General features: G+C 72.4%; 115 protein-coding genes, 1 tRNA gene and 2 pseudogenes (1 of these 118 running past the window's edge). 50 read left to right on the forward strand and 68 right to left on the reverse strand.

Annotated features, from left to right (window positions below; translation table 11 throughout):
- Nucleotides 1–195: 195 nt before the first annotated feature.
- From pspM to rimO, 6 genes are all read right to left on the reverse strand, one after another.
- Entirely contained in the window at nt 196–1182 is a 987-nt protein-coding gene (gene pspM / locus ACWEN0_RS35925) for a phage shock envelope stress response protein PspM (protein WP_451983893.1), read from the reverse strand.
- A 29-nt stretch (nt 1183–1211) separates the two neighbouring features.
- Nucleotides 1212–2051 (reverse strand): PspA/IM30 family protein, encoded by an 840-nt coding sequence (locus ACWEN0_RS35930; RefSeq protein ID WP_451983895.1) that lies wholly within the window; start codon nt 2049–2051, stop codon nt 1212–1214.
- Nucleotides 2052–2282: 231 nt separating this feature from the next.
- Nucleotides 2283–2741: a helix-turn-helix domain-containing protein gene (locus tag ACWEN0_RS35935; protein ID WP_451983897.1), complete on the reverse strand. Its 459-nt coding sequence runs from the start codon at nt 2739–2741 to the stop codon at nt 2283–2285.
- Nucleotides 2742–2840: 99 nt separating this feature from the next.
- Nucleotides 2841–3395: a CinA family protein gene (locus ACWEN0_RS35940; RefSeq protein WP_451983899.1), complete on the reverse strand. Its 555-nt coding sequence runs from the start codon at nt 3393–3395 to the stop codon at nt 2841–2843.
- Nucleotides 3388–4029: a CDP-diacylglycerol--glycerol-3-phosphate 3-phosphatidyltransferase gene (pgsA, locus tag ACWEN0_RS35945; protein WP_451983901.1), complete on the reverse strand. Its 642-nt coding sequence runs from the start codon at nt 4027–4029 to the stop codon at nt 3388–3390. Before pgsA ends, ACWEN0_RS35940 begins: the two co-directional genes overlap by 8 nt.
- Entirely contained in the window at nt 4026–5462 is a 1437-nt protein-coding gene (gene rimO / locus ACWEN0_RS35950; protein ID WP_451983903.1) for a 30S ribosomal protein S12 methylthiotransferase RimO, read from the reverse strand. The genes pgsA and rimO overlap by 4 nt, the downstream gene beginning before the upstream one ends.
- Nucleotides 5463–5536: 74 nt before the next feature.
- On the opposite strand from rimO, the gene ACWEN0_RS35955 reads away from it, so the two are divergent.
- The 3 genes from ACWEN0_RS35955 (at nt 5537) to ACWEN0_RS35965 (ending at nt 7232) form a co-directional block, all read left to right on the forward strand.
- Nucleotides 5537–6040, forward strand: a complete 504-nt coding sequence (locus ACWEN0_RS35955) for an amino-acid N-acetyltransferase (protein ID WP_451984156.1) — start codon at nt 5537–5539, stop codon at nt 6038–6040.
- A 102-nt stretch (nt 6041–6142) separates the two neighbouring features.
- Nucleotides 6143–6577, forward strand: a complete 435-nt coding sequence (locus ACWEN0_RS35960; RefSeq protein ID WP_451983905.1) for a phospholipase — start codon at nt 6143–6145, stop codon at nt 6575–6577.
- A gap of 43 nt (nt 6578–6620) precedes the next feature.
- Nucleotides 6621–7232, forward strand: coding sequence for a nitroreductase family protein (locus ACWEN0_RS35965; protein WP_451983907.1), 612 nt, complete (start codon nt 6621–6623; stop codon nt 7230–7232).
- Here the strand turns inward: ACWEN0_RS35965 and ACWEN0_RS35970 are convergent.
- Nucleotides 7225–7662 carry a hypothetical protein gene (locus ACWEN0_RS35970; protein ID WP_451983909.1) on the reverse strand — a complete coding sequence of 146 codons (438 nt, stop codon included), beginning with the start codon at nt 7660–7662 and terminating at the stop codon, nt 7225–7227. The genes ACWEN0_RS35965 and ACWEN0_RS35970 overlap by 8 nt on opposite strands.
- A 36-nt stretch (nt 7663–7698) precedes the next feature.
- Nucleotides 7699–10170 (reverse strand): DNA translocase FtsK, encoded by a 2472-nt coding sequence (locus tag ACWEN0_RS35975; protein WP_451983911.1) that lies wholly within the window; start codon nt 10168–10170, stop codon nt 7699–7701.
- Nucleotides 10171–10325: 155 nt separating this feature from the next.
- Between ACWEN0_RS35975 and ACWEN0_RS35980 the strand changes: the two genes are divergently transcribed.
- The 4 genes from ACWEN0_RS35980 to ACWEN0_RS35995 are packed head-to-tail and all read left to right on the forward strand — an operon-like array spanning nt 10326 to nt 14198.
- Complete coding sequence (locus ACWEN0_RS35980; protein WP_451983913.1) at nt 10326–11141, forward strand: lysophospholipid acyltransferase family protein; 816 nt, start codon at nt 10326–10328, stop codon at nt 11139–11141.
- A 33-nt stretch (nt 11142–11174) separates the two neighbouring features.
- Nucleotides 11175–11789, forward strand: a complete 615-nt coding sequence (gene wrbA, locus ACWEN0_RS35985; RefSeq protein ID WP_451983915.1) for an NAD(P)H:quinone oxidoreductase — start codon at nt 11175–11177, stop codon at nt 11787–11789.
- Nucleotides 11790–11838: 49 nt separating this feature from the next.
- Nucleotides 11839–12786, forward strand: a complete 948-nt coding sequence (locus ACWEN0_RS35990; RefSeq protein WP_451983917.1) for an EamA family transporter — start codon at nt 11839–11841, stop codon at nt 12784–12786.
- 41 nt (nt 12787–12827) lie between these two features.
- Nucleotides 12828–14198: an amino acid permease gene (locus ACWEN0_RS35995; protein WP_451983919.1), complete on the forward strand. Its 1371-nt coding sequence runs from the start codon at nt 12828–12830 to the stop codon at nt 14196–14198.
- On the opposite strand, the gene ACWEN0_RS36000 is transcribed toward ACWEN0_RS35995, so the two are convergent.
- Nucleotides 14152–15798, reverse strand: a complete 1647-nt coding sequence (locus ACWEN0_RS36000) for a substrate-binding domain-containing protein (protein ID WP_451983921.1) — start codon at nt 15796–15798, stop codon at nt 14152–14154. The two genes, ACWEN0_RS35995 and ACWEN0_RS36000, sit on opposite strands and share 47 nt — an antisense overlap.
- 157 nt (nt 15799–15955) lie before the next feature.
- Between ACWEN0_RS36000 and ACWEN0_RS36005 the strand changes: the two genes are divergently transcribed.
- On the forward strand, nt 15956–16081 hold the full coding sequence (locus ACWEN0_RS36005; protein WP_451983923.1) for a hypothetical protein: 126 nt from the start codon (nt 15956–15958) through the stop codon (nt 16079–16081).
- Between the two features lie 52 nt (nt 16082–16133).
- Here ACWEN0_RS36005 and ACWEN0_RS36010 read toward each other — a convergent pair whose 3' ends face one another.
- From ACWEN0_RS36010 to thyX, 6 genes are all read right to left on the reverse strand, one after another.
- Nucleotides 16134–17831: a ribonuclease J gene (locus tag ACWEN0_RS36010; protein WP_451983925.1), complete on the reverse strand. Its 1698-nt coding sequence runs from the start codon at nt 17829–17831 to the stop codon at nt 16134–16136.
- On the reverse strand, nt 17828–18841 hold the full coding sequence (gene dapA / locus ACWEN0_RS36015; protein ID WP_451983927.1) for a 4-hydroxy-tetrahydrodipicolinate synthase: 1014 nt from the start codon (nt 18839–18841) through the stop codon (nt 17828–17830). The genes ACWEN0_RS36010 and dapA overlap by 4 nt, the downstream gene beginning before the upstream one ends.
- 103 nt (nt 18842–18944) lie before the next feature.
- On the reverse strand, nt 18945–20429 hold the full coding sequence (locus ACWEN0_RS36020; RefSeq protein ID WP_451983929.1) for a serine/threonine-protein kinase: 1485 nt from the start codon (nt 20427–20429) through the stop codon (nt 18945–18947).
- 77 nt (nt 20430–20506) lie between these two features.
- Complete coding sequence (locus tag ACWEN0_RS36025) at nt 20507–21748, reverse strand: Nramp family divalent metal transporter (protein ID WP_451983931.1); 1242 nt, start codon at nt 21746–21748, stop codon at nt 20507–20509.
- Between the two features lie 125 nt (nt 21749–21873).
- Complete coding sequence (locus tag ACWEN0_RS36030; RefSeq protein ID WP_451983933.1) at nt 21874–22272, reverse strand: ACT domain-containing protein; 399 nt, start codon at nt 22270–22272, stop codon at nt 21874–21876.
- On the reverse strand, nt 22272–23024 hold the full coding sequence (gene thyX, locus ACWEN0_RS36035; protein ID WP_451983935.1) for an FAD-dependent thymidylate synthase: 753 nt from the start codon (nt 23022–23024) through the stop codon (nt 22272–22274). The genes ACWEN0_RS36030 and thyX overlap by 1 nt, the downstream gene beginning before the upstream one ends.
- Before the next feature lie 124 nt (nt 23025–23148).
- On the opposite strand from thyX, the gene ACWEN0_RS36040 reads away from it, so the two are divergent.
- Nucleotides 23149–23664 (forward strand): toxin-antitoxin system HicB family antitoxin, encoded by a 516-nt coding sequence (locus ACWEN0_RS36040; RefSeq protein WP_451983937.1) that lies wholly within the window; start codon nt 23149–23151, stop codon nt 23662–23664.
- 11 nt (nt 23665–23675) lie between these two features.
- Complete coding sequence (locus ACWEN0_RS36045) at nt 23676–24638, forward strand: DUF4097 family beta strand repeat-containing protein (RefSeq protein WP_451983939.1); 963 nt, start codon at nt 23676–23678, stop codon at nt 24636–24638.
- A gap of 64 nt (nt 24639–24702) precedes the next feature.
- Here the strand turns inward: ACWEN0_RS36045 and ACWEN0_RS36050 are convergent, their stop codons facing one another.
- Nucleotides 24703–25917 carry a winged helix-turn-helix domain-containing protein gene (locus ACWEN0_RS36050; RefSeq protein WP_451983941.1) on the reverse strand — a complete coding sequence of 405 codons (1215 nt, stop codon included), beginning with the start codon at nt 25915–25917 and terminating at the stop codon, nt 24703–24705.
- Nucleotides 25918–26017: 100 nt separating this feature from the next.
- Between ACWEN0_RS36050 and ACWEN0_RS36055 the strand changes: the two genes are divergently transcribed.
- Complete coding sequence (locus ACWEN0_RS36055; protein ID WP_451983943.1) at nt 26018–26575, forward strand: N-acetyltransferase family protein; 558 nt, start codon at nt 26018–26020, stop codon at nt 26573–26575.
- Between the two features lie 72 nt (nt 26576–26647).
- Here the strand turns inward: ACWEN0_RS36055 and ACWEN0_RS36060 are convergent.
- Nucleotides 26648–27109 (reverse strand): annotated as a pseudogene (locus ACWEN0_RS36060) (GtrA family protein); the annotation flags it as partial.
- 86 nt (nt 27110–27195) lie between these two features.
- Between ACWEN0_RS36060 and ACWEN0_RS36065 the strand changes: the two are divergent.
- The gene (locus tag ACWEN0_RS36065) at nt 27196–27714 is read left to right on the forward strand and encodes a hypothetical protein (protein WP_451983945.1); all 519 of its coding nucleotides are present in this window, start codon (nt 27196–27198) and stop codon (nt 27712–27714) included.
- A 56-nt stretch (nt 27715–27770) separates the two neighbouring features.
- Here ACWEN0_RS36065 and ACWEN0_RS36070 read toward each other — a convergent pair whose 3' ends face one another.
- From ACWEN0_RS36070 to ACWEN0_RS36115, 10 genes are all read right to left on the reverse strand, one after another.
- Nucleotides 27771–28217 carry a tetratricopeptide repeat protein gene (locus ACWEN0_RS36070; protein WP_451983947.1) on the reverse strand — a complete coding sequence of 149 codons (447 nt, stop codon included), beginning with the start codon at nt 28215–28217 and terminating at the stop codon, nt 27771–27773.
- On the reverse strand, nt 28214–28954 hold the full coding sequence (gene dapB / locus ACWEN0_RS36075; RefSeq protein ID WP_451983949.1) for a 4-hydroxy-tetrahydrodipicolinate reductase: 741 nt from the start codon (nt 28952–28954) through the stop codon (nt 28214–28216). The genes ACWEN0_RS36070 and dapB overlap by 4 nt, the downstream gene beginning before the upstream one ends.
- Complete coding sequence (locus ACWEN0_RS36080; RefSeq protein WP_451983951.1) at nt 28951–30315, reverse strand: M16 family metallopeptidase; 1365 nt, start codon at nt 30313–30315, stop codon at nt 28951–28953. Before ACWEN0_RS36080 ends, dapB begins: the two co-directional genes overlap by 4 nt.
- A gap of 74 nt (nt 30316–30389) precedes the next feature.
- Nucleotides 30390–32636: a polyribonucleotide nucleotidyltransferase gene (locus ACWEN0_RS36085; protein ID WP_451983953.1), complete on the reverse strand. Its 2247-nt coding sequence runs from the start codon at nt 32634–32636 to the stop codon at nt 30390–30392.
- 220 nt (nt 32637–32856) lie between these two features.
- A complete protein-coding gene (gene rpsO / locus ACWEN0_RS36090) occupies nt 32857–33126 on the reverse strand; it encodes a 30S ribosomal protein S15 (RefSeq protein ID WP_003084034.1) in 270 nt (89 codons plus the stop codon).
- A 146-nt stretch (nt 33127–33272) separates the two neighbouring features.
- Complete coding sequence (gene thpR, locus ACWEN0_RS36095; RefSeq protein WP_451983955.1) at nt 33273–33776, reverse strand: RNA 2',3'-cyclic phosphodiesterase; 504 nt, start codon at nt 33774–33776, stop codon at nt 33273–33275.
- On the reverse strand, nt 33776–34249 hold the full coding sequence (locus ACWEN0_RS36100; protein ID WP_451983957.1) for an XRE family transcriptional regulator: 474 nt from the start codon (nt 34247–34249) through the stop codon (nt 33776–33778). The genes thpR and ACWEN0_RS36100 overlap by 1 nt, the downstream gene beginning before the upstream one ends.
- An 86-nt stretch (nt 34250–34335) precedes the next feature.
- Nucleotides 34336–35319 carry a bifunctional riboflavin kinase/FAD synthetase gene (locus tag ACWEN0_RS36105; protein ID WP_451983959.1) on the reverse strand — a complete coding sequence of 328 codons (984 nt, stop codon included), beginning with the start codon at nt 35317–35319 and terminating at the stop codon, nt 34336–34338.
- A gap of 28 nt (nt 35320–35347) precedes the next feature.
- Complete coding sequence (gene truB / locus ACWEN0_RS36110) at nt 35348–36253, reverse strand: tRNA pseudouridine(55) synthase TruB (protein WP_451983961.1); 906 nt, start codon at nt 36251–36253, stop codon at nt 35348–35350.
- A 44-nt stretch (nt 36254–36297) separates the two neighbouring features.
- Nucleotides 36298–37623: an MFS transporter gene (locus tag ACWEN0_RS36115; protein ID WP_451983963.1), complete on the reverse strand. Its 1326-nt coding sequence runs from the start codon at nt 37621–37623 to the stop codon at nt 36298–36300.
- Nucleotides 37624–37779: 156 nt separating this feature from the next.
- Here ACWEN0_RS36115 and ACWEN0_RS36120 point away from each other — a divergent pair, with 156 nt between their 5' ends.
- Nucleotides 37780–38583: an SDR family oxidoreductase gene (locus ACWEN0_RS36120; RefSeq protein WP_451983965.1), complete on the forward strand. Its 804-nt coding sequence runs from the start codon at nt 37780–37782 to the stop codon at nt 38581–38583.
- 117 nt (nt 38584–38700) lie between these two features.
- On the opposite strand, the gene ACWEN0_RS36125 is transcribed toward ACWEN0_RS36120, so the two are convergent.
- From ACWEN0_RS36125 to ACWEN0_RS36135, 3 genes are read right to left on the reverse strand one after another with little or no spacing between them, the layout of a single operon-like run.
- Nucleotides 38701–40020 (reverse strand): MATE family efflux transporter, encoded by a 1320-nt coding sequence (locus ACWEN0_RS36125; RefSeq protein ID WP_451984158.1) that lies wholly within the window; start codon nt 40018–40020, stop codon nt 38701–38703.
- A gap of 13 nt (nt 40021–40033) precedes the next feature.
- Nucleotides 40034–41170, reverse strand: a complete 1137-nt coding sequence (locus ACWEN0_RS36130) for a cytochrome P450 family protein (RefSeq protein WP_451984160.1) — start codon at nt 41168–41170, stop codon at nt 40034–40036.
- 13 nt (nt 41171–41183) lie between these two features.
- Entirely contained in the window at nt 41184–42173 is a 990-nt protein-coding gene (locus ACWEN0_RS36135; protein WP_451983967.1) for a DHH family phosphoesterase, read from the reverse strand.
- A gap of 25 nt (nt 42174–42198) precedes the next feature.
- Here ACWEN0_RS36135 and ACWEN0_RS36140 point away from each other — a divergent pair, with 25 nt between their 5' ends.
- On the forward strand, nt 42199–43230 hold the full coding sequence (locus ACWEN0_RS36140) for a TRM11 family SAM-dependent methyltransferase (RefSeq protein ID WP_451983969.1): 1032 nt from the start codon (nt 42199–42201) through the stop codon (nt 43228–43230).
- Here ACWEN0_RS36140 and ACWEN0_RS36145 read toward each other — a convergent pair.
- Together ACWEN0_RS36145 and ACWEN0_RS36150 are read right to left on the reverse strand one after the other, a co-directional pair.
- On the reverse strand, nt 43227–44327 hold the full coding sequence (locus ACWEN0_RS36145; RefSeq protein WP_451983971.1) for an SPFH domain-containing protein: 1101 nt from the start codon (nt 44325–44327) through the stop codon (nt 43227–43229). The genes ACWEN0_RS36140 and ACWEN0_RS36145 overlap by 4 nt on opposite strands.
- Before the next feature lie 44 nt (nt 44328–44371).
- Nucleotides 44372–44599, reverse strand: coding sequence for a hypothetical protein (locus ACWEN0_RS36150; RefSeq protein ID WP_451983973.1), 228 nt, complete (start codon nt 44597–44599; stop codon nt 44372–44374).
- 131 nt (nt 44600–44730) lie between these two features.
- Here ACWEN0_RS36150 and ACWEN0_RS36155 point away from each other — a divergent pair, with 131 nt between their 5' ends.
- Both ACWEN0_RS36155 and ACWEN0_RS36160 read left to right on the forward strand, forming a co-directional pair.
- A complete protein-coding gene (locus ACWEN0_RS36155; protein ID WP_451983975.1) occupies nt 44731–45273 on the forward strand; it encodes a TetR/AcrR family transcriptional regulator in 543 nt (180 codons plus the stop codon).
- A pseudogene (locus ACWEN0_RS36160) lies at nt 45270–45891 on the forward strand (class I SAM-dependent methyltransferase). Before ACWEN0_RS36155 ends, ACWEN0_RS36160 begins: the two are co-directional and overlap by 4 nt.
- 199 nt (nt 45892–46090) lie before the next feature.
- Here ACWEN0_RS36160 and ACWEN0_RS36165 read toward each other — a convergent pair.
- From ACWEN0_RS36165 to rimP, 7 genes are all read right to left on the reverse strand, one after another.
- Nucleotides 46091–46915, reverse strand: coding sequence for an alpha/beta hydrolase (locus ACWEN0_RS36165; protein WP_451983977.1), 825 nt, complete (start codon nt 46913–46915; stop codon nt 46091–46093).
- Between the two features lie 4 nt (nt 46916–46919).
- The gene (gene rbfA / locus ACWEN0_RS36170; RefSeq protein ID WP_451983979.1) at nt 46920–47396 is read right to left on the reverse strand and encodes a 30S ribosome-binding factor RbfA; all 477 of its coding nucleotides are present in this window, start codon (nt 47394–47396) and stop codon (nt 46920–46922) included.
- A 19-nt stretch (nt 47397–47415) separates the two neighbouring features.
- Entirely contained in the window at nt 47416–47709 is a 294-nt protein-coding gene (locus ACWEN0_RS36175; RefSeq protein WP_451983981.1) for a DUF503 domain-containing protein, read from the reverse strand.
- Nucleotides 47710–47783: 74 nt separating this feature from the next.
- Nucleotides 47784–50756, reverse strand: a complete 2973-nt coding sequence (gene infB / locus ACWEN0_RS36180) for a translation initiation factor IF-2 (RefSeq protein ID WP_451983983.1) — start codon at nt 50754–50756, stop codon at nt 47784–47786.
- Nucleotides 50757–50834: 78 nt separating this feature from the next.
- Nucleotides 50835–51152 carry a YlxR family protein gene (locus ACWEN0_RS36185; RefSeq protein ID WP_451983985.1) on the reverse strand — a complete coding sequence of 106 codons (318 nt, stop codon included), beginning with the start codon at nt 51150–51152 and terminating at the stop codon, nt 50835–50837.
- A 77-nt stretch (nt 51153–51229) separates the two neighbouring features.
- Nucleotides 51230–52276, reverse strand: coding sequence for a transcription termination factor NusA (gene nusA, locus ACWEN0_RS36190; protein ID WP_451983987.1), 1047 nt, complete (start codon nt 52274–52276; stop codon nt 51230–51232).
- Nucleotides 52273–52806, reverse strand: a complete 534-nt coding sequence (gene rimP / locus ACWEN0_RS36195) for a ribosome maturation factor RimP (RefSeq protein ID WP_451983989.1) — start codon at nt 52804–52806, stop codon at nt 52273–52275. Before rimP ends, nusA begins: the two co-directional genes overlap by 4 nt.
- A 109-nt stretch (nt 52807–52915) precedes the next feature.
- Here rimP and ACWEN0_RS36200 point away from each other — a divergent pair, with 109 nt between their 5' ends.
- Nucleotides 52916–53848, forward strand: a complete 933-nt coding sequence (locus ACWEN0_RS36200) for a ferritin-like domain-containing protein (RefSeq protein WP_451983991.1) — start codon at nt 52916–52918, stop codon at nt 53846–53848.
- A 6-nt stretch (nt 53849–53854) separates the two neighbouring features.
- Here the strand turns inward: ACWEN0_RS36200 and ACWEN0_RS36205 are convergent, their stop codons facing one another.
- From ACWEN0_RS36205 to ACWEN0_RS36230, 6 genes are all read right to left on the reverse strand, one after another.
- On the reverse strand, nt 53855–54451 hold the full coding sequence (locus ACWEN0_RS36205; RefSeq protein ID WP_451984162.1) for a hypothetical protein: 597 nt from the start codon (nt 54449–54451) through the stop codon (nt 53855–53857).
- A gap of 112 nt (nt 54452–54563) precedes the next feature.
- A complete protein-coding gene (locus tag ACWEN0_RS36210; protein ID WP_451983993.1) occupies nt 54564–55574 on the reverse strand; it encodes an aminotransferase class V-fold PLP-dependent enzyme in 1011 nt (336 codons plus the stop codon).
- A 31-nt stretch (nt 55575–55605) separates the two neighbouring features.
- A complete protein-coding gene (locus tag ACWEN0_RS36215; protein WP_451983995.1) occupies nt 55606–56370 on the reverse strand; it encodes an isocitrate lyase/PEP mutase family protein in 765 nt (254 codons plus the stop codon).
- Between the two features lie 42 nt (nt 56371–56412).
- Complete coding sequence (locus ACWEN0_RS36220; protein WP_451983997.1) at nt 56413–56784, reverse strand: winged helix-turn-helix transcriptional regulator; 372 nt, start codon at nt 56782–56784, stop codon at nt 56413–56415.
- Between the two features lie 39 nt (nt 56785–56823).
- Nucleotides 56824–57399, reverse strand: coding sequence for a TetR/AcrR family transcriptional regulator (locus tag ACWEN0_RS36225; protein ID WP_451984164.1), 576 nt, complete (start codon nt 57397–57399; stop codon nt 56824–56826).
- Between the two features lie 66 nt (nt 57400–57465).
- Nucleotides 57466–57906: an SRPBCC family protein gene (locus ACWEN0_RS36230; RefSeq protein ID WP_451983999.1), complete on the reverse strand. Its 441-nt coding sequence runs from the start codon at nt 57904–57906 to the stop codon at nt 57466–57468.
- A gap of 23 nt (nt 57907–57929) precedes the next feature.
- Between ACWEN0_RS36230 and ACWEN0_RS36235 the strand changes: the two genes are divergently transcribed.
- The 11 genes from ACWEN0_RS36235 to ACWEN0_RS36285 all read left to right on the forward strand — a co-directional run bounded on the left by ACWEN0_RS36235 (nt 57930) and on the right by ACWEN0_RS36285 (nt 67447).
- A complete protein-coding gene (locus ACWEN0_RS36235; protein ID WP_451984001.1) occupies nt 57930–58478 on the forward strand; it encodes a TetR/AcrR family transcriptional regulator in 549 nt (182 codons plus the stop codon).
- Nucleotides 58479–58543: 65 nt separating this feature from the next.
- Entirely contained in the window at nt 58544–58963 is a 420-nt protein-coding gene (locus ACWEN0_RS36240) for a hypothetical protein (RefSeq protein WP_451984003.1), read from the forward strand.
- Nucleotides 58960–59148 (forward strand): hypothetical protein, encoded by a 189-nt coding sequence (locus tag ACWEN0_RS36245; RefSeq protein WP_451984005.1) that lies wholly within the window; start codon nt 58960–58962, stop codon nt 59146–59148. The genes ACWEN0_RS36240 and ACWEN0_RS36245 overlap by 4 nt, the downstream gene beginning before the upstream one ends.
- A gap of 42 nt (nt 59149–59190) precedes the next feature.
- Complete coding sequence (locus ACWEN0_RS36250) at nt 59191–59877, forward strand: response regulator (RefSeq protein ID WP_451984007.1); 687 nt, start codon at nt 59191–59193, stop codon at nt 59875–59877.
- Nucleotides 59874–61223, forward strand: a complete 1350-nt coding sequence (locus ACWEN0_RS36255; protein ID WP_451984009.1) for a sensor histidine kinase — start codon at nt 59874–59876, stop codon at nt 61221–61223. The genes ACWEN0_RS36250 and ACWEN0_RS36255 overlap by 4 nt, the downstream gene beginning before the upstream one ends.
- 482 nt (nt 61224–61705) lie before the next feature.
- A complete protein-coding gene (locus tag ACWEN0_RS36260) occupies nt 61706–62611 on the forward strand; it encodes a LysR family transcriptional regulator (RefSeq protein WP_451984011.1) in 906 nt (301 codons plus the stop codon).
- A gap of 114 nt (nt 62612–62725) precedes the next feature.
- Nucleotides 62726–63868, forward strand: coding sequence for a CaiB/BaiF CoA transferase family protein (locus ACWEN0_RS36265; protein WP_451984013.1), 1143 nt, complete (start codon nt 62726–62728; stop codon nt 63866–63868).
- 13 nt (nt 63869–63881) lie between these two features.
- A complete protein-coding gene (locus ACWEN0_RS36270) occupies nt 63882–64622 on the forward strand; it encodes a crotonase/enoyl-CoA hydratase family protein (RefSeq protein WP_451984015.1) in 741 nt (246 codons plus the stop codon).
- Nucleotides 64619–65365, forward strand: a complete 747-nt coding sequence (locus ACWEN0_RS36275; protein WP_451984017.1) for an acetoacetate decarboxylase — start codon at nt 64619–64621, stop codon at nt 65363–65365. Before ACWEN0_RS36270 ends, ACWEN0_RS36275 begins: the two co-directional genes overlap by 4 nt.
- The gene (locus tag ACWEN0_RS36280) at nt 65362–66267 is read left to right on the forward strand and encodes a 3-hydroxyacyl-CoA dehydrogenase NAD-binding domain-containing protein (protein ID WP_451984019.1); all 906 of its coding nucleotides are present in this window, start codon (nt 65362–65364) and stop codon (nt 66265–66267) included. The genes ACWEN0_RS36275 and ACWEN0_RS36280 overlap by 4 nt, the downstream gene beginning before the upstream one ends.
- A gap of 1 nt (nt 66268) precedes the next feature.
- Entirely contained in the window at nt 66269–67447 is a 1179-nt protein-coding gene (locus ACWEN0_RS36285; protein ID WP_451984021.1) for an acyl-CoA dehydrogenase family protein, read from the forward strand.
- 4 nt (nt 67448–67451) lie between these two features.
- On the opposite strand, the gene ACWEN0_RS36290 is transcribed toward ACWEN0_RS36285, so the two are convergent.
- Nucleotides 67452–68654, reverse strand: coding sequence for an LCP family protein (locus tag ACWEN0_RS36290; RefSeq protein ID WP_451984023.1), 1203 nt, complete (start codon nt 68652–68654; stop codon nt 67452–67454).
- Nucleotides 68655–68841: 187 nt separating this feature from the next.
- Nucleotides 68842–69582, reverse strand: coding sequence for an SDR family NAD(P)-dependent oxidoreductase (locus ACWEN0_RS36295; RefSeq protein WP_451984025.1), 741 nt, complete (start codon nt 69580–69582; stop codon nt 68842–68844).
- A 40-nt stretch (nt 69583–69622) separates the two neighbouring features.
- Between ACWEN0_RS36295 and ACWEN0_RS36300 the strand changes: the two genes are divergently transcribed.
- Nucleotides 69623–70600: an RNA polymerase subunit sigma-70 gene (locus ACWEN0_RS36300; protein ID WP_451984027.1), complete on the forward strand. Its 978-nt coding sequence runs from the start codon at nt 69623–69625 to the stop codon at nt 70598–70600.
- A gap of 202 nt (nt 70601–70802) precedes the next feature.
- Here ACWEN0_RS36300 and ACWEN0_RS36305 read toward each other — a convergent pair whose 3' ends face one another.
- Nucleotides 70803–71066, reverse strand: a complete 264-nt coding sequence (locus ACWEN0_RS36305; RefSeq protein WP_451984029.1) for a WhiB family transcriptional regulator — start codon at nt 71064–71066, stop codon at nt 70803–70805.
- Nucleotides 71067–71259: 193 nt separating this feature from the next.
- Nucleotides 71260–71892, reverse strand: a complete 633-nt coding sequence (locus ACWEN0_RS36310; RefSeq protein ID WP_451984031.1) for an endonuclease — start codon at nt 71890–71892, stop codon at nt 71260–71262.
- Between the two features lie 159 nt (nt 71893–72051).
- Between ACWEN0_RS36310 and ACWEN0_RS36315 the strand changes: the two genes are divergently transcribed.
- The gene (locus tag ACWEN0_RS36315) at nt 72052–72537 is read left to right on the forward strand and encodes an RNA polymerase sigma factor (RefSeq protein ID WP_451984033.1); all 486 of its coding nucleotides are present in this window, start codon (nt 72052–72054) and stop codon (nt 72535–72537) included.
- Between the two features lie 146 nt (nt 72538–72683).
- On the forward strand, nt 72684–73280 hold the full coding sequence (gene shbA, locus ACWEN0_RS36320) for an RNA polymerase sigma factor ShbA (protein ID WP_451984166.1): 597 nt from the start codon (nt 72684–72686) through the stop codon (nt 73278–73280).
- Here shbA and ACWEN0_RS36325 read toward each other — a convergent pair whose 3' ends face one another.
- Nucleotides 73281–74114 carry a LysR family transcriptional regulator gene (locus ACWEN0_RS36325; protein WP_451984035.1) on the reverse strand — a complete coding sequence of 278 codons (834 nt, stop codon included), beginning with the start codon at nt 74112–74114 and terminating at the stop codon, nt 73281–73283.
- A 96-nt stretch (nt 74115–74210) separates the two neighbouring features.
- On the opposite strand from ACWEN0_RS36325, the gene ACWEN0_RS36330 reads away from it, so the two are divergent.
- Together ACWEN0_RS36330 and ACWEN0_RS36335 are read left to right on the forward strand one after the other, a co-directional pair.
- Nucleotides 74211–75188 (forward strand): bile acid:sodium symporter family protein, encoded by a 978-nt coding sequence (locus ACWEN0_RS36330; protein ID WP_451984037.1) that lies wholly within the window; start codon nt 74211–74213, stop codon nt 75186–75188.
- A 61-nt stretch (nt 75189–75249) separates the two neighbouring features.
- Entirely contained in the window at nt 75250–75771 is a 522-nt protein-coding gene (locus ACWEN0_RS36335; protein WP_451984039.1) for a dihydrofolate reductase family protein, read from the forward strand.
- Nucleotides 75772–75813: 42 nt separating this feature from the next.
- On the opposite strand, the gene ACWEN0_RS36340 is transcribed toward ACWEN0_RS36335, so the two are convergent.
- On the reverse strand, nt 75814–76092 hold the full coding sequence (locus tag ACWEN0_RS36340) for a hypothetical protein (RefSeq protein ID WP_451984041.1): 279 nt from the start codon (nt 76090–76092) through the stop codon (nt 75814–75816).
- Nucleotides 76093–76278: 186 nt separating this feature from the next.
- On the opposite strand from ACWEN0_RS36340, the gene ACWEN0_RS36345 reads away from it, so the two are divergent.
- A tRNA-Ile gene (locus ACWEN0_RS36345) sits at nt 76279–76352 on the forward strand.
- Nucleotides 76353–76483: 131 nt separating this feature from the next.
- Here ACWEN0_RS36345 and ACWEN0_RS36350 read toward each other — a convergent pair.
- On the reverse strand, nt 76484–77074 hold the full coding sequence (locus ACWEN0_RS36350) for a dihydrofolate reductase family protein (RefSeq protein ID WP_451984043.1): 591 nt from the start codon (nt 77072–77074) through the stop codon (nt 76484–76486).
- Nucleotides 77071–78039, reverse strand: a complete 969-nt coding sequence (locus tag ACWEN0_RS36355; RefSeq protein ID WP_451984045.1) for a hypothetical protein — start codon at nt 78037–78039, stop codon at nt 77071–77073. Before ACWEN0_RS36355 ends, ACWEN0_RS36350 begins: the two co-directional genes overlap by 4 nt.
- Nucleotides 78040–78217: 178 nt before the next feature.
- Here ACWEN0_RS36355 and ACWEN0_RS36360 point away from each other — a divergent pair, with 178 nt between their 5' ends.
- A complete protein-coding gene (locus ACWEN0_RS36360) occupies nt 78218–79213 on the forward strand; it encodes a hypothetical protein (protein ID WP_451984047.1) in 996 nt (331 codons plus the stop codon).
- Here ACWEN0_RS36360 and ACWEN0_RS36365 read toward each other — a convergent pair.
- Both ACWEN0_RS36365 and ACWEN0_RS36370 read right to left on the reverse strand, forming a co-directional pair.
- Nucleotides 79139–79372 (reverse strand): hypothetical protein, encoded by a 234-nt coding sequence (locus tag ACWEN0_RS36365; protein WP_451984049.1) that lies wholly within the window; start codon nt 79370–79372, stop codon nt 79139–79141. The two genes, ACWEN0_RS36360 and ACWEN0_RS36365, sit on opposite strands and share 75 nt — an antisense overlap.
- Nucleotides 79373–79675: 303 nt before the next feature.
- Nucleotides 79676–80191 carry a hypothetical protein gene (locus tag ACWEN0_RS36370; RefSeq protein ID WP_451984051.1) on the reverse strand — a complete coding sequence of 172 codons (516 nt, stop codon included), beginning with the start codon at nt 80189–80191 and terminating at the stop codon, nt 79676–79678.
- A 204-nt stretch (nt 80192–80395) separates the two neighbouring features.
- On the opposite strand from ACWEN0_RS36370, the gene ACWEN0_RS36375 reads away from it, so the two are divergent.
- Nucleotides 80396–80677, forward strand: coding sequence for an isoamylase (locus ACWEN0_RS36375; protein ID WP_451984053.1), 282 nt, complete (start codon nt 80396–80398; stop codon nt 80675–80677).
- Between the two features lies 1 nt (nt 80678).
- On the opposite strand, the gene ACWEN0_RS36380 is transcribed toward ACWEN0_RS36375, so the two are convergent.
- Entirely contained in the window at nt 80679–81386 is a 708-nt protein-coding gene (locus ACWEN0_RS36380; RefSeq protein ID WP_451984055.1) for a LysR substrate-binding domain-containing protein, read from the reverse strand.
- 42 nt (nt 81387–81428) lie between these two features.
- Here ACWEN0_RS36380 and ACWEN0_RS36385 point away from each other — a divergent pair, with 42 nt between their 5' ends.
- The 4 genes from ACWEN0_RS36385 to ACWEN0_RS36400 are packed head-to-tail and all read left to right on the forward strand — an operon-like array spanning nt 81429 to nt 84306.
- A complete protein-coding gene (locus ACWEN0_RS36385; protein ID WP_451984057.1) occupies nt 81429–81800 on the forward strand; it encodes a DUF5997 family protein in 372 nt (123 codons plus the stop codon).
- Nucleotides 81797–83002 carry a kynureninase gene (locus tag ACWEN0_RS36390; RefSeq protein ID WP_451984168.1) on the forward strand — a complete coding sequence of 402 codons (1206 nt, stop codon included), beginning with the start codon at nt 81797–81799 and terminating at the stop codon, nt 83000–83002. The genes ACWEN0_RS36385 and ACWEN0_RS36390 overlap by 4 nt, the downstream gene beginning before the upstream one ends.
- Before the next feature lie 36 nt (nt 83003–83038).
- Nucleotides 83039–83482, forward strand: coding sequence for a MarR family winged helix-turn-helix transcriptional regulator (locus ACWEN0_RS36395; RefSeq protein WP_451984059.1), 444 nt, complete (start codon nt 83039–83041; stop codon nt 83480–83482).
- Nucleotides 83479–84306 (forward strand): haloalkane dehalogenase, encoded by an 828-nt coding sequence (locus ACWEN0_RS36400; RefSeq protein ID WP_451984061.1) that lies wholly within the window; start codon nt 83479–83481, stop codon nt 84304–84306. The genes ACWEN0_RS36395 and ACWEN0_RS36400 overlap by 4 nt, the downstream gene beginning before the upstream one ends.
- Before the next feature lie 3 nt (nt 84307–84309).
- Here ACWEN0_RS36400 and ACWEN0_RS36405 read toward each other — a convergent pair whose 3' ends face one another.
- The 4 genes from ACWEN0_RS36405 to ACWEN0_RS36420 are packed head-to-tail and all read right to left on the reverse strand — an operon-like array spanning nt 84310 to nt 87679.
- Nucleotides 84310–84936, reverse strand: a complete 627-nt coding sequence (locus ACWEN0_RS36405; RefSeq protein ID WP_451984063.1) for a TetR family transcriptional regulator — start codon at nt 84934–84936, stop codon at nt 84310–84312.
- Nucleotide 84937: 1 nt separating this feature from the next.
- Nucleotides 84938–86092 (reverse strand): NAD(P)/FAD-dependent oxidoreductase, encoded by a 1155-nt coding sequence (locus ACWEN0_RS36410; RefSeq protein ID WP_451984065.1) that lies wholly within the window; start codon nt 86090–86092, stop codon nt 84938–84940.
- Between the two features lies 1 nt (nt 86093).
- Nucleotides 86094–86285 carry a ferredoxin gene (locus ACWEN0_RS36415; protein WP_451984067.1) on the reverse strand — a complete coding sequence of 64 codons (192 nt, stop codon included), beginning with the start codon at nt 86283–86285 and terminating at the stop codon, nt 86094–86096.
- Entirely contained in the window at nt 86285–87679 is a 1395-nt protein-coding gene (locus tag ACWEN0_RS36420; protein ID WP_451984069.1) for a fatty acid desaturase, read from the reverse strand. Before ACWEN0_RS36420 ends, ACWEN0_RS36415 begins: the two co-directional genes overlap by 1 nt.
- A 555-nt stretch (nt 87680–88234) precedes the next feature.
- Here ACWEN0_RS36420 and ACWEN0_RS36425 point away from each other — a divergent pair.
- The 7 genes from ACWEN0_RS36425 to ACWEN0_RS36455 all read left to right on the forward strand — a co-directional run bounded on the left by ACWEN0_RS36425 (nt 88235) and on the right by ACWEN0_RS36455 (nt 94755).
- Nucleotides 88235–90649 (forward strand): sensor histidine kinase, encoded by a 2415-nt coding sequence (locus ACWEN0_RS36425; RefSeq protein WP_451984071.1) that lies wholly within the window; start codon nt 88235–88237, stop codon nt 90647–90649.
- A gap of 45 nt (nt 90650–90694) precedes the next feature.
- Nucleotides 90695–91120: a roadblock/LC7 domain-containing protein gene (locus ACWEN0_RS36430; RefSeq protein ID WP_451984073.1), complete on the forward strand. Its 426-nt coding sequence runs from the start codon at nt 90695–90697 to the stop codon at nt 91118–91120.
- The gene (locus ACWEN0_RS36435) at nt 91117–91488 is read left to right on the forward strand and encodes a DUF742 domain-containing protein (RefSeq protein ID WP_451984075.1); all 372 of its coding nucleotides are present in this window, start codon (nt 91117–91119) and stop codon (nt 91486–91488) included. Before ACWEN0_RS36430 ends, ACWEN0_RS36435 begins: the two co-directional genes overlap by 4 nt.
- Entirely contained in the window at nt 91469–92047 is a 579-nt protein-coding gene (locus tag ACWEN0_RS36440; RefSeq protein WP_451984077.1) for a GTP-binding protein, read from the forward strand. The genes ACWEN0_RS36435 and ACWEN0_RS36440 overlap by 20 nt, the downstream gene beginning before the upstream one ends.
- Before the next feature lie 285 nt (nt 92048–92332).
- Nucleotides 92333–93277, forward strand: a complete 945-nt coding sequence (locus ACWEN0_RS36445; protein ID WP_451984079.1) for a hypothetical protein — start codon at nt 92333–92335, stop codon at nt 93275–93277.
- Between the two features lie 48 nt (nt 93278–93325).
- Nucleotides 93326–93955: a hypothetical protein gene (locus ACWEN0_RS36450; RefSeq protein WP_451984081.1), complete on the forward strand. Its 630-nt coding sequence runs from the start codon at nt 93326–93328 to the stop codon at nt 93953–93955.
- Nucleotides 93952–94755 (forward strand): hypothetical protein, encoded by an 804-nt coding sequence (locus tag ACWEN0_RS36455; RefSeq protein ID WP_451984083.1) that lies wholly within the window; start codon nt 93952–93954, stop codon nt 94753–94755. The genes ACWEN0_RS36450 and ACWEN0_RS36455 overlap by 4 nt, the downstream gene beginning before the upstream one ends.
- A 110-nt stretch (nt 94756–94865) precedes the next feature.
- On the opposite strand, the gene ACWEN0_RS36460 is transcribed toward ACWEN0_RS36455, so the two are convergent.
- From ACWEN0_RS36460 to ACWEN0_RS36480, 5 genes are all read right to left on the reverse strand, one after another.
- The gene (locus tag ACWEN0_RS36460) at nt 94866–95813 is read right to left on the reverse strand and encodes a cold-shock protein (RefSeq protein WP_451984085.1); all 948 of its coding nucleotides are present in this window, start codon (nt 95811–95813) and stop codon (nt 94866–94868) included.
- 148 nt (nt 95814–95961) lie between these two features.
- Entirely contained in the window at nt 95962–98256 is a 2295-nt protein-coding gene (locus ACWEN0_RS36465) for an ATP-binding protein (protein WP_451984087.1), read from the reverse strand.
- A gap of 68 nt (nt 98257–98324) precedes the next feature.
- Nucleotides 98325–98792 carry a hypothetical protein gene (locus tag ACWEN0_RS36470; RefSeq protein ID WP_451984089.1) on the reverse strand — a complete coding sequence of 156 codons (468 nt, stop codon included), beginning with the start codon at nt 98790–98792 and terminating at the stop codon, nt 98325–98327.
- Between the two features lie 116 nt (nt 98793–98908).
- The gene (locus ACWEN0_RS36475) at nt 98909–99793 is read right to left on the reverse strand and encodes an RNA polymerase sigma-70 factor (protein WP_451984091.1); all 885 of its coding nucleotides are present in this window, start codon (nt 99791–99793) and stop codon (nt 98909–98911) included.
- A gap of 14 nt (nt 99794–99807) precedes the next feature.
- Nucleotides 99808–100176 (reverse strand): DoxX family protein, encoded by a 369-nt coding sequence (locus ACWEN0_RS36480; RefSeq protein ID WP_451984093.1) that lies wholly within the window; start codon nt 100174–100176, stop codon nt 99808–99810.
- A gap of 99 nt (nt 100177–100275) precedes the next feature.
- Between ACWEN0_RS36480 and ACWEN0_RS36485 the strand changes: the two genes are divergently transcribed.
- On the forward strand, nt 100276–100950 hold the full coding sequence (locus ACWEN0_RS36485; protein WP_451984095.1) for a response regulator: 675 nt from the start codon (nt 100276–100278) through the stop codon (nt 100948–100950).
- 51 nt (nt 100951–101001) lie between these two features.
- Here the strand turns inward: ACWEN0_RS36485 and ACWEN0_RS36490 are convergent, their stop codons facing one another.
- The 3 genes from ACWEN0_RS36490 to ACWEN0_RS36500 are packed head-to-tail and all read right to left on the reverse strand — an operon-like array spanning nt 101002 to nt 108681.
- Complete coding sequence (locus ACWEN0_RS36490; protein WP_451984097.1) at nt 101002–103761, reverse strand: AAA family ATPase; 2760 nt, start codon at nt 103759–103761, stop codon at nt 101002–101004.
- A 2-nt stretch (nt 103762–103763) separates the two neighbouring features.
- The gene (locus ACWEN0_RS36495; RefSeq protein WP_451984099.1) at nt 103764–106430 is read right to left on the reverse strand and encodes an AAA family ATPase; all 2667 of its coding nucleotides are present in this window, start codon (nt 106428–106430) and stop codon (nt 103764–103766) included.
- Nucleotides 106414–108681, reverse strand: coding sequence for a LuxR C-terminal-related transcriptional regulator (locus tag ACWEN0_RS36500; RefSeq protein WP_451984100.1), 2268 nt, complete (start codon nt 108679–108681; stop codon nt 106414–106416). The genes ACWEN0_RS36495 and ACWEN0_RS36500 overlap by 17 nt, the downstream gene beginning before the upstream one ends.
- A gap of 9 nt (nt 108682–108690) precedes the next feature.
- Here ACWEN0_RS36500 and ACWEN0_RS36505 point away from each other — a divergent pair, with 9 nt between their 5' ends.
- Both ACWEN0_RS36505 and ACWEN0_RS36510 read left to right on the forward strand, forming a co-directional pair.
- The gene (locus tag ACWEN0_RS36505; protein ID WP_451984102.1) at nt 108691–109017 is read left to right on the forward strand and encodes a hypothetical protein; all 327 of its coding nucleotides are present in this window, start codon (nt 108691–108693) and stop codon (nt 109015–109017) included.
- A 639-nt stretch (nt 109018–109656) separates the two neighbouring features.
- Nucleotides 109657–109871, forward strand: the beginning of a protein-coding gene (locus tag ACWEN0_RS36510; protein ID WP_451984104.1) for a sensor histidine kinase. The gene runs 1072 nt beyond the window's last position; 215 of the gene's 1287 nt are visible here — the first part of the coding sequence; the start codon lies at nt 109657–109659; its stop codon lies off the right edge, out of view.

The raw sequence follows: 109871 nt of genomic DNA on the forward strand, positions 1-109871 counted from the left end.
CGGAACTGCTCCGGATACTTCGACCTGCGAGACACCAGGACATCCTCCCTCCAGACCACTGTCTGGAATCAAGGTGTCCGGCCCCACGGGGCAACCCCACACGCGTGATTGGACAGTCGACACGCGTGATCAGGGGGTCGGCTCGGCAATCACGTGTGTTGGCTCCGCGATCACGCGGGGACGGGTGGCGTGGGGTCAGGAGAGTTCGCGCAGGGCCATGGCCAGGCCGGCCAGGCGGTCGGTCGCGTCGGTGAGGGCCTGTTTGGACGTCACCAGGCCGTCGCTCGACGCCGCCACCGTGTGGCCCGCCGCGGCCACCAGGCCGCGGTAGCCCTCGAGGCCGTCTTCCAGCTGTTCGCGGAGCTTGCCGACCGCGGCGTCCAGGGCGGCCTGTTCGCGGGCCGGCGCGGAGTTGCGGCCGCGCTCGATCGCCTGGATGCGGGCCGCCAGGCCGCGCAACGCCGCCGCGGCGTCGGTCGCCGTCTGGCGTGCGTCCGCGACGGACACTTCGGACACCGGTGTCGTGCCCACCGAGGACGGCACCGACAGCTGGCGCAGCAGCTCGCCCAGCGAGGCTTCGCACTCCGCCAGCCGCTCCATCGGCTCGCGCGCGACGGAGCCGGCGGGCGGCAACGGCGGGGGCCCGGCCGGGGCGGCCGGGAGCGGGATGCGCTTCAGCTCACGCAGCTTGAGCCCGGACCGGACGCCGAACGTGCCGAACACGACCGCACCGGCGAACGCCATGATCGCCTGCGGCATCATCGGCGCGCCCGTGGCACTCATCCAGCCCATGCCGGCCGCCACGGTCAGGACGCCGCACAGGATCGTCAGCAGGATCCACAGCGTCAGCGCCCGCGACGTCCGGCGCTTACGGCGCTCCAGCTTCGCAGCGGGGTGGTTCCAGCGGTCCCACTTGGCCCGGGCCTCGGCGAACGCCGGGACCTGGTTCGCCATCGACGCCCACGTGACCGTCGTGTCGGGCCGCCGCACGGGCGGGCGCCGCAACGGGTTGGGCCGCGGAGGCGCGGGCTTCCCGCCGGCCTGCTCGGCCGGCGGGAAGTACTTCTGCACCTTCTGGAGCTTTTCCTGGGCGCGCACGGCGTAGTCGGGCAGCTTCTCGATGTGCTTCTCCAGCTTCGCGCTGAACTCGCCGAAGTCGCGTCGTCTGCCCTGCTGCCCCATGCTCGCCCCCTTCGAACGGCCCGCTCGCGTCAGGCCGGGTTCTTGCCCTGCTCGGCCTGCACACGCGCCTGGATCTCGCGCTGGATGTCGGCCGAGCTGCTCGCGGGCTGGGCCGCCTTGCCGCCGTCGGTCACCTGGGCGACCGACTCACCGCGCATCGAGGAGCGGATCTGGTCGAGCCGCGAGCGGCCGGCCAGCTGCGTGGTGGAGGCCTGGACCTCCATCATGCGCCCCTGGACCGAGTTCTGGGCGAGCTCCGCCTGACCCAGCGCCGTGGTGTAGCGCTTCTCGATCTTGTCGCGGACCTCTTCGAGCGACGGCGTGTTGCCCGGCGCGGCCAGCTGGCTCATCTGGTTCAGCGACGCGGAGACCTGCTCCTGCATCTTCGCCTGCTCCAGCTGCGAGAGCAGCTTGGTGCGCTCGGCCAGCTTCTGCTGCAGCATCTGCGAGTTGCGCTCGACGGCCTGCTTGGCCTGGGCCGCGGCCTGCAGCGACTGGTCGTGCAGCGTCTTGAGGTCCTCGATGTTCTGCTCGGCCGTGACGAGCTGCGTCGCGAAGCTCTCCGCGGCGTTCTCGAACTCGGTCGCCTTCTGCTCGTCACCCTTGGCGCGGGCCTCGTCCGCGAGGACGAGCGCCTGCCGGGTCGACGCCTGCAGCTTCTCGACGTCGCCGAGCTGGCGGTTGAGCTTCATCTCCAGCTGGCGCTGGTTGCCGATCACGGAGGCGGCCTGCTGCGTCAGCGCCTGGTGGTTGCGCTGCGCCTCCTCGATGGCCTGCTGGATCTGTACCTTCGGGTCGGCGTGCTCGTCGATCTTCGACGAGAACGCCGCCATCATGTACTTCCAGAACTTCACGAACGGGTTGGCCATCTCCTCCGCCTGCCTTCTTGCGTCCCACGGGCCTAGGTACACGGGGTGTGGGGCGTCGCTCCCCTGCACATGCAACGCTCCGACCCCGGCGTTGGGTTCCATCGTGTCAGGTCGGCCACGTCCGTTCCAGGCGACCCGGCCGAATTCAGGGATCGCCCTGATCACCCCCCGTAGGCAACGCGAACGGCCCCGGGCGGGTTGCCCGGGGCCGTTGTCGTGTCCGATCCGTTACTACGCGGCGATCGTCGAGGCCAGCTTCGGCTGCCCGATCGTCGTGCGCAGGGTGGTGTTCATCCGCGGTGCCGGGGAAACCCGCAGGTCGGCGAGGTCGTTGCCGATCAGCTCGGACATCAGGCGACCGCCTTCGATGCCGGCCGCGGCGGCCTCGGCGCCCCGCTTCTCCCGGGCCGCGCCTTCCGTGATCCGCTCGTCGACCGGTGCGACCTCGACGTTGTCGAGGGCCGAAACGTCCGCCGCCACGTTGTGCAGCAGTTCGCCGAGCGGAAGGTCCAGGGCCTGGCAGATGGACGCGAGCAGTTCGCTCGACGCCTCCTTCTGGCCCCGCTCCACCTCCGAGAGGTAGCCGAGGCTGACCCTGGCGGCGCGGGAGATGTCACGCAGCGTACGACGCTGGTTGGTGCGGGCATGACGGAGCCGATCACCGATCGCCTCACGCAACAGCACGGTCATCACGCGCCTCCCTTCCGTACAAGTACCCCCTACGTTACCCAGAGCGGCGCCCCGGGCGCAGGAGTTGGTGTGCCCGTACGCCAAGGGCGAACGCGCAATTCACGTCAGATGTTCCCCGAGCAGGGCAAACGCGGCGCGGACCGACTCGGTCCTGATCAAGTCCCGGTCTCCGCTCAAGGCCAGGGTACGGACCGTGACAAACGAGGCTTCGCCCCGGGTCGGGGGCTCCGCCACCCGGGCCCCCGAAAGACGCGGCGTCCGTGTTCCCCGCCCGGCGAGCCCGACGTGCACGGTTCCCGGCCCGACGCCGTCCTGGGGCGACGGCCCGGCGACGCCGGTGAGCCCGAGGCCCCAGGTGGCCCCGCACCGGTCGCGGGCGCCTTCGGCCAGCTGCGCGGCGACCTCCGGGTGGACGGCGCCGTGCTCGGCCAGCAGCGCGGCGTCGACCCCGGCCAGGGAGGTCTTCAGCTCGGTGGCGTAGACGACCAGTCCCCCGCGCAGCACCGCACTCGCCCCGGGCACCCGCGCCAGGGTGGCGCAGACGAGCCCGGCGGTGAGCGACTCGGCCGCGGCGACGGTCTCGCCCCGGCCGGCCAGGGCCGCGATCAGCGCCGCGGCCTGCTCGTCGCCCGCGGCCGGCGACCGGTCAGCCACCGGTGACCCGGCGCCCCGCGGCCCGCAGCCGGACCGCCCGCACCAGGTAGTCGACGCCGGTGACCACGGTCAGCACCAGGGCCAGGCCCATCAGGGACCAGCGGACCGGGTCGGCCCCGGCGGGCAGCGGCAGCAGGTAGGCCACGATCGCGGCGATCTGGGCCAGCGTCTTGGCCTTGCCGCCGCGGCTGGCCGGGATCACGCCGTGGCGGATCACCCAGAACCGCAGCAGCGTGACGCCGATCTCGCGGACCGCGATGACGATCGTGACCCACCAGCCCAGCTCGCCCAGGATGCTCAGGCCCACCAGCGCGGCGCCGGTCAGCGCCTTGTCGGCGATCGGGTCGGCGATCTTGCCGAAGTCGGTGATCAGGCCGTACTTGCGGGCCACCCAGCCGTCCAGCTGGTCGGTGGCCGAGGCCACCGCGAACAGCCCGGTGGCGATGGCGCGCCAGGTCGTGTCGTGGCCGTCGCCGACGAACAGCGCGACGACGAACAGCGGCACCAGCACCAGCCGCGAGAGCGTCAGGAGGTTCGCGATGTTGAGCGTCGGGACCGGGGTCGCGACCGGGACCTGGGCGGGGCCTTCGCGGGTCGTGCCCTCGTCCGCGGCGTCGCTGGGGAGCGCACTCACCGGTCGGCGTCCGGTACCGCGCGCACGATCAGGTCTACCCCCGCCGAGTCCACGACCTCGCAGCGCAGGAAGTCACCCACCTGGGCCTTTTCGGGCGCGTCGAGGATGACGCACTCGCCGTCGACCTCCGGCGCCTGGTGTGCCGCGCGGCCGGTCAGCTCACCGTCGTCGTCCAGCTCGACGAGGACGTCGACGAAGGTGCCGATCCGGTCCTCGGCGCGCTGCGCGGTCAGCTCTTCGACCAGCGCCGAGATCCGCGTGACGCGCTTGGCGACCTCTTCGGCGTCCAGCTTGCCGTCGAAGGTCTCGGCCTCCGTGCCGTCCTCGTCGGAGTAGCCGAAGACGCCCACGGCGTCCAGGCGCGCGCCGGTCAGGAACCGTTCCAGCTCGCTCAGGTCGTGCTCGGTCTCGCCGGGGAAGCCGACGATGACGTTGGTGCGGATGCCCGCCTCGGGCGCGTACTCGCGGATCTGCTCGCACAGCGCCAGGAACGAGTCGGTCGAGCCGAACCGGCGCATCCGGCGCAGCACCTGCTCGCTGGAGTGCTGGAACGACAGGTCGAAGTACTCGGCGACGCCCGGCGTCGTCGCGATGGCCTTGACCAGCTGCGGGCGCGTCTCGGCCGGCTGCAGGTAGGAGACGCGGACGCGCTCGACGCCGTCGATCCCCGCCAGCCGCGGGAGCAGCCGCTCCAGCGCGGTGGCGCCGTCGCGGCCGAAGTCCTTGCCGTAGGACGTCGAGTTCTCGCTGACCAGGAACAGCTCCTTGACGCCGTTTTCGGCCAGCCACATCGCCTCGGCGACGATCTCGTCGGGCTGCCGCGAGACGAAGGAGCCGCGGAACGACGGGATCGCGCAGAACGAGCAGCGCCGGTCGCAGCCGGAGGCGATCTTCAGCGCGGCCACCGGCGAGTCGTCGAGGCGCGTGCGCAGCACCCGCGGGCCCCAGCCGTGCTGCGCGTGGCCCGGGACCTCGACGGTCTCGGCCGCGGCGGGCCGCTGGACCGGGCTGATCGGCAGCAGCTTGCGCCGGTCGCCGGGGGTGTGCGAAGCGACCTTGCGGCCGGCGACGACGTCGTCGAGCCGGTCCGAGAGGTCGGCGTAGTGGTCGAAGCCCAGGACGGCGTCGGCTTCGGGGAGGCTGTCGGCGAGCTCGTGCCCGTAGCGCTCGGCCATGCACCCGACCGCGACGACCTTCTTGCCCGTGTCGGACGCCGCGAGCAACGTGTCGACGGAGTCCTTTTTGGCCGACTCGACGAAGCCGCAGGTGTTGACCACCACGACGTCGGAGTCCTCCGGATCGGCCGCGAGCTCCCAGCCGCCGGCCGCCAGCCGGCCCGCCAGCTCCTCCGAGTCGACCTCGTTGCGGGCGCAGCCGAGGGTCAGCAGGGAGACGCGTCGGGTGGCGGTGGGATCCGTGGCAGGGGAAGGCACGACGTTCAGGGTAGCCGCCGGTCCCGGGCAGGTTGACGACGGCGTGGCCCGGTGGTGTGGCAGTGTTGAACATCGTGCCGTCCGACTCGCCCGCCGTCCGCCGCGCGCGGATCGCCGACGTCCGCAAGATCAAGGCCCTGGTCGACTCGGACGCCGGTCGCGTCCTGCTGGAGAAGGACCTGGTCACGCTGTACGAAGCGGTCCAGGAGTTCTGGGTCGCGGAGGTCGGCGGCGAGGTCGTCGGGGCGGCCGCGCTGCACGTGCTCTGGGAGGACATCGCCGAGCTGCGCACGGTCGTGGTCGACAAGGCCGTCCGCGGCCAGGGCGTCGGGCGCGTGCTGGTGGCCCGGCTGATCGACGAGGCCCGTGAGCTGGGTCTCAAGCGGCTGTTCGTGCTGACGTTCGAGACCAGCTTCTTCACCGGCCACGGCTTCGTGGAGATCCAGGGAACGCCGGTGTCGCACGAGGTCTACGAGGAGATGCGGCGCTCGCACGACACGGGCGTCGCGGAGTTCCTCGACCTCCCGTACGTCAAGCCGAACACGCTGGGCAATTCCCGCATGCTGCTCGAACTCTGAAAGTTTCCCGACAACATTCTTTCGGGCGGTGACGCACGCCACCCGAGGCCTGATGCTGATCACGCACATCCGTCCCCTGATCAGCGAGGAAACACCACAACGATGCGCACGACTTTGCGGAACCTGGGGGCCACCGCCGCGGTGGCCGCGACGGTCGGCGGAGGCGTCCTCATGGGCGCCGGCACCGCGGCGGCCGTCGACATCCCGACGGTCACCGACCAGTACCTCTTCAGCACGTCGCTCTCGAACTTCGAGACGATCCGGAACCAGGCTCCGTACAACGGCCAGCTCGACTGGTCCTCGGACGGCTGCTCGTGGGCGCCGGACAACCCGTTCGGCTGGAAGTTCCTCCCGGGCTGCCACCGCCACGACTTCGGCTACCGCAACTACAAGAAGCAGGGCCGCTTCACCGAGGCGAACCGCCTGAAGATCGACGACAACCTGTACTCGGACCTGAAGAGCGTCTGCGGCTCGAACATCGCCTGCAAGGGCGCGGCCTGGACCTACTACGAGGCCGTCCGCAAGTTCGGCGGCTGAGCCTCGCCCTGGCCCGGGCGCGCGTCCGGGCCAGGATGGGGGCATGGAGATCGATCAGCTGCTCAGCACGACCCGCGCGGTGCGCCGGAAGCTCGACCTCGGCCGGCCGGTCGAGCCCGAAGTCCTCTCCGCCTGCCTCGACCTGGCGCTGCAGGCACCGACGCCGGGCAACGTCCAGGCGTGGCGCTGGCTGGTCGTGCGCGACCAGGACGTGAAGAACCGGCTCGGCGTGCTCTTCCGCGAGGTCGGCGCGGCCTACCTGGCCCAGCGCGCCACGGAAGGCGAGTCGCGGGCGCTGGCGTCCGGGCGGCACCTCGTCGACGTGATCGAACGAGTGCCCGTCTTCGTCATCCCGGTCCTGAAGGGCCGCCCGACCGGGAACAACGCCGTGGACGCGGCCTTCTACGGCGGCATCTTCCCGGCCGTCTGGAACTTCCAGCTGGCACTGCGCTCGCGAGGGCTGGGCTCGACGCTCACGACGTACCACCTCTCCCGCGAGGCCGAGGCGGCGGAAATCCTCGGTGTCCCGGACGGCTACACGCAGGTCGGCCTGCTGCCGGTCGCGTACACGACGACGCCGGACTTCAAGCCGGCCGAGCGCGTCCCGCTGGCCGAGGTCGCCTACCTCGACCACTGGGGCACGCCGCTCAGCTGACCCGGACCGTGGCCTCCCCGCCGTCCGCGCTCACCGACACCAGCTCGACACGGCTGGCAGCGAAGGAGGTGGCCTGGGGGCCGGTGCGGGGGCCGCTGTGCAGCTCGGCCGTGGTGCTCTCGCCCCGGCCGGGCTCGCTCAGCAGGAACGCGAGCGTCGCCTCGCCCTGCCAGATGCACGTCATGTTCGGGCGGCAGCGCGAGTCGGAGACCATGCGCGTGTAGCGGACGGTCAGGTCCTTCCCCTGGATCGCGGCCTCTTGGCCGAGCCGCAGGGTGACGTCCCCCCGCGGAGCAGTGCTGACGGTCGACGGCGACTCCGGCCGCCCGGGCAGGGCCGGGGCGGCCTGCCCGGAGGACACGGAACTCCCCGCGCCCACCACGACGACGGTGAAGGCGAACAGTCCGGCGGCCAAGCGCTGCAGGTCCATGTGCTCAGGACGGAACGACCGCGCCGGCGGGTTGCACTACTCGTCGTCCGGGTCGGACGGCACCGGGTCGCCGCCGCGGATCATGAACAGGACGCCTTCCAGCTCCTCCGGCTTGATCAGCACGTCGCGGGCCTTCGAGCCCTCCGACGGGCCGACCACGCCGCGGCTTTCCAGCAGGTCCATCAGCCGGCCGGCCTTCGCGAAGCCGACCCGCAACTTGCGCTGCAGCATCGACGTCGAGCCGAACTGGGACGTCACGATCAGCTCCGCCGCCTGCAGCAGGACGTCCAGGTCGTCCCCGATGTCCGGGTCGATCTCCTTCTTCTCGCCGGCCTTCTGCGCCGTGACGCCGTCCTGGTAGTCCGGCTGCGCCTGCTCCTTGGCGTAGTTGACGACCGAGGCGATCTCTTCGTCGCCGACGAACGCGCCCTGGATGCGGACCGGCTTCCCGGCGCCCATCGGCAGGTACAGCGCGTCACCCATGCCGATGAGCTTCTCCGCGCCCGGCTGGTCGAGGATGACCCGCGAGTCGGTCAGCGACGACGTCGCGAAGGCCAGCCGCGAGGGCACGTTGGTCTTGATCAGGCCGGTGACGACGTCGACCGACGGCCGCTGCGTGGCCAGGACCAGGTGGATGCCCGCCGCACGGGCCTTCTGGGTGATCCGGACGATCGCGTCCTCGACGTCGCGCGGGGCGGTCATCATCAGGTCGGCGAGCTCGTCGACGATCGCCATGATGTACGGGTACGGCCGGTACTCGCGCTCGGACCCCGGCGGCGCGGTGATCTCGCCGGAGCGGACCTTCTTGTTGTAGTCGTCGATGTGCCGGACCTTGTTGACCTGCATGTCCTGGTAGCGCTGCTCCATCTCCTCCACCAGCCAGGCCAGCGCCGCGGCGGCCTTCTTCGGCTGGGTGATGATGGGCGTGATCAGGTGCGGGATGCCCTCGTAGGGCGTCAGCTCGACCATCTTCGGGTCGATCAGGATCATCCGGCACTCGTCCGGCGTCGAACGCGCGAGCAGCGACACCAGCATCGAGTTGACGAAGCTCGACTTACCGGAACCGGTGGAGCCGGCGACCAGCAGGTGCGGCATCTTCGTCAGGTTCGCGGTGACGAAGTGGCCCTCGATGTCCTTGCCGAGGCCGATCACCATCGGGTGGTTGTCCTTGACCGTGGACGGCGCGCGCAGGACGTCGCCCAGGCGGACCATCTCGCGGTCGGAGTTCGGCACCTCGATGCCGACCGCGGACTTGCCCGGGATCGGCGCCAGCAGCCGGACGTTGTCCGTGGCCACCGCGTAGGCGATGTTCTTGGTCAGCGCGGTGATCTTCTCGACCTTCACACCCGGGCCGAGCTCGACCTCGTACCGGGTGACCGTCGGGCCGCGGGTGAAGCCGGTGACCTGCGCGTCGACGTTGAACTGCTCCAGCACGCCGGTGATCGCTTCGATCATGGCGTCGTTGGCCTTGCTGCGGGACTTCGGCGCGTCGCCGAGCTTGAGCAGGTCGGGCGGCGGAAGCTGGTAGTCGCCCTCGACGGTCCGCGTGACGGCCAGGGGCGGCTCCGCGGGCTTCTTCGGCTTCTTCTCGGGGACGTCGGCGACGGGCTTGGGCTTGGGCGGCTTGATCGGTGTCGGCGGCTCGGCCAGCATCGCGTCGATGTCGAGCTGCTCGGGGTCGGCGTCGCTGGCCTGGCGGCGCCGCGACGGCTTGCGCAGCCGCGCGGACTTCGGGTCGGCCTCGGTGACCTGGTCCTCGTCGGTGGCGAAGCCGGACTTCTGCTCGGCCTCGGCGATCTCCTCCTCGTCGAGGCCCCAGTTGCGCAGCCGGTGCGGGATCTCGCGGACCGGCGTGCCGGTGAACACGAGCACGCCGAAGACCAGCGCGAGGATCAGCAGCGGCACGGCGACCCAGGTCGTGACGCCCATGGTGAGCAGGCCGCCGGAGAAGGCGCCGATGATGCCGCCGGCGTACATCCGGCCGTCGTTGGTGGCCGGGAGCGCGGTGAAGATGTGCAGCATCCCGAGCACGGACAGGACGACCATGATCGTCCCGATGACCATCCGCGGGCGGGTCTCGGGGTGCGGCTCGGACCGCATGAGCGCGACGGCCACGACGACCAGCACCAGCGGCAGCGTGACCGCCCCGGCGCCGAGGACGGTCCGGGTGGCGATCTCGACCCCGGCCCCGATCGGCCCGGCGGCCCGCCACCAGACCCCGACGGCGGCCACGATGGCCAGGGCGATCAGGCCGAGCGCGAGCCCGTCACGACGGTGTTCGGGCTCGAGTTCACGGGTGCGGCCGACCGTGCGGGCCAGCGTGCCCAGGCCCTTGGCCAGCAGGTTCCAGGTCCCGCGGACGCCCTTCCCGAACACCCCGGGCGTCTTGCGGCGCGGTGCGGGCTTGCGAGCGGCGGGACGTGACTTCGCAGGTGTACGCGGCTTTCGCGCCGCTGCCCCCTTCGCGCCGCTTCCCGTGCTTCGCTTCCTCGTCGCCGACCCAGCCATGCCTTTTACGGTAACCGGCCGTGGCCGTTCGTCCCATGCGCCACTCTCGGCCCAGGGTGAACTTCTGCCTCACACCGGCCTTGAGCGGCCATCCGGGTGAACCGATCCGGCCAGTGCGCATTCGGGTGAAATCGGCGTCTGCCATGCTCTGCCCCATGGTCGCGCTGCACTCCGACAACACGTCTCGCCGAGCCCCCGCCATCTGGCGGACCATGCTGAACATCGACCGCGGGCTGGTGAACCTGGTCGGGCGGCTCACCGTCAGCGGGCGGATCCCGGCGCGGCTGCGGGGCAAGCCGCTGCTGATGACCGCGAACCACATCGGCGTGTTCGACGCGTTCGTCCTGATGGCGGCGTGCAAGCGGATCGGTATCAACCCGCGGTTCATGCTGGCCGGCGGCATCCTGGACGCCCCGGTGATCGGGCCGGCGCTGCGGGTCAGCGGCCACCTGCGGGTCGACCGGAAGGTCGCCGCGACCGCCGTCGGGCAGTTCGCCGAGGCCGTCGAGGCGCTGAAGACCACCCGCGAGCCGATCATCGTCTACCCCGAGGGCCGGATCAGCCACGACCCCGGCCTCTGGCCCGAACGCGGCAAGACCGGCGCGGCCCGGCTGGCGCTGGCGGCGGACGTCCCGGTGATCCCGATCAGCCAGTGGGGCGCGCACGAAGCCGTCTACTGGGGCACCGAGACGGTCAACGGCCCGGCCGACCTAGTCCCCCTCGCCCGTTCGGGACTCAGCGCCCCGCTGCGCCGGCCGCGGTTCAAGGTCCACTTCGGCGATCCCGTCGACCTGTCGGACGTCGAGCCGGAGCGCCCGGGCGCCGGGGTGCGCGCCCACGCGAAGATCATGCGCGCGATCGCCGACGGCCTGGTCCCGTTGCGCGCGGGCGAGCTGGACCGCCCCCGCTTCCACGACCCGACGCGGCCGACCGACACGGTCAGCCCGTGGAAGCCGACGTCCGGAATCTGAGACGGCCCGCCCGGCACGCCTAGAGTCGCGGACGTGAGCACACGGATCCTCGTCGTCTACTACAGCGCGACCGGCAACACCGCCGCCCTGGCCGAATCGCTCGCCGCCGGTGCCCGGGAGACCGGGGCCGACGTGCGGGTGCGGACCGTGCCGGAGACGGTGCCCGCCGATGCGATCGCGAAGAACCCGCGCTGGCAGGCGTGGGTCGATTCGGGGCCACACCACGAGCTCGCCACCCTCGACGACCTCGTCTGGGCGGACGGGCTCGCGTTCGGCAGCCCGACCCGGTTCGGCGGCCCGACCGCCCAGCTGAAGTCCTATTTGGACAGCACGGGTGGCCTGTGGGCGCAGGGGAAGCTGGCCGACAAGGTCGCGACGTCGTTCACGAGCGCCTCCACCCGGCACGGTGGCCTGGAGTCGACGCTGCTGGCGATCAACAACGTCTTCTACCACTGGGGCGCGATCGTCGTCCCGCTCGGCTACACCGACCCGCACCTGATGGAGTCCGGCAACCCGTACGGCGGTTCGTTCGTGTCGCGCAAGTCCGCCGCGCCGGACGAACTGGCCCTCGGTGCGCTGCGCCTCCAGGGGCGGCGGCTGGCCACGATCACGACGCACATCGCGACCGGGCTCAAGCAAGCCGAGTAACCGGAAAAAGCGTTTTGGCAGTCACGTCGCGGTGCTTACAGTCGCGCACGTGACCACCGAGCTGCCCGTCCTCGCGCCTCCCCACGTCGCCCACCGCGGCCGCGGGACCACGCTCGTCCTGCTCGCCGCGCTGTTCTTCAGCACGTCGGGCACGCTGGGCAAGTCCGCGATGTCCGCCGGGTTCAGCCCGGAGCAGGTGGCCGCGATGCGGATCGGCCTGGCCGGGTTCGTGCTGCTCGCCGGGGTGGCGCTGGTGGCGCCGCGGAAGCTGCGGGTCCGCCGGGCCGAGCTGCCCGTCCTGGCGGGCTACGGCCTGCTCGGGGTGGCCGGCGTGCAGCTGCTCTACTTCGTCGCCGCGGGCCGGATCCCGGTCGGCATCGCGATCCTGCTCGAGTTCGTCTCGCCCGTGCTCATCGCGCTGTGGGTGCGGTTCGTGCGGCGGCACCGGCTGCCGCGGTCGGTGTGGGGCGGCATCGCGCTGGCGATGGCCGGGTTGTCGCTGGTCGCGCAGGTCTGGCAGGGCGTCACGCTGAACGGCCTCGGGCTGCTCGCCGGCTTCGGCGCGGCCCTGTGCTCGGCCGGGTACTTCCTGCTGGGCGAGCGCGCGGTGGCCGCCATCGACCCGCTCGGCCTGGTCACCTGGGGCATGGTGCTCGGCGCGGTGCTGATCAGCCTGGTCGCGCCGCCGTGGACGTGGCCGGTCGGGCTGCTCGCCGTGGACGTCGAATTCGGCGCGTGGCACCCGCCCGTCTGGCTGCTGATGGTGCTGCTCGTGCTGGTGGCGACGGTGCTCGCCTACATCTGCGGGATCTCGTCGCTGCGGCACCTGCCGGCGTCGGTGGCGAGCGTGCTCGGCCTGGTCGAGCCGGTGATCACCACCGTCGCGGCCTGGGCCCTGATCGGCGAGGAACTCACCTGGCCGCAGCTGCTCGGCTCGGCGATCCTGCTGGCCGGGGCCTTCCTGGTGCAGCGGAAGTCGGAGATCCTCACGAGCTGAGTTCTTCACGGGGTGCCGCCGAAGTGCGACAATTCCCCACCATGTCGACCACTGGGCTGCGTCCCGAACTGCGCCAGCGGCACGTCCGGATGATCGCCCTGGGCGGCATCATCGGGGCGAGCCTGTTCATCGGCAGCGGCGCGGTGATCCACACCGTCGGGCCGGCGGCCGTGCTCTCCTACGCGCTCGGCGGCCTGCTCGTGGTGCTGGTCATGCGGATGCTCGGCGAGATGGCGACGGCCGCGCCCGCGCTCGGCTCGTTCATGGACTACGCCCGGGACTCGCTCGGCGGCTGGGCGGGCTTCACGATCGGCTGGCTGTACTGGTACTTCTGGGTCGGCGTGGTCGCGTTCGAGGCCGTGGCCGGCGCGAAGATCCTGCAGGGCTGGATCCCCGGGGTTCCGCAGTGGGTGTTCTCGCTGGCCCTGATGCTGCTGCTCACGGCGACGAACCTGGCGTCGGCGCGCTCGTTCGGCGAGACCGAGTTCTGGCTCGCCTCCATCAAGGTCGCGACGATCGTGGTCTTCCTGGTGCTGGGCCTGCTGTTCGTGCTCGGGCTCTGGCCGGGGGCGCACTTCTCGGTGAGCAACATCGGCCTCGACGGCTTCGTGCCGAACGGTGGTTTCTCGGTGGTGCACGGCGTGGTGATCGTGATCTTCTCCTACTTCGGCGCGGAGATCGTGACGATCGCGGCGGCGGAGTCCGACCAGCCCGAGACGGCGGTCCGCAAGGCGACCTCGACGATCGTGTGGCGCGTCATCGTGTTCTACGTCGGCTCGGTGGCGCTGCTGGTGATGATCACGCCGTGGCGCGACATCCCGAGCGAGACGAGCCCGTTCGCGGCGGCGTTCGGCCGCTTCGGCGTCCCGGCGGCGTCGACGATCGTCTCGGCCGTGGTCCTGACGGCGGCCCTGTCGGTGCTGAATTCGGGGCTGTACACGGCATCCCGCATGCTCTTCGCCCTGCGGCGCCACGGGTGGGCACCGTCGTGGATCTCGGACACGAACGCGCGCGGCGTGCCGTGGAAGGCGATCCTGGCGTCCACTTCGGTCGGTTACGTCGCGGTGGTGATGAGCTACGTCTCCCCGGACAAGATCTTCTCCTTCATCATCAACTCGGCGGGCGCGGTGGCGTTGTTCGTGTACGCCATCATCTGCGGCTCGCAACTGCGCATGCGGCGGCAGCTCGAGGCGGAGGCGCCGGAGAAGCTGCAGCTGCGGATGTGGGGCTACCCGTGGCTCAGCCGGCTGACGCTGGCCCTGACGCTCGTCGTGGTGGCGTCGATGCTGTTCGTGGACGAAGACGCGCGGTCGCAGCTGTTCCTGAGCCTGATCAGCCTGGCGGTGATCCTCGGCGGCTACGCCCTCATCCGCCGGCGATCCGGCTCAGCGCCCCGAAAAACACGTCCGTGATCTTCGCCGGGTCCGGGGCGACGAAGGCCTGGCCGCCCGTCGCCGCGGTCAGCTGGTCGAGCTCGGCCTTGTCCGCGTCCGGGCCGATGCCGACGCCGATCAGCGGGATCGGGCGGCGCGGGTCCTGCAGCTTCGCCAGCTCGGTCAGCAGGTCCGCGCGCGAAATCCCGTGCGGGTCCTCGTTGCGGCCGTCGGTCATCACGATCACCAGGTTGAGCCGGCCGGGCTCCCACTCGCGCCGCCCGGTGCGGTAGGTGTCCAGCACGCTGTCGTACAGCCCGGTGCCGCCGTCCGGCGTCGCCTTCACCTGCGCCAGCTTGTCCAGCGCGCCGCTCGCCAGGTGCTGGGCGACCGGCGCCATCGGCAGCAGCTCGCGGTAGTCCTTGTCGCCGTCGAGGCGGGTCGAGAACGCCAGCATCCTCAGCTGCGTCGCGGGTTTGAACAGGTGCATGGCCTTCGCCGCGGCCTGCATCGTCACCTGCATCCGGTTGAGCCCGGTCCCCGGCACCTGCGCGTTCATCGACCCGGAGACGTCGACGAGCACCTGCACCCGCGCGCTCAGGTTGACCCCGGCCCACTGGTTCAGCAGCTCGTCGATCGCCGCGGCGGCGGGCAGGTTCGCGACGCGGATCCCGGGCGGCGACACCCGCGGGTCGTCGGAGTGCTCGCGCAGTGCCTGCCCGCCCGCGGCACGCAGGCCCGTCTTCGCGATGGCGTCGGCACCCGCGTCGCCGAGCACCGCGTCACGGAACGCTTCGACGATCGGCCGCTGCTGCGGCGAGATCCCGCCCAGCTCCGCGAACGGATAGTCCAAAGTGGGCACCGCGGTCGAGTAGACGGCGACGAGCGGCGACGACGCGTCCTCGATGTTGTGGCGCAGCAAGGAGTTCTCCGACGCGGGGAACACCGTCACCGCGGCCGTGCCGCCGCTACCGCTCGAGCCCGGCAGCCGCGCGATCAGGTCGGTCTCCCCGCCGAGGGTGTTGGCGGAGAACTTCCGCAGCAAGGCGACGTACGCGCCCGCGGGCTCGGTGGCCGTCTTGACGCTGTCCTTGAGGCCGAGCAAGGCCACCGCGCCGACCGGGTCGCGCGCCGGATCGGGCATCCCCGGCACCGCACCGGGCGCGCCGAGGATCTCCGCCCAGGTCGGGGTGCGCTCCGGCCAGCCGAGCCCCTTCGCGACGTCCTGGGCGACGGCCAGCACCACCGGCGAACTGGCCACCGACGCCCCGGTTTCCGGGACGTCGGACGCGCCGAGCTGGCGGGCGCGGCGCAGCGCGAGGGTCGAGTCCGGCACCCACACCTGCGGTCGCGGGCTGCCGTCGGAGAGTGCGAGCCGCTCGGCCGCCGACGTCGCGTCCCTGGTCTGGACCTCGACGCTGCCGCACTGCAGGTTCAGACCACCCGCGACGAGCGAGAGCGCGGGCGCGATGTCGGCGGACGCGCTGACGAGGACCTTCGCCGGCCGCTCGCAGGCGGGCTTCGCGGTCACCACCGAGACGGTCACCCAGGCCGCGGTCCCGAGGAGCAGCACGGAGGCGGTCGCGAACACGGGCACCAGCAGCCGGCGTCTTCTTCCGTCCGGCGAGTGACGTCCCATCGGCGCGGCCTCTCTTCCCGAGGCGAAGTGGGACCAGGTTAGCGCCCGGCAAAGCGGCGGCTCGTGGCCCAAACGGCCTAAGCGAAACCTCATACCCGCGAAGGACCCGGCCCGTCCCCGAGTGGGATGTCACCGCGCGGCTCGCGCGGAACACTGGGTGGCGAACCACTGGGGGTACTCGATGAAACCGAACCGCGTCGAACAACGCAGGGCTCGCCGGGCCCTGCTGCGCCAGACCGCCACCGTGGCCCTCGCGCTGCTGCTGGCCAAGGTCACGCGCTGAAAAACCGTGAAGGCCACCTCGAGGACTCGAGGTGGCCTTCACGGGCTTCGGACTAGACCGGGATGACCGTCGGGACGATCATCGGGCGGCGGCGGTAGGTGTCCGCCACCCAGCGGCCGACCACCCGGCGGACCGCCTGGGCGATGCGGTGCGTGTCCGTGATGCCTTCGGCCTCCGTGCGGGCCAGCTCCATCTCCACGAGCGGCACCACCGCGGCCAGGGCCTTGGGGTCGTCGGAGAAGCCGCGGCCGGCCACCGTGGGGCTGCTGACCGCGCGGCCCGTGCTGGAGTCCACCGCGACGTTGATCGCGATGAAGCCGCCCTCGCCGAGGACCAGCCGGTCGGACAGGGTCGACTCGCCGACGTCGCCGACCGACAGGCCGTCGACGTAGACGTGGCCGACCTCGACGCGGCCCGTGCGGGACGCCTTGCCGTCGATCAGGTCGACGACCACGCCGTCTTCGGCGATGACCACGTTCTCCGCCGCGACGCCCGTGCGGATCGCCAGCTCGCCGTTGGCGCGCAGGTGCTTCCACTCGCCGTGGACCGGCATCACGTTGCTCGGCCGCACCGCGTTGTACAGGTAGAGCAGCTCCCCCGCCGACGCGTGGCCGGACACGTGGACCTTGGCGTTGCCCTGGTGGACGACGTTGGCGCCCAGCCGGGTCAGGCCGTTGACCACGCCGAACACCGCGGTCTCGTTGCCCGGGATCATCGAGCTGGCCAGCACGACGGTGTCGCCCGCGCGGATCGAGATCTGCCGGTGCTCGCCGCGCGCCATCCGCGACAGCGCGGAGAGCGGCTCGCCCTGGGAACCCGTCGAGACGAACAGGACCTTGCTCTCCGGCAGGGTGCTCGCCTGGTCGAGGTCGACGAGCAGGCCGTCCGGCACGTTCAGCAGGCCCAGCTCGGCCGCGATCCCCATGTTCCGGACCATCGACCGGCCGACGAACGCGATCCGGCGGCCGTGCCGCTCGGCGGCGTCGAGCACCTGCTGGACGCGGTGCACGTGACTGGCGAAGCAGGCCACGATGACGCGCTGGTCGACCTTGCGGATGACGTCGTCGAGCACCGGGCCGATGTCGCGCTCGGGCATGACGAACCCGGGGACCTCGGCGTTGGTGGAGTCGACGCAGAACAGGTCGACGCCCTCGTCGCCGAGCCGGGAGAACCCGGCCAGGTCGGTGAGGCGCCCGTCGAGCGGGAGCTGGTCGAGCTTGATGTCGCCGGTGTGCAGCACCACGCCCGCCGGGGTGCGGATGGCCACGGCCAGCGCGTCCGGGATGGAGTGGTTGACCGCGAAGAACTCGAGGTTGAACGCGCCGACGTCGCGGCGCTCGCCCTCGCGGACCTGGATCAGGTTCGGCCGCTGCCGGTGCTCCTTGGCCTTCGCCGCGAGCAGCGCGTTGGTGAACTTCGAGCCGTAGATCGGCAGGTCCGGCCGCAGGCGCAGGAGGAACGGGACGGCACCGATGTGGTCCTCGTGCCCGTGGGTGAGCACCAGGCCGTCGATGTCGTCGAGGCGGTCCTCGATCGCGCGGAAGTCGGGCAGGATCAGGTCGACGCCGGGCTGGTCGTCCTCGGGGAAGAGCACCCCGCAGTCGACGATGAGCAGCCGGCCGGCGTACTCGAAGACGGTCATGTTGCGCCCGACCTCGCCGATGCCGCCCAGCGCGACGATGCGCAGGGCTCCCTCGGGCAGTGCGGGCGGGGCGTTGGTGGGGCCTGGACCTGGGGGAAGTGAGCTCACCGAGGCAGGGTCCCAACGCTGGTGTGCGAGGTCGGCGCCGTGTAGGCGGCCCTCGAGTCTGCTTGTGCCACCCGCTCACCATGCCAGTCCTGCGCCGCCGTGTCGCCCAGGGGCACGCCGCCCTGGGTCAGATCGGCGGCGATCAGCGCGGTCTGGTCGGTGGTCGGCGCGACGATCGGGAGCCGCGGCTCGCCGACGTCGAAGCCGCGCAGCCGCAGCGCCGCCTTGCTGAACGCGACCCCGCCGACCCGCGACATCGCGCGCAGCACCGGCAGCATGGCGCGGTGGTTGGTGCGCGCGGTGGAGGTGTCGCCGGTCTCGTAGGCGTCGATCATCGCGCGGATCCGGCCCGCGACGACGTGACCGATCACACTCACCACGCCGGTGCCGCCGACGGAGATCCACGGCAGGTTCAGCCCGTCGTCGCCCGAGTAGTACGCGAGGTGGGTGCTGGCGATGACCTCGGAGCCGGCGATCAGGTCGCCCTTGGCGTCCTTGACCGCCAGGATCCGCGGATGCTCGGCCAGCCGCAGCAGCGTGTCGACCTCGATCGGGACGACCGAGCGCGGCGGGATGTCGTAGAGCATCACCGGCAGCCCGGTGCTGTCCGCGACGGTGGTGAAGTGCGCGTACAGCCCGGCCTGGCTCGGCCGCGAGTAGTACGGGGTGACGACCAGCAGGCCGTGCGCGCCGGCTTCCTCGGCCTGCTTCGCCTGCTCGATGCTGTGCGCGGTGTTGTTGGTGCCCGCGCCGGCCACGACGGTCGCCCGGTCGCCGACGGCCTCGACCACGGCGCGGACCAGGTCCTGCTTCTCCGCGTCGCTCGTGGTCGGGCTCTCGCCGGTGGTGCCGTTGATGACGAGGCCGTCGTTCCCCAGCTCCACGAGGTGCTCGGCCAGCTCCTGCGCCCGCTTCAGGTCCAGCGCGCCTTCGGCGTCGAAGGGCGTGACCATCGCGGTGAGCACGCGCCCGAAGGGCCGGCCGGGTGCTGCGGTAGGTGGGTTGGACATGGAGGAGACGGTACCCCGTACCCCCGGCGAAAAACGCGTCGACCTGGCCCGGTCCGGCGAAGTGCGGAGGATTTCCGGGACCCGGCCGCTCGTCGCGGAACTTCTACTTGACCTTGGTCACGATCGGCGCGGTGATCGGCCCGCCGTCGGCCCTGGTGAGCAGGCAGTAGAACTCGCGCGTCGGGTACTCGCCGCTCTTGTCGGGCACGCTCTGCCACTCCGCCTGGGTGGGGACGAGGGCCCGGTAGATCAGGCCGTCCCGCTTGGCCTCCGGGACGATCGAGGAGCGGAACGACGTCGCGCAGCGGGCTTCGGCGACCGCGGTGACCGCCGGGAGACCGGGGTAAGCCGCGACCGCGGCGTCTTCGTCGGTCCAGTTCCCGACCGCGATAGCGTCCGCGGTGTCGTAGACCTCGAGCGTGTGGTTCTTGTCGCAGGTGACTTCGTTGTCGCTGCTGATGATCCCGCCCTCTTGGACCGGGGCGCTGTAGCAGGGGTAGCTGGAGCCGATCTCCGCCCGCAGCTGGCCGCCGAGGCCGAACGTCATGGTCGGCTGCTTCTGCTGGTCGACGGCCGGGGCTTCGAAGGCCTTGCCCGCGAAGAACCCGCCGACCAGGGCCCCGACCACCAGGACGGCGGCGGCCGAAAGCCACAGGGCCCGCGTGGCCTTCTTCGGCGGCTGCGGCGCGACCCGCGTCATCGGCTGGACCATGGCGGTGCCGCCCGGCGGCGTGGGCCGCACGCCTTGCGCCGTGGTCAGGAGGTGCTGGGCCTGGGCGGCGGTCAGGCGGGCGTCGGGGTTCGCGACGAGCAGGCCGAGGACGGCCGCGGCGATCGGGCCCTGGCCCCGCGTGAGGTACGGGATCTCGGTCATGATCGCGTGCAGCGTCGCGGCGGTGGTCGCGCGCTCGAACGGGATCGTGCCTTCGACGGCGAAGAACAGCGTCGCGCCGAGCGACCACAGGTCGGACGCGGGCAGCGCTTCGCGGCCCTCGACGCGTTCGGGCGCCATGAAGGCGGGCGAGCCGACGATCATGCCGCTGGTGGTCAGGCGCGGGTCGTCCACGGCGTGGGCGATCCCGAAGTCGGTGAGCTTCACGCGGCCGTCGGGCGCGACGAGGATGTTCGCCGGCTTGACGTCCCGGTGCACGATCCCGGCGGCGTGCGCGGCCTGCAGCGCGGCGAGCACCCGCTCCCCCAGCTGCGCGGCCTGGGCGGCGGGCATCGGCCCGCGCTGCCGCACGAGGTCGGCGAGGCTCGGCGCTTCGACGAGCTCCATGACGATGAAGGTGGTGCCCCCGTCGGTGACGACGTCGTAGACGGTGACGACGGCGGGATCGTTGAGCCGGCCCCCGGTGCGCACCTCGCGCAGGGCGCGTTCGGAGAACACGGCGGCGGACTCGGCGTCGGGCAGCCGCAGTTCCTTGACGGCGACCTGCCGCCCGATGACCTGGTCCTGCGCCCGCCAGACGACGCCCATCCCGCCCCGGCCGAGCTCGCCGAGCAAGGCGTAACGGCCCGCGACGACCCGCTGACCAGGCGTGGCGGGCGCCTGCGGGGGATACGGACGGGTCTGTTCGTCGGTCACGGTGCTCCTTCGGCAGCGGTCGCGCAGATGCTAGTCGGACCGTCGCGCGCGGCCGGGGGTTCCGCGGAATTCGTGACTCAGCCGGTGACCGTGAGAAGGATCAGGACCACGTTCAGGGTGATGATGACCGTCGCCACGACCGCGCCCGCGATCGTCGTCAGCCGGTGGTTCGCGTCCGGGCCCATCAGCTGCCGATCCGCCGTCAGGCGGATCAACGGCACCAGGGCGAACGGGATCCCGAACGACAGCACCACCTGCGACACGACCAGGGCCGCGCTCGGGTCGGCGCCCAGGGCCAGCACCACGATCGCCGGGGTGAGCGTGACCAGGCGGCGCAGGACCAGCGGGATCCGCTTGTGCAGCAGCCCCTGCATGATCATCGCGCCCGCGTACGCGCCGACCGACGTCGAGGCCAGGCCGGAGGCCAGGAGGCCGATCGCGAACATCAGCGCGATGCCCGGGCCGAGCGCCGTCGCGACCGCGCTGTGGGCGCCTTCGATGCTGTCGACGCCGGTCAGGCCCTGGAGGTTCGTCGCCGCCAGTAGCAGCATGCCGAGGTTCACCGCGCCCGCCAGCAGCATCGCGAAGCCGACGTCGGCGCGGGTGGCGCGCAGCAGCCGCCGCTTGCTCGCCCCCTCGGGCCGGCCGTGGCGGTCGCGGACCAGGCCGGAGTGCAGGTAGACCGCGTGCGGCATCACCGTCGCGCCCAGCATCGCCGCGGCGATGAGGACGCTGCCCGAGCCCTCGAACTTCGGGACCAGCCCGCCGAGCGCGCCCGACGCCGACGGCGGCTCGACGAACAGGCTCGCCAGGAAGCCGATCGCGATCACCAGCAGCAGGCCGGTGACGACCCGCTCGAACGTCCGCTGGCCGCCGCGGTCCTGGACCGCCAGCAGGGTCAGGGAGACCGCGCCGGTGATCAGGCCGCCGGCCACCAGCGGCAGGTCGAAGAGCAGGTTCAGCGCGATGGCACCGCCGACGACCTCGGCGAGGTCGGTGGCGATCGCGACGACCTCGGCCTGCAGCCAGTAGGCCAGCCGCGCGGGCCCGGACAGCCGGGCGCGCAGCGCTTCCGGCAGGGACATGCCGCTGACCAGGCCGAGCTTCGCCGACAGGTACTGCACGAGCACGGCCATCAGGTTGGCCGCGACGATCACCCAGACCAGCAGGTAGCCGTAGCGCGCGCCGGCGCTGATGTTGGCGGCGACGTTGCCCGGGTCGACGTACGCGATCGCGGCCACGAACGCCGGGCCGAGCAGGGCCGAGCCGGTGCGCAGGCGCGCCCCCAGTCTCGGCCGGGCCGCCTCCGTGACCGCCATGACGCCTGCCTCTCACCGGGTGTCGGGGATCCCAAATCGAAGTTTAGGCATGCCGAACTTTCGATTTCAAGGGTGACGGCTCCCACCGTCACCCGCGGGTTACCCGGGAATCCCGCCGGAAAGCGTCAGGCGTGCGCGACTTCGTGGCCGGAGTCGCGCAGCGCCTTCACGGCGTGGTCGAGGTCGGTGCCGCGGACCAGGATGTGGTCGGTGTCGAAGGTCGACATCGAGAACAGCGCCACCCCGGCCGCCGCCAGCTCCGAGGCCAGCGCGGCGATGATGCCGGTCAGCGTGAACTCCAGCGGGCCGCGGACCGACAGCAGCCGCCAGCCGTCCTCCGCCGCCGTGCTGCCCGCCGGCTCGCGGCCGGCCGGGCAGATCACGGACAGCTCGTCGGGCGTCCGGGTCACCGACACGAAGGCCGCTTCGCCGGGCGCGAGCAGTTCCGGGGGCACCGGGGCGTCCGCGGGCAGGCGGACGACAGCGTATTCACCGGGCCGGACGTCGATCGCGAGACGTTTCATCAGCCTTCGAGCACCTTCGGGCTCGTGGCGATCTCGGTGCCGTCCGGCAGCGTCGAGATCGTGAAGTCCGCGAACACGTTCGCGGCGGCCTTCTGCAGTTGTCGCAGGCATTCCACGGCCAGCTCCCGGATCTCGACGTCGGCGTGCTCGGTGGCGCGCATCGCGACGAAGTGCCGCCACGCGCGGTAGTTCCCGGTCACGACGATGCGCGTCTCGGTCGCGTTCGGCAGCACGGCGCGAGCGGCCTGGCGGGCCTGCTTGCGGCGCAGGGTCGCGCTCGGGACGTCGGCGAACTTCTCCTCGAGGCCGGCCAGGAGCTCGGTGTAGGCGTCGACACTCGCCTGCGCCGCGGCGAGGAACTTCTCGTGCAGCACCGGGTCGTTCGCGATGATCTCCGGCTCGACGATCTCCGCGTCGCGCTCGGGCACGTACCGCTGCGAAAGCTGCGAGTACGAGAAGTGGCGGTGCCGGATCAGCTCGTGGGTCAGGGAGCGCGAGATGCCGGTCAGGTAGAAGGTGACGGAACCGTGCTCCAGCACGGACAGGTGGCCGACGTCGATGATGTGCTCGAGGTAGCCGGCGTTGGTCGCGGTGGCGGGGTTCGGCTTCTTCCAGGACTGGTAGCAGGCCCGGCCGGCGAACTCGGCGAGCGCTTCGCCGCCGTCCGCGTCGGTCGACCACGGCACGTCCTCGGGCGGGAAGAACTCGGTCTTCGCGATCAGCTGCACCCTCGGTGACACGGTTTCGGCCACGTCCGCACTCCTCTTCCGCCGGCTCCCTCCGGCAGCCTAACCGCGGCCGGGCGCCCACTCCCGGGGGACACGGTGGCGTCACCGGCTCCTTGACTGACGTCACTGATGACGTCATAGTGGTGTCATGGACTTGACGCCGTACATCGCCAACCTTCGCGAGGACCTCGCGAACACGGCTGCCGCCGGGGACGAGCACACCCGGCGGGCGGCCGCGCTGCTGTCCTCCGCGATCGAACCCGCCGTCCGCCTGACGCTGATGAACGCCCTTTCCGACCTCGCCGCCGAGGTCACGGCCGCCTTGCCCGGCCAGGTGGTCGACGTGCGGCTGGACGGCCGGGACGTCCGCGTGGTCGTCACCGGAGCCGCCGAAGAGGCGCCGCGGCGCGAGACACCACGTGACACCACGCCGCCGCCACCGATCGACGGCGGTGACATCAGCCGCATCACGCTGCGGCTGGTCGAGCAGATCAAGGGACAGGCCGAGCGCGCGGCGGCGGCCCAGGGCGTCTCGCTGAACACGTTCGTTTCCCAGGCGGTGCAGGGGGCGCTGGGGCACGGCTCGCTCGGTGCGGGCCAGAAGCACCAGGGCAAGGGGGGCGGCCGGTCCGGGTCGCACCTGCACGGCTGGGTCGAGGGCTGAGGGGATCGAAGATGACCGACGAGAACCAGACCACACCGGCCGAAGAGCCGAAGGCTTCCGAAGAGCAGGCGTCCGGGCAGCCGAACGACGAGCTGGTGCGGATCGACGAGTTCGAGGCCGAAGGCCCGCTGGAGCTCGACCTCGGGGTGACGATCGGCCGGGTGCAGGTCGTCCTGGAAGGCGACTCCGGCGCGCGCGTCGAGCTGCGGCACGACCAGGGCGAGCAGCAGCCGTGGGTGGCGGGGGTCAACAGCCTGCTGTCCTGGGTCGGCGAACGCTTCGGCGACCAGCTCGGCGTCGACCCGTCGGGGGCCTCCCCCGCCGAGGCCGTGCGGCAGAGCCGGATCGAGAAGCTGGGCAACCGCCTGGTCGTCCAGGCGCCCAAGGCGTGGCAGCTGCGCAACGTCGCGCTGTCGGTGACCGTGCGCGCGCCGGCGGGCTCGCACGTCGACGTGCGGGCCGGCGCCGCGGACGTCACGGTGACCGGCTCGGCCGGGCGCGTGGACCTGCTGACCGGGTCCGGCGAGGTGAAGCTCGACCGGGCCGACGGGTCCGCGACGATCCGCACCGGCAGCGGCGCCATCAAGCTCGGGCCCACGCTGGGCGGGCTGCAGCTGCGCAGCGGCAGCGGCCACGTCGAGGCGTCGTCGATCGCCGGCTCCGCCACGCTGGCCACCGGCACCGGCGACGTCTGGCTGGGCGCGGTTTCGGGCGAGGTCATGGCCCGCACCGGCAGCGGCGACCTGTCGGTGGCCGACGCGGCGTCCGGCACGCTCGACCTGATCACCGGCTCGGGCGAAGTCCGGATCGGCATCCGCGGCGGCACCGCGGCGGAGGTCGACCTGACCTCCAGCGGCGGCAAGGTGTCCAGCGAGCTCGACGTCGCCGACACCGCCCCCGAGAGCGGCGTGAAGCTGAAGGTCCGCGCCCGCACGGGCTCCGGCAACGCCGTGGTGACGCGCGCGGCCGGCTGAGTAAGGGGGAAACGGGTCGTTCCCGGTGGGGGCCGGGAACGACCCGTTCTCGCTGCCGGGAACCTCAGCGCACCAGCTTCTTCAACCCCGGAGCCAGGTCGCCGCGGGAACCCACGGCCACGCCCGACAAGCCCAGCCACTCCGCCATGTGGCGCAGCTCCCCCGCCAGCTCCGGCAGGACCCTCGCCAGGTCCGCGCCGTCCTCCGCGAACGCCCCCTGGACGCGCAGGACGCCCGCCGCGCGGTCGGACTTCAGGTCGACGCGGGCCACCAGGGACCCGTCGAGCAGGAACGGGAACACGTAGTAGCCGTACACCCGCTTCGGCTCCGGGACGTAGATCTCGATGCGGTACCTGAACCCGAACAGGCGCTCGGTGCGGGCGCGTTCCCAGATCAGCGGGTCGAACGGGCACAGCAGCGCGCGGCCGGTCACCGAGCGCGGGGTGCGGGCGTCGACGTGCCGGTAGGCCGTCGCCTTCCAGCCGTGGACCGCCACCGGCTCGAGGACGCCCGACTCCACCAGCTCCGCCACCGCCCGGCGGGCCGGGGCCGGGCCGAGGCGGTAGTAGTCGCGCAGGTCCGTCTCCGTCGCCACGCCCAGGGCCCGCGCCGACCGCTCGATCAGGCCGCGCGCGCCCTCGTCCGCCGGCACCGAGCGGGACAGGATCTCCGGCGGCACCACCCGCTCGGTCAGGTCGTACAGGCGCTCGAACGACCGGCGCGTGCCCGTGGTCAGCTGGCCGATGCCGAACAGGTACTCGCAGACGCGCTTGACCTCCGAGCGCTCCCACCACGAGCCCGGCCCGCGCCGCTGCGCGTCCGCCTCCACCTCGCGCTCGATGCCGCCCGCTCCGATCGGGCCCAGTTCCTTGACCACCGACAGGATTTCGTCGACCAGCCCCGGCGACTTCTCGATCAGCGGGCCGTAGTGCTTCCACCAGCCGTCGCGCTTCGCGCCGGAGCGGATCAGCGGCCAGTCCTCGACCGGCAGCAGGCTCGCCTCGTGCGCCCAGGTCTCCACCAGCATCCGCGGCTGCCGCGCCGAGTGCGCCCACGCCGCCGAGTCGAGCAGCGCGGGCTCGTACGCCCCCAGCCGCGAGAACACCGGCATGTAGTGCGCCCGGACCGCGACGTTCACCGAGTCCAGCTGCAGCAGCTGGACACGCGAAAGCACGCGTTTCAGGTGCCGCCGAGAAGGCACACCGGTGGGACGCGGGTCGCTGAAGCCCTGCGCGGCCAGGAAGGTCTTCCGGGCCGCCGGGACGCTGATCGTCTGCATGGTGCCGTCATGGTGCCACCCACCACCGACAAAACCGCGCACCGTTCCGTCCCTGCCCCCACCACCGCCCTCAGCGGAGGAGCTGCGCTAACTTCTGCCCATGAGCGACGCCGCCGTCCGCCCCGCCGACCTGTCCGACGCCGCGGAGATCGCCCGCATCCAGCGCGACACCTGGCACGCCGCCTACGAAGACCTCCTCGGCAAGGCCGCCCTGGCCGAACTGGACGCCGCGGACCTCGTCGGTACCTGGACCGAGACCATCGACTTCCCCGCCACCCAGGTCTACGTCGCCACGGAGGGCGAGTTCACCGTCGGCTTCTGCGTGGCCGGCCGCGCCCCCGACGACGAGGTCTCCGCCGCCGACGGCAGCCTGCCCGAGGACGCGGACAGCACCGGCCTGATCGCCACCCTGCTCGTCGAGCCGCGGTGGGGACGCCGCGGGCACGCCGGACGGCTACTCGCGACCGCCGCCGCCGGGCTGCGGGCCGACGGTGCCGGGCGCGGCATCGCCTGGGTCGCCCAGGGCGACCACGCCACCCTCGGCTTCTACCGCCGGGCCGGCTGGAACCCCGACGGCACGGTCCGCACCCTCGACACCGGCGAGCGCACGCTCCGCGAGGTCCGCCTCACCGGCACCCTCGACCTCTCGCTCACCTGAGCGGGCGTCCCGGAACACCACCCACCGCAGCACCGAGTACATGAACACGCCCTCGCAGGCGCCCGCGAGCACCCGTGACAGGTGGTATTCGACGCCCAATGCCGTCAGGCCCGCGCCCACACCCAGCAAAAACGCCGCATAATTGACACCAATCGCACCTATGTAAAGCACGAGTTGCATTCCGACCGCGGCGTGGGAATGGAAGTTGAACGTCCGGTTCAGCACGAAGCTCAAGCCGAACGCGCAGACGTACGACAGCGTGATCGAAAGCCACACCGGCCAGCCGAGCAGACCGTGAAAAACGGTCAGCAGCCCCAGGTCGACGCCGAACGTGAACCCGTTGATGAGGCAGAAGCCCAGAAACGTCGGGGCCACGATCCGCGACAAACCCAGCGGCAGGACACGCACGATCGCCCGGCACCGGGCGCCGAATCGGTCAGCGGGCGTGGTGAGGTGCTCGGCGGCCACCCCGTCAGCGTTCCAGCAGGAGGTGACCACCGGCCGTCCGGCAGGTGATCTTCTGGTGCGGACCACCCGCCGAACAAGGGGGTCAACCCCAGTGCGCGGGGATTTCGAACTGATAACTTGGAGTACGCGAACGAATTTCGGGAGGTGACACGATGAGCTGGATCCTGCTGACGCTGGGCGTCGCGTTCGGTTCGGCCATCGTGCCGCTGATCAACGCCGAAGTGTTCCTGATCGGGCTGTGCGCGAGCCAGCCCGGGCTGCACTGGCTGTGGCTCGGCGCGGCCGTCGCGGTCGGTCAGATCGCCGGGAAGTCGCTCTACTACCTCGCCGCGCGCGGGACGATCAAGCTGCCGAAGCCGCTGCACGACCGGCTGCACCGCGAGCGCCCGATGACGGCGCGGCGCGTGCGCTGGCAGCTGCGGACCAAGCGGGTGCGCGCCTGGCTCGAACGGCTGCGCGAGCGCTGCCACCGGCACCCGCACTGGATGGCCGGGACGTACGGCGTGAGCTCCCTCGTGGGCCTGCCGCCGTTCATGGCGACGAGCGTGCTGGCCGGTGTGGTGCGGATGCGGCTCGCGACGTTCCTGACCGCGGGCCTGGCCGGCCGGTGGATCCGCTTCAGCCTGATCGCCGCGTCCCCCGCGGTGTTCGCGGGCTGGCTGCACCACTGACCCCGGCCACCCGAGCCCGCATGCGGAGGTGCGCTCCTACCGCAGTTGTCGCGGGGTCAGTGGTCGGCGGCTTCCAGCTCGACGGCCTTCTTCATCGTCTCGCGCGCCCGGCGGCGGTCCCCCGCGATGTCGTAGGCGTACGCGAGCTTGTACCAGACCCGCCAGTTCTCCTGGTCGGCTTCGACCTCCGCGCGGCGCTCCTGGAACCACGCGTCGGCCGCGTCGCGGTCCACCCGGCCCGAAGGGCGGCGCGGCAGGTCCGAGACGTCCGGGAGGGCACCCTCCGCGTCGAGCCGCCGGGAGAGCCGCTGGACCTGCACGCCGTTGCGCCAGGTCACCACGATGATCCACACGCCGAGGATCGGCAGCAGCAGCACGCCGACCCCCAGCGCGATCCCGGCCCCCGTGCCGGACCCGAAGAGCGCGAACGCCCGGTCGGCCAGCAGGACCAGGTAGACGACCAGCGCCACCGTCATCAGCAGCGCGACGTTGCGGGCCCTCACAGGTCGAGGACGTTTTCCAGGCCGACCGTCAGGCCGGGACGCGTCACCACGGTGCGCACGCCGAGCAGCACGCCCGGCATGAACGACGTCCGGTCGAGCGAGTCGTGCCGGATGGTCAGGGTCTCCCCCTCGCCGCCGAACAGGATCTCCTCGTGCGCGACCAGGCCCGGGAGCCGGACCGAGTGCACGTGGACGTCCTCGACCGACGCGCCGCGGGCGCCGTCCAGCTCCGCCGTCGTCGCGTCCGGGCCCGGCTCCACGCCCGCCTCGGCGCGCGCGGCGGCGATCATCCGGGCGGTGTGCGCGGCGGTGCCCGAAGGCGCGTCGGCCTTGCGGTTGTGGTGCAGCTCGATGATCTCCGCGGACGCGTAGAACTTCGCCGCCTTGGCCGCGAAACGCATCGCGAGAACCGCGCCCAGCGCGAAGTTCGGCGCGATCAGCACCCCGAGCGACGGCTTCGGCTCGAGCAGGGAACGCAGTGACGCCAACCGGTCTTCGCTGAAGCCCGTCGTGCCGACGACCGCGTGGATGTCGTGCTCCACCAGGTACTTCAGGTTGTCCATGACGGCTTCGGGGTGGGTGAAGTCCACGACCACCTCGGCCTCGGCCAGCGCCGCGAAGTCATCGCCCGCGTCCAAGGCCGCGACGAGCTTCAGGTCCGAAGCACCCTCGACGGCGTTCACCACCGTCGCACCCATCCGGCCGCGCGCGCCGAGCACACCGACGTTGATGGTCATGAAGCGATCACCTCGTGCAGGTCGTCAGGAAGGTCGTCGGCGTGAGCGTACGGCCCCACGACCGCCGCCGCCGAGACCCCGCCCGGTCGCGCGAACAAAGTGCGAGCGAGCGCACACACGTCCTCGGTCGTGACGGCGTCGATGCGCGCGATCGTCTCGTCGACGCTCAGGTAGCGGCCGTAGTTGAGCTCGCTCTTGCCGATCCGCGACATCCGCGACGACGTGTCCTCCAGCCCGAGCACGATCCCGCCGCGCAGCTGGCCCTTGGCGCGGGCCACTTCGGCTTCGGTCAGGCCGTCGACGCCGACCTTGTCGAGGATCTCGCGGATGACGCCGGCGACGTCGCCGAGCTTCTCCGGCTGGCAGCCCGCGTACACGGCCATGTGCCCGGTGTCGGCGTAGCTCGCCACCGACGAGTACACCTGGTAGGCGAGCCCGCGCTGTTCGCGGATCTCCTGGAACAGCCGCGACGACATGCCCCCGCCGAGCGCGGCGTTGAGGACCGAAAGCGCGAAGCGGCGCTCGTCGTGGCGCGACAGCGACCGCAGGCCGAGCATGACGTGCGCCTGCTCGGTGTCGTCGGTGTGCAGCGCGAGCTTCGGGAGCGTCTTGATCCGCGCCCGGCCCTCGCGCGGCGCGACCGGGGTCGCGGTGCCGGTCAGCTTGTCCCGCAACGCCCTGCGCACCAGCCGGAGCACCTGGCCGTGATCGACGTTCCCGGCCACGGCCAGCACCATCCGGGGCAGCGTGTACCGGCGCTTGTAGAAGTTCCGCAGCGCCGCGGGCGCCATCCCGATGATCGACTTCTCGGTGCCGAGCACCGGGCGGCCGAGCGGGTGGTCGCCGAGGATCGCGCTGACGAACGTCTCGTGCAGGAGGTCCTCGGGGTCGTCGTCGCGCATCGAAATCTCTTCGAGGACGACGCTGCGTTCCATGTCCATGTCGCGGTCGGTGCAGAGCGCCTCGAACACGACGTCGGTGACCAGGTCGACGGCCAGCGGGAGGTCGGCGTCGAGCACCTGCGCGTAGTAGCAGGTGTGTTCCTTCGCCGTGAAGGCGTTGAACTCGCCGCCGACCGCGTCGATCTCCTCGGCGATCTGCGTGGCGTCGCGGTGCTTCGTGCCCTTGAACAGCAGGTGCTCGAGGTAGTGCGCGGCGCCGGCGACGGCCACCGGCTCGTCGCGGGAGCCGATGCCGACCCACAGCCCGACCGTGGCCGAGCGGGACGCCGGGACGTGCTCGGTGATCACCCGCAGGCCACCGGGGAGGACGCTGCGCCTGACGACCGCACCGTCCGGAGTGGACTCGAGCGTGCGGGTGGTGCCGACGGGCTGCTCGTGCCCGGAAACCTGCCGTGCCATGGGTTCCTTACTCACGATGCCGTGAAGGCCCCCTCGCCGGGGAAACGGCGAGAGGGCCTTCGACGGAGCTGGTCTTACTTGGCGTCGGCCTTCTCGGCGTCGGCCTTGGGCGCGTCGGCCGGAGCGGCTTCGTCCTCCTTGACCACGATCAGGCTGATCTTGCCGCGGTTGTCGATGTCGGCGATCTCGACGCGGAGCTTGTCGCCCACGTTGACCACGTCCTCGACCTTGGCGATCCGCTTGCCGTTGCCCAGCTTGGAGATGTGCACCAGGCCGTCCTTGCCCGGCAGCAGCGAGACGAACGCGCCGAACGCGGCCGTCTTCACCACGGTGCCGAGGAAGCGCTCGCCGACCTTGGGCAGCTGCGGGTTGGCGATGGCGTTGATCTTGTCGATCGCCGCCTCCGCCGACGGGCCGTCGGCCGCGCCCACGTAGATCGTGCCGTCGTCCTCGATGGAGATGTCGGCGCCGGTCTCCTCGGTGATCGAGTTGATCATCTTGCCCTTCGGGCCGATGACCTCGCCGATCTTGTCCACCGGGATCTTCACGCTGGTGACGCGCGGGGCGTACGGGCTCATCTCGTCCGGGCCGTCGATCGCCTCGGCGATGACCTCCAGGATGGTGAGACGGGCGTCCTTCGCCTGCTTCAGCGCGGCGGCGAGCACCTCGGAGGGGATGCCGTCGAGCTTCGTGTCCAGCTGCAGCGCGGTGATGATGTCCTTGGTGCCCGCGACCTTGAAGTCCATGTCGCCCAGGGCGTCCTCGGCGCCGAGGATGTCGGTCAGCGCGACGTAGCGCGTCTCGCCGTCGACCTCGTCGGACACCAGGCCCATCGCGATGCCCGCGACCGGCGCCTTCAGCGGCACGCCGGCGTTGTACAGGCCCATCGTGGACGCGCAGACCGAGCCCATCGACGTCGAGCCGTTGGAGCCCAGCGCCTCGGAGACCTGGCGGATCGCGTACGGGAACTCGTCCCGCTTCGGCAGCACCGGCACCAGGGCGCGCTCGGCGAGCATGCCGTGGCCGATCTCGCGGCGCTTCGGCGAACCGACGCGGCCGGTCTCACCGGTGGAGAAGGGCGGGAAGTTGTAGTGGTGCAGGTAGCGCTTGGTCGTCTCCGGCGAGAGGGAGTCGATCTGCTGCTCCATGCGGAGCATGTTCAGCGTGGTGACGCCCAGGATCTGGGTTTCGCCGCGCTCGAACAGCGCCGAGCCGTGCGCCCGCGGGATCACGGCGACCTCGGCCGAGAGCGACCGGATGTCGGTGAGGCCACGGCCGTCCATGCGGATCTTCTCCGTCAGGACGCGCTGGCGCATGATCTTCTTCGTCAGGGCCTTGAACGCCCCGCCGATCTCCTTGTCGCGGCCCTCGAAGGCCTCGCCCTCGCCCAGGCCGACCTTCTCCAGGACGGCGGCCTTGACCTCGTCGGTCGCGCGGTCGCGGTCCTGCTTGCCGGCGATCTGCAGCGCGCGGGCCAGGTCGTCGGTGGCGATCGCCGCGACGGCCTCGTAGACGTCCGGCTGGTAGGCCGGGTAGACCGGGAAGTCGCCGGTCGGCTTGGCGGCCTCGGCGGCCAGGCGCTGCTGCGCCTCGCACAGGACCTTGATGAACGGCTTGGCGGCCTCGAGGCCCGCGGCGACCGCGGCCTCGTCCGGCGCGGTGCCACCGGCGGCGATCAGGTCGAGCGTGTGCTCGGTGCCCTCGGCCTCGACCATCATGATCGCGACGTCGTCACCGACGATGCGGCCGGCCACGACCATGTTGAAGGTCGCCTTCTCCAGCTGCGACCAGGTCGGGAACGCGACCCACTGGCCCTCGATCAGGGCGACGCGGACGCCGCCGACCGGGCCGGAGAACGGCAGGCCCGCGATCTGAGTGGAGGCCGAAGCGGCGTTGATCGCCAGCACGTCGTACGGGTCGTCCGGGTTGAGGCTCTGGACGGTGATGACGACCTGGATCTCGTTGCGGAGACCGTCGGTGAACGACGGGCGCAGCGGCCGGTCGATCAGGCGGGCGGTCAGGATCGCGTCGGTCGACGGGCGGCCCTCGCGGCGGAAGAACGCGCCGGGGATGCGGCCCGCGGCGTACATGCGCTCTTCGACGTCCACGGTCAGCGGGAAGAAGTCGAAGTGCTCCTTCGGGTGCTTCGACGCGGTCGTCGCCGAGAGCAGCATGGTCTCTTCGTCGAGGTACGCGACCACGGCGCCGGCGGCCTGCTTGGCCAGGCGGCCCGTCTCGAAGCGGACGGTACGGGTGCCGAACCGGCCGTTGTCGATCACGGCTTCGGTCTCGTGCACGGTGACTCCGGTGGAGTCGGTCATAGACAGTTCTCCTCTTTGGTTCCTCTGTACGGCGCGAGTCTCCCACCCTGGGACCCGTTTCGCCTGAGGACGCTCGAGGAATGAGGCCGGTCTTCGATCGAAGCCCCCGGGACGCTTCCCGGGAACCACTACCGAGGACCGGCGGACGGACCCTCGTGCGCGCTCGCGCCGTTTTGTGGCGAGGGGGAGCGACCGCGTGGTCACTCCCCCTCGGGTAAAGCTATCGGCGCAGGCCGAGGCGCTGGATCAGCGCACGGTAACGCTCGATGTCCACCTTCATCACGTAGTTCAGCAGCCGGCGGCGACGGCCGACCAGCAGCAGGAGCCCGCGACGGGAGTGGTGGTCGTGCTTGTGAGCCTTGAGGTGCTCGGTGAGGCCGACGATCCGCTTGGTCAGCAGCGCGACCTGGGCCTCGGGGGATCCCGTGTCCGAGTCGTGCACGCCGTACTCGGCCAGGATCGACTTCTTCTCTTCGGTGGACAGCGCCACTTGTGTTGCTCCTCGAAATAATCAGTGCCGTGCGGCCCCGGACGCCGGATGCACGCCGGGAAGACGGTCACGGCCGCCACGGACTGCAGCCGGACCCGATCATTGAGGTTACCAGCCCGCTGAACAGCGGCTTCAGGCGCGTGTCGTCAGCCGCGGTCCAGCCCGAACGAGCGGGCCACCCGGTAGCGGACGCCGCCCCGGTCCCGCTCGCTGGTCATCAACGCCACCTCGGCGGCGGACCAGCTGCGGCTGGTGAAACCCGAGAACCGTTCGGTCCAACGCACGGCGAGCCCCGGTTCTTCCCGGGGGAACCGCGCGAGCGTCAGGTGGGCCCGGTACGGCCGGTCCTCGGCGCCGGCTCCCGCGGCGATCGCCAGGGACGTCAGCTCCGGTCCGGCGACAGTCAACCACAGCACCCCGGGGAACGTCGCGGCCTTTTCCAGCCGGACGTCGACGGCGGGCCGCCCGGCCAGCCGATCGGCCAGCCAGGCCGCGCGGGTGTCCGGGTCGTCCGGCCCGTAGTAGGCGAGGGTGACGTGCCAGCGCTCCGGCGGCTCCCAGCGCAGGCCGTCCCCCGGCTCGCCGAGGGCCCCGGCGACCGCCTCGACCACGTCGTCCGGCGGCAGCAGCGCGCTGAACAGGACCGGCATCAGGCGCCGTTGCCCGCCCGGCGGAGCAGGTCGGCCAGCGCCGGGAAGTCGTCGTCGAGCCGCTTGGCGGCCTCGCCCAGGTCTTCGTCCTCGGCCAGGTCGCGCAGGTAGGCGAGCACCTTCTGGTCTTCGGAGACCACCGGGATGTTGTCGCGGCCGACGGTGGGCCGCGAGTCGCGGACGTCCTCGAGGGCGGCCAGCATCGCGTCGCGGTTGCCGGCGGCGACCTCGGGCACGAGGATCTTGCGCTCGAGCATGATCATCCTGGCCAGCACGACCGGGTTGCCGATCTTCGCCCGCCGCCCGCTCATCACCTGGCTGAGCATGGGGGCGCTGATCCCGAGGACCTCCGCCAGGAACGCCTGCGAAACGTCGAACGCGACGACGAGCCGGCGCACCCGGTCGCCGAGCGGCTCCCCGTACCACTCGCGCTGCAACGCGATGTTCCGCTGGACGATCTTGTGGTCCTCCACCAGTTCCGCTCCCCCTTTGTCGGTTGCGCACACACCGTCCGTGAGCATCTTGCCATCGCTGTCACGTGCGTGAACGTGAATTGCCCCTATTCGCCCCCGGTCGGGGCGTCCGGGGGCACCTCCAGTGCCTTTCTCGTCTCGATCACGTCGTCGTCGATCTGCGTGACCAGCCCGGCCGAGTCGGCGAAGCGGACCTGGTCGCGCAGGCGCGTCACGAAGTCGATCGCCACGTGCTGGCCGTAGAAGTCCTCGTCGACGTCGAGGACGAACGCCTCGACCGTCCGCTCGCGCCCGGAGAACGTCGGGTTCGTGCCCACCGAGACGGCGGCTCGCAGCCGGCGCTTCGGGTCGGCCGAGCGGGTGAACCAGGCGCTGTAGACGCCGTCGGCCGGGACGGCGGCGAAGCGCGGCGTCGACAGGTTGGCCGTCGGGTAGCCGAGTTCGTGGCCGCGGCCGTCGCCGCGGACGACGATGCCCTCCAGCCGGTGCGGGCGGCCGAGCGCCTCGGCGGCGGCGACCACGTCGCCGGCGTCGATGCACGAACGGACGTAGGTGCTCGAGAAGGTGATCGCCGACTGGTCCTGTTCGGACAGTTCCTTGCCCTGCAGTTCGGCGCCGTACGCGGCGAAGCCGAACCGGCGGCCGAGGGTGCGCAGCATCGCGACGTCACCCGCCGCCTTGGCGCCGAAGGTGAAGTTGTCGCCGACGACGACGGCGGCCGCGTGCAGCCGGTCGACGAGCACCTCGTGCACGAACTCCTCGGGCAGCAGCCGGGACAGCTCCAGGGTGAACGGCAGCACGCAGAAGACGTCGACGCCGAGGCTTTCGACGATTTCCGCCTTGCGCCGCAACGTGGTCAGCTGCGCCGGGTGGCTGCCCGGGCGCAGCACCTCCGACGGGTGCGGGTCGAACGTCAGCATCACGCTCGGCAGCCCGCGTTCGGCCGCCGCCGCGACGGTCCGGCTGATCAGCTCCTGGTGCCCTCGATGGACCCCGTCGAACACACCGATGGTGACCACACACCGGCCCCAGCCGCCGGGGAGGTCCCCCAGCCCACGCCACCGCAGCACGTCAGACTCCCGTCTCTCACCGGCCACCCTAGGCGGGCAGCAACACCACCACTGCGCGGGACACACCTTGTTCGTCGGCGGCCAGGGCGAGCACCCGGCCGTCGGGTCCGAAGAGGCCGTACGTGCCTTCGAGGCCGGCCGCGGGGATGCGCTGGCCGTGCCGGACCGCCTTCGCCGTGGCCGCGTCGAGGTCGCGCCGCGGGAAGGCCGCGGCGACCGCGGCGTCGAGGTCCAGGCTCAGCTCGGGCTGCTCCTCGAGCTGGTCGAGCGTGCGCGCCCTGGCCAGCGTGAACGGGCCGACCGTGGTGCGCCGCAGCGCCTTGAGGTGGCCGCCGACGCCGAGGTCCGCGCCGAGGTCACGGGCCAGGGCGCGGACGTAGGTGCCGGACGAGCACTCGACGACGGCGTCGACCTCGACGTGGTCGTCCTCGTGCCGGACGGCGAGCACGTCGAAGCGGTAGACGGTGACCGGGCGCGGCGGGAGGACGACGTCCTCGCCGGCGCGGACACGGGCGTAGGCGCGCTTGCCGTCGATCTTGACGGCGCTGACCGCGCTCGGCACCTGCTGGATGGCGCCGGTCAGCTTTTCGACGCCGCTCGCGATGTCTTCGTCCGTGGTCGCCCTGGTGTCCGCGGTCGTGAGGACCTCGCCCTCGGCGTCGTCGGTCGTCGTGCTGCTGCCGAGGCTCAGCGTGGCCAGGTAGGTCTTGCGGTCGAGCGCCAGGTGGCCGAGCAGCTTGGTGGCGCGCTCGATGCCGAGCACCAGCACGCCGGTCGCCATCGGGTCGAGCGTGCCGGCGTGCCCGACCTTGCGGGTGCCCATGATCCGGCGGGCGCGGGCGACGACGTCGTGCGACGTCATGCCGGCGGGCTTGTCGACGATCAGCAGACCGGGCGGCGGGGCGGGACGGCGGGGCGGTTTGGGGCTCGACACGCGGCAAACCCTAGCGGCCGCCGGTCGTGGTTCGATCAGGCCGTTCAGGCCGCGACGATCGGCGTCTCGGGTAAGGCGGCGTCCCAGCGGCGGCGGGTGATCCGCACCGGCAGTTCCTCGCCGCGCGCTTCGGCGAGGAACAGGTGGGCGCGCGTGCGGCGCCACCACACGAGCATCCGGACCGTGCCCAGCGCGAGGATCGCGACGATCGCCAGCAGCGAGACGCGGAAGTTCCCGCCCGTCCACTGCAGGAACACGCCGACGCCGAGCGCGGCGATGGTCGTCGCCACGAAACCGCCGACGTTGACCACGCCGGTCGCGGTGCCGACGCGGCTGAGCGGGTTGTAGTCGCGGGCGAGCGCGAACCCGATCATCGAGGCCGGGCCGCCGAGGGCGAGGAAGGCGAACGCGGGCACCAGCACCGGCACGGGCACCTGACCCGGCCAGCCGAGCAGCACGGCCCAGATCAGCGCGGCGCCGCCGATGTACCCGCCGACCAGCGGCATCCGCAGCGACGGGTGGCGGCCGATCACGCCGCCGAGCAGCGGTCCGCCGGCCATCGACCCGAAGACGAACACGGTGAGCAGGGCACTGGCCGTGGCCTTCGACTGCCCCTGGCCCTGCACCAGCCACGGGACGCCCCACAGCAGGGTCAGGGCGTTGGGGGCGAACATCGTGCTGAAGTGGACCCAGAAGCCCAGGCGCGTGCCGGGCGTCCGCCACGCCTCGGCGACCTGGTGGGCGAGCTGGCGCGGGGGGACGGCTTCGCGGACCGGCTCCGGCACGCCGGCCGGGACGTCGCGCACGCGCAGGGCCACGACGACGGTGTAGAGGACCGTGATCGCGCCGACGGCGAGGAAGGTGGGCGTCCAGCCCGCGCCGTCGAGGAGGAGCGCGAGCGGGACGGTGGCGGCGAGGTTGCCGATGTAGCCGACGGCCGCGGTGAACGACGTCAGCAGCGCGTACTGGCGGCCCGGGAAGTGGGCCGCGACCAGGCGCAGCACGCTGACGAAGGTGAGCGCGTCGCCGAGACCGAGCACGCCGCGGGCGAGCAGGCCGAGGCCGTAGGAGTGGGCGACGCCGAGGAGGAGCTGGCCGGCGCCGAGCACCAGCACGGCGACGGTGAGGACGCGGCGGGGGCCGTAGCGGTCGACCAGGACGCCGGTCGGGATCTGCATCGCGGCGTAGACGCCGACCTGGAGGACGGTGAACGTCCCGAGCGCGGCCGCGCCGACGCCGAAGCGCTCGGCCGCCTGCAGCCCGGCGACGCCGAAGGAGGTGCGGTGGAAGACCGCGAGGAGATAGACGGTGACGGCGGCGAGCCAGATGAGCCAGGACCGGGCGGTGGCGCGGCCGGTGGCGGGCGGCACAAGTTCCTCCAGGGTTTTCGCGTTCGGGGCACAGGACGCCCACGCTGCCGTCCCTAGTACTTGTAGCGCCTAAGCAACGACGAAACATAGCTGTTATCCCGGTGGCGTTCACCACATGGTTCGATGTGAATCTCATTCATGTTCGGGGGTGGTGGCGTGACCGGACTGCGCGGGGCGCACGCGGTGATCACGGGCGGGTCCAGCGGGATCGGCCTGGCGACGGCGGCCGCGCTGGCCTCGCGCGGCGCGTCGGTTTCGCTCGTGGCCCGGGACGAGTCGCGGCTGCGGAAGGCCTCGGTGTCGCTGAAGTCACGCGGGTTCGCGGTCCGGACGGCCGTGGCCGACGTCTCCTCGCAGGCCGAAGTCGCGGAAGCGTTCTCGGCGCTGGAGGCGGCCGCGGGGCCGTGCGACGTGCTGGTGACGTCGGCGGGCCAGGCGCGTCCGGGCGAGTTCCTGGAGCTGGACGACGAGGTGTTCCGGCGGATGGTGGAGGTCGACTACTTCGGGACGCTGCACGCGGTCCGGGCCGTGGCGCCGTCGATGGTCCGGCGCGGCGCCGGCTCGATCGTCGCGATCTCGTCGGCGGCCGCGGTGCTCGGGATCTACGGGTACACCGCGTACGCGCCGGCGAAGTTCGCGGTCCGCGGGCTGATGGAGGCGTTGCGGGACGAGCTGAACCCGGCCGGGGTGCACGTCGCGTGCGTGTACCCGCCGGACGTCGACACGCCACAGCTGGCGGAGGAGAACCGCTGGAAGCCGCGGGAGACGGCCGCGATCAGCGGCACGATCCGCCCGATGCCGCCGGACGCCGTCGCGTCGGCGATCGTCCGGGCGGTGGAGCGGAAGCGCTACGCCGTCTACCCGGACCGGTCGGTGGCCCTGCTCGCCGCCCTCGGCCCGCTCGTCGCCCCGGTCCTGCGCCGTCTGGTGGACCGCCGAGTCCGCCAAGCCCGTGTGTGAGGAGGCATCACACGTGATTGAACGGGCATCACGTGTGATTGGAGAGGCATCACGGTGATGCCCGCCTGATCACGCGTGATGCCTCTCTGGCCACGCGTGATGCCTGTTGGCGCACGGTCAGGTGGGGCGGATCGCGCCCGTCACGGCCCAGTTTCCCGAGCGCCAGCGGGCCAGGACGAACGCCAGGCGCAGGACCATGAACAGCGAAAGCCCGGTCCAGATGCCCGTCAGGCCCCAGCCGAAGCCCAGGGACGCCCAGATCAGCGGCAGGAAGCCCAGTGCCGCGCTGCCGAGGGTCGCGTTGCGGAGGAAGGCCGCGTCGCCCGCGCCGAGCAGGACGCCGTCCAGCGCGAAGACCACCCCCGCGATCGGCTGGAGGGCCACGAAGAACCACCACGCGTGCGGGATCTCCGCCAGCACGCCCGGATCGGACGTGAACGCGTGCGGCAGCACCCACGACAGCGCCGCGAACAGCACGCACAGGAAGCACCCCAGCAGCAGCCCGTACCCGGTGATCTGCGCCGCGACCCCGCGCGCCTGCCGCGCCGAGTTGGCCCCCAGGGCCGAGCCGACCAGGGACTGCGCGGCGATCGCCACCGAGTCCAGCACCAGGGCCAGGAACGTCCACAGCTGCAGCACCACCTGGTGCGCGCCGACCGCCTCCGTCGACGTCCGGGCCGCGACGGCCGCCGCCGAGACGAAGCACGCCTGGAACGCCAGGCTGCGCAGCACCAGGTCGCGGCCGAGGCCGAGCTGGGCGCGCATCACCTTGAAGTCCGGCCGCAGCCCGACCTTCTCGCGCACCAGCGCGGCGATGAACAGCGAAGCCGAGATCACCTGCGCGACGACGTTTGCGATCGCCGAGCCCTCCAGCCCGAGCCCGGCCCAGTAGACCAGCGCCGGGCACAGCACGGCCGAGATGCCGTTGCCCGCCAGCACGTACCGCAACGGCTTCGCGGCGTCCTGCACCCCGCGCATCCAGCCGTTGCCGGCCATGGTGACCAGGATCAGCGGCGCGCCGAACAACGCGATCCGCAGCCACGACACGGCCGCGGTCGCGATCTCGTCGCTGCCCGACAGCGCCCGCGCGACCGGCCAGGCCAGCAGCTGCCCGGCGACCAGCACGAACAGCCCGACCAGCAGGGCCAGCCACGTCGCCTGCAGGCCTTCGCGCACGGCGTCGGCCCGGCGGCCGGCGCCGTGGAGCCGCGCGGTGCGCGACGTCGTGCCGTACGACAGGAACGTCAGCTGCCCCGAGACCTGCGCCAGCACGACCCCGCCGAGCGCGAGGCCGGCGAGCGACAGCGCGTCGAGGTGGCCGACCACCGCGGTGTCGACCAGCACGTACAACGGCTCGGCGGCCAGCACCCCGAGCGCGGGCACGGCCAGCCCCAGCACGCGCTTGGCCGGGACGCGCTCCCGTTCCTCCACATTCACCACGAACCGGACTCTAACCGGCACCCCCGACAGTTCCGGACCGCGGGAAGCGCACGGGCAGGGCCCGCAGCGACCGGCTCCGGAACGCCGACCGCCACTCCAGCTCCGCGTACGGCACGGCCAGGGCCATGTCCGGGTACCGCGAGAACAACGCCGAGAGCCCCACCTCCAGCTCGAGCCGGGCCAGCGGCGCGCCGAGGCAGTAGTGCGGCCCGAACCCGAACCCGACGTGCGGGTTCTCGGCGCGGGACGGGTCGAAGACGTCGGCATCGGGGAACACCGACGCGTCGCGGTGGGCCGAGGCCACCGCCAGCATCACCGTCTCCCCCGCCGGCACGGTCGTGCCGCCGATCTCGACGTCGACGACCGGGAACCGGCGGATCGCCAGCTGCAGCGGCGACGCGTACCGGACCAGCTCGTCCACAGTGGACGACGTGAGCCGGGCCGACAGCAGCTCCGCCAGGCCGTTGCCCAGCACGTGCACCACGTTCTCGTACCCGGCGAGCAGCAGCAGGAAGGCCGCGCTCAGCATCTCCTCGGCGCTCAGCGAGTCCGCGACGACGCTCAGCAGGTCGTCGGAAGGCGACTCGCGCTTCGCCTCCACCAGGGACGTCAGGAACGCGTACAGCGAGCCCATCGCCGAGCGCGCCCGCTCGGCGTCGGTCGGCACCAGAACCGCGTCCGTCCACTCGCGGAACAGCGTGACGTCGGCGGGCGGGACGCCGAGCAGCTCGCAGATCACCCGGATGGGCAGCGGCACGCAGAACTCGGCCAGCAGGTCCGCACCGGTGACCGCGTCGGCCAGGGACGCCGCGATCCCCTCGACCGCCGGCCGCAGGGCCTCGACCCGGCGCGGGGTGAACGCGCGGCCGAGGATCCGCCGCAGCCGGGTGTGCTCGGGCGGGTCCAGGTTGAGCAGGTTCCTGTCCAGCGCCGGCGGCAGCGAGAGCCCGCGGTAGCCGGTGGCCGAGTGCGCCTTGTCCAGCGACAGCCGCGGGTCGGCCAGGCCCGCGCGGACGTCGTCGTAGCCGGTGACCAGCCAGACCGGCGAACCGTCCGGCGCCTCCGCCCGGTGCACCGGGCCTTCCGCGCGCAGCCGCGCGTACGCGCACACCGGGTCCTTCAGAAACTCCTCGTCGAACCGCACCATCACCCGGCCCAGCCTAGAGCAGGGGCGCGCGCTCCAAGGCCTCGCGCAGGCCCGCCAGGACCTCCTCGGCGGTGCCCGGAATCGTGCAGCCCGCGGCCTGCCGGTGCCCGCCGCCGCCGAACTCGGCGGCCACCGCCGAGACGTCGATCCCGATGCTGCGCAACGAGATCTGCCACTGCGCCGGGTTCGTCACGTCCTGTTTGAGCACCGCCGCGACCGCCGCTTCGCGCACCGAGCGGACGACGTCGATCACCGACTCGACCTCTTCGCCGCGCACCGTGCGCGCCGCGTCGACGCGGACCACCGCGTGCACGAAACCCCGGCCCTGCGCGGCTTCAGGCTCCAGCTCGGCCTCGCTCAGCACCGACGACAGCATCGGCAGCCACGAGAACGGCCGCTCGTCGACGATCCGCCGCACCACCAGCTCGGGGTCCACGCCCGCTTCCAGCAGTCGCGCCGCCATCCGGTGCGTCTCCGGGCTCGCCCGGCGGAACCCGCTCGTGTCGGTGACGATCCCCGCGTAGATCCCGCGCGCGATGGGCTCGTCCAGCTCGACGCCCATCGCGTCCAGGATCCGGAACACCAGGATCGCGCTGGCCTCGGCGCTCTCGTCGACCACGTTGCAGCCGCCGTAGTACGTGTTCGTCGCGTGGTGGTCGATCACCAGCACCTGCCCGGCCAGCTCGACGCGCCCGGCGAGCCGCCCCAGCCGCTTCGGCACCGGCGTGTCGACGCAGACCAGCAGCGCCTCGCTGTCCGGCAGGTCGTCGGGGTGGGTCAGCAGACCGTCCTCGTCGAGCCACCGCAGCGTCTCCGGGGCCTCGTCGGGCTCGCCGAAGGAGACGCGGACGCGGGCGCCGCGCCGGCGCAAAGCCCGGCCGAGGGCGAGCGCGCTGCCCAGGGCGTCCGCGTCGGGGCGGACGTGGCCGAGCACCGTCACGTCGGTGGCCGACGCGAGCAGCGCGGCCGCGTCGCGGATGTCCTGCGCCAAAGTAGAGGTCACGGTGCGTCACGCTACGCTCTGCGGGATGCCTGAGTACGTGATCCTGGTCCACCCGTCCGCCAATCGGGTCTACGCCGCCTCCTCGCCCGCGCTGCTGTGCGCCGAGCTGGCGGTGTTCGGCACGGCGATGCCGGCCGAGCTGTCCGGGATCGAGGAGGTCGAGCTCGGCGGCGTCGGCTACGTGCGCTTCACCAGTTCGGCGCCGCTGGGCGAGCGCGACCTCGCGCTGCTGTCCAATTTGTCCGCGCTGTACGCGCTGTTCGAGCTCGGTGACGGCGTCCTGCGCCCGGTCACCGTGACGCCGCTGGCGAAGGCCGACTCGGACCTGCTGACCATCCAGAAGTACCCGGGCAAGACCAACGAGTCGTTCACGAAGCTCCTGCTGAACGTCACCCTGCTGGCGACCGCGGACCCGTTCCCGGGCAAGCCGCAGTACCTGCTCGACCCGCTGTGCGGCCGCGGCACCACGCTCAACCAGGCGATGATGTACGGCCTGCACGCCACCGGCCTGGACGTCGACGCCAAGGACTTCGAGGCCTACGAGGCGTTCATCAAGACGTGGCTGCGGACCAAGCGCGTCAAGCACACCGCCGAGTCGGGCCAGCTGCGGCGCAACAAGGTCCGGCTCGGCCGGCGGCTCGACATCGAGTACGCGCTGAGCAAGGAGGACTACAAAGCGGGCGACACGCGCAAGCTGACGTACTTCCAGGCCGACACGCTGACCACGGACGAGGTGCTGCGGGCGAACTCCTGCGACGTGATCGTCACCGACGCGCCGTACGGCGTGCAGCACGGCAGCCACCGCGAAGCCGGCCTGCAGCGCAGCCCGCGGGACCTGCTCGCTGCGGCCGTTCCCGTGTGGACCCGCGTGCTGCGGCCCGGCGGCGCGCTCGGCATCTCCTGGAACACCACCGTGCTGCCGCGCGAGGACCTCGTCGAGATCCTCCGGAAGGCCGGGCTCGACGTCCGCGAGGGCGGCCCGTGGGCGGAGTTCACCCACCGGGTGGACCAGGCCATCCTGCGTGACCTGGTCGTCGCGGTGAAGCCCGCTTCCTAGCGCTCCGTCAGCTCTGCGGGCGCCTGACCGTTCGTTTCCGGCGCGGGGGCCGGCGGCGTGCCCAGGCCGCGCTTCACCAAGTCCAGAATGGACAGTCCCTGCCCGACGAGCCCCGCGGCCATCTCCCCGAGGCCGTCGGCGCCATTGAGGATGTTGACGTGCGCCCCGGACAGCCCGCGCCCGGCCTCCTTGACGATCTGCGGCAGCTGGTCGATGAGCATCCGGTCGAGCGCGACCCGGTTGTTCGACGCTGCCGCCTCCGCCTGCACGCGCATCCGCTCCGCCTCGGCCAGCGCGAGGATGCGGATCCGCTCGGCCTCCGCGTCGGCGGGCTTGATGACTTCGGCGACCAGCTGCTGCTGGCGCAGCTCGGCCTCGCGCTGCGCCAGTTCGGTGCGCGCGTCGATGACCTCCTGCTGCGCCTTGGCCTGCGCGAGCGGCCCGGCCTGGGCGGCCTCGGCCTGCGCCGCCTCGACTTCGGCGCGGTACTGCGCCTGCACGATCGACGTCTGCCGCGCGTACTCCGCCTGCGTCCGCTGGGACTTCTGCTCGGCCTCCGCCGCGGTCTGGTTCGCCACGGCCTGCGCGATCTGGGCGTCCCGCTGGATGGCGGCGTTGTGCGGCGCGGCCATGGCGGCGATGTAGCCGAGCTTCATGTCGTCGATCGACTGGATCTGCAGCGCGTCGACGGTGAGCCCGATCTTCGCCATTTCGACCGCCGAGCCGTCCAGCACCTCGGTCGCGAGCTTCTGCCGCTCGGTGATGATCTCCTCGACGGTCATCGACCCGATGATCGAGCGCAGGTGCCCGGCGAAGATCCGGCCGGTCAGCACGGACATCTGGTCCTGGTCGGAGAGGAACCGCTGGCCGGCGTTGACGATGCTCTCGGTGTCGTTGCCGACCTTGAACGCGATCACCGCCCGCACGGTCAGCGCGATGGCCTGTTTCGTGACGCACACTTCGGTCACTTCGGCTTCGTTCATGGAAAGCGTCAGGAACCGGACTTTCCGGAACACCGGCATGACGAACGCGCCGTGACCGGTGACGACCCGGAACGGCGACGTCCCCTTGCTGTGCTTGCCCCCCGAGATGAGCATGGCTTCGTTGGGGGCGGGAACGCGATATCCGAACATCGCTGTCCTTATTCAGATGGGTCCGAGGCGTCCCACGCCACGACGTCGACCGTGCGCCGGCCCCGGGTGTCCACGACCAGGACGGTCGTGCCCTTCGGCAGCTCCGTGTCGGACCAGGCCAGGAAGGTTTCCAAGCCACCCCGGATCCTGATCAGCACCTCCCCGGGGCCCCGCTGCCCGCGGGTGCCGACGAGGAGGACTCCGGTGCGGCCGGCCGGGGACAGGTCGGAGTGCATGCGCCGACCTCCCTCGATGGCCGTCTCGGTGCGGGTTCCCCCCGCTGGCACCATTGTGCTCCCGCCGGCCGCGGGCGGCGGGCACTGTGAGGTTCCGATCAGGAGGCAACCGGACGGCTATACTCCGGAGCGTGACCGTCGAGCAACGCCCCCTGCGCGCCGACGCCCGGCGCAACCGGGAGGCGCTCGTCGCGGCCGCGCGGGAGGTCTTCGGCGCCAAGGGCGTCGACGCCCCGCTCGACGAGATCGCTCGCCGGGCCGAGGTCGCGATCGGCACGCTGTACAACCGGTTCTCGACGCGGGCGGACCTGGTCGAGGCGGCGTTCCTGCCGACGCTGGAAGAGGCGCGGGCGATCGTCGACGAGGCTCTCGAGCGCGAGGACCCATGGGACGGCTTCGTGCTCTTCCTCGAGCGTTCGGTCCGCATGCAGGTCACCGACCGCGGGTTCACCGAGGTGTGCTCGCGGGCGTTCGAGCCTTCGTCGGGACTGGAGAAAGCCAAGCAGGCCAACGCTTCCCGGATCGACCGGATCGTCTCGCGCGCGCAGGAGGCCGGGGTGCTCCGGCCGGACTTCCGCGGCGAGGACCTGGCGATCGTGTTCGCCGCGGCGACGGCGACCCCGGACTGGCGGCGCGCGCTCGGCATCGTCCTCGACGGGCTGCGCGTCCGATGACCTGGCTCGCGGACACCCGCACGTCGTACGACACGGTGGCTTCGAGCTACGCGGAGTTCGCGGCGGACGCCCTGTCGTCGCAACCGCACATGAAGGCGGCCATGACGGTGCTGGCCGGCCAGGTCGACGGCCCGATCGCGGACGTCGGCTGCGGCCCCGGCCACTTCACGGCCCACCTGGCTTCCCTGGGTGTCGAGGCGCTCGGCGTCGACCTTTCCCCGGCGATGATCGACCTGGCCCGCCAGACGCACCCGGAGCTGCGGTTCGAGGTGGGCTCGATGACGGACCTGCCGCTCCCGGACGCGTCGGTCGCGGGGGTACTGGCGTTCTGGTCTCTGATCCACGTCCCGGACGACGACGTCCCGGCGACGCTCCGGCACTTCCGCCGCGTCCTGCGCCCGGGCGGCCACCTGGTGATCGGCTACCACGTCGGGGTGGGCACGCGCCTGAAGACGCAGGGCTACGGCCACCCGATGCGCGTGAACGTCCACCTCCGCCAGCCGTGGTGGCTCGCGAAGCGGGTGCGGGACGCCGGGTTCCCGGATCGAAGCGGAGTGGGCACTCGACCCGGAAAGGGAAGTGTCGCAAGCGATCCTGTTCGCGTCGGTGCCGGACTAGGCGAACGACCGCTCGGCGAAGCTGATCCCGCCGCGCTCGGTGAGCGTGAGCACCTGGGGGACCCGTGCCACGGCGGCGTGCGCAGGTACTGCCGGAACGCGCGAGCCCGCAGCCGGAGGTCGAACGAGTGCCCTTCCAGGTGCCACCGGGAAGTCCTCGTCGGTCCGGACGGCCTTGGTCAGGCCGGATGGCGGGTGCGTCACCACAACCGCTGCCCGACGAACTTCAGGACCTCCGGCAGGATCGCCCGCCAGTACGCGTCTTCGTGCTTTCCCGGAGAAAACCGGGCCACCGCCGGGTTCACCGTCTTCGCGAGCTTCCGGTCCGCGCCCACGAACGGGTCCGACTCGCCGCACCACACGCCCAGGCCGGCCGGGTGCAGGTCTCCGGTGTGCAGCAACGGTTCCTCGGCACGCCAGTTGTCCTCGCCCGAGAACACCTTGCGGCTGCGGGCATCCGGCCAGCTGACGAACAGCGCCGCGCTCGCCGTCGCGACCGCCTTCAGGTCCGGGTGCGCGCGGGCGAAGCGCAACGCGCCGAAGCCGCCCATCGAGATGCCGAACGCCGCCGATGCCGGGCGCAGGTCGCGGGCCGTCAGCCAGCCCGGGACCTCTTCGGTGAGCATGCGCTGGGGGTCGTCGCCGGAGCCGGTGTCGACCCAGTAGTGGTCGCCGTCCAGCGCCGCCACCGCGAACGGCGGGGTGCCCGCGCGCACCACCTGCGTCAACGCCGAAGGGACGTCCAGCGACAGGAACGTGCGGGCTCGCGCGCCGCGGCCGTGCAGGGCCAGGCACACCGGCAGCCCCGCTGCCGGGACACCTTCGGGCGTGATCAGCACCAGGTCGACGTCGGTACCGCGGGCGACGGACTTCATGCGCTGGACCGTCACCGGGTCGTGCAGGGCCGACGGGCGGGTCGGCTCCGGCACCGCGGGCGGCCCGGGTGGCGGGCCGGACGGCGCCGGCGAGCAACCCGCCAGCAGCGTCAGAGCGCTGCCGGCGAGCAGGCCGCGGCGGGAGAGCACGGGGTCAGCCCCGGCTCTCCTCCTCCGCGAACTCGTCGTCGTCCGCCTCCTCGCGAGGCGCCTTGTACGGGTCGGCGTCGCCCGCGTGCTGGGCGCCGGCCGAGCGCCGCGCGACCTCCGCGTCGGCCTCGCGGGCCTTGGCGAGGAGGTCTTCGATCCGCTTCGACTCTTCGGGGATCGTGTCGGCGACGAACGTCAGCGTCGGCGTGTAGCGGACGCCGGTGCCCTGCCCGACCTTGGTGCGCAGCACGCCGCGCGCCGATTCGAGCGCGGCGGCCGCCCCGGCGAAGTCCGGGACGGAGTCCAGCTTCTCGCCGAGCACCGTGTAGTAGACGGTCGCGTCGTGCAGGTCGCCGGTGACCTTCGTGTCCGTGATGGTCACGTGGTCCAGCCGCGGGTCCTTGACCTCGTGTTCGATCGCGGACGCCACGATCTGCGAGATCCGCTTGGCGAGCTTGCGAGCCCGAGCAGGATCAGCCATGTCGTTCTCCTAGAAAGCGCTAATCTTCTGGACCGAGCAGCCGGCGGCGGGCGGACAGGAGTTCGAACTCCGGCCTGCTCGCCACGTACCGCTCACACGAGTCGAGCACGTCCCGGACGTGCTCGCCACCTTCGGCGACCACGGCCACCCCGATGAGGGTCCGGCGGTGCAGATCGCTGTGCCCGGCCTCGGCCACCGACACGGCGAAGCGCTTGCGCACCTCGGCCAGCACCGGACGGACCACGGACCGCTTCTGCTTCAGCGAATGGACGTCGCCGAGCAGGATGTCGAGCTCGAGAGCTCCGACGAACATAGGCAAGTGGGTTTGGTGTAGTAGGGAAGCGCCGGGTGCGTGCGGGACTTCCCGCACGCACCCGGCCCCGAACATCAGGCGCGCGGCTTCTCGCGCTGCTCGTACGTCTCGATCTGGTCGTCGACCTTGATGTCGCTGTACGAACCGAGCGTCAGACCGCACTCGTAGCCCTCGCGGACCTCGACCACGTCGTCCTTGAACCGCCGCAGCGAGCTGATCGGCAGGTTCTCCGCCACGACGGTGCCGTCGCGGAGCAGACGCGCCCGGGCGTTGCGCCGGATCTCGCCGGACATGACCAGGCAACCCGCGATCGTGCCGATCTTGGAGGACTTGAAGACCTCGCGGACCTCCGCGCGGCCCAGCTCGACCTCTTCGTACTCCGGCTTGAGCATGCCCTTGAGGGCCTGCTCGATCTCGTCGATCGCCTGGTAGATGACCGTGTAGTACCTGACGTCGACGCCCTCGCGGGTGGCCCGCTCGGTCGCCTTGCCCTGGGCCCGGACGTTGAACCCGAGGACGATCGCGTCGGACGCGGTCGCCAGGTCGATGTCCGACTCGGTCACGCCACCGACACCGCGGTGGACCACGTTCAGCTCGACCTCGTCGCCGACGTCCAGCTGGAGCAGCGAGGCTTCGAGGGCCTCGACCGTACCCGAGTTGTCACCCTTGATGATCAGGTTGAGGCTGTTCGTCTCCTTCAAGGCGGAGTCGAGGTCCTCGAGGCTGACCCGCTTGCGGCGCGACGCGTTGAGCGCGTTCCGCGTGCGAGCCGACCGGCGCTCGGCGATCTGCCGGGCGACGCGGTCCTCGTCGACCACCAGGAAGGTGTCGCCCGCGCCCGGCACCGAGGTGAACCCGATGACCTGGACGGGACGCGACGGCAGCGCCTCGGTCACGTCGACGTTGTGCTCGTCGACCATCCGGCGGACGCGGCCGTAGGCGTCACCCGCCACGACCGAGTCGCCGACGCGCAGCGTGCCGCGCTGGACCAGGACGGTGGCCACCGGGCCGCGGCCGCGGTCGAGGTGCGCCTCGATCGCGACACCCTGGGCCTCCATGTCCGGGTTGGCCCGGAGGTCCAGAGCGGCGTCGGCGGTCAGCAGGATCGCTTCGAGCAGGCCGTCGATGTTGATGTTCTGCCGCGCGGAGATCTCGACGAACATCGTGTCGCCGCCGTACTCCTCGGCGATCAGGCCGTACTCGGTCAGCTGCTGCCGGATCTTGTCCGGGTTCGCGCCTTCCTTGTCGATCTTGTTGATCGCGACCACGATCGGGGCCTTGGCGGCCTGCGCGTGGTTGATCGCCTCGACCGTCTGCGGCATCACACCGTCGTCGGCCGCCACCACGATCACCGCGATGTCGGTCGAGTTCGCACCACGGGCACGCATGGCGGTGAACGCCTCGTGACCCGGGGTGTCGATGAAGGTGATCAGCCGCGGGTTGCCCTCGAGCTCGGTCTCGATCTGGTACGCACCGATGTGCTGCGTGATGCCGCCGGCCTCGCTCTCGCGGACCTTCGTCTTCCGGATCGTGTCGAGCAGGCGGGTCTTACCGTGGTCGACGTGACCCATGATGGTCACGACCGGCGGCCGGACCTGCAGGTCCTCCTCGCCACCCTCGTCCTCACCGTAGGTGATGTCGAAGGTCTCCAGCAGCTCGCGGTCCTCTTCCTCCGGCGAGACGACCTGAACGTTGTAGTTCATTTCGCCGCCGAGCAGCTCGAGGATGTCGTCCGACACGGACTGCGTCGCGGTGACCATCTCGCCGAGGTGGAAGAGCACCTGCACCAGCGAAGCCGGGTTGGCGTCGATCTTCTCGGCGAAGTCGGTCAGCGAAGCACCCCGCGGCAGCCGGATCGTCTCGCCACTGCCCTTGGGCAGGCGGACGCCGCCGACGCTGGGCGCCTGCATGTTGTCCATGTACTCCTGGCGCTTCTGCCGCTTCGACTTGCGGCCCTTGCGCGAGGGACCACCCGGGCGCCCGAAGGCACCCGCGGTACCGCCACGGCCACCGGGGCCGCCGCGACCGCCGCCGCCACCGCGGAAGCCGCCGCCACCGGCCGGGGCACCCGTGCCACCGCCGGGACGGAAACCGCCGCCACCGCCGCCGCCACCGGGGCCGCCGCGGAAGCCACCGCCGCCGCCACCGCCACCGGGACCGCCGCGGAAACCGCCGCCGCCACCGGGACGACCGCCGCCACCGGGCCCGCCACGGGCACCGCCACCGGGGCCACCACGACCGCCGCCGCCGGGACCGGCGGGACGCTGCGTGCGGCCCGGCATCATGCCGGGGTTCGGGCGCGGGGGCATGTTGCCCGGGCTCGGCCGGTTGCCACCGGCGCCACCGCCGGGCCGCGGGGCCGGACGGTCACCGCCGCCCTGACCGCCACCGGGCCGCGGCGGCCGGCTGTCGCCGCCCTGACCGGGGCCGGGACGGGCCGGGGGACGCGGGGCCGGCGAGCCGGAGCCGACGCCGAACGGGTTGTTGCCGACCCGCGGCGCGCGCGGACCGGGCTTGGGACCGCCGGGCTTGGGGCCCTGCGGCTTCGGCGGGACGACCGAGCCGGTGTTGCCGCCCTGGGCGGGCGCGGCCGGGGTGTCCTGCTTGGGCGCGGCAGGCGTTTCGGCCTTGGCGGCCGGGACCTGCTGCTGGGGTGCGGGCGCGGCGGGCTGCTGACGCGGGCCAGGCCGGGGACCGGGGCGCTGCCCCGGGGTGGCCGGCTTCGACGCCGCGGGCGCCTGCTGCTGGGGTGCGGCCGGAGCCGGAGCGGGCGCCGCCTGGGCCGCCGGCGCCTGCTGGGCAGGTGCGGGGGGCTTCGGGGCGGCGGGCTTCGCGGCCGGCGGGCCGGGGCGCGCCGAGGGGCCGGGGGTGGGCTTCTTCGCGCCCTTGGGCGCATACGCGTCGCGCAGACGGCGGGCGACGGGCGCCTCGACCGTGGACGACGCGGACTTGACGAACTCGCCCTGTTCCTTCAACTTCGCGAGAACGTCCTTGCTGGTGATGCCGAGCTCCTTCGCGAGCTCGTGTACGCGGGCCTTGCCTGGCACAACTCTCCTCATCTAGGGGAGGCCAGGCGGAGAACCCGCTGACCTCGTCCTTATTGTCTGACGCTCATGGCTTCAGCTTCACGGCTGACTCATGACGGGTCGACCTGCTTCCTTGATTCCTCGCGACCCCGGGGACGTCCCGGGGTCGTGGTGCGGGGTGGTGCGCTCGACGTGCTCGCGGACCTCGCGGGCGTCCAGCGCTCCCGGAGCCCGCAGGGCTCTCGGGAAGGCTCTCCGCCGTTCGGCCTTGGCCAGGCAGTCCGGGTCGGGGTGCAGCCAAGCCCCCCGGCCCGGCAGCCGCCGACGTTCGTCGACGACCACCCGCCCGGCCACCGCGACCACGCGCAGCAGCTCACCGATCAATGCCCGCCGCTTGCAGCCGACACAAGTCCGCACCGGGGAATTCCGGTGGGGCTGGTGCTCGGCTACCCGCCGCGGGCTTCGAACCACTCCTGAGTCTAGCGCTTCGACCTTCACTCAGCCGAACCGGTTGTCGCGGCGGGCCGCGACGGACTGGCGTGGTCTTGATCACCCTCGTCGTCCGCCGGCGCGGCGTCGCTGCGGATGTCGATCCGCCAGCCGGTCAGGCGGGCGGCGAGGCGGGCGTTCTGGCCCTCCTTGCCGATCGCCAGCGACAGCTGGAAGTCCGGCACCACGACGCGGGCGGTCTTCGCCCGCTCGTCCACGACTCGTACCGAAACAACCTTCGCCGGGGACAGGGCATTCCCCACGAACCGGGCCGGGTCCTCGGAGTAGTCGATGATGTCGATCTTCTCGCCGGCCAGCTCGCTCATCACGTTGCGCACGCGCGCCCCGACCGGGCCGATGCAGGCGCCCTTGGCGTTGACGCCCGGCACGGTGGACTTGACCGCGATCTTCGTGCGGTGCCCGGGCTCGCGCGCGACGGCGGCGATCTCGACGGTCCCGTCGGCGATCTCCGGGACCTCCAGCGCGAACAGCTTGCGCACCAGGTTGGGGTGCGAGCGCGAGAGCGTGATCTGCGGGCCGCGGTTGCCGCGCGAGACGGTGACCACGTACGCCTTGATCCGGCTGCCGTGCTCGTAGGACTCCCCCGCCACCTGCTCGGCGGACGGGAGGACACCCTCGGTGTCCCCCACCTGGACCACGACCATGCCGCGGGCGTTGGCGCGGGCGTCGCGCTGGATCACGCCGGCGACGATCTCGCCCTCCTTGGTGGAGAACTCGCCGAAGGTCTTCTCGTGCTCGGCGTCGCGCAGCCGCTGCAGGATGACCTGGCGCGCGGTGGTGGCGGCGATCCGGCCGAAGCCCTCGGGGGTGTCGTCCCACTCCTCGTCGACCTGGCCGTCGTGGGTCAGCGTGTGCGCGAGCACGCGCACCAGGCCCGTCTTGCGGTCGATGTCGATGCGGGCGTGCGGCTCGTGGCCCTCGGTGTGCTTGTACGCGGTGAGCAGGGCCGTCTCGATGGCCTCGATCACCGTTTCGAAGGGGATGTCCTTGTCCCGTTCGATCGCCCGCAGCGCGGCGATGTCGACGTTCACTTCGACCCCTTCTCCGTCTCGGCCGCGATCATGCCGGACGCGTCGTCTTCGAGCAGTTTCAGGTCCTCGGCGGGCGGCTGCTTGAACTCGATCTCCACGACCGCCTTCGCCACGTCGGCGTAGCGGACGTCGCGGACCTTGCCGCCTTCGAGGACGCGGGCGGCGGCTTCGCCCGCGTGACCGACCCGGCCGACGAACGGCGCGCCCTCCGCCGGGGTGATCTTCACCAGGCGGAACCGCGCGCGCCGCCAGTGCCGCGGCTGGGTCAGCGGGCGGTCGAGACCCGGCGAGGTGACCTCCAGCGTGTACGCGCTCGCGAGCACGTGCTCGTTTTCGTCGAGTGCGGCCGAGACCTTGCGGCTGACCTCGGCGACCTCGTCCAGCCCGACCCCGTCGTCGGCGTCGACGACGACCTTGACCAGCTGGCGCCGGCCGGCCTGCTGCACCTCGAACGAGTCGAGGTCGAAACCCGCGGCGGTGACGGCTTCGGCCACTATCGGCTGAAGCCGGCTGGCGAGTTCTCCTGGCACGTGGGGCTCTCCTAGGTTGCGCGGGTCGGTGGTGGACCAGCTTATCCGGTCGCCCGGTCACCCCGCGCGAGCGGCGGGGCCACCCCGGGGCCTGGCAGGATGGGCCGACGTGACCGCGAGACCGACCGACCTGACCCGTCGAGCCGCCCTCCGCGCCGGGGCCCTGGCCGTGCTGGCCGTCCCCCTGGCCGCCTGCGGGCCCGGCTACGACGAGAGCCCCGACCCGCTGCAGCCCCTGCTGGCCGCCGCCGAGGCGGACGCCGCCGCCGCGCGGGCACTGGCCAAGGGCGAGAACGCCGACGTCGCCGGCCAGCTCGCCGACGCGCGCGCGGCCCACGCGGCCGCCCTGAAGTCCGAAGTGGACCGGCTGAACCGCCCGAAGCCGCCGGCGTCCGCGACGCCCCCGGCCCCGGCCGCGCTGGGCGAGCTGAAGGAGCGGCTGGCGACCGCGCGCAAGCAGGCCGAAGACCTCGTCGGCGGGCTGCCGCGCTACCGCGCCGGCCTGGTCGCGGCGGTGGCGGCCGGTTGCGCGGCGCTGCAGCGCACGGCCCCGGCGCTGGGACCGGGCGAAGACGCGCCGGCCCCCGCCGCGCCCTCGGGTGCCGTGCCCGCGGAGACGGTCGACCCGCTGCAGACGGCCCTCGCCGCCGAGCACGCCGCCGTCTGGGTGTACGGCCTGGTCAGCGCGTTCCTGCCGGGCGACTTCGGGGACGCCGAAAAGGCCGGCGCCGCGGAGCACGCGGTCCGCCGCGACCTGCTGCAGACGATGCTGTCGGCGGCCGGGGCGACGCCGGTCGCGCCGGAAGCGGCGTACGTGCCGAAGAAGCCGGTGACCGACGCGAAGTCGGCGGCCCTGGTGGTCGCGACCGCCGAGGCCGACTGTGCGAACGCGTGGCTGGCCGTGGTGAACCACACCGACGACGGCGCCTTGCGCACGACGGCGCTGCACGCCCTGGTGGCGGCTTCGCGGCGCGGGACGCCGTGGCGCTCCGAGGCGGACGAGAAGCCAGTGGCCATCGCCCTGCCCGGGCAAGCGGGCTGAGGTGCCTCAGGAGTGGAAGTCCGCGGACAGGCGCAGGGCGTCGTCCGCGATCTTCTTGAGCAGGGCCGCGTCCGTGTGCTTGGCGTAGAAGTCGGCCAGCACGATCGTCGTGTTCGTGCCGTCCACCTTCGAGGCGAACGCCGCGTCTTCGCTGCTGACGCTCGGCGTGCCCGGCTCCTTGTACGTCTTGTCCCGGACCAGGTCGGAGACGTTGCCGGTGTTGTCCTGCTCGGTCAGCGTCTTGAGCGCCTTCGCCTTCGACGAGTCCGGCATCCCGACCAGCACCACGGACACCAGCGCCTTCGCGCCGCCCGACTCGGTCGTGTAGAGCGCGCGGGTCAGCGACTGGCACGGGCTGTCCTGGAAGAAGTCCTTGGTCTTGCCGTACGACTTCGCGGCGCAGTCGGTGGACTTCGCCGGCCCGGAGACCAGCGTGAACTTGTACAGCCCGGAGTTCTGGGCCGGCTGCTGGCCGACCGGCTCGTCCGGCGTCGAGTCGTGCCGGATCAGGAACCACAGCAGCCCGGACACGACGGCGATCGCGACCAGCCCGGCGCCCCTGAGCAGCAGGGACCGGGTGTCGCGCGCCGGCGGTCCCGGCACGGGCGGGCGGGGCTGCGGGGGCACCGCGCCCAGCGGGGCCGTGTCGGACGGGCCTGGGGTGAAATGCGCACCAACCACGGGTCCATACGGTAGTTCACCCCCGCGTGGCCGTTCACTCGAATGCGCGTAAGACGCGTTCGACGTCGTCAGCGGTGTTGTAGAGGTGGAAACCGACGCGCACCCGGCCGCCGCGCAGGCTCGACACGATCCCCGCGGCCGCGACCCGCTCGGGCTCGGCGTCGAGCGAGACGATCGCGGTGCCGCGCGGCGGCAGGCCCAGCTTCTCGAGCAGCCGGTCGGCCAGGCCGGTGTTGTGCGCCGCGACCTGCGCGAGGTCGAGGCCGCCGAGCCACTCGAGCGCCGCGGCCGCGCCGACCTGGGCGAGCCAGACCGGGGAGAGGTCGAACGCGCGGGCGTCGCCGGCCAGGCGCAGCGGCAGGCCGTAGACGGTCGCCCACGGGTCCTGCCCGGCGTACCAGTTCGCCGCGACCGGCCGGGTGCGCCCGGCCGCGTCGGGCCGCACGTACAGCCACGCGCAGCCACGCGGCGACAGCAGCCACTTGTAGCCCGCCGCGACGACCCAGTCCGCCCAGGCGACGTCCAGGGGCAGCCAGCCGACGGCCTGGGTGGCGTCCAGCAGCACGGCCGTCCCGGCCGCCCCGGCCGCGGCCCGCAGGGCGGGGAGGTCGACGATCCGGCCGTCGGCGGACTGGACGACGCTCACCGCGACGACGTCGTGCCCCTCGACCCGCTCCGGCAGCACTTCGAGGGGCACTTCGGTCACTGTGACGTCCTGCGCCGCGAACGGGAACGTCACGCTGGTGAAGTCCCCTTCGGCGACGAGCACGCGGGTGCCGGCCGGCAGCGCGGCGGCGACGTTGGCGACCAGCTGCGAGACCGACGCGCCGATGGCGACCCGCCCGGGTTCGGCGCCGAGCAGCCGCGCGAACCCGGCGCGCGCCCGGTCGACGTACGGGTCGAACTCCCCCGGCCGGGTCGCGCCGGTGCGCCAGCGTTCGACGGACTCGGCCACGGCGGCGGCCACCGGCGCCGGCGGGACGCCGATGCTCGGCGTGTTCAGGTAGCCGGGCGGGACGGCGAAGTCGGTTCCGAAGGCACGCATGCCCCCGACTCAAGCAGACCCGGCAACCCGGTTACGGCAGCAGCGCGGTGACGTCGGCGTAGCCGGGCGGGCTCAGCGGCAGCTCGCCGCCGTCCCGGACGGCCAGCGCGGTCCCGGCCGCCGCGGCGAGCGCCATCCGGTACGGCAGCGAGCCCAGGCTGACCCGGGCGACCCCCAGCTCGGCCAAGCCGGCGAAGGTGACCTTGCCGGGCAGGAACAGCAGGTTGACCGGCAGGCCGGCGGCGACGATCCGCTCGACGTCGCCCGGTTCGGCGAGCCCGGGCACGAAGACGCCGTCCGCACCCGCCGCCGCATACGCCTTCACCCGCGCCTCGGCCGTCCCGGCCGAGCGGTCGCCGGCCCAGTGGGTGTCCGTGCGGGCGTTGAGGAACAGGCCCGGGACGCGGTCCTTCACGGCCTCGATGAGGGCGGTCTGGACGCCGACCGGGGCGAGCGAGCCGTCGGCGCGGCCGTCTTCGAGGTTGACGCCGGCCGCACCCGCTTCGGCGAGTTCCGCGGCGAGGTCGGCCACGGCGGCGGGATCGGCGCTGAAGCCGTCGGCGATGTCCACGCTGACCAGCACGTCCAGCCGGGCCAGGCGCTTCGCGAGGGCGACGGTCGCGGCCCGCGTCGACGGCGCGCCGTCCGGTTCGCCCGCGGCGGCGGACACGCCGAGGCTGGTGGTGCCGAGGGCCCGGAAGCCTTGCGCGGCGAGGAAGGCCCCGACGCCGAACTCCCAGGCGTTGGGCAGCAGCAGCGGGTTGCCGGGGACGTGCAGGGCACGGAAGTCGTCCATGCCCTCGAACCTAGGCGGGCGAAGCTTCGGCGGGCGCCGAACTCACGCCGACGCGGGGGTGTGCTCCGCGTCGTAGGCGTCCCGGGCCTCCTGGACCGCCGTCATGTGGCGGCGGGCCCACTGGTCCAGCACGTCCAACGGCTCGGACAGGTTGCGGCCCAGCGAGGTCAGCTCGTACTCGACCTTCGGCGGGATCACCGGGTACGCCGTGCGCGTGAGGATGCCGTCGCGGACCAGGCTGCGCAGCGTCTGGGTCAGGACCTTCTGCGAGATGCCGTCGACGCGGTGGCCGATCTCGGTGAAGCGCAGCGGGCCGTCCTTCAGGGCACCGACGATCAGCACCGTCCACTGGTCGCCGATGCGGTCGAGCAGCTGGCGGGTCGGGCAGTTGCGGTCGTACGGGTTCGTCAGCACGCGCGTCTCCTCACTTTCCGCAGGAGAGTAACACGCCGATCAGGCAGTGGCGGCCATCAAGGCCGTGAACAGGATCCGCAGGTGGTGGCGGGCCCGTTCCCAGCGCGCCTCCAGCTCGTCCTGGTCCCGCGTGGCCCAGCTGGCGATGAGGATTCCGCGCACGACGTCCATCGCCGTGTACACCGCGTGCAGGAACTCGTGGTGCTCCGCGTGGTCCGGCAGCAGGGCCCGGCCGAACTCGACCAGGCTGGACGTCGCGATCGGCTCGACGACCGCCATCTGCCCGCGCAGCTCCGGGTCGGTGCGGGCGGCCACCCACAGCTCGACCGTCGCCGAGAACACCGGCCCCTGGTGCATCTCCCACATCAGCTGCAGCGCGTCGCCCACGGGGTCGCTCGACGCGCGGAGGCGGTCGAGCTCGGCCATCGCGACCTGCGTGCGCTTCTCGGCCAGGTGCCGGATCGCGGACGTCACCAGGTCGGCCTTCGTCGGGAAGTGGTGCACCTGCGCGCCGCGCGTGACGCCGGCGCGGTCGGCGACGCGGGTGGTCGTCGTGCCCGCGTAGCCGTACTCGACGAGGCAGTCGATCGTCGCGTCGAGCAGCCGGACGCGCATCGCCGCGCTGCGTTCCTCCTGGGTGCGGCCGGTCGATCCCCGTCGTGGCGCTGACATGCGCCTACTTTATGGGGCCACGCGCGCCTCGGTCGCGGCGACCAGCCCGGCCACCACCCGCTTGATGAACACACCGAGGAAGCGCCGGTAGAACCAGCCGGTGCCGGGGATCTTCGCCGTGAACGTCGAGTGCCAGTGGATCTCCGTGCCGCCGTCCAGCGGCGAAAGGTCGACGTAGGCGACGTAGTCCCGCAGCGGCAGGCCGTGTTCGAGCGCGTAGCCGAACCGGCGGCCCGGCTCCAGCGCGACGATCTTCTCGTACGAGCGGGTCCGGCCGGTCCGGAACAGGCGGACCGCGCCCAGCCCTTCCGGCTCGTCCTTCCCTTCTCTGACCAGCTCGAACGAGCCGAGCGGCGACCACGACGGCCAGCTCGCGCCGTCCCTGAGCAGGGCGTACACGGTGCCGGCGGGCGCGGCTGTCCGGCCACGCACCGAAATCTTCTGTACCATTTGGTACGTGTACCATTTGGTACATGATCGACGCAAGCCCGCGCCGGAAGCTCCTGGACGCGGCCATCGACCGCATCGCCCACCACGGCGGCGCGGCCCGGAGCCTGCGCGCGCTGGCCACCGACCTGGGCACCAGCCACCGGATGCTGATCTACCACTTCGGCTCGAAGGAAGGCCTGCTCACGGCGGTCGCGCGCGAGGTGGAGGCCCGGCAGCGGACAGCGCTGGCCGACCTGGACCCGGCGGGCTTCTGGCGCCGGCTCACCGACGACGACCTGCGCGCGAACGAGAAGCTCTTCTTCCAGCTCTACGGCCAGGCCCTCGGCGGCACCCCGGGCACGACGGAGTTCCTCGACGGCGTGATCGACGACTGGCTCGGCCCGGTCGAGGCACTGCTGGCCGAGCTCGGCGTCCCGGAAGCCGACCGGCCCGCGTACGCCCGGCTCGGCCTCGCCGTCACGCGCGGGCTGCTGCTCGACCTCGTCACGACCGGGGACCGGGCCGCCGTCGACGCGGCGATGGCCAGGTTCCAGGCCCTCTTCGAGCACGCCTTTACACAGCCCGAACACTAGGCGGACGCCCTCCGAACACCGCCCCGCGAGAGTTCTCCTCACAAGCACGACACAAGGGAGACACGATGCGAGGAACCACCTGGACGCGGCTGGCGCTGGCGGGCTGCGGGAGCGCGGCCTGCCTGCTGGTGGCGGCGCCGCTGGCCTCGGCCCAGACCACGTCGCCGGCGCCGGTCGCACCGATCACGCTCAGCCCCGAGGAGTCGCAGCAGGTCTGCGGCGACTGGGTGCCGAAGCTGGAGAAGCGCGCCGAGAACCTGCAGAAGCGGATCAACGGCGGCCCGGAGGTGGCCGGGTCGGTCGCGAACCTCAAGGCACGCGCCCAGGACCAGCGCGCCGCCGGCCACGAGGACCGCGCCAAGAAGCTCGACGACCGCGCCACCAAGCGCCAGGGCAAGATCGGCGAGCTGAACGCGGCGAAGCAGAAGCTCGACGCGTTCGCCACCGCCCACTGCAAGCCGGCCGCCCCGGCGCCGACCAAGTGAGGGCCGCGAGGATCGCGGCCGCGGTCGGGGCGGCCGCGCTCATCGCGCTCGGTTGCTCGGCCTGCCGCGACAACCTGGTCGGCTCGCCGTCCGAGACCGGCGCGCCCGCGTCGGCCGAGCTCAGCGGGATCGAGTCGACGCTCAACGGCGTCGAATCCGACATGAACAGCGATGGCTCGCCCTGACCGGCTAGCGTCTCCCCACTGACGGCGGAGACGGGAGCAGGCATGGGGTCACCGGGGCGCGGCCTCGTCCTCGTGGTCGAGGACGAGGCCGCGATCGCCGAACTGGCGGCGCTCTACCTCAAGCGCGACGGCTTCGGCGTGCACGTCGAGGCCGACGGCGGCCGGGCGCTGGACGCCGTCCGGCGGCTGAAGCCGGTCGCGATCGTGCTCGACATCGGACTGTCCGGAATGGACGGGATCGAGATCTGCAAGGCGCTGCGCGCGGCCGGCGACTGGACGCCGGTGCTGTTCGTGACGGCCCGCGACGACGAGCTGGATCGCCTGCTGGGCCTGGAAATCGGCGCGGACGACTACCTGACCAAGCCGTTCAGCCCGCGCGAGCTCGCCGCCCGGGTGCGGACGGTGCTGCGCCGCGCTTCGGGCGCGTCACCGGCCGCGGAGACGTTCACCGTGGGCGGCACGCGCGTCGACGTCACCTCCCGGCGCGCCTGGGCGGGCGACACGGAGGTCGTGCTGACGTCCACCGAGTTCGACCTGCTCACGCACCTGCTCCGGCACCCGGGGCAGGTACTCTCGCGCGACCAGCTGCTCAGCGCCGTCTGGGGGTACGCCGCCGCGGCGGGGACGCGCACGGTGGACGTCCACGTCGCGCAGCTGCGGGCGAAACTCGGCACGTCGAGTCCGATTCGGACGGTGCGCGGCATCGGCTACGCGGCGGACCCGGCATGAGGGGGACCCTCGCCGGGCGGATCACCTTGGTGTGCCTGGCCGTCGCGGGCGTGGCCGTGCTCGTGGCCGGGCTCGTCGGCGCCCGGCTGATCCGGACCACCGCGGACAACGTGCTGCAGTCGTCGCTGGCCGCGCAGGCCGACGTCGTCGCCTCGCAGCTCGACGAAACCGGCATCGGGAACCGGCTCGGCGTCGGCAAGGTCGCCGACGTCGTGCGCGGCCAGGGCATCTCCGTGGTGGTCCGGCGCGCGGGCGGGCAGGCGGTCGGCGACGGCGTCGCGGTGCAGGCCGCGGGCAAGCTCGGGCTCGGCGCGAACCACTCGGGGCGCGTCACGGTCGCGGGGGCGCAGTACCTCGTCGAGACGCGCGCGGTCGGGAGCCTCGGGGCGGCGTTCGCCCTGGTCCTGCCCGCCCGCAACGCCGAAGCGACGCAACGCGCGTTGGTGCGCAACATCGCGCTGGCATTGGGAATCGGGCTGCTCGTCGCGGCCCTGGCGGGGTTCTTCTCCGGTCGGCTGCTGGGCCGTCCGCTGCGGCGGGCCGCGCTTGCCGCGGGCTCGCTGCGGGCCGGGCGCCGGGACGTCCGGGTACCGGTGGAGGGACCGCGTGAGGTGGCGGAGGTCGCCGGGTCGCTGAACTCGCTGGCCGACGCGCTGGCGCAGAGCGAGGCCCGGCAGCGGGACTTCCTGCTCTCGGTGTCGCACGAGCTGCGGACGCCGCTGACGGCCGTGACGGGGTTCGCCGAGGCGATCGCGGACGGCGTCGCGTCCGGTCCGGACGCCGTGCGGGCCGGGGAGACGATCCAGCGCGAGGCGTTGCGGCTGGAGCGGCTGGTCACCGACCTGCTGGAGCTGGCCCGGCTGGGGGCGGACGAGTTCCGGCTCGACTTCGCGCCGGTCGACCTGGCGGCGCTGCTGCGCGACTGCGCGGAGGTCTGGCAGCTGCGGTGCGCGCGGGAGGACGTGCGGCTGTCGGTGTCGGCGCCCGTTTCGCCGGTCACAGTGGTGGCGGACGCGCGGCGGCTGCGTCAGGTGGTCGACGGACTGGCGGAAAACGCTTTGCGCGTCACCCCGGCGGGGGCCCCGATGGTCTTTTCCCTGTCGGTGTCCGGTGCCGAGGCACACCTCGCGGTCCGCGACGGCGGCCCGGGCCTCGCGCCGGAGGACTACCCGGTGGCGTTCGAGCGCGGCGTGCTGAACGCGCGCTACCGCGACCGCCGCCCGGTCGGCTCGGGCATCGGCCTGGCCCTGGTCCACGGCCTGGTCACCCGCATGGGTGGCAGTCTGGCGGCAGGCCCGGCCCCCGAAGGCGGCGCGGCCTTCACGATCACGTTCCCCCTGCCCTGACCACCGTGTCGTCCCTCCAATCACACGTGTTGACTCTCTGATCACGCATGATGCCTTTCTGATCTGTCCATCAGGGCCCAGTGCTCGACGACACCGCCCGTGGATCATGTCCATGCCCGACCGCGGCGGCTCTCCTCGGCCGCGGCCGGACGGCCGACGCGGTGGCCGACGACGTCACCGAGCTGGACCTCCTCCTGCCGGCCACGGGCATCGCATTGCCCGGAGGCGAGCGGCTGCTCACGCTGGTCCGTCGCGGCCCGACGGCGCCCCGATCGCGGGCCGGACAGGCTCGCGTGATCGGGTGGGCATCACGCGCACCTGGGCGGGCAGCAGCCGTGATCGGACGGGCATCACCCGTGATCGGACGGGCATCAGCCGTGATCAGGCGGGCATCACGTGTGATCGGGCGGGCATCAGCCGTGATTGGAGAGGCATCACGCGTGATTGGAGGGTCGACACGGGGTGGGCCGTAGGGTCGGGGCATGGAGATGCTGCACCTGCGCTACTTCGTCGCGGTCGCCGAGGAACTGAACTTCTCCGCGGCCGCGCGGAAGCTGCACATGGCCGCGTCGCCGTTGTCGCAGCGGATCAAAGACCTGGAGCACGAGCTGGGGCGGCAGCTGTTCGACCGCAGCACCCACCACGTCACGCTCACCGACGCCGGGGCGGCGTTGCTGCCGCTCGCGCGGGACGTCCTCGAGCAGGTCGGGGCCATTCCGTGGAAGCTGGAAGAGGCCATGCGGCCGCAGCGCAGCACCGTCTTCCTCGGGATGCCCGCCGGCGTGCACCCCGCGCTGCGCGAGCGCGTCAAGGCCCTCGCCGAGCGGGTCAAAGCCCGCTACGAGCTCAAGCGCTGGCCCGGCACCACCGCCGACCTCGTCCAGGGCGTGCACGAGGGCAAGCTCGCGCTCACCCTGGCCCGGCTGCCCGTCACCGACCCGGCGCTGGAGCAGCTGCCGGTGATGTCGGAACGGCTCGGCGCGGTCGTGCCCGCCGACCGGTTCGCCGGGCGGGACTCGGTCAGCCTGGCCGAGCTGAAGGAATTCCCGTACGTCGCCTCACCAGGGGAAATCACCCCGGCGTATTTCGACCAGCTCGACCACCAATTGAACGAACTGGGCGTCAAGAAACGCATCCGGTTGACCAACACGGGCTACGGCGGGACGTCCGAAATCATTTCCAGTGGCGAGGCCTTTTCCATTTCCATGCTCGACGCGAAGTCCCCGATGCACGGCTACCGGCTCGACAACGTCACCGTGCTGCCCTTCACCGACTTCCGGCCCCAGCTCGACACCGGCCTGCTCTGGCACCGGGACCGCACCGAGGGCGACCTGCGCGAACTCGTCAAAGCGGCCAAAGAGATCTTCGCGGAGCCCCTCAGCACGTAAAAAGAAACGGTATGACCGCCGTGGTCATACCATTGTGCGTATCATGATCATTCCCTTTCACGCCGGCCGCGCCTACGTTCGTAAGTAGAGCGAAAGAGCGCGAAAGGACGAACGATGAACAGCACCGGACCGCTGGACGGCGTGCGCGTGATCGACCTCTCGACCGTGGTGATGGGCCCGTACGCGGCGCAGATCCTCGGCGACCTGGGCGCCGACGTGATCAAGATCGAGTCCCCCGCGGACACCGTCCGGGTGGGCCAGTACCGGACCACGCCGGGCATGACCGCGCTGAACCTCAACGTCAACCGCAACAAGCGCAGCGTCGCCCTCAACCTCAAGGACGAGACCGAGCGCGAGCAGGCCCTCAAGCTGATCGACACCGCCGACGTGCTGATCACCAACATGCGCCCCGGCGCGCTGAGCCGCCTCGGCCTGAACTACGCCGACGTCGCCGAGCGCAACCCGCGCCTGGTCTACGCCCACGCGCAGGGCTTCCGCAGCGACTCCGCCCAGGCGGGCAACGCCGCCTACGACGAGACCGTGCAGGCCTCCTCCGGCCTGGTCGACGTGGCCAACCGCGCCCTGGGCGAGCCGGTCTACCTGCCGACGATCATCGGCGACAAGGTGTCGTCGCTGACCATCGCCTACAGCGTGCTCGCCGCGCTGGTGCACCGCGACAGGACCGGGCAGGGCCAGCAGATCGAGATCCCGATGACCGACACGCTGCTCGCGTTCAACCTGGTCGAGCACCTCGCCGGGCACACCTACGAGCCGGCCGAAGGCCCCACCGGGTTCGCCCTGTCGATGACGAAGGGCCACGCCGCGGTCCGCACCAAGGACGGCCTCGCCTGCGTGATCCCGTACAACCCGAAGAACTTCCGCGACTTCTTCGCCGCGGCCGGGCGCCCGGACCTCGCCGAGGACCCGCGCGTGAACGGCGACGCGATCGACCGCGCCGACAACGAGTGGCTGACCGGGCAGATCGCCGAGTGCGCCCCGGCGCTGACCACCGGGGAGTGGGCCGAGGTCTGCGCGAAGCACAGCATCCCGATGGCGCCGGTGCTCGAGCTGGACCGGGCGCACGAGGACCCGTACGTCCGCGACGGCCACCTGCTCGACACCGTCGAGCACCCGAGCGAGGGCGCGATCCGCACGGTCGGCATCCCGGTGAAGTTCTCCGCGACGCCCGGCTCGATCCGCCGCCTGGCCCCGCTGGCCGGCCAGGACACCGAAGAAGTCCTCGCGGAACTGAACTGAAAGAAGCAAGACGATGGACGTACGCACCGAACGGATCGGCAGCACCCTGCTGATCACGATCGACCGGCCGCAGGCCCGCAACGCGGTCAACGCCGCCGTCGCGGCCGGGCTGGCCGCGGCCCTCGACGAGCTGGAAGCCGACCCCACGCTGCGAGCGGGCGTCCTGACCGGCGCCGAGAACACCTTCAGCGCCGGCATGGACCTCAAGGCCGCGCTCAAGGGCGAGTCCCCGGACATCCCGGGCCGCGGGTTCGGCGGTCTGACCGAGGCCGAGCTGGCCAAGCCGCTGATCGCCGCCGTCGAAGGGTTCGCCATGGGCGGCGGGTTCGAGCTGGCGCTGGGCTGCGACCTGATCGTTGCCGGGGAAGACGCGAAGTTCGGTCTCCCGGAAGTGAAGCGCGGGCTGATCGCCGCGGGCGGCGGCGTGCTCCGGCTGCCGAAGCGGATCCCGCACCACCTGGCGATGGAGTTCCTGCTCACCGGCGAGCCGGTCACCGGCCGCCGGGCGGGCGAGCTGGGCTTGGTCAACCGCGTGACGCCGAACGGCGACGCCGCCGCCGTCGCGCTCCAGCTGGCCGAGAAGCTGGCGGAGAACGCGCCGCTCGCGCTGGCCGCCGTCAAGAAGATCGTGCGGGCCGCGGACCCGAAAGCCGCGCAGCGCGAAGAAATCAAGAACCTGATGCAGTCGAACGACGTCCGCGAGGGCATGACCGCCTTCGCCGAGCGCCGCGCTCCGAAGTGGACAGGCGAATGAAGATCGAAGAAGTCCGGCAGCACGTGACCACTCCCCTGACCGCCCCGGCGTTCGCGCCCGTGGTCCCGAGGTTCACCGACCGCGAGTACCTGAACATCGTCTACCGCACCGACGCCGACGCCCTGCGGGCCGTCGTGCCGGCGCCGCTGAAGGTCGAAGAACCGTTGGTGCGCTTCGAAGTCATGAAGATGGGCGACGTCTCGGGCTACGGCCCGTACACCGAGTCCGGCCAGGCGATCGAGGTCAGCTTCGACGGCGAGCGCGGCGAGTACCTGCACGCGATGTACCTCGACAACTTCGCCGCCACGGCTTCCGGACGCGAAGTGAGCGCGTACCCGAAGACCGTCGGCAGCCCGGATCTCCATGTCGACAACGGTGTCCTCGTGGGCACATTGGACTACGGGACGCTCCGGGTGGCGACCGCGACGATGGGCTACAAGCACCACGAGCTGGACGCCCGCGAGGCCGAACGCCAGATCACCGTCCCGACGTTCATGCTCAAGACGATCCCGGGCTACGACGGCACCCCGCGCGTGCAGGAGCTGGTGCGCACCGAGATCACCGACGTCGTGGTCAAGGAGGCCTACACCGGCCCCGCGCGGCTGCAGCTGTTCCAGCACGTCCTGGCCCCGCTGGCCGACCTGCCCGTGCTGGAGGTCGTGTCCGCGAGCCACATCCTCACCGACCTGACGCTCGCCCCGGTCAAGCCGGTCTTCGACTACCTGAAGGGAGTCCGGTCATGAAGAACGCCGCAGTCATCGGCGCGGGAACGATCGGCCTGTCCTGGACGGCGTTGTTCGCGAGCCACGGCCTGACCGTCCGGGTCACCGACCCCCGCCCCGACCTCGCCGACGCCGTCAAGGAGGCCCTGGAGACGTTCGCGCCGCACCTCGGCACCACCGCCGACGACCTGGCGAGCCGCGTGCACATCGCCGCCGACGTCACCGAAGCCGTGAAAGACGCGGATGTCGTGCAGGAGAACGGCCCCGAGAACGTCGAGTTCAAGAAGGACCTCTTCAAGCAGCTCGTCGAGGAAGCGCCGAAGCACGCGCTGCTGCTGAGTTCGTCGAGTGCCATCCCGTCGACGGCGTTCACCGGCGAGATCGACGGCAGCCGCGTCCTCATCGGACACCCGTTCAACCCGCCGCACCTGATCCCGCTCGTCGAGGTCGTTCCCGGCGAGCAGACCAGCCTGGAAAGCGTCGAAAAGGCCGTCGAGTTCTACACCTTCCTCGGCCGGACGCCGGTCGTGGAGCGCAAGGAGATCCCCGGCTTCGTCGGCAACCGGCTGCAGAACGCGCTCAGCCGCGAGGCGATCTACCTCGTCGAGCAGGGCGTCGTCACGCCGGAAGACCTCGACAAGGTCATCACGAATTCGCTCGGGATCCGCTGGGCGACCGTCGGGCCGTTCCTCGGCTCGCACCTCGGTGGCGGTCCCGGCGGGTACCGGCACATGGCCGAGCACATCGGCAAGTCCATGAAGAAGATGTGGGCCGGCCTGGGCACGCCCAGCCAGAGCCCGGAAGAGCAGGAACGGCTGATCGAAGCCGTCGAACAGGCTTACGGCTCCTCCACGTACTCGGAACTCGCCGAGACGCGCGACCGCAAGCAGCTGGCCGTTCTGCACGCAGTGGAGGAGAACTGAGATGGAATCCCTGACCGCCGACTTCTACGACTTCGAGGCGCTGCTCCCGGACGACGAGCACAAGCTGCTCGTCAAGGCGCGCGAGTTCATGCAGCACGACGTCAAGCCGCTGGTGAACGAGAACTGGGAGGCCGGCACCTTCCCGAAGGAACTGATCGGGATGTTCCGGGAGAGCGGCCTCGCGGGCCTGCCCTACGAGGGCTACGGCGAGCACAAGCCCGCGGTCAGCCACCTGCTCACCGGTATGATGGCGATGGAGATGAGCCGCACCGACGCGTCCGTGGCGACGTTCTTCGGTGTCCACAACGGACTTGCGATGTACTCGATCTACAGTGGAGGGAGCCAGGAGCAGCGTGACCGCTGGCTCCCCGAAATGGCCGCCATGGACAAGATCGGCGCGTTCGCGATGACCGAGCCGCTCGGCGGGTCCGATGTGGCCGGTGGCATGCGCACGACGGCCAAGCGACAAGGCGACACCTGGATCCTCAACGGTGCCAAGAAGTGGATCGGCAATGCGACCTTCGCCGACTACGTCGTGGTGTGGGCTCGCGACCTGGATGACAACCACGTCAAGGGGTTCGTCGTCGAGAAGGACATGCCGGGCTTCGTGCCGGAGAAGATCCAGGGCAAGACCGCGTTCCGGATCGTCGAGAACGCCGAGATCACGCTGACCGACGTCCGCGTGCCGGAGGCGAACCGCCTGCAGGGCATCGACTCCTTCCGGGACGTCGCCGAGATCCTGCGCGCCACCCGCGGTGGCGTCGCCTGGCAGGCGCTGGGCGTGATGATCGGCGCCTACGAAGCCGCGCTCGCCTACTCGCAGGAGCGCACGCAGTTCGGCCGGCCGATCGCGAAGTTCCAGCTGGTGCAGGACCTGCTCGTGAAGAGCCTCGGCAACATCACCGCGTCGTGGGGCATGCTCGTGCAGCTCGCCCGGCTGCAGGACGCCGGGATCTTCAAGGACGAGCACTCGTCGCTGGCCAAGGCGTTCGTCACGTCGCGGATGCGCGAAGTCGTCGCCTGGAGCCGGGAAATCTTCGGCGGCAACGGGATCGTGCTCGGCTACGACGTCGCGCGGTTCTTCGCCGACGCCGAGGCGATCTACTCCTTCGAAGGCACCCGCGAGATGAACACCCTGATCGTCGGCAAGGCGATCACCGGGCAGTCCGCGTTCGTGTGACGCGCTAGTTCACGCAGCCGGCGGCCGTACTGGTCGCCGGCTGTTTCGCGGTCGACGACGGCGGCTGCGCCGAAGTCGCCGCGACCGGCCGCACACCGCCGGTCGCTTCGTCGCCCGAAGCCTGGACCGCCGGGGTGCTGATCGCCGTGCGCACGAACTGCTGGACCTGCGCCGGGTCGACCTTCACGGCATCGCCGTCCGACGGCGTCTGCAGCGACAGGCTCTGCACCGGGATCGTCGCGAACCCGATCGCCCCCGAGCTCATCCCCCGCAGCTGCTGCGCGAAGCTCAGAACGTCCCAGCCCCTGTCCAGCACGACCGACCCCTGCACCGCGCCGACCAGCGAGTTCAGCTTCGCCACGTCGGTGAACGTACCCGCGCTCAGCACCTTCTTCGCCATCGCGGACAGGAACGCCTGCTGCCGCGCGATCCGGTCGAGGTCGCCGTTGGGCAGGCCGTGGCGCTGCCGGACGAACGCGAGCGCCTGCGGCCCGGACAGCGTCTGGGGGCCGGCCGCGAAGTCCGCGCCGGAATAGCTGTCGTGCACCGGCGCCTTGAGGCAGACCTCGACGCCGCCGACGGCCTGCGACAGCGCGTCGAACCCGGCGAGGTTGATCGCCGCGTAGTGGTTGATCGTCAGCCCGGTGAACTTCTGCACCGTCTCGATCGCGGTCTTCGCGCCGGCCTCGTTCGCCGCCACCTCCAGCTGCGCGCCGGAAAGCCCTTGCGCGCGCAAGCCGGCCATCGCGGCGTTCTTGCCGCGGCTGTAGGCCGAGTTGATCTTGTGCTTGCCGTAGCCGCCCGCGATGTCCACATAGGAGTCACGCGGGATCGAGATCGCCGTCGCCGCGGCGCCGCCCGCCGGGATGTGCACCACGATCATCGTGTCGGTGGTGTCGCCGCCGTCGTCGCCGCTTCCGGCGTGCAGTGCGTCGAGCACGTTCTGTGGCAACGGGTTGCCGTAGGCGTCGGTGCGCGCGTCGATGCCGACGAGCAGGATGTTCTGGGCGGCTTTGAGCGGTTCGCCGGGAACGGTGTCGTTTTCGTCGACCTGCGCGGACGGCGGGATGACGTCGGCGGTGACCAGGCCGTGGTCCAGTTTGGCCAGCTGCGACCACAGGTACCCGGTGGCACCGAGCACCAGCGCCGACACGACGCCGAGCGCGACCCGCCCGCCGATGCGACGACCCCGGGACGACAGCAGCATGACACTTCCCCTTGCTTCCCTCGGGTGGAACCCCTCCTTCGAGGATCACCGCGTTAGCTGGGAATCAGCTGAGAAAGTTGTTGAAAGCTCGTGACGCTAGCCGATCGGCGCAGCCGTTCAACGGGTTTCGCGACGGACTGTGCCGGAACGCGTACGCGGAAGTGCTGTGGTCGCGGCCACAGTGGGGTCAGCGGGGCATCCGGCGCCAGATCGCGCGGGGCAGCAGCCGCATCGCGAAGAAGACCGGACGGAGTACGCCGGGCACCCAGACGACCCCGCGCCGCTTCCCCAGCGCGGCGACGGTCGCGTCGGCCACCTGGTCCGGCGTGCTGGAGAACGGCGCGGGGCTCATCCCCTCGGTCATCCGGCCGATGACGAAGCCCGGGCGGACGAGCAGGAGGTGGACGCCCGAACCATGGAGCGCGTCGGCGAGGCCGCTCGCGAAGCCGTCGAGCCCGGCCTTCGCCGAGCCGTAGACGTAGTTGGCGCGGCGCACGCGGATCCCGGCGACCGAGGAGAACACCACCAGGCTGCCGCGCCCCTGGGCGCGCAGCAGGTTCGCGGCGTGGGTGAGCACGCCGACCTGGGCGACGTAGTCGGTGTGCACGATCGCGGCGGCGTGCGCGGCGTCCTCCTCGGCGCGGGCCTGGTCGCCGAGGATGCCGAAGGCGAGCACGACGACGTCCAGCGGGCCGTGCTCGGCCGCGACCTGCTCGAGGAAGGGACCGTGCGCGGCGAGGTCGTCGGCGTCGAAGCCGGCGGTCGCGACGCTTTCGGCGCCGGCTTCGCGGAGGGTGGCCGCCGCCGCGGTCAGGTCCGCGCCCGGCCGTGCGGCCAGCACGACCTTGCCGCCCGCGCCGGCCAGGCGTTTCGCCACGGCCAGCCCGATCTCGCTGCGTCCGCCGAGCACCAGCACCGTTCCGCTCACCGCAGCAGTCTCCCAGCCCCGCGTGCGCTAGCGTGCCCGGGTGGGGCTCGTCGTGGACTTCGAGACGCTCGTCGAACGGCACCGGCGCGAGATCCAGGTGCACTGCTACCGGATGCTCGGCTCGCTGAGCGACGCCGAAGACCTCGCGCAGGAGACCTTCCTGCGCGCGTGGAAGGCCCGGGACAAGTTCGAGGGCCGGGCCAGCGCGCGGACCTGGCTGTACCGGATCGCCACGAACGCCTGCCTCGACGTCCTCGCCCGCCGGCCGCGGCGGGTGCTGCCCGACCAGCTCGGCCCATCCGGCGAGCCCGACGGGCCGATCGCCGCGGTCGACCTGCCGTGGCTCGAGCCGTACCCGGACCACCTTCTCGACGCGCCCGGGGCGGACGCGGTCGTCGTCGAGCGGGAGACGATCGAACTCGCCTACCTCGCCGCCGTCCAGTACCTGCCGCCGCGGCAGCGGGCGACCCTGGTGCTGCGGGACGTGCTCGGCTGGTCGGCCAAGGAAACGGCGCAGCTGCTGGAGACGAGCGTCGCGTCGGCGAACAGCGCGCTCCAGCGCGCCCGCGCGACGCTGCGTGAACGGCTGCCCGCGCGCCGTGCCGAGTGGACGGCCGGCGCGGCGACGGCCGAGGAAACCGCGCTGCTGAAGCGGTTCATCGCGGCCTACGAACAGGGCGACCCCGCCGCGGTCGCCCGGCTGCTGCACGAAGACGCCCAGGCCGTCATGCCGCCGTACGCCCGGTGGTTCGGCAGCCGGGACGCGATCGTGCGCGCCCTGTCGCTGTCCCTGGACCCGGCGTCACCGCAGTGCGTCGGGCGGTTCCGGATGCTGCCGGCGCGGGCGAACCGCCAGCCCGCGGTGGCGACCTACCTCCTTCGGCCCGGCGAGACCGCCTACCGCTGGTTCGGGGTGTCGCTGCTGACCGTCGAGCAGGGGCTCGTCACGGCGATGGCCGCGTTCGAGTCGGTCCCGGCGACCGCGTGGGACCTGCCGGAGACGTGGCCGGGCGAATGAGCACGATGACCACGGACGGGAATCCGGCCGTGACCGATGCCGGCAATCTTCCGCGCACCCGGCACGGGTGAACGACGTGAAAAAGCCCGGGCGGGTGATTCACGGGGAATCACCCGCCCGGGCGCACACACTCCCGGAAAGAAATTCTTCCGGTTTCGGTGTTTATTGCTTCAGGCCGCCGGGAGTGGTCACCGGGCGGCGGTCAGGCTGCTCGGTGCCGCTGCGGTGCGGTGCGCACCAGCCGACGCCGGTCATCGGCGGTCGTGCCGCCGAAGACGCCGTGGTCGAGGCCGTTGTCGAGCGCGTAGCTCAGGCATTCGGCGCGCACCGGGCAGCGCGCGCACACGGCCTTCGCCTGTGCGGTCTGCCGGGCGCCGGGGCCCATCTCGGAGATCGGGAAGAACAGTTCCGGGTCCTCGTCCTTGCAGGCCGCGAGTTCCGCCCAGCCCGTCATCGTGGCTTCCATTTCCTTGGTTCACCTCCCTCGGGATCTTCCTGATTCCCATTATTGTGGCGCGTCAACCGACTTGACCGCGCGCGAGGCGCGAGCGCATCCGCCGCGGTCAAGGGGTTTTGGCTTCGGTTCCCGGCTCACCCTCCGGGCAACCAAGACTGCAACACATGAGAGTACGCCTTTCTTCCGCGGATCTCGATGTCGATCACGTCACTCGATCGGCGAGACCACGCTCCAGCGCGACCCGCACGAGGGCCGCCGCGAGCAGCGCGAGGTCATCGCCGGGGACGAGCTCCGCGAGCCGGCCCGGCTCGGTCGGCAGGCCGAGCTTTTCCGCACCCTGCAAGGCCTTCCGGTCCAGGTGCGGGCGGAACTCCGGCCACACCAGCTGCACCTCCCTGGTGAAGATCTCGGCCCCGACGGGCCCCAGCCGCGGCACCTTCCCGAGCAGCCGCGCCAGGGTCCGGAATTCGCCGTTCGCGGCCTCGCGCACCCGCCGCAGATCGCCGCGGTACTCGTCGAGGAGGTACCGCGCCCCCTCGCCGAGCGCCGTGGCCGTCTGTTCGTCGTAGCGCTTGTAGTGCGCCCGGCCGAGCGCGTCGACCCGCTGCTGCCAGGTCGCCTCGACCATCGCCTTGGCCGTGCCCAGGCCCGCGGCCCGCAGCTGTTCGGCCGCGTCGACCGCGATGCCCGCCTTGATCCGGGTCGAGAGCAGCACCGACAGCACCAGCAGCCGGTACAGCGGCGCCGGCTGGTCGGCGAGCTTGATCCCGGCCTCGGCGGCGTACGTCGGGCCGGCCTCCGCCAGCAGGCGCCGGATCGTGTCTCGGTGGGTCATCGGGCCCGGGTACCCGGCGATCCGCCGCTCATTCGTCACCGCTGGTCACCGATCCGGCGCAGCGCATTACTCCTACCGGGCAGTCTTGATCGAATCGTTACACGTAGCGGTCACCTCGGCGCACTTGTTCCTGTGGAGGCGAGGGGTGGTGAGGGGACTGTGTGCGGTGACGACGGGTTCGACGCGTTCTTCCGCGCCGACTTCCCCCCGCTGGTGGCGTTCCTCTGCAAGGCCGGGTTCGAGGTCGAGACGGCCCGTGACGTCGCCGCCGAGGCGATGCTGCACGCGCTGGAGGCGTGGCCGACCCTCGAGGACCCGCGGGCGTGGGTGCGCCGCGTCGCCGGCCGGCTGCTCGACGCGGCCGGCGACGCGCGCGCGGACTGGACCCCCGCGGGCGACCCGCAGGACGACGAGAAGCTCGCCGCACTGGTCGACCAGCACGCGGGGCTCATCGACCTGCTCGCCTCCCTCCCCGGTCAGCAGCGGATGGTGCTGGCGTGGTCCCTCGACGGGTTCACGCCGACGCAGATCGCGAACGCGCTGCGCATCGCCCCCGCGACCGTCCGCTCCAACCTCCGCCACGTGCGGGAACGCCTCAGGCGCCACCGGGCCGCGCGGCCCGACCAGCGGGACAGGGAAGGGTGAGCACCATGCCGGCAACCGAGTACGGGGATCGGGCGACCACCGAGCTGCTGCGGGACGCCAACACCGCGCTGCAGGACTCGCTGCGCGTCGGCCTCGACGTGGAGGGCACCCTGCTCCGGGTGCGCAGCCGCGCCCTCGTCCGGGAGATCGCCGCGGCGCCACCCGCCGAAGCGTTCCCGGCGCACTGGCGGCGGCACGACGAGCCGGTCGCCGACGCGATCGCCGGCGACGTCGCCGCGACCGCCCGCCTGCTCGCCACGATCCGGCCGCTGGTGGTGCGCTACTGCCGGGCCCGCGTCGGCCGCAACGAGCGCTCCTTCGCCTCGGCCGACGACGTCGCCCAGGACGTGTGCGTGGCCGTGCTGACGGCGCTGCCGTCCTATCGCGACCAGGGCCGGCCGTTCCTCGCGTTCGTCTACGGGATCGCCCAGCACAAGGTCGCCGACGCCCACCGCGCCGCGGCCCGCAACCGCGCCGACCCGGTGCCCGAGATCCCCGACGGGGTGTCCGAAGCGGACGGTCCCGAGCAGCGCGCGCTGCGGTTCGAGCTCAACGAGCGACTGGCCCGGCTGCTCGACGTGCTGCCCGCGAAGCAGCGGGAGATCGTCGTGCTGCGGGTGGTCGTCGGCCTGTCCGCCGAGGAGACGGCCTCGGCGGTGGGCTCCACGCCCGGCGCGGTCCGCGTCGCCCAGCACCGCGCGCTGGCGAGGCTGCGAAGACTCCTGACCGGCGAAGAGGAGTGATCACCGGCCCACGCGGTCGAGAACGAAGTCGGCGAGCGCCGCGGCCGGCCCCGCCATCGACTCGCGGGCCAGCAGCATGAACTCGATGTCGCCGGGCTCGGGCAGGCCGTCGAGCTCGACGAGGTCGGCCGGCACCAGGCTGCGCGCGTGCAGGGTGACCCCGAGCCCGGCGGCCGCGGCGGCCCGCAGGCCGGTGAGGCTCGACGTCTGGCACGCCGCCCGCCATTCGAGGCCCGCGCGTTCGAGGCACTCGACGGCGAGCTGCCGGGTGATCGACGGCATCGGGTACTGCACCAGGGGCACCGGCTGCCCGGGCTCCAGCACGGTGGCGGCCGAGCCGATCCAGACGAGCGGCTCGCGCCACAGCAGCCGGCCGTGGTGCGCGCCCGGGCGGCGCTTGCCCAGCACCAGGTCCAGCTGCCCGGCGCGCAGGCGCTGCGCGAGGACGTCGGAGAGCTCGACGGTCAGCTCGACGTCCACCAGCGGGTGACTGCGGCGCAGCCGGTGCAGGATCTCCGGCAGCTCGCCGAGCGCGAAGTCCTCCGAGACGCCGAACCGCACGCGGCCGCGCAGCTCGGCGCCCCGGAAGTGCCGCTCGGCCCGCTCTTCGGTGTCCACGACGGTCTGCGCGAACCCGAGCATCGCCTGCCCGCGCGCGGTGAGCTCGACGGTGTGGGTGTCGCGCGCGAAGAGCAGCCCGCCCGAGTCGCGCTCGAGGCGTCGCACGTGCTGGCTGACGGTCGGCTGGCCGACCCCCAGCCGGCGCGCGGCCGCCGTGAAGCTGCGCGTCTCGGCGACGGCGAGGAACGAACGGCACAGGCGCGGGTCCAGCACGCGCTCAGCTTATCGCGATCCGCGATGACAGTCAGTCCGGTCATCGGGGTTCACAATGAGCGCGCGAACGCCGAGAATTGCCGTGGAAGGAGATCCATGTCCCGGCTTCGTCTTGACCCGTTCGTCCTCGCCATCCTCGCCACCGTCGGGGTCGCCACGCTGCTGCCCGCCTCGGGCGCGGTGGCCGACGGCTTCGGCACCGCCACCACGATCGCCGTCGGACTGCTGTTCTTCCTGTACGGCGCCCGGTTGTCCACCCAGGAAGCGCTCGAAGGACTGCGCCACTGGCGGCTGCACGCGGTCGTGCTCGCCGCGACGTTCGTGCTGTTCCCGCTGCTCGGCCTGGCGATCTTCCTGCTGCCGTCGTCGGTGCTGCCCGATCAGCTCGCCGCGGGAGTGCTGTTCCTCACCGTGCTGCCCTCGACGGTGCAGTCGTCGATCGCGTTCACCTCGATCGCGCGCGGCAACGTCGCGGCGGCGATCTGCAGCGCGTCGCTGTCCAACCTGGCCGGGATCGTCCTGACGCCGCTGCTGGTGGCGCTGCTGCTGGCCGGCGACGGCGCCGGGGTCGACGGCTCGGCCGTGCTCGGGATCGTGCTGCAGCTGCTCGCGCCGTTCGTCGCGGGCCAGCTGGCGCGGCGCTGGATCGGCGGCTGGATCACCCGGCATTCGGCGCCGCTCAAGGTGTTCGACCGCGGCTCGATCCTGCTGGTCGTCTACACGGCGTTCAGCGCGGGCATGACCGAGGGCATCTGGCACCGGCTCGACGTCGGCCACCTGCTGGTGCTCGTGGGCCTCTGCGGCGTGCTGCTGGCGGCGGTGCTGGGCGCGACCGGGTGGGGCGCGCGCCTGCTGGGCTTCGCCCGCGCCGACCGGATCACGATCGTGTTCTGCGGGTCGAAGAAGAGCCTGGCCAGCGGCCTGCCGATGGCGACGGTGCTGTTCGGGCACGCGCAGGTGGGGCTGATCGTGCTGCCGCTGATGCTGTTCCACCAGATTCAGCTGATCGTGTGCGCGACCCTCGCCCGCCGGTACGCGGCCGCACCGGAGGCCGAGGAGCTCGTCCCGGCCTGACCGATGAGTTTTCGCGGCGGCGCCCGTCGGTACGAGTGACCCTCACCGAAAGGCGGCACCCATGGCCAAGCTCCTCTACCACGTCACGATGTCCCTCGACGGCTTCATCGCCGGGCCCGCCGACGACATGACGTGGCTTTCGGGGCTGCCCGCCGGCCCCAACCCGGTCGTCGAACGGCTGCTCGGCGGGATCGGGGCGGTGCTCATGGGCCACCGCACCTACGCCCCGGCGACGACGGCGGAGGGCGAGGTCTACGGCGGCCGCTGGCGCGGGCCGGTCTTCGTGGTGACCCGCTCGGCGGCCCCCGTTCCCGGGTTCACGCTGGTCGACGACCTGCGCGAGGCCGTGGCGGCGGCGTCCGCGGCGGCCGGGGACGAATACGTCGCGGTGCTGGGCGCCGCGACGGCCCGGCGGTGCCTGGAAGCCGGCCTGCTGGACGAGGTCCTGGTCCACGTGGCCCCGATCCTGCTCGGCGACGGCGTGCGGCTGTTCGACCACCCGGGCGGCACCCGGGTGCGGCTGGAACCGCTGGAGCTCGGCCGCGCCGGGGCGATCGGCAACGCCTGGTACCGCGTGGCCTGACCGTCCCTTGTGGACTGATGTCCACTGTGGATGGTCCCGGGTTCACCGCGGCCGGGGCGACGGTTTTTCGCGCAGCTCCTCGGCGAAGATCGCGTCCACGCGCCGGCCCGCCCGGCGCAGGACGCGAGCCGAGGCGCGCACGAGGCAACCGGCCACGAAGGTGAACAGCAGGCCCATGCCGATGGCCGCGAGGTTCGCCACGAGCGCCTCCCGGTACTGGTGCGCCAGGTAACCGAGGCCCGCCCCGGCGGTGACCGCGTCGAGCAGCGCCAGCCGGAGTGCGCCCGGGGCGGGCAGGGTGGCTCGCGGTGACGCGCCCATCGCTCACCCTCCCGCCGTTCCGTTCAGCGGAGACGCCCTTGCAACCTAGACGAGCGTGCCCCGGCCGATGGCCACTTCAACCTGTTTGGCCTACTCGATCTGCCCGGATGGCCGCTGTGATAACTTGAAGCGAACTGGGTCTTCTGTGCAAATGCAAACCCCGTGCCGCCTGCGCGCCGGGGTCAGGGGGCGGTAGCTCAGTTGGTTAGAGCAGGGGACTCATAATCCCTTGGCCGCGGGTTCGAGCCCCGCCCGCCCCACGAGGCGGGGATTGCTGTTCGCAATCCCTTCGGGACTGCTCCCGGTGCCCGCAGTGCCTACCCCGGGGACAACCCCCGGGTGCGCCACGGTCGCTTCCGGTGGTCAGAGGTGGTTTTTGTCCACACAGGACTCAACGCTGGCGGTCGTAGACCATTGCCGTTTCTCCCAGTTCTCCTGCTTCGTGGTGGGTCAGCCGCCACCTCGACGGTGGTAGTCCGTCGTCGAACAGGCGGGGGCCGTCCCCGGCGATCTCCGGGCAGATCGTCAGGTACAGGCGGTCGAGGAGGTCTGCTGCCAGAAGGGGTTTGATGATGCTCGTGCTGTTGTTCACCAGGATGTCGCCCGAACCCGTGGCCTTCAGCCCTTCGATGACTTCTGGTGCTGGGGCGTTCACGATCTTCGTGCGGTCCCACGGCGGCTCCGTCAACGTCGTCGAGAACACCACCTTCTCCGCGTCCAGCAGCCACTTCGCGTATCCGCGTTCGCGCGGGTCGGCGTTCTCGTCCGCGGCCAGTGCCGGCCAGAAACCGAAGAAGTCCTCCGCGTTCAGCCGGCCGAGCACCGCCGTCGTCGCGCTCTCCCAGATCCGCGCCAGGTGGCGCCGGGCGACGTCGGTCGACACGTAGCGGACGATCGGGCCCAGGTCGGCGGGCCCACCGGGGCCGCGGTAGCGCCCGTCGAGGGTCAAGCTCACGTTCGCGGTCACCCTGCGCCCGGTCATCGGGAACCTCCGGCCAGCCACCTGAAGCCGTAAGCGTAGCCGAGCTGCGGGGCCGCGAACTCCTCCGCGACCTCGCCCGCGCCGTCGAGGGACAACGTCTCACCCGGCTGGGGCGGATCGGCGAGCACCGACGGCGGCACCCGGTCCAGCCGCCACACCGCCCGCGGCGGGCACCGCGGGTCGAAGCGGACCCGCACCGTGAACGACTCGCACGTCACCAGCGGCACGAACACGTACGACGACCGGATCGGCAGGCCGTCGCGGATCCGCAGCACCAGCGAATAAGTGTGGGTTTCGCCGCGCGCCAGCGGCCGCGGGAGGTCGAGCAGCCAGCGGAAGTGCCGCTGCCCCACCCGGTCCTCCGCCGCGATCCGGACCCCGTGCTGGGCGTCGGCCGCCACCCGCCGCTCGCCGTCTTCCCCGCCCTCGACGCGGGGCACCGTGAACTGCGCGGAGATCCGGTCGAGCCCGTCGCGCGTCGCCACGATCAGGCGTTCCTCGATCAGCTCCGGCTCGGCGGTGTCGAGCCGCACCAAGGCGTTGAGCCGCTTGACGAACCAGCCCTGGTCCGGATCGGGCTCGCCGTCGCCGGGCCGCGTGCCGGCCTCGATTTCCGCGGCCAAGCGGGCGAAGGACCGGTCTATCCGCCGCCGGGCCGTGCGTTCGGAAACCTTCAGCTGGTCGGCGAGGATCCCGACGCGGTCGCTGAGCAACGCGTGCTGGGACCCCGGGGCGATGCCCAGCGCGACGTTGACCGCCAGCCGGTCGTCGGCCGGGAACTCCGCGATCGCGGCGGAAATGGCGTCGCGCAGCACTCGCCGCGCTTCGCGGTCGTTCGCCGTCCGGTGGATTTCGCACCAGCCGGACAGGAGCGGGCCGAGCCGGCCGCGCAGCCGTTCGGTTTCCAGTCCCCAGCCGCGGCGCAAGGTGGTGAGCTCCCGGACCAGCCCGTTCTCGGTTGCCATGGGATTTCGATTGTGGCACGCGGACTTCCGCGCGATCGGCGGCACCGGCTGCGCCGATCAGGTGATTCGCCGGTGGCCAGTCCCTGGCCAGTTCCGCCGTGATTCGGCCCGCGCGCGGCCTTTGCCCGTTCCCCGGCTGACCGACCATTGCCCGGTCGACGGCATCGGGGAGGACGGGTTGCTCGACACCATGCACGCGCCCATCGACGTGGCCGGGATCCGCCGGCTGGCTCGCGACGGGCTGCTCGCCGACACGGCTTCGGCCGCCGCGCCGGGCGACCTCGCCCGGCTGCGCGGGGCCGTGTACACCGTGGCGTGGCCGCTGGTCTTCACCCGGATCACCAAACCGCTGGAGCGCCAGCGCCGGCACCCGGACTGCGCCCGCGGGCTCGAATGGCTGCGCCCGGACTGCCTCGACGGCTTCCACGACGACGTCGAGGCCGTCGTGGAGCACGCGCTGCGGCGCGCGACCGACCCGATCGACAACTTCGACGGCTGGCTGGCCACCCGGCTGAGCCCGGCGACGGTCGACGCGCACCGGCGGCGGCGCGGGGAGATCGGGGCGCTGCAACGCCCACGGCTCCCGGCGTGGCTGGGCGACGCCCTCGACGACGACCCGTGGCTGTGCGACCTCGCCGTGCAGATCCTGGTCTGGGCCGGGGTGCCGGTGACCGCGGGCGCCGAGCTGTGGCCCCTGGACGGCTGGGCCGCGCGCCGCGCCGGCCTCACCGGCGAGCCGCCGGCCGACCGCGACACGCTCGACCGCGAGGTGCGGACGGTCCTGGCCGCCATGCGCACCCGGCCGAAGTGGCACGCCGAGCACGTCGAACGCCCGCTCGGGCACAAACGGGCGCCGGTCGCGCCGATGCCGGCGGACGCCTCGGCCGAGCCCGCCCCGCTCCCGCTGGTCGGGCCGGACGAGGCCGACGACGTGCGGCTCGCGGGCCTGGCCGACCAGGCGCTGCGGGCGATCGAAGCCCGGCTGGACCGCGGCGAGGAAGCGACGGCGGCGGTCACCGCGGTGGTCCGGCGCGTGTTCGGCGCCGGCGCGAGCGCGCTCGACCGCTTGCCGCGCAACGGTTCCACGCGCGACGACTGGTTAACCACCGCCCTCGCCGACGAGGCCCGGCTGGCCGGGATCGTGGCCACCGTCCTGGCCGTCCTCGGCCGCTAGGCCCAGCCGCGCGCCGAGGACGTCGAAGAGCACGTCCGGCGGGCAGCCGGCAGCACGCGCCCGCATCCCGGCGGACGTCAGTTCGGCCAGCAGCACGGCGCGCACGGCCGCCCGGGTCGCGCGCGGAAGTCTCACGGGCGGGACAGCTGATCCGGCCACCCCGGCCTCCTTTCCCCGGCGCCGGTCCGGCCGGCCCAGCCATCCCCTGACGGACGGCGGGCAGCCGGAGCGACCTCGCCGGGCAAACCGCGAGCCGGGGTCAGCGCCACCACGACGGCGGCGGTACCGGCAACCGCAGTGCGCAGCCCGGCGGGGTGCCAGCCCAGCAACCGCGAACCAACGGGCCGCTGCCCCCACGGCGGCGGCACCGGCAACCGCAGCGCACAGCCCGGCGGGGTGCCAGCCCAGCAACCGCGAACCAACGGGCCGCGCCCGCCACGGCGGCGGCATCGGCGGCCGGGGTCAGCGCCACCACGACGGCGGCGGTACCGGCAGCCTCAGCGCGCAGCCCGTGTGGCCGCCCGCCCAGCAGTCCGCCAGCCAGCGGGTCAGCGCCACCGGGCCCAGGAGGCTGTCCTCCCAGACCGGGGTCAGCTCGCCCGCTCTGCGCAGCACCGTTTCCGCCGTCGTGCAGAACTCGATGATCGCGGCCACCGCGGCGTCGGCGCGCTCGGGCGGCCAGGCGACCGCGGCTCCGGTCAGCCCGGCGGGGATGGCCAGGCCGGTGCCGACGGTGCAGTTGCGGGCCAGCTGGACGGCGAGGTCGAACTCGACCGCTTCGGCGTGGCGCTGCCGGGCCCGCCAGCGAGGCGAGGCTTCGGCGGCGTGCAGCCCGGCGAGCCGGGCGGCGACCAGCCCGTCCCACACCGTCAAGAGCACTGCCCGCGTGTCGGCCGGAGGCGCGCCGGCGAGCTCGTGGGTGACGGCGCTGAGCCAGGCACACGGGTCCTTGACTTGACGATCAGCGGCGACGGTCACGGCAGTCAGTTTCGCACCGGCAAGCACGTCCGGCAGCAAGATGATCATGGTTCACGGCAGGACCACCCGGTCGGTGGCGAACCGTTGAGCGGCTGGGTAATTCCTTCGGGCACACGGGGTGACCGATCGGTCACGGCTGTGTCATCATGTCGGCGCTCAGTGCCGAGCACGCCCCTCGTCCGCTCCCCGAAAGGCACTCCCCGCGTGATCAAGATCAGCAAGAGCCGGGCCGGCACCCAGCGAGTGACGTTCAGCCTGCCGGCCGGTGCCCCGCCCGGACGGGTCAGCGTCGTCGGCTCGTTCAACGACTGGACGCCCGGCCGCCACCACCTGACCCCGCGCTCCAACGGCCGCCGCTCGGCCTCGGTCGACGTCGCCCCCGGGACGGTGATCCAGTTCCGCTACCTCGGCGAAAACGGTTTCTGGTTCGACGACCCCGACCTGGCCGACCGGGTCGACGGCAACTGCGTCTGCTCGGCGAACTGACTCAGGACCGGCGGCGCGGCCTCCCGCGCTTCGGGGCACCGCCGCCGGTGCGCCGGGCCGGCTTGGCCGCCGGCTTGCGCTCCGGGCGCTTCTTCTCCGGAGCCGCCGGCTGCTGCTGGCGTCCGCGCGTGCTGTTGACCGTGCGGCCCCGGACGATGCCGATGAACGTCTCCATCAGGTCCGTCGTCTCGTCCTCGAGCCACGAGAGCGCGACGCTCGACTGCGGGGCGTCCGTCACCGGGCGGTAGGTCAGGTCGCGGCGGTGGTGCAGCCGCGCCAGGGACTGCGGGACCACCAGCACGCCGACGCCCGCCGCCACCAGCTCGATGGCGTCAGCGGTCGTTTCCGGGCGCGCCTGGGCGGGCCGGCCGGGGAGGGAAGACCACTCCACCGTGTCATCCAGCGGGTGCAGCACGACGTCGTCAGCCAGGTCCGCAGTGGACACTTCCTCCGCCGCCGCGACGAAGTGGTCCTTGGCGACCACGACCACCGTCGTCTCGGTGTACAGCGGGATCGCGTGGAGGCCGTCGCGGTCGATCGGGGAGCGCAGCAAGGCCGCCTCCGCTTCGCGCGCGCGCAGCACGGCCGTGGCCTCCGCCGCGGCGACCGGCACCAGGGTCAGCGGTACCTCCGGCACGCGCTCGCCCCAGGTCCGGACCCACTTGGCGGGCGTCGCGCCCGGGACGTACGCGAGGCGGAACGAGGTCACCGGGTCAGGTTACCGGGCGGGGCGCTGGCTACCCTGGACGGCATGACGTCGCACAAGACCGACCAGACGATGAAGCCCGCGACGGCGGCCAAGAAGCTGGGTGTCTACCTCGAAGCCACGCCCGCCGAGTTCCAGGAGGGTGTCGTCTCGCGCGACGAGCTGAACGCGCTGCAGGCCGACCCGCCGGAGTGGCTGCGCGAGCTGCGCCGCACCGGCCCGCACCCGCGGCCGGTCGTCGCGGCGAAGCTGGGCGTCTCCATCGGCGGCCTCACCCGCGGCGGCATCACCGAAGCGCTGACCACCGAGCAGATCGACGCGCTCAAGGCGGAGAACCCCGACTGGCTGGTGCGGGAACGCGCCACGCAGGCCGAGGTGCGCAAGGAAACCGTGCGGGTCAAGGAGAAGAACCGCTGACCACGTCGGAGGAGGCCGCGCGCCTCGACGCCGAAGACGAGCTCGCCGCGTTCCGGGACCGCTTCGTCCCGATCACCGACCCGGGCGTCGTGGCCTACCTCGACGGGAACTCGCTCGGCCGCCCGCTGCGCGCGACCGCCGAGCGCCTGCAGGAGGTCGTCGCCGACCAGTGGGGCGCGCGGCTCATCCGATCGTGGGAAGAACGCTGGCTCGAGCTGCCCGAGCGGATCGGGGACGAGCTCGGCCGCGTCGCGCTCGGTGCCGCCCCGGGCCGGACGATCGTGGCCGACTCGACGTCGGTGTGCCTGTACAAGACGCTCCGGGCGGCCGTCGCGCTCCGGCCCGGGCGCGACGAGATCGTCATCGACACCGGCAACTTCCCCACCGACCGGTTCCTCGCCGAGGCCGTGGCCGCGGAGCTCGGCCACACGGTCCGGTGGATCGAAGCCGCCGACGTCCGCCCGGAGGACGTCGCGGCGGTCACCGGCCCGCGGACCGCGGCCGTCGTGCTGTCCCATGTGGACTACCGGTCCGCGGCGATCGCCGACCTCGGCGGCATCACGGAACTGGTGCACGAGCGCGGCGGGCTCGTCGTCTGGGACCTCTGCCACAGCGCCGGCTCGATCCCGGTCGAGCTGGACACCGCGGACGCCGACTTCGCCGTCGGCTGCACGTACAAGTTCCTCAACGCCGGCCCCGGCGCGCCCGCGTTCCTCTACGTCAACGCCCGCCACCACGCGGAGTTCGGCCAGCCGATCACCGGCTGGATGGGCGCGGCCGACACGTTCGGCATGGCCGAGCACTACGTGCCCGCCCCGGGCATCCGCCGCGCGCTGTCCGGGACGCCGCCGGTGCTCGGCATGGTCGGTGTCCAGGAGGGCGTCGCGCTGCTGGCCGAAGCCGGGATCGAGCGGGTGCGGGCCAAGGCCGTCGCGCTCGGGCGCTGGGTGCTCGAGCTCGCCGACGCGTGGCTCGTCCCGCTGGGCTTCGAAGTGGCTTCGCCGCGCGACGACGCCCGCCGCGGCGGGCACGTCACCCTGCGGCACCCCGACGCCGAACGGCTGGCGCGGGTCCTCATCGAGAACGGCGTGCTGATCGACTTCCGCCGGCCCGACGGCATCCGCGTCGGGCTGAGCCCGCTGACCACCGGGTTCACCGAGGTCCGCGCCGCGATGGAGCGGATCCGCGAACTCGCCGGATAGTAGCCATGTACTTAATAGCCATGTACAGTATTCGGCATGAGCACTCCCGGGCACCTCATCTGGCGACTCTCCACGAAGTGGCGCGTGGCGGTCGACCGCGCGCTGGCGCCCGCGGGCCTCACGCACGCGCAGTACGTCTTCCTGGCCTCGCTGTTCGGGCTGGAACGCTCCGGTGCGGCACCGAGCCAACGGGAACTGGCCGACCACACCGGGCTTGAAGCCCTTTACGTCTCCAAGCTCGCGCGCTCCCTCGACGCCGACGGCCTGATCGAGCGCACCCGCGACCCGGCGGACACCCGCACGGTCCGGCTGGCCCTCACCGCCCGCGGCCGGGAGGTCGTCGAACCGGCGATCGCCACGGTGGCCGAGCTGCTCGACCGGCTCCTCGCGCCGCTCGGCGGGCGGGACGGCGAGCGCACCGCGGCCCTGAGCCGCGAACTCACCCTCCTCCTCGACACTCCCCTGAAGGACGAAAAATGACCCTGCACCACGAAGAAACCGGCTCCGGCACCCCGATCGTCCTCCTGCACGGCAACCCCGGCTCGTCGTACGGGTGGCGCAACGTCCGCCCCCACGTCGGCGCCGGCCGCCTGCTCGCGCCCGACCTCATCGGCATGGGCCGCTCGCCCAAGCCCGACATCGAGTACTCCTTCGCCGACCACGCCCGCTACCTCGACGACTGGTTCGACGCCCTGGGCCTCGACGACGTCGTGCTCGTCGGGCACGACTGGGGCGGCGCGCTCGCCTTCGACCACGCCGCCCGCCACCCGGAGCGCGTCCGCGGCGTGGCGTTCTTCGAGACCATCGTGAAGCCGATCGGCTGGGACGAGGTTTCGCCGCAGGCCGCCGAGCGGACGCGGAAGATCCGCACGCCCGGCGTCGGCGAGGAACTGGTGCTGGCGCAGGACTTGTTCGTCCGGCAGGCCTTCACCGGCGGCGTGCGGACGCCGGTGGCGGACCTCGAGCCGTACCTCGCGCCGTTCCCGACGCCCGAGAGCCGCCGTCCGGTGCTCGCCTGGGCGCGGCAGCTGCCCCTCGGCGGCGAGCCGGCCGCACTGATCCCGCGCATCGAGGCCTACGACGAGTGGCTGAAGACCAGCACCGGAACGCCGAAGCTGCTGATGACCTTCGAAGGCTCCCCCACGCTGCTCATCGGCGAGAAAACCGCTCAGTGGTGCGAAGAAAACATCGCCGCGCTGGACGTCGTGGCGTGCGGCGAAGCCGGGCACCACGCCCAGGAGGACCGCCCGAAGGAGATCGGCACCGAGATCGGCGCGTGGCTGGACCGGCACGGCCTTCGCTGAACCTCAGGTGTGCCGCAGCGCCGGGGCCGCGTCCACGCCGAGGACCCGGGCCGCGACCCAGGCCAGGGCGTCCGCGGTGCGCGCTGGGGTGTCCGAAGGCTGCATGACGTGGCTCAGGACGGTGCGGACGACCAGGTCGATCACGACGTCGATCTGCTCGTCCGTGAGCGCCGGGCGGTAGGCCGCCACGCGCGCGGTCAGCATCGCCTTCGCCTGCGTGAGCAGCGAGCCCGCCTCGGTGGTCAGCAGCGGCAGGAGCTCGGGGGCCGTGCCGTGCGTGGCGGACGCGATCGCGCGCAGCAGGATGTTGTCGTCGGCCAGCTCGAGGACCGCGCGGACGGCGTCGTAGATCGCTTCGACGAGGTCGGTTTCGTGCCGGTCGAAGGCGGCGCCGACGACGGAGAGGAACCGGTCGAGCTCGTGCGCGACCATCGCCTCGGCCAGCGCGGCCTTCGAGCCGATCTCGTTGTAGACGGTCTGGCGGCTGACGCCGACGACCTCGGCCAGCCGGGCCATGGTGACCGCCGGCCAGCCGGACCGCGCGGTCAGCTCGATCGCCGCGGTGATGATCGGCCGCCGGTGCTGGCCGCCCACGGACGGGGCCGGAACTGCGGCGCTCATGACCGTCATTCTAGGCAGCTCCCGCGAAGGCCAGTGCGTCGGACCACGGCCCCCGCGCGGCGATCCGCCTGCGGTACTTCATGATCTCGCGCGGGCGGTCGACGGTGAGCGCGCCGGCGAGGCGGTCGCCGCGGCGGTACAGCGTCACCCCGCCCGCGGACACCACCTCGTCGGCGCGCGGGGTGCCGACGAACTGGATCCGCCGGCCGTACCAGTCGGACCAGAAGTACGGCACGGTTTCGAGGGGGCGCGCGCCCGCCGGGTCGAGCGCGTGCCGGGCGGCGGCCGCACCCTGCTCGGCCGCGCTCGTCCAGTGCTCGAGGCGCATCGGCTCGCCGTCGAAGAGCGGGTTCGCGACGTGCGCGACGTCGCCCGCGGCGTAGACGCCGGGCGGCCCGGCGGCCAGGGTCGCGTCGCAGACCACGCCGCGGTCGCGCTCGTGCAGCGGCACCCCGCTGCCTTCGAGCCAGCCGGTGGCCGGGACCGCGCCGATGCCGGCGACCACGAGGTCGGCGGGCAGCACTTCGCCGCCGGCCAGGTGCACGCCGTCGTCGCCGACGCCGGTGACCTCGGTGGCGAGCCGCAGGTCCGTACCCGCCTCCCGGTGCAGTTCGGCCAGTTGTGCCCCGGCATCCTCGCCGACCGCCCGGACGAGCGGGACGGCCGCGGCTTCGACGATCGTCACCGGCAGACCGCGGTTGCGCGCCGCCGACGCGATTTCGGAGCCGATGAACCCGGCGCCGATCACGACGGTCCGCGCCCCCGCGTCGAGCGCCTCGCGCACCGCGACGGCGTCTTCGGCGGTGCGCAGCGTGCGTGCGCCGGGCACCGTCCGGGCCCGCGCGCCGGTGGCGATGACCAGCGCGTCGTAGCGGACGGCGGTTCCCGCGACGGTCACTTCGCGCGCGCCGGTGTCGAGGCTTTCGGCCGGGGCACCCAGCATCAGCTCGACGCCGAGCTCGTCCCGGAGCACGGCTTCGGGGTGGAAGGGTTCGACGCGGCCGGGGTGGTCCGGGTCCAGGAACGCCTTCGACAGCGGCGGCCGGTCGTAGGGCAGGTGCTCCTCTGCACCGACGAGGACGATCCGGCCGCGGTAGCCGGTGCGGCGCGCGGACTCCACCGCGCGCAGCCCGGCGAGCGAGGCGCCGACGACGACGAAAGCCATGTCAGTCCTTGAGTTTCAGGGCCAGCACGGGACAGGAGTCGACCGCGGCGGCGAGGTCCTGGCGGTGTTCTTCGCCCGGGCGCTCGTCGAGCACGACGACCGTGCCTTCCTCGCCCACCTCGAAGAAGTCCGGCGCCATCGCCTCGCACATGCCGAGACCGTCGCACTTGGCGTGGTCCGCTTCGATCCGCATCACGCACCCACCCGTCCGGGCGCGACGAAGTCGACCTTTTCGCGCACGCCGCAGTCCGGGCAGCACCAGGAGTCCGGGATCGCCGACCACGGCGTGCCGGCCGGGAAGCCTTCGCGCGGGTCGCCGAGCTTCTCGTCGTAGACGTACCCGCAGCCCGGGCACATGCCGCCCTCGGAGGCGTCGCCCTGGGTGTCGGCTCGGTCCACGGTGACCGGCGTGACGCGGGTTCCGTACCGCGCGAGGACTTTCCCGCGCTTCGACGGCTGGATGTTGGCTCGCGAGATGTCGCCTTCGAAGTGGGCGAGCACCCGCGGGTCCATCACGCGGCGCCACACCGGCGGGATCAGGGCGAGCACGATCATCCCCGCGTACCCGGTGGGCAGCACCGGCGACTCGGCGAAGTCGCGCAGCGTCTGGTAGCGGCGCGTCGGGTTGGCGTGGTGGTCGCTGTGCCGCTGCAGGTGGTAGAGCAGGACGTTCGTGGCGATGTTGTTGGAGTTCCAGCTGTGGCTGGGATCCACGCGCTCGTAACGGCGCTTCCCCTCGGCGCCGACGCGCCGGCGCAGCATGCCGTAGTGCTCCATGTAGTTGACGATTTCCAGCAGCGAGAACCCGATAACGGCCTGGATCACCAGGTAGGGCAGGATCCCGGCGCCGAGCCACGCGATCATCGCGGCCCACAGGACCGCCGACATCAGCCAGGCGTTGAGGACGTCGTTGCCGATCCGGAACGGGTGCTTGCCGCGGCGGGCGTAGCGCTTGCGTTCCAGGCGCCACGCGGACTTCAGCGAACCGAAGACCGTGCGCGGCCAGAAGCGGTAGAAGCTTTCGCCGACGCGGCTGCTCGCCGGGTCCTCCGGCGTCGCCACGCGGACGTGGTGGCCGCGGTTGTGCTCGATGTAGAAGTGGCCGTAGAAGCTCTGCGCCAGCGCGATCTTCGACAGCCAGCGCTCGTGGCTTTCCTTCTTGTGCCCCAGCTCGTGCGCGGTGTTGATGCCGATCCCGCCGATGCACCCGATCGACACGGCCAGCCCGATCTTGTCCACGACGGACAGGTCGCCCCGGGCGATCAGCCAGAACGCCGCGGCGAAGCCGAGGTACTGCACGGGCAGGAAGGCGAAGGTGATCCAGCGGTAGTAGCGGTCGTTCTCCAGCCGTTCGATCACGTCGTCCGGCGGGTTGCTGCGGTCGAGCCCGGCGAGCAGGTCGACCGTCGGCACGATCACGAGGATCACGATGGGCCCGATCCAGAACCAGACGCCCCACCCGGTGGCCGCGTGCAGCCCGATGGCGACGAACGCCAGTGACGGCACCACCAGGCCGATCAGCCACAGGTAGCGCTTGCGGTCCCGCCACAGCTCGGTCGACCCGGCGGGGATCGTCGCTCCGCTCATCACACCCTCCTCCGTTGGCTGGTTTACATGACGATAGATGATGTACAGCACGATTGACAATAGACAGTTTCATGTAAAGAGCAGCCACAAGCAGAGGCGCGGTTCGTGACGAAGATCATCTTCCGCCGGAGATGACGCAGAGTCGTGCCCAGCCTTACGAACAGACGGAGCGGGAGGGCAGTGCGACTGCCCCTTCATTCCCGCACCGCGAACACCGCCCGCTACCCCGCGGCCGAAATGACTTTCACCCGTTCGGCCCAGCGTGCAATGCCGGAAAATCCGCCGCGAGCCCGTTACCAGAGGAAATGCGAGTAGTCATCCCGCCGCACTGGGTAAACACCGTTCGCACCTCGCCGGACAGCCGTCCGGGAGCCGGGTCAGCACCACCGCGCCCGGGTGGTTCGTGGTAAAAAACGGACCCTGATCGATTCCGCGGCAACACGGAGGGTGAGGCGACGACGGGTGACGGCGGCCGCTGTGTCCCATCGTCGTGTCCGCTCGCTCGTCCGGGTCCCCGTTTTTCGCCGACCGTCACTCAGGAGTTCGTGAACCGCCGTGCAGAACAAACACGTCCAGGACGAGTCGGACAAGCCGTACGACAAGTCGATCCGCAAAAGGCTGACCAGGACCGTTCTCATTCCCAGCGTGACCCTGCTCGTGCTGTGGATCGCGGTCTCCTCCTACTTCCTCTTCAACGGCGTTTACGTCCGGCTGGTCGCCGCGTCCGTGCGCGAGGTGTCGATCCCCGCCGCCACGGCGCTGGCCGAGTTCCAGAAGGAACGCCAGTCCGCCCTGCAGTACCTGGACGACCCGGCGCTCGGCCCGGGCCGGCTGCAGCAACAGCAGAAGGCCACCGACGAAAAGCTCTCCGCGCTGAAGGACGCGTTCGCCGCGACGATCTCCAACGCCCCGGACGAGATCGCGGCCAAGGTCAACGCGCTGAAGTCCCAGTTCGACCAGCTGCCCGTGCTGCGCTCGCAGATCAGCTTCCGCAGCATCGACCGCGCCCAGGTCAACAGCTACTACAACGGCGTGATGGACACGGCGTCGAACCTGTTCGACACCCAGGCCCGCATCGTGCCCGACGCCGAAGCCGCGACCGGCGGCATCACCGCGACGTCGGTCTTCCGCGCCGGTGACGCGATGTCGCGCGAGACGTCGCTGGTGTCGACGGCCTTCTCCGCCGGCACGTTCGCGCCCGACGACTTCGCGCAGTTCGCGCAGCTGTCCGGGATCTACCGGACCCAGCTCGCGCAGATCGCGCCGTTCCTCGACGCGAGCGTGCGCGCCAAGTACGAGGCGCTGACCGGCAGCGCCGCCTGGAAGCAGCTGGCCGCCGAAGAGACCGGCCTCGTGAAGCACGGCCCGTGGACCCCGGGCGAGCAGAACGGCGTGCCGGTGTCCGAAGCGGACTGGCAGAACGCGACGACCCAGGTGGCGCAGCGGCTCAACGACATGGCGATCGACCAGGCGGACAAGGTGTCGGCCGCGGCGATCGACTCCGGCGACGCCCAGCTGCGCAACGTGATCATCGGCAGCATCCTGGCGCTGCTCGCGTCGCTGGCCGCGATCATCGTCGCGGTGCGGGTGTCCCGCTCGCTCGTCGACCGCGCCCTGATGACCCGCCTCGCGCGGTTGCGCAACGACTCGCTCGACCTCGCCCGCAACCGCCTGCCGGACATCGTGGACCGGCTCAAGAACGGCGAGCCCGTCGACCTGAAGGAAGAGCTCCCGCAGCTCGACCACGGCCGCGACGAGATCGGCCAGGTGGCCGAGGCCTTCAACACCGCCCAGCTGACCGCCGTCAACGCGGCCGCGAGCGAGGCGAAGGCCCGCAGCGGCGTGCACAACGTGTTCCTCGGCATCGCGCACCGCAACCAGGTGCTCGTCCACCAGCAGCTGCAGATCCTCGACGAGATGGAGGCCCGCGAGGAGAACTCGACCCAGCTGGCCTCGCTGTTCCAGCTCGACCACCTCGCCGCCCGCGCCCGCCGCACCACGGAGAACCTGATCATCCTCGGCGGCAAGCAGCCGGGCCGCCGCTGGCGCAAGCCGGTGGCACTGATGGAGGTGCTGCGCGCGGCCGTCTCGGAAACCGAGCAGTACGCCCGGGTCCAGGTCGAGCAGGTGCCGGACGTCGCGATCGTCGGCGCCGCGGTGGCCGACACGATCCACCTCGTCGCCGAGCTGGTCGACAACGCGACGTCGTTCTCGCCGCCCGGGTCGCCGGTCGAGGTGACCAGCCGCGCCGTCGCGCGCGGGGTCGTCGTCGACGTTTCGGACCAGGGCCTGGGCATGAAGGACGGCGTCCGCGAGTGGGCCAACGCGATGATGGCCGAGGCCCCCGAGTTCGACGCGATGGCGCTGCGCGCGGACTCCAGCCTGGGCCTGTTCGTGGTCGCGCGCCTGGCGGCGAAGCTCGGCATGACGGTCACCTTCGACCCGTCCCGCTACGGCGGCCTCCGCGCCACCGTGCTCATCCCCACCCAGCACCTGGCCGGCCAGCAGGGCACCCCGGCCGGAGAACCCGAAACCTCGCCCGCGGAGACCACCGCGGTCCTCGCCCCGGTCGGCGCGCCCGCGCCGCAGGCCGCGGAAAGCTCGTTCGGTTCGCTGGACACGCCCAGCTCGTTCAGCGGTCAGATCCCGATGAAGCGGGACGTCAAGCCCCGGCCGTACCCGGCCCGCGCGCTCACCCCGCCCGACCCGCTGCCCGCCGTGCCGGCCGCGCCGTCGCCCGCGGAGCCGCCGGCCCCCGAAGCCCCGGCGGAACCCCAGGCCCCGGCGGCCGACGACCGGCCCCGGCTGCCCCGCCGCGAGCCGCAGCAGAACCTCGTCGCCCAGCTCGAGCACGAACCCGACGACAGCGACGACGTCGTCGCGCCCGGCGAGGGGACCGCGCGCACGCTCGCCGCGTTCCACAAGGGCACCCGCCGGGGCCGGGACGGGTCGGACGATGCCCAGCTCTGACAGCACCCAGGAAAGTCCACAGAGGAAAGTCAAGGTCTCCGAAGCATGAACGAGTACGGGAACCCCAAACCCGATCTCAACTGGCTGCTCGACGACGTGGTGAACCGCGTGGTCGGCGCGCAGAACGCCATCGTGCTGTCCGCCGACGGGCTGCTGATCGGCAAGTCGGCCGGGATGGGCAAGGACGACTCCGACCAGCTGTCGGCCATCGCCTCCAGCCTGCAGAGCCTGGCCAAGGGGGTGAGCAAGCAGTTCAACCGCGGCCCGGTGCTGCAGAACATGATCGAGATGGAACGCGGCTACCTGTTCGTCTCGGCCGCCGGTCAGGGCGCGTGCCTCGCGGTGCTGGCCGCCGACAACGTCGACGTCGAGATGATCGCCTACGAGATGAGCCGCCTGGTCAAGCGGGTCGGCGACTACATGGTGTCGGCGCCGCGCGAGGCGGCGCAGATCCTGCGGGAGGCCACGTGAGCGGCGACGAAGGCTGGTACGACGAGGCCGCCGGGCCCCTGGTCCGGCCGTACACGATCACCAGCGGCCGCACGCCGGCCGACTCGGCGCGGCTCGACCTGTCGACGCAGGTCATGACGCTGCGCTCGGAGCAGGAGCCGACCGGGCTGGGCCCGGAGCACCAGGCGATCGTGAAGCTGTGCCGGCACCCCGTGTCGATCGCGGAGATCGCGGTGTACGTGAAGATCCCGCTCGGGGTCGTGCGCGTGCTCGTCGGCGACCTGATCGAACGCGGCCTCGTCATCACGCGCTCCCCTGCCCACCACCCGGCGCAGTCGCCGGACCTCGAAACACTCCAGGCGGTTCTCGATGGCCTCATCAAGTACTGACGAACTGGTCCCCACGCCGGTCAAGATCATCGTCGCGGGCGGCTTCGGCGCCGGGAAGACCACCATGGTCGGTTCGGTCAGCGAGATCCCGCCGCTGACCACCGAAGAGGTGCTCACCGAAGCGAGCGCCGGGATCGACGACCTCTCCGGCGTCGAGCGGAAGACCACGACGACCGTCGCGCTCGACTTCGGCCGCATCACGATCTCCCCGCGGCACGTGCTCTACCTGTTCGGGACGCCGGGGCAGGCGCGCTTCTGGTTCATGTGGGACGACCTCGCGCGCGGGGCGATCGGGACGATCGTGCTCGTCGACACCCGGCGCCTGGAGACCAGCTTCGCCGCGATCGACTTCTTCGAGCGCCGCAAGATCCCGTTCGTCGTCGCGGTGAACTGCTTCGACAACGCGCCGCGCTACACCCCCGACGAGATCCGCGAGGCCCTCGTGGTGCCGGATCGCGTGCCGATCGTCATGTGTGACGCGCGTGACAGGGACTCGAGCAAGCTCGCGCTGATCCGGTTGGTCAAGCACGCGATGACGATCGTTCCCGCGCACGTCTGAGACCTGCGGTTTGTCCACTCCGTGTCCGGATCGGACGGGGCGCGGCCCGGTGTGCCCCTCCGTGTCCGGACCGGACAGTGGCGAACCCACATGGCCCAATTGGTTGGACCACCCGGGTACTGCTTTTTAGTTGAGCAAGCATCCAACTGATAGCATCCGCACGTGACGATTCACGTGCCGAAGTTTCCTGAATATACAAGGGAAAACTACCCGGCACAGGGTCGTCTCTTCGGTGACTTTCTGTGCGGGCTTTGGGCTACCGCGAGTGAAGCGCTCGAGATCCCGGTGGCCCAGTCGGTCCGGACGACGCGGATGCTGCGCGCGCTCCTGCCACCGTGGTCGCGCGAGCGGATCGGGGCCGCACCGGCGCAGCCGTCCTATGTGGCGGACGACGGGTTCCCGGCCGAGATGTCGGTGAACTGGTCCGGCGGGCAGCCGGAACTGCGGGTCCTGTTCGACAGTCTGGGCCACGACGTGGTTTTCCCCGGTGAGAACGGTTCCCGCAGACTGGAACGGCTGCACGAGACGTTCACCCCGCGCGGGGGCCGGCCGTCGCCGGCGCCGCTGTGGCACTCGATCGCCTGGCGCCCCCCGTCGAGAGTCGTCCACAAGACGTACTTCGGGCTGTACACCTGGCCGCACGCCCAACGCGAGATCGCGGTGGCCGAAGCCATGGACCGGCTCGGCATGGCCGGGGCGTGGGACGACGTGCGCCGAAGAGTCGAAACCGTCGACGGGCAACGGGAAATCGAATTCTTCGCCGTCGACCTGGCCGACGAGGCGCACGCCCGGGTGAAGGTCTACTACCGCAACCACGGCGCGGACCTCGAAGAGGTGAACAGCGTCGCCTCGGTGGCTCTGCGCCACGACGCCGAAGATGCCCACGCCGCTTACGAAATCCTCGCCGGTGACCGCGAAGACGCCGGTGAAGCGGCCCTGAGCTGCTTGGCCTTCCGGTCCGGGCAGGACACCGCCGCCGAGTCCACGACGTACCTCCGGCTCCCCGATCTCGCTGCCAGTGACGAAGAAGCCGTCGAGCGCACCGCCGCGCTGCTGCACCGCGAAGGCGTCGACCCGGGGCGGTTCCGGCTCCTCACCGCCGCGCTCGCCCCCGCCCCGCTCGCCGAGACGCACATCCTCGAGCTCGTCAGCTACCGCACCGCGGGCCGCCGCGGCGACGTCACCACCTACTACCGGTTCCCCGTCTTCGACCCTGTCGATCTTGCATGACTTCCCCGGAAAGATGATCACCAGCAGCACCACGGTAAGGAGCCGATCGTGAGCCAGCAGGACGTCGACCGCGTCGCCCGCCACAACGAGCAGCGGCAACGGGAGTACGAGTCGTCGGAGCTGATCCGGCTGCTGACCGACGAGAGCACGTCCGACGAGACGAAGAAGGCGGTGCTCACCTACCTGCAGCCGTGGTCGAACGCCTTCCAGCGGATGATCAGCGCCCGCGTCACGTTCGAGAGCGACCCGGAGCTGCGCGCCCTCGCCCTGGAGCACCAGGAAGAGGAGATCGGGCACGACAAGATCCTGGCCCGCAGCCGCGCGAACGACCGGCAGCTGGTGTGGGACCCGGTGATCGAAGCGGGCGCGTCGTGGTTCGTCGACCAGTTCGCGATCCTGCCGGGCGTGCAGCGCGCGGTGCTGGCGCACCTGGCCCTGGAAGCCGGGAGCCTGGTGTTCAGCCAGGCGGGCACCCGCGCGTTCCCGGACGACGAGTACTTCGAGCTGCACGACGAAGCCGACGTCGAGCACCTCGAGATGGGGTACGAGCTGCTGCGGCGGCGCACTGACTGGGCGGCCGACGACGTCGTCGCGGTGCTGGATCGGGCGTGGCAGGTGATCGGCGTGGTCTCGGACCGCATCGCGGAGTGCGCGCGACGCGATACGGTGGCCGCGTGACGACTGTGGACGACGCCCTGGCGGTCGCCGCCGAAGCGGCCGGGGCGTACCGGGAAGCGTTGGGAGAGCGCCTGATCGGCGCATACGTGCTGGGCAGCCTGTCCTATGGCGGCTACGCCCCGGCGGCCAGCGACATCGACCTGGCGCTGGTGCTGACCGACGCGGACGGCTCGGCGATCGCGGACACGACGGCGGCGCTGCAGGAGCGGAGTCCGCTGCACCGCAAGCTGTCCGTGTTCTGGTCCTCGCTGCCGGCCCTTCGCGAAGGCCGGGAAGACGGCCGGTTCCCGGCGCTGGACCGCCTGCAGCTGGCCGACCACGGGAAGCTCCTGGCGGGCTCGGACGTCCTGGCGGAGATCGCCCGCCCGGAAGCCGCGGAGCTGCTGCTGGAGAGCGCGCGGTTCGCGATCGCGGTCCTGGCGACGCCGGAGGTGACCGCGGAGTTCCACGAGCCGCGCCGGTTGCTCGCGGACCCGGTGTGGTTCACGAAGGCGGTGCTGTTCCCGGTGCGGTTCCTGTACTCGGGAACGACGGCCACGGGCCGCGCGGCGAACAACGACGAGGCGATCGAGTGGTACCTGGCCCGGCCGGACGCGCCTTCGGCGTCGTTGGTGCGGCTGGCGTCGCGGGTCCGCGAAGGCCACCCGCTGGACGCGGACGAGGTGCGGCCGGAGCTCGTCGCCGGGCTGGTCCCGTTGTACCGGTACTACATCGAGGACCAGGAGCGCCGGCTGAAGGAGATCGACGCCCCGGCCGACCTCGTGGCGGCGTTCACGGACTGGAACGACCGGCTCGGCTGAGACCTGGCCTCAAAAGTCAGGGGTGTGTCACTGCGTGGGCGGCCCCGGACCGACGGGGACGATCGAGCACTCCCGTCGGGAAGTGATCAGCCATCGGTGGGGCCGCCTCTTCAGAGGCGTTCGACGCGATCGGCCTGCGGGCCCCGGTCGCTCTGACGCACCGCGTACCGGACCCGGTCACCCTTCTGCAGCGGCTCCGACCCCATGATCACGGACACGTGGGCGAAGAGATCGTCGCCGCCCGCGTCCGGGGTGATGAAGCCGAAGCCGCGGTCGGCGTCGTAGCGCGCGACGACGCCCTCGCCGCCTCGTACGGGCACGTCCCGCGCCGCCGGCCCTGCGGCCGCGGCAGGTGCCGACCGCTGCGGCGCCGGCTGGGGCTCGGCGCCCCGGACCAGGTGCACGTCGCGGGCCTGCGGGCCCTTGTCCCCACTGGCCACCTCGTAGGCGACGCGGTCGCCCTCCGCGAGCCACGTCAGCCCCTCGGCCAGGGCCCGGGCGTGCACGAAGACGTCCCCGGCGCCGGAGTCGGGGTTGATGAAGCCGAAGCCCTTATCCTCGTCGTACCAGGCCACCGTGCCGTCGGCACCGTCCGCGATACCGGCCGCAGCGGGCGAGCCGGCCCCTGCTCCCAGCGGGATCACGTGCCCGGCCTGCGGGCCGCGCTCGCCTTCGACGATCAGGAAGGCCACCCGCTGCCCCTCGGTGACCACGCCGCCGGTCACGATGGCGGAACTGTGCACGAAGATGTCGGCGCCGCCGCCGTCCGGCGACGCGAAGCCGTACCCCTTGCCCGGCTCGTACCAGTTGATGGTGCCGAGCAGGCCCACGGCGCTGCCGGTGGCCGCATCGGCGGTGACGCGGACGCGCAGCGCCTGGGGCCCGCGGTCGTTCTCGCCGACCTCGAACACGACGGCCTGACCCTCGCGGAGCAGTTTCGAGCCGCCGTCCCCGACGATCTCGGAGGCGTGCACGAACACGTCCGGCGAGCCGTCCTCGGGCGCGAGGAAGCCGAAACCACGTTCGGCGTCGAACCAACGGACGGTTCCTTGCGGCATCAAAAGCTCCAGGTCGAGAGGGCGGGCACTGGCCCCCAGTCTTCCTGACGGACCTCCGGTCCGTCAGGCCGGGCCCACAGGCGGGCGGTGCGAAGCCAGGGGCGGGCCGTTGGTTCACCCAGCGACCCGCCGAGTTTTGAGACCAGGTCTAAAGGCGTGAGACCCGCGCCGCCCAGGCGGCGATCTGGCTGCGCGAGTCGAAGTCCAGCTTGCGCAGGATGCGGTTCACGTGGCCTTCCGCGGTGCGGCGGGAGATGACCAGCTTGTCCGCGATCTCCTGGTTGGACCGGCCGTCGGCGATCAGCAGGGCCACTTCGCGCTCCCGGTCCGTCAACGGCGTCGCCCGCGCCGGGCCGGGCTCCGGGGAGGGGGCCACGTCGCCCAGGGCGTAGGAAATCGCTTCCTCCAGCCCGAACTCGCGGCCGCGGCGGAAGGCCGCGTCGAACGGGCCGTCGCCGAGTGCCCGGCGGGTCCGCGCCTCGCACTCCCCGTGCGGGGCGCCGAAGTAGCGGGAGCCGAACATCGGGAAGCCGACCGCCTGCCAGATCTGCTGCGCCGAGCCGAGCATCGTCGCCGCCGGCTCCCACCGGCCGCGGGCCGCTTCGTTCCACGCCAGGACCTCGATCGCCAGCACGATGCCCAGCAGGTCGTGGAACTCCCGCTTGACGCGCAGGCACGTCCGCCCGTGCTCGGCCGCCCGGGCGAAGTCGCCACGGCCCAGCGCCACCAGGGCCTGGACGTAGATCGCGTACGCGTGCGCCCACTGCTCGCCGTACGCGACGCCGATCCCGCACGCTTCTTCGCACAGTTGCCCGGCCCGGTCGAGGTCGCCGAGGAAGATCGACGCGATCGCCAGCTCGATGCCGGCCAGCATCACGTTGCTGTTCAGCTCGCCGAGCCGCCGGTAGCGCTTCTGCGCCTCTTCGAAGAGCGCTTTCGCGTCGCCGACGTCGTCGCCCACCAGCAGGTTGCAGCCGAGCCGGTGCGTCGCGTACGCCATCGCCACCTCGTCGCCGGCCCGCAGCGCGTACTCCCGGCACTCCTCCAGCATCGTGACGGCGGCCGCGTTGTCGCCCTGCAGCGTCGCGACGTACCCGTTGACCCACAACGCTTTCGCGCGCGCCGTGCCCGGTTCGCGGGCGAGCGCGAGCGCCCGGTCGAGCCAGTGCCTGCCCTCGCCGAACACGCCGCAGCCCGCCCAGTAGTACCCGAGCGTCGCCGCGAGCCGGAGGCCCGTCTCGAGCTCGCCCGGCTCCGTCAGGCTGTAGTCCATCGCGGCCCGCAGGTTCGCGTGTTCGACGCGGGTGCGCCGGAAGATCTCCGCCTGCTCCGGCCCGAACCACGCCCGTTCGCTGCGCACGGCCAGGGCGAGGTAGTGGTCGCGCATGGACCTCAGGACCGCCGCCGCTTCGCCGGATTCCGCCAGCTTGTCCCGGCCGAACTGCCGCAGCGGCTCCAGCAACCGGAACCGCCCGGCCTCCCGGATCAGCACCGACTTCTCCACCAGCCCGGCGAGCACGTCCCGGACGTCTTCGCCCGCGCAGACGCGTTCGGCCGCCGCCAGGTCGAAGCCGCCGGCGAACACCGACACCCGCGCCCAGACGCGCCGTTCGGCAGGGCTGCAGAGCGCGAAGCTCCAGTCGACGGCCGCCAGCAGCGTCTGGTGCCGCGGTTCGCCGCCGCGCTTCACCGTCCCGGGCAGCCGGAAGCAGTCGCCCAGCCCGGATTCCAGCTCCGCCAGCGTCAGCACCCGCAGCCGGACGGCCGCGAGCTCGATCGCCAGCGGGATGCCGGCCAGCAGGCGGCACACCTGCGCCACCTGCTCCTGGTTCTCCGCGGTGACGGCGAAGCCGGGGTCGACCGCGGCCGCGCGTTCGGCGAACAACGTCAGGGCCGGGTAGCGCAGCCACGCGCCGCCGGGCAGCGGACGGCCCGCTTCCGGCAGCGGCAGCGGCGACACCGGCCAGAGGTGCTCGCCGGCCAGGGCCAGCCGCTCCCGACTGGTCGCGAGCAACCGCAGGCCCGGCGCGGCGCGCAGCAGGTCGTGCGCCAGCGTCGCGCAGGCGTCCAGCACGTGCTCGCAGTTGTCCAGGACGACCAGCAGCCGCCGATCGCGCAGGTGCTCGGCGAGGACGGCCGCCGGCTTCCGCCCGGTTTCGTCGTGCACGCCGAGTGCTTCGAGAACGGTGTGGGCGACGAGCGCGGGATCACGGAGCCCGTCGAGCTCGACCAGCCAGACGCCGTCGGGGAACGCGCGCGCCAGGCCCGCCGCCGTCTGGACCGCCAGCCGGGTCTTGCCGACCCCGCCCACCCCGGTCAAGGTGACCAGCCGCGCCCGCGTCAGCAGGTGCTTGACCTCGGCCACCTCGGCCTTGCGACCCACGAAGCTCGTGGTGTCCGCGGGCAGGTTCCCCTTCGCGCACGTCGCGCCGGACTTCCCCACCCGTGAACCGTAAGGACGTCCGCGCCGAACGGTCAATGCGGACCCCTCGGAGGAAGCAACCCCGCGGGTCAGGCGTCGGGGACGCCGTACAGCGTGGGGGCGTCGCCGCCGTGCATCGCGGCCAGGCTCGTGCGGCAGGCCTGGTGGACCTGGCGGTTCGCCGCCGAGCCGGCCTGGCCGCAGCGCGGGCAGAACAGGTGCACCGCGCCGGGCGGCGTCTCGTCGACGGCGACGTCGACCGGCAGCTCGCAGCGGCGGCACCACCGGTGCCCGGTGACGACGAGGACGTGCAGCGGGTCGCCGACGCACTGGTGCGCCCAGCAGCGGTGGACGTGGCAGGTGCTCCGGGTGTGCGGGCTGAGGCCGTGCTCTTCCGCGGTGTCCTCGGCCGCGAGGATGGCGGCCAGCCGCCGGTCTTCGAGGTCGGCGTAGCGGTCGCGCGGCCGCGAAGGCGCCGGCGAGGGGGCCGGTCGCGGCTCCGGGGTGTCCGCTGGGGCGACGGCCCGGAGGAGGGGGCGCGACCGGCCTTGCACCATGGGGGTTCCGACCTCCTGCGGTCTTTCGGGGGTCGCCCCAGCTTGCGCCGCGAAGGGCCGCGCCACACCCGTACAAGTACCTGAGTCCATACCTGTCCGCGATCACGCGCGGGGAGTCACCGCAGGGTGAGCGGGGTTTCGGCCGCGACGCGGGTCAGCTTCTCGGGGTTGCGCACGTAGTAGAGGCCGGTGATGCGGCCGTCCTCGATCCGGACGGCCATCACGCCGTCGAGCTCGCCGTCCAGGTGCAGGGCGAGGCCCGGGTTGCCGTTGACGACCGTGAGGGCGCTGGTGAGCTTCGCTTCGGTGCGGCCGATGCCGCCGGTCATGAACCGGACCACCTTCGCCGCGCTCGCGATCGGCCGCAGGGCGGCCTGCTTGACGCCGCCGCCGTCGCTGAGCAGGACGACGTCCGGCGCGAGGACGTCGAGCAGGCCCTGGAAGTCCCGGGTGTCCAGGGCGCGCTGGAACGACTCCAGCGCGGCCCGGGCGTCGCGGGCGGAGACCGTCTCGCGCGGGCGCCGGGCGTCGACGTGCTTCTTGGCGCGGTGCGCGATCTGCCGGACGGCCGCCGGCGTCTTGCCGACGGCGGCGGCGATCTCGTCGTAGCCGAACTCGAACACCTCGCGCAGGACGAACACGGCACGTTCGGTCGGCGAGAGCGTTTCGAGGACGAGCATCAGCGCCATCGACACGCTCTCGGCGAGTTCGACGTTCTCGGCGACGTCCGGCGCGGTGAGCAGCGGCTCGGGCAGCCACGGGCCGACGTAGGCCTCCTTGCGGCGCTTCATCGTCCGCAGCCGGTTGAGGGCCTGCCGCGTCGTGATCCGGACCAGGTACGCGCGCGTGTCCCGCACCTGGGCGAGGTCGACGTCCGCCCAGCGCAGCCAGGTCTCCTGCAGGACGTCCTCGGCGTCGGCCGCCGAGCCGAGCATCTCGTAGGCGACGGTGAAGAGCAGGTTGCGGTGCGCGACGAAGGCGTCGGTCGCGTGGTCGCTCAAGGTCTCCTCCGTGGTCACGCCGCGAGCCGGCCCCACGCGAGGAAGACCGCGAGGGCGAGGTAGGTCAAGTTCAGCACCACGAGCTTCGCCTCGCCGTACCGGAGGTGGGTGCGCGCGGCGCCGATCATGAGCAGCACCCAGCAGCCGGCCGTCACCGGCACGAGCACCGGCGCGACGCCGACGAGCGCGGGCAGGACCAGGCCGGCGGCGGCCAGCAGCTCGAGCACCCCGAGCGTCTTGACGAAGCCGTCGCCGCGATCCCCGGTCCAGGCGCCGCCGTGCGTGGTGGCGAGCTTCGCCCGCGGTACGAACGCCTTGCTGACACCCCCGGCCAGGGCGACGGCGGCGAGCAGCCCGGCGGCGATCCAAAGTGCGGTGTTCATGGGGTCTCCTTCGTGGGTCGGCCTCAAGACACCGGGTGCCGGCCGCCTGTGACAGGGCATGACCGGGATCACCCCGCGCGGTGATGCGATACTTCGGGGGTGGCTCCCGAAGCGAACGCCGAGAAGACGATCCGCCTGGTGATCGTCGACGACGAGCCGATGGTGCTCGCGCACCTGCGGACCGTGATGAACTCCGCGGCGGACATCGACATCGTCGGGCAGGCGCAGGACGGCGCCGAGGCGGTCGAGGCGGCCGGGCGCTTCCGGCCCGACGTCATGCTGATGGACCTGCGGATGCCCGGCGTCGACGGGCTCACCGCGATCGAGCGGATCGTGAAGCTGCCGAGCCCGCCCGCCCTGGTCGCGCTCACCACGTTCGACACGGACAGTTACGTCCTGAAAGCACTGCGTGCCGGAGCGTCCGGGTTCCTGCTGAAGTCGACACCGCCGGAGGACCTGATCGGGCTGGTCCGGGTCGCCGCGGACGGGCACACGGTGCTGTCGAAGGAAGCCGCGCGGCGCATGGTCAGCGCGTCCGCCGGGGAGCACGAGCGCTCCCAGGAGGCCCGCGAGCGCACGGCCGACCTCACCGACCGCGAGCTGGACATGCTGGTCTGCCTCGGCGAGGGCATGTCGAACGCGGCGATCGCGGCCAAGCTGCACCTGTCGGAGGCCACGGTGAAGAGCTACGTCTCGCGGATGCTGACCAAGCTGGGCTGCGCCAACCGCACCCAGGCCGGCCTGCTGGCCCACGAAGCCGGGCTGTCGGGTTAACCGAAGCCCCAGGCACCGAAGCCCGGCCGGGGCTCGTCTGCCCGGAACCCCCTACCCGAAGCCCCAGGCGCCGAACACCTCGGCCAGCTCCGCCCGGCCCGAAATGCCCAGCTTCCGGTAGCAGTTCGTCAGGTGCTTCTCCACCGCCCGGCGGGTCACGCCGATCTCCGCCGCTATCTCGCCGTTCGTCAGGCCGTTGAGCGCCAGGCCGACCACCCGGCCCTCCGCCTCGCTGAGGGCGACCGATGGCCCGGCGGCCGGTCCGGTCGTCTCGTCCGACGTCCGGCCGGTGAGCCAGGGTGCGCCGCAGCCCTCGGCGAGGCGGTAGGCCTCGCGGAACCGGTCCCCCGCCTCGGGTTCGCCGCCGCCGCGCTGCAGCAGCGCGCCCTCCGCCAGCAGGGCTCGCACCCGCTCCAGGCGGTCCTCCGACGCCTGCGAGAGCCCGATCGACTCCGCCACCACGCGGTCGGCTTCGGCGCCCGTGCACAGGGACGCCTTGATCCGCAACGCGCGGCCGAGCGCGACCGACGCGCCCCACTGGCGCGCGTACCGGACTTCGTCGTCGATCAGCTCGCGGGCCGAGACGCGGTCGCCGAGCCGCTCCTGCAGCCACGCGCTCCACGTGCGCCACGGGAACAGCACCGGGTTCCGCCAGCCCGCTCGGTGCAGGGCCGCGCCGCAGTCGAGGAACCGGGCCAGCGCGCCGCGGGGGTCCTCGACCGCCGCCACCACTCCGCGCAGCATCAGCAGCGCCGCCCGGACGCGCAGGCCGGACCGCGCCAGCGCCGGTTCGTCGTGGTGCTCGACCAGCTTCGTGGCGAGCCGCTCGTCCCGGGTGATCATCGCGACCGACGTCAGGCTCATCACCAGCGGCTCGGACGCCTGGCCCAGGTCCCCGCCGAGGAGCTCGCAGGCCTCCCAGGCCGTCGACCGGGCGCGGGTGAGCTGGCCGGTCTGGGCCAGCACGGCCGCGCGCGCCCCGATCAGCGACGCCGACCGCACCGGTCCGCCCCGGTTCGCCTCGCCGGCCGCGCTCTCCAGCCAGGACGACGTCTGGCCGACGGCGCCCGCGGCGAGCGCGCAGAGGATCAGCAGCGGCGCGGTGCCCGCCATTTCCGAGGACGACGCGGGAGCGCAGCGCAGCAGCCGGTCGGTCAGCTCCGCCACGGTCGCCGCGGGCACGCCGGCGCTCAGCGTGGCCGCGTAGAGCAGCACCGCCAGCAGTTCGCGTTCGGCGAGGGTGCCGACGGGCGGCTCCGGGCCCAGCTCGCGCAGGCGGTCGACGGCGTTCGCGAGCAGCACGGGGTCTTCGCAGCGGGTCAGCCGGATCCGGGCCTCCAGGCGGAGCCCGGCCTGCGCGCAGGCGTCCGCCTGGCTGATCCGGCCGACGAGAACGGCGGCGTCCGGGCTGACGAACGCCGAGAGCGGCAGCAGCGTGACCGCCTCGGCCCGCTCGCGGGGCGTCGGCAGCAGCCCGATCGCCTGCGTCAGGTGCCGGATCGCGGCGGGGAGGTCGAACGCGGCCTCGGTGAGCGCCAGGTCCACCAGCCGCCAGCCCCGCTCCGGGCCGTCGGGCGGCAGGTCGAGCAACGCGCGCCGCAGGTAGCGGGCGGCCGTCTCGGGCTCGCCGCGCCGCGTCGCCGCGTCGGCGGCCACGCGCAGTTCCTCGGCCATCCACGGCGACGGCGACGGCGCGGGCACCTCGAGCAGCTGGGCCGCGACCGTCTCGGCGGCGAACCCGGCCTCGTGGAAGACGTTCGCCGCGCGCACCCGCAGCCGCTGCTCCTCCTGCGCGGTCATCGACGCCTCGATCGCGGTCCGCACCACGGGCGCGGCGAACCGCGGCGGGGCCGGCGCGGCGAGGACGCCGAGCCGGCCCAGGACCCGCAGGGCTTCCGCGACGGCCACCGAGTCGGCGCCGGTGAGGTGCTCGACGAGCCACGGCTCGGCGTGCTCGCCGAGCACCGCGATCGCCTTGGCGCAGTCGCTCACCTGCGGCGGCAGCACGGCGAGCTGGGCGGAGAGCCGTTCCTTCAGCACCGACGGCCCGGTGCGGTGCGCGTGGTCGTCCCGGACGGCTTCGGTGAGGTACAACGGGTTTCCGGCACTGGCCGCGAAGCAGGCGGCGATGAACCGCGGGTCGGCGAGGCCGTGGTAGCCCGCGCGCAGCACGGCCCCGACCCCCGCTTCGGTCAGCCTCCCCGGCCGGATCCGGGTCTTCGCCAGCTCCCACAGCTCGCGGATCGCGGGCCGGTCGGATCCCGTGTCGCCCTCGCGGACCGCGACTACGAGCGCGCACGGCAGGTCGTGGATCTGGCGTGCGCACCGCCGCAGCCACGCCAGCGACTGCGGGTCGCTGACCTGCAGGTCGTCGACCAGCACGGCGAGCGGCCGGTCGGCGCTGATCCGGGTGAGCAGCCCGAGCAGGCCGTGTTCGGTGAGCACTTCGGCGTGGTCGCCCGACGGCCAGCCCGGCCAGCCCGGCGCGCCCGGGAACAGCCACCGCGCCGCCGCCGCGGACCCGGCGAACCACTGCTCCGCGTCCCGTTCGCCCGCCCCGGCGACCAGCGGCTCGAGCAGCTGGCAGGCCACGCCGAAGTCGAAGTCCTGTTCGGTCCGGCTCGCCGCCGCCGTGAGCAGCCTGGTCCCGGCCAGGTCGGTCTCGCCGAACCGCAGGACTTCCTTGAGCAGTGCGGTTTTCCCCACGCCGAGCGGCCCGGTGACCACCGTCACCGAGCCCGTTCCGCCGCCGGCCGCCGCGATCGCGCCGCGGAGCTGGCCCAGTTCGGTCGTGCGTTCCGGCAGCGCCACGGCTAGACCTCCGGCTCGGCGGAAGCCAGGGCCTCGGCGAGCTGCCGGCGGCCTTCGATGCCCAGCTTGCGGTAGACGTTGGTCAGGTGCAGCTCGACCGTCCGCCGGGTCACCGCGAGCGTCTCCGCGATCCCGGCGTTGGACGTGCCCCCGGCCGCCAGCTTCGCGACCCGGCGCTGGGCCTCGGAAAGCCCGTGCGCCCCTTCGACGGGCCGGCCGGTCAGCTCGTGCAGCCGCCCGAGGACGGACCGCCAGTGGTGCTCGACCGCCAGCGCGTTCGCTTCCTCGAGGGCGCCGGCCTCCACCAAGGCCGTCGCGTAGCGCAAGGTGCTTTCGCTGTCCCGCAACAACAAGACCGCCTGTTCCCGGTGCGTGACGGTGTCGGGGTCGGCCGGGCCGAGGGCCAGCGCGGCCGCCAGGTGCGCGCCGCCGACCGCGGCCCGCGTCCCCCACACGTTCGCCGCGGCGAGCTCTTCGGACAGCGCGCGACGGGCGTCTTCCCGGTCACCGCGGGCGACCAGGCACTTCGCCACGGCGGACCGCCACGGCAGCAGCTCCGGGTTTTCCCAGCCCCGCGCGGAAAGCCGCCGGCCGCACTCGCGCAGGTGCGCCAGCGCCTCGTCGGGCCGGCCCTCGGCGAGCAGCACGGCTCCCTTGGCGTACACCAGGAACGCGCCGCCGAGCCCGGGCCCCGGTTCGGCGTGGTCCCGCTCGAGCGTCGCCCGGGCGAGGTCGGCGCGCCCGTCTTCGAGGTGCACCAGCGCCTCGGTCGCGACCACCCGGGCGCACAGCATCGAGTGCCAGTGCCGCGGCGGCACCAGCTCGCGCGCACCGGCCAGGTCGGCCGCGGCCTCGTCCAGCCGCCCCGCCGCGAGGTGCCGTTCGGCGCGCTCGGCCAGCGCGCGGGCGACCAGGGTGCGGGTGCCCCGGCGACGCGCGTGCGCGAGCACGTCGGCGCCGTGTGCGTCGGCTTCCGCGAGGTCCCCGGTGAGGGACAGCGCGCGCACGGCCGCGGCCCGCACGGTCAGCGAGCTCACCTCGGCCACCGGCTGCGCCAGCGCGGCGCGCGCGAGCCCGCGCACCCGGGCGGGCCGCCGGCCGCGCCGGGCGAGCAGGAGCGCGGCCACGGCCGCCTGCGCCGGGTCCGTCGGCCGCTCGGGCAGCGGCGGCATGCCGTAGCCGCCGACCTCGGACCGGTCGTGCGGGTCGCCGTCGGCCAGCCAGTACAGCCCGAGCAGGGCGTCGCGCTCGGCCGGGGAGACGTCGGGGCGGCGGAACGCGGCCACCAGGGTCCGCGCGGGCAGCCCGCCCCGCGCGACGAGCAGGTCCGCGGCCAGCAGGCGGTGACCGGCCAGGTCCGGACCGTCCAGTTCGGACAGCACCTGGGCGAGGTGGCGGTCCCCGGCGTCGGAGTCGACCAGCAGCTCGCCCGCGCCGAGGTCGATCAGCACGGCCGCGCGGCGCGCCGGGGCGAGCGGCTCCTGCAGCGCCCGCTTGAGCAACGCCGTCGCCTGCTCGTCGTCCCCGGCGGCCTGGGCCAGCCGGGCGGCCGCGCGCAGCACTTCCACGACCCAGGCCTCGCCGACCGCGCGGGTCCGGCGCAGGATCGCCGCGACGGCCGCGTTCGCGACGCCGTGGTCGTAGCCCAGCTTGGCCGCCCGCGCGAAGAACGCGTCGCGCTCGGCCTCGCCCATCCGGCCGAGCACCCGCTGTCCGATGTCCTGTTCGGACAGCCGGCCGGTTTCGGCGACCAGGCCGAGCTCCCGCAGCCGGGCGAGCTCCCCGGCCAGCCGCTGCGGGCCGCAGCCGGCCAGCTCGGCCAGCAGCGCCGGGCCGAAGTCGTCCTGGCACACCGAAACGGCGCGCAGCACGACGGTGAGGTCGGCGGGCAGGCCGTCGATCAGGCGCAGCAGGCGTTCGCCGGCGATCCGGGTGAACAGTCCCGCCCGGTCCGCCGCGCCGGCGGGCTCGAGGCGCAGCCGTTGCACGGCCTCGGCGAGCACGGCCGGGTTCCCGCCGCTGCCCCGCACGGCGTGCTCGATCAGCCGTTCGTCGGCGCCCGCGCCGAGCCGCTCGCGGACGACGTCGGCCACCGCCGCGTCGCCGAGCGGGCGCAGCCGGATGCCGTGCGCGGTCCTCAGTGGACGCCACGTGTCCAGCCCGCTCGCCTGGCTGACCACCAGCAGCACCGGAACTCCGGGCCGCGGCCCGGAAAGCGTGCGCAGCCACGCCCGCGAAACGAGGTCGGCCCAGTGGAGGTCGTCGACGACGAGGACCGCCGGCCGCCCGCCGAGCGCGGCGAAGAGGTCACGGGTCAGCTCGCCGAACACGCGGTCGTCCGGCTCCCGCTGCCCGGTCGCGGCCGGCGGGAGCGCGACGCCGAGGCTGGTGAAGATCTGCTGCAGCACGGCGAAGGGCCGGGACGCGTCGGACGGGCAGCACGGCACGTGGGCCACGCACAGCCCCGCCCGCCGGGCTTCGGCCGCGACGGACGCCAGCAGGGCGCTGCGGCCCGAGCCGGGCGCGCCGGTGACGGTGGCGACCGCCGGCCGTCCGGTGGCGACGCCGTCGAGCAGCCCGGCGAGCAACGCGGTCTCCGCGTCCCGTTCGGCCAGCCGCCGTCCCGGCGCCGTCGTGGTCAGTCCCTGGTCATTACCCCGCGAGCCCATGCGTCCTCTTAGGTGCCCCGGTTCCCGAGGACGGCGCGCTCCCCCGCAGCGCCGCGGCAAGCTCGGTCCGGCTCTCCACGGCCAGTTTCCGGTAGACGTTGGTCAGGTGCAGCTCGACGGTCCGCGGCGAGACGAACAGGCTGCCCGCGACGTCGCGGTTGCTCGCGCCGCCGGCGACCAGCTCGGCCACCTCGCGCTCGCGCAGGGTCAGCACGTCGGCGCGCGGCTTGCGCAGCCGGCCACCGGACTCTTCCAGCAGTTCCCGGGCCAGCCCGCCGATCGAGCGCCACCCCGAGCAGGCCGAGAGCATCGCGGCCTGGCGCAGGTGCGGCCGCGCGGCCTTGCGGTCGCCGACGCGGGTCAACGCCTTGCCCAGCAGGTACTCCGCCCGGGCGTACTCGACCCGCCACGGCGAGGTCGCCAGCACCCGGCCCGCCTCCGCCAGTAGCTCCACCGCCCGCGTTCCCGACGCCGCGACACCCCGGGCGACGAGCGCCAGCCCGCGGGCGGTCCCGGTCGGCCAGCACCCGGCGAGCTCCTGCCCGCGCGCGGCGTACCCGGCGGCGTCCGCGGGACGGCCGGAGCCGGCGCACAGCAGGGTGGCGACGAACCACCACGGCGCGAACACCGGGTTGCCGATGCCGGCTTCCTCCTGACGGCGGCCGGATTCGAGCAGCAGCTCGAGCGCACCGTCCACATCGGACCGCGCGGCCCGCAGGCGCGCCAGCGAGAGGAGCCAGAGGTGACGGTCCTCGGGGGCGTCCGCCAGCTCGCCCGGGCGCACCGCGCGCAAGGTCTCTTCGGCGGCCGCCTGCTGCCCGTCGTCCCGCAGCGCGGTCGACAGCGCGGTCCGCACCATCAGCCCCGGGCGCTGTCCCGTGCCCGCCAGCACCGCGACCCGCACGTCGGCGAGTGCACCGTCGCGATCGCCGCTCTCACGCAGCGCGCCGTAGCGGGCGGCGAGCGCCCGGCCCAGCGCGGCCCGGTCCCCGCGCACCACGGCTTCGGCGACCGCGCGGTCGAACGCCCGCAGCGCGTTGGGCTGGTCGTCGACCAGCCGGAGAGTCCGCGCGGTGGCGAGCAGGTCGTCGCAGGAGGCGACCGCGGAGGGCAGCCGCACGACGGCCCGCGCGCAGGCCGCGGCGACTTCGGCCCCGCGGCCGGCCAGCGCGAGGCCGACGGCCCGGTCGGCGAGGTCCCGCGCGTCGGCCTGCCGGGCGGTCGCGGTCCGCGTGGCGGTGACGGCCCGTTCCCGCAGCAGCCCACGAGCCGCCTCACGGGTGGTGGCCGCGGCGGCAAGAGCAGCAACCGGCACGGCGGGCGAACCGGCACCGAGCCGTTCGGCCAGCTGCTCGACGAGATCCCCGAGCGAGGCCCGGCCCCCGGCGGCCGAGGTCGCCCCGGTGGCCCGAGTGCCCGCGGCAGGCGCGGCGCCCGCCGCAGCCCCGGCGGCCCGAGTGCCCACGGCAGCTCCGGCGCCCGCGGTGGCCCGAGTGGCTGCGACAGACCCGGTTCCGGCGGTAGTCCCAGTGCCCGTCGCAGCCCCGGCGGCCCGAGTGCCCACGGTTGCCCGAGTGCCCGAGGTGGCCCCGGCGGTCCCGGCGACCACAGAAGCCCCGGCAGGCTCGGCACCCGCGGCAGGCCCGTCGGCCGCGGTGGCCGCGAGGGCGAAGAGCGCCGCCACCGCGCAGTGGTCGCGTGGGTCCTGGGCGTGGACCGCGGCCGTGCGCAGTTCGGCCATGGCCGCGGCCGGGTCCAGGGTGAGGCGGGCCGCCGCCAGCGCCAGCCGGACGTCCAAGCGCCCCGGCTCGGCGGCCGCCGCCCGGGACAGGTGGGCCACCGCGGTCTCCGGGTCGCCGCGGCTTTCCGCGGCCGCCGCCGCTTCCAGTGCCAGGTCGAGCATCCAGCGCTCGTCCAGGCGCGGCAGGGCGCCGAGGTGCGGGGCCACTTCGGCGGCGGGCCGCGCGTCGTCGTTGAGGACGCGGGCCGCCCGCAAATGCAGGTGAGCCAGTTCTTCGGCCGGCGTTTCCGCGAGCAGGCGGGATCGGACCGCGCGATCGAGCACGCTTCCGGCGAACAGATTCGCCCGGTGCATTCCGTCGAGCGCGACGCGCACGGGCCGCGCGGGCAGCCCGCACAAAGCCGCCACCCGCGTCACGTCCGCCCCGTCGAGGACCGCGACCGCGGTGGCCACCGTCCGTGCTTGCGCGGACAGGCCGGCGAGCGCGCCGACCGGGTTGGGCGCGGCCACTTCCCAGCGGTGGCACCGGTCCTGCGCGCCGATCTGCCCGAGCGCCCAGGTACCGCCGCCGGGCTCGCCGGGGCGGCGGCACAGCACGAGGAGAAAACGTTCTCCGCGCCCGCACCGCAGCAGGAAGTCGAAGAACCGCAGCGACGATTCATCGCACCATTGCGCCTCTTCGACGACGACTACGAGATTCTTTTTCCGGAATGGCCCGGAAAGCACCAGAGAACGCAGCGTGCGGAATTTCCGGTACAACGCGGAACCGTCGCCTGCCGGCAGTTCCAGCGTGCGCCGAATGGCGCCCGCCGGATCGGCCTGGCCCGCGAAGAGCGCGCCGAGTGAGCCGAACTCCGAAGGTTCGGGGCCGGTACCGCCAGAAAGGCGAAGAAAATTCGCAGTCCGCCCCACCGGGGACGTCTCGAAGCCCGCGGGCAGGGCCTGCGCACCGCCGCCGGGAGGCCCGTCGACCAGCACGGCCTGCGCGGACTCGGTCCAGGCCAGCGCCGCCCACCGGGACAGCGCGTCCGAATATCCGGTGCGAACCGGATGCGGAGTGGAATCCGACATGCCGCCATCGACCTTTCCTGCAAGCCCGGCGAAACCGAGCCTTTCGCGCAGCCCCCAGAGCCGCCGAAGGATCTGACCGTCCGAACACTTTCGGCACCGCCGGCGTGGCAACTACCGCCGGTGCCCGATGTGCGTCACTTCCTCCACTAACAGGTGACCGTACCAGGCACGACGGGAGTTGTCAGCGACGCCCACCACCCGGACGGGTGACACACTTGTAGCATTCCCCCGGGCGGAAAACTGGACATTTAACCAAGACTTGAGGTGCGCCTTGTTGCGGGTAGCCCGTCGGGGTGAAGGCGGACCAACGAAAGTTGTCGGCGCGGAGACCGGCGGGCAACTTTCGTCGCTAGTCCTGGCCGGGAACCCCCGACCGGCCACCGGGAACCAGGCCCGGGAGCTACCGTGGAGCCCGTGTCGGACGTCACTCCAGGTACTCGGGCCGCGTTGAGGGCCCGCTTCGGGACCAAGCACGAACTGGCCACCCTGGTCAGCCTGGCGGTGATCTTCGGCCTGCTCGACGTGGTGATCTGCGTGAACAGCCAGCCGACGACCGGCTGGGCGGGCCCGCGCGCCGACCTCGTCCTGCAGCTGCTGGTCGACGTCTCGGTGCTCGGGGTGCGGCGGTT

The sequence above is a fragment of the Amycolatopsis sp. NPDC004378 genome (genome assembly GCF_053602455.1).

Excerpts from the sequence above, each read along its gene's own strand:
- ACWEN0_RS36270 (WP_451984015.1), top strand. The coding sequence starts at position 63,882 with ATGGACGTACGCACCGAACGGATCGGCAGCACCCTGCTGATCACGATC.
- ACWEN0_RS36400 (WP_451984061.1), top strand. The coding sequence starts at position 83,479 with ATGACCCTGCACCACGAAGAAACCGGCTCCGGCACCCCGATCGTCCTC.
- ACWEN0_RS35975 (WP_451983911.1), bottom strand. The coding sequence starts at position 10,170 with ATGGCTGGGTCGGCGACGAGGAAGCGAAGCACGGGAAGCGGCGCGAAG.
- ACWEN0_RS36415 (WP_451984067.1), bottom strand. The coding sequence starts at position 86,285 with ATGCGGATCGAAGCGGACCACGCCAAGTGCGACGGTCTCGGCATGTGC.
- ACWEN0_RS36265 (WP_451984013.1), top strand. The coding sequence starts at position 62,726 with ATGAACAGCACCGGACCGCTGGACGGCGTGCGCGTGATCGACCTCTCG.
- ACWEN0_RS36235 (WP_451984001.1), top strand. The coding sequence starts at position 57,930 with ATGATCGACGCAAGCCCGCGCCGGAAGCTCCTGGACGCGGCCATCGAC.
- ACWEN0_RS35935 (WP_451983897.1), bottom strand. The coding sequence starts at position 2,741 with ATGACCGTGCTGTTGCGTGAGGCGATCGGTGATCGGCTCCGTCATGCC.
- ACWEN0_RS36175 (WP_451983981.1), bottom strand. The coding sequence starts at position 47,709 with ATGTTCGTCGGAGCTCTCGAGCTCGACATCCTGCTCGGCGACGTCCAT.
- ACWEN0_RS36310 (WP_451984031.1), bottom strand. The coding sequence starts at position 71,892 with ATGACCCACCGAGACACGATCCGGCGCCTGCTGGCGGAGGCCGGCCCG.
- ACWEN0_RS36385 (WP_451984057.1), top strand. The coding sequence starts at position 81,429 with ATGACGTCGCACAAGACCGACCAGACGATGAAGCCCGCGACGGCGGCC.
- ACWEN0_RS36440 (WP_451984077.1), top strand. The coding sequence starts at position 91,469 with ATGGCCTCATCAAGTACTGACGAACTGGTCCCCACGCCGGTCAAGATC.
- ACWEN0_RS36405 (WP_451984063.1), bottom strand. The coding sequence starts at position 84,936 with ATGACGGTCATGAGCGCCGCAGTTCCGGCCCCGTCCGTGGGCGGCCAG.
- ACWEN0_RS36340 (WP_451984041.1), bottom strand. The coding sequence starts at position 76,092 with ATGGGCGCGTCACCGCGAGCCACCCTGCCCGCCCCGGGCGCACTCCGG.
- ACWEN0_RS36255 (WP_451984009.1), top strand. The coding sequence starts at position 59,874 with ATGAGGGGGACCCTCGCCGGGCGGATCACCTTGGTGTGCCTGGCCGTC.
- ACWEN0_RS36030 (WP_451983933.1), bottom strand. The coding sequence starts at position 22,272 with ATGAAACGTCTCGCGATCGACGTCCGGCCCGGTGAATACGCTGTCGTC.
- ACWEN0_RS36150 (WP_451983973.1), bottom strand. The coding sequence starts at position 44,599 with ATGCACTCCGACCTGTCCCCGGCCGGCCGCACCGGAGTCCTCCTCGTC.
- ACWEN0_RS36025 (WP_451983931.1), bottom strand. The coding sequence starts at position 21,748 with ATGGCGGTCACGGAGGCGGCCCGGCCGAGACTGGGGGCGCGCCTGCGC.
- ACWEN0_RS36410 (WP_451984065.1), bottom strand. The coding sequence starts at position 86,092 with ATGGCTTTCGTCGTCGTCGGCGCCTCGCTCGCCGGGCTGCGCGCGGTG.
- ACWEN0_RS36355 (WP_451984045.1), bottom strand. The coding sequence starts at position 78,039 with ATGGCAACCGAGAACGGGCTGGTCCGGGAGCTCACCACCTTGCGCCGC.
- ACWEN0_RS36210 (WP_451983993.1), bottom strand. The coding sequence starts at position 55,574 with ATGCGTGCCTTCGGAACCGACTTCGCCGTCCCGCCCGGCTACCTGAAC.
- rbfA (WP_451983979.1), bottom strand. The coding sequence starts at position 47,396 with ATGGCTGATCCTGCTCGGGCTCGCAAGCTCGCCAAGCGGATCTCGCAG.
- dapB (WP_451983949.1), bottom strand. The coding sequence starts at position 28,954 with ATGACCATCAACGTCGGTGTGCTCGGCGCGCGCGGCCGGATGGGTGCG.
- ACWEN0_RS36145 (WP_451983971.1), bottom strand. The coding sequence starts at position 44,327 with ATGCTCATCTCGGGGGGCAAGCACAGCAAGGGGACGTCGCCGTTCCGG.
- ACWEN0_RS36430 (WP_451984073.1), top strand. The coding sequence starts at position 90,695 with ATGAACGAGTACGGGAACCCCAAACCCGATCTCAACTGGCTGCTCGAC.
- ACWEN0_RS36495 (WP_451984099.1), bottom strand. The coding sequence starts at position 106,430 with ATGGGCTCGCGGGGTAATGACCAGGGACTGACCACGACGGCGCCGGGA.
- ACWEN0_RS36395 (WP_451984059.1), top strand. The coding sequence starts at position 83,039 with ATGAGCACTCCCGGGCACCTCATCTGGCGACTCTCCACGAAGTGGCGC.
- ACWEN0_RS36085 (WP_451983953.1), bottom strand. The coding sequence starts at position 32,636 with ATGACCGACTCCACCGGAGTCACCGTGCACGAGACCGAAGCCGTGATC.
- ACWEN0_RS36305 (WP_451984029.1), bottom strand. The coding sequence starts at position 71,066 with ATGGAAGCCACGATGACGGGCTGGGCGGAACTCGCGGCCTGCAAGGAC.
- ACWEN0_RS36470 (WP_451984089.1), bottom strand. The coding sequence starts at position 98,792 with ATGGTGCAAGGCCGGTCGCGCCCCCTCCTCCGGGCCGTCGCCCCAGCG.
- ACWEN0_RS36275 (WP_451984017.1), top strand. The coding sequence starts at position 64,619 with ATGAAGATCGAAGAAGTCCGGCAGCACGTGACCACTCCCCTGACCGCC.
- ACWEN0_RS36050 (WP_451983941.1), bottom strand. The coding sequence starts at position 25,917 with ATGCAGACGATCAGCGTCCCGGCGGCCCGGAAGACCTTCCTGGCCGCG.
- thpR (WP_451983955.1), bottom strand. The coding sequence starts at position 33,776 with ATGCCGGTCCTGTTCAGCGCGCTGCTGCCGCCGGACGACGTGGTCGAG.
- ACWEN0_RS35970 (WP_451983909.1), bottom strand. The coding sequence starts at position 7,662 with ATGGACCTGCAGCGCTTGGCCGCCGGACTGTTCGCCTTCACCGTCGTC.
- ACWEN0_RS36065 (WP_451983945.1), top strand. The coding sequence starts at position 27,196 with ATGAGCTGGATCCTGCTGACGCTGGGCGTCGCGTTCGGTTCGGCCATC.
- ACWEN0_RS36260 (WP_451984011.1), top strand. The coding sequence starts at position 61,706 with ATGGAGATGCTGCACCTGCGCTACTTCGTCGCGGTCGCCGAGGAACTG.
- ACWEN0_RS36055 (WP_451983943.1), top strand. The coding sequence starts at position 26,018 with ATGAGCGACGCCGCCGTCCGCCCCGCCGACCTGTCCGACGCCGCGGAG.
- ACWEN0_RS36130 (WP_451984160.1), bottom strand. The coding sequence starts at position 41,170 with ATGGTGCGGTTCGACGAGGAGTTTCTGAAGGACCCGGTGTGCGCGTAC.
- ACWEN0_RS35980 (WP_451983913.1), top strand. The coding sequence starts at position 10,326 with ATGGTCGCGCTGCACTCCGACAACACGTCTCGCCGAGCCCCCGCCATC.
- ACWEN0_RS36460 (WP_451984085.1), bottom strand. The coding sequence starts at position 95,813 with ATGCCGCAAGGAACCGTCCGTTGGTTCGACGCCGAACGTGGTTTCGGC.
- ACWEN0_RS36350 (WP_451984043.1), bottom strand. The coding sequence starts at position 77,074 with ATGACCGGGCGCAGGGTGACCGCGAACGTGAGCTTGACCCTCGACGGG.
- ACWEN0_RS36040 (WP_451983937.1), top strand. The coding sequence starts at position 23,149 with ATGGACTTGACGCCGTACATCGCCAACCTTCGCGAGGACCTCGCGAAC.
- ACWEN0_RS35930 (WP_451983895.1), bottom strand. The coding sequence starts at position 2,051 with ATGGCCAACCCGTTCGTGAAGTTCTGGAAGTACATGATGGCGGCGTTC.
- ACWEN0_RS36250 (WP_451984007.1), top strand. The coding sequence starts at position 59,191 with ATGGGGTCACCGGGGCGCGGCCTCGTCCTCGTGGTCGAGGACGAGGCC.
- ACWEN0_RS36330 (WP_451984037.1), top strand. The coding sequence starts at position 74,211 with ATGTCCCGGCTTCGTCTTGACCCGTTCGTCCTCGCCATCCTCGCCACC.
- ACWEN0_RS36420 (WP_451984069.1), bottom strand. The coding sequence starts at position 87,679 with ATGAGCGGAGCGACGATCCCCGCCGGGTCGACCGAGCTGTGGCGGGAC.
- ACWEN0_RS35965 (WP_451983907.1), top strand. The coding sequence starts at position 6,621 with ATGGAGATCGATCAGCTGCTCAGCACGACCCGCGCGGTGCGCCGGAAG.
- ACWEN0_RS36480 (WP_451984093.1), bottom strand. The coding sequence starts at position 100,176 with ATGAACACCGCACTTTGGATCGCCGCCGGGCTGCTCGCCGCCGTCGCC.
- ACWEN0_RS36225 (WP_451984164.1), bottom strand. The coding sequence starts at position 57,399 with ATGCGCGTCCGGCTGCTCGACGCGACGATCGACTGCCTCGTCGAGTAC.
- ACWEN0_RS36230 (WP_451983999.1), bottom strand. The coding sequence starts at position 57,906 with ATGGTACAGAAGATTTCGGTGCGTGGCCGGACAGCCGCGCCCGCCGGC.
- ACWEN0_RS35995 (WP_451983919.1), top strand. The coding sequence starts at position 12,828 with ATGTCGACCACTGGGCTGCGTCCCGAACTGCGCCAGCGGCACGTCCGG.
- ACWEN0_RS36045 (WP_451983939.1), top strand. The coding sequence starts at position 23,676 with ATGACCGACGAGAACCAGACCACACCGGCCGAAGAGCCGAAGGCTTCC.
- ACWEN0_RS36335 (WP_451984039.1), top strand. The coding sequence starts at position 75,250 with ATGGCCAAGCTCCTCTACCACGTCACGATGTCCCTCGACGGCTTCATC.
- ACWEN0_RS35960 (WP_451983905.1), top strand. The coding sequence starts at position 6,143 with ATGCGCACGACTTTGCGGAACCTGGGGGCCACCGCCGCGGTGGCCGCG.
- ACWEN0_RS36290 (WP_451984023.1), bottom strand. The coding sequence starts at position 68,654 with ATGCTGCTGTCGTCCCGGGGTCGTCGCATCGGCGGGCGGGTCGCGCTC.
- ACWEN0_RS36215 (WP_451983995.1), bottom strand. The coding sequence starts at position 56,370 with ATGGACGACTTCCGTGCCCTGCACGTCCCCGGCAACCCGCTGCTGCTG.
- pspM (WP_451983893.1), bottom strand. The coding sequence starts at position 1,182 with ATGGGGCAGCAGGGCAGACGACGCGACTTCGGCGAGTTCAGCGCGAAG.
- ACWEN0_RS36285 (WP_451984021.1), top strand. The coding sequence starts at position 66,269 with ATGGAATCCCTGACCGCCGACTTCTACGACTTCGAGGCGCTGCTCCCG.
- ACWEN0_RS36000 (WP_451983921.1), bottom strand. The coding sequence starts at position 15,798 with ATGGGACGTCACTCGCCGGACGGAAGAAGACGCCGGCTGCTGGTGCCC.
- ACWEN0_RS36080 (WP_451983951.1), bottom strand. The coding sequence starts at position 30,315 with ATGGCACGGCAGGTTTCCGGGCACGAGCAGCCCGTCGGCACCACCCGC.
- ACWEN0_RS36240 (WP_451984003.1), top strand. The coding sequence starts at position 58,544 with ATGCGAGGAACCACCTGGACGCGGCTGGCGCTGGCGGGCTGCGGGAGC.
- ACWEN0_RS36280 (WP_451984019.1), top strand. The coding sequence starts at position 65,362 with ATGAAGAACGCCGCAGTCATCGGCGCGGGAACGATCGGCCTGTCCTGG.
- dapA (WP_451983927.1), bottom strand. The coding sequence starts at position 18,841 with ATGTCCAACCCACCTACCGCAGCACCCGGCCGGCCCTTCGGGCGCGTG.
- ACWEN0_RS36140 (WP_451983969.1), top strand. The coding sequence starts at position 42,199 with ATGCCTGAGTACGTGATCCTGGTCCACCCGTCCGCCAATCGGGTCTAC.